This window comes from Sphingobium sp. B2D3A (genome assembly GCF_025961795.1).
Lineage (GTDB): Bacteria > Pseudomonadota > Alphaproteobacteria > Sphingomonadales > Sphingomonadaceae > Sphingobium.
Genome location: NZ_JAOQOI010000001.1, coordinates 1,933,749 through 2,046,965 on the forward strand (window position 1 = coordinate 1,933,749; position 113,217 = coordinate 2,046,965).

A 113,217-nucleotide genomic window follows, 5' to 3' on the forward strand; every position below is an offset into this window, starting at 1 on the left:
TTCTGCTGGGTTGCGGCAACATGGCCGGGGCCATGCTGCTGCGCTGGCTCGACGAGGGCCTGCCCGCGGAGCGCGTGACGGTCGTGCGCCCCAGCGGCAAGGCGGTTGCGCCGGGCGTGCGGGTTCTGACCGCGCTCGATGGGCCGGTGGAGGGTGACACGCTGGTGATGCTCGGCTGCAAGCCGCAGCAGCTGGCGGACGTCGCCGGGGCAACGGCACCGCTTCTTGGGCCTGAGACGGCACTGCTTTCGATCCTCGCCGGCGTGCCGATCGCGCGCATTCGGGGTGCTTTCCCGGCCGTCCAGTCGATTGTCCGGTGCATGCCCAATCTGCCCGTTCGGGTCGGCAAGGGTGTCAGCATTCTCAAGGTGGAAGACGCGGCTGACGGACGGGCGCGCGATCTGGTCGGTGCCATGTGCAGTCGCCTTGGTCTGGTCGAATGGCTGGACGATGAGCAACTGTTCGATGCCGCGACAGCGCTCGCAGGCTGCGGCCCGGCCTTCGTCTATCGCTTCATCGATGCGTTGGCTGACGCCGGCGCCGAACTCGGCCTCGCGCCGGATGCGGCCGCGCGCATGGCGCTCAAGACCGTGGAAGGCGCCGCGTTGAGCGCAGCGGCGGCGGATCGCCCGCCCGCCGATCTGGCGGATGCGGTGGCAAGCAAGGGCGGCATGACCCGCGAAGGGCTGGACGTGCTGGATCGGTCTGACGGCCTCGCTCCGCTCGTCATGGAGACGCTGAAGGCTGCGCGGGACCGGGGTGCAGTTCTCGCTGCCTTGTCCACCAAGGCCAGCTGAACCGTCAGCGCGCGATTTGCAGGGCGGCGACCAGTCGCTGCGTTTCAGGATCGAGCAGGCTTTCCAGCACCCGCCAGAAGCCGGTGACGGAGGATTGCCCCGCTGCCGAATAGGCCGCTGCAAACCGCTCGCGCACGGCATCGAACAACGCCTGCTCGATGGCCTGCCCGCCAGGCGTCAGTTTCAGCAGCTTCTGACGGCGGTCGCGGTCGCCTTTGTTGACGACGAGCAACTCGCGCTCGATCAGCTCATCGAGCACGCGCCCCAGCGACTGCTTGGTCACGCCCAGCAGCGCGATGAGCGCCGACACACTGAGATTGGGCCGCCGCGCGATGAAGTAGAGCGCCCGTTGATGCGCGCGGCCGAGCCGATGCTCATCCAGAATTGGGTCCATGGCCTGTGCGAACGCCATATGACCAAATTGCAGCAGCTCGATCCCGCGACGGATTTCCTCCTCGCGCAGGAACAGGGGGGAGGCTGCGGGACTGGATGGGGCGTTGCTCATGCGCCGTTTCATAAGGCCTGTGGGCAGGCGATGGAACTTCGTTCCGCAGCCCGATTACCCCTTTCGCAAGCAAGGCGCACAGGGGGAGCATATTCGCCTAAAGAGATCGCCAAACCACCGTTTCTCCGGCTTGGCATTTGCGCCCGGCCCTGTATATGGGCCGCTCGCAGCGCGCGATGCTGGGGCGTAGCCAAGCGGTAAGGCAGCGGTTTTTGGTACCGCCATGCGGAGGTTCGAATCCTCCCGCCCCAGCCATATTTTCCAGATCAGTTCATATGTGAAGCGCCAATGCGGCAGGCGAACGCAGCGCCAGCGTCATTGCGCGGCGCAAGCGCTCCGTCGGAAGCTCAGTCCTGCAGCGCGGCCATGGCGAGCGCGATCGCGCCCAGTGGGCCGGCTTCGTCGCCGAGACCTGCGAGGCACAGACGTTGCTCGACCGTCTCCTGCGTGAGGAAGGGCAGATAGCCGCCCAGATCCCGCAGCAATGTGGTGCGCACGGCTGGCAGGAGCGCAGCGCGGCTGGTGGCGACGGTTCCGCCCAGCAAGATTCGCTCGGCCGCCGTGGTGAGGAACAGCGTGGCAGCGAGTTGCGCGAGATCGGCCGCCACGAAACCCCAGCGCGGATCGTCATCGGCGACGTCCTGCGGGCTGGTGCCGAAGCGGGCGGCGAGGGCGGGGCCGCTCACCAGTCCTTCGATGCAGTCGCCATGGAAGGGGCAGGCACCGGCAAAGCTGTCGCCCGCCGCGCGCCGCACATGGATGTGGCCGATTTCCGGGTGCATGGCGCCGTGCACCGGCTTGCCGTCAACGAGCAGACCGCCGCCGATTCCGGTGCCGATGGTGATATACCAGAAGCAATCGAGATCGCGACCGGCACCCCAGCGATGCTCGGCAAGGGCCGCGCCGTTGACATCCGTATCGATGGCCATCGGGCAATCGAGGCTGCGCGTCAGCCCGCCGGCAATGTCGGCGCCCGCCCAGCCGGGCTTGGGGGTGGGCAGCATATGGCCGAAATTATCGGATTTGCGGGACAGAGCGATGGGGCCGAAAGATGCGATGCCAATCGTGGCAATCGGCGCATCCGCGTGCCAGGCGCGCAATTGTGCGTTGGCGGCGGCCAGCGTCTCGTCCGGCTGGGTGGTCGGAATGCGAACCCGCTCGACGATGCGATCACCTTGAGCGAGCAGGACGAAGGTCTTCGTCCCACCCAGCTCGACCCCGGCAAGGCGCGTGCTCGACATGGCTCAGTCGATAATCCGCGTCGTCTCGCCATCCAAGGCGAGACGAAGGAACGGCGCGAAAGTGCCGGCAAAGCGCTTAGCACCCTCGGCAGCCTCGCCACGGCCCCAATCGTCCGCGAAGGCCGTGACGGAGAGATCCGGCAGCACCAGCCAGCTATAAGCCTGACGCGGCGCTTCCGGCGGGTTGGCGATGACGAGGCCGGAACCGTTCAAGGGTTTCCACCCGTGCGTGATCTGCTCGGACACCATGCCGTAGAGGCCCGTCGGGGCACGGGGGGCTTCCGGGTTGAACACATGGGTCTGTGTGGACCAGAACAGATAGTAAAGTCCATTGGCCAGCACGATGTGCGGGCGCTCCAGCTCGTTGTTGAGGTCATCGGCGCTGATGATCGGCGCGGTCACCTCCCACTGGCCGATGGCGTCTGGCTTGGCCCGCGCTGCGCCGATCACGCCATTATAGGCAGATTGCGAGGTGGCCAACGAGCCGGTGAACAGCAGCCAATGCTCGCCGGTCGCCGGATCGAGCAGATAGCCGGGATCGCGAAAGGCCTTGATGGTGCCGAGGCCGCCACCGGCCGACAGCGGATCGGCATAAAAGCGCTGGTCGCGCGGGAAGGATTCGCGCAGATTGCGGCAATTCTCGACGGACCAGCCGCCATCCTGGCTAACCAGATCGGCCTCGACCTCGAACAGGCGTTGCTCGAAGCTGAGTTCGCTCTCGCCGCGAAAGCCGGCGGCAGTGAAATAGAGCGTCAACCGGCGCCCGTCATTCTCCAGATAGGCCGAGCCAGACCATTCCCGGCTGCCGGGCGAGAAGCCGTCCGGCATCACCGGGCCATAATGCCGCCAATCCTCACCCCTTCGCTCGAACAAATGGATGCGGGCGTGGCCGTGACGCTCATCAGGGTCGGCAAACCAGGGGGAGGCCAGCGCCATCCAAAGATCGGCCGGGGCCGGCGAACCGTCGCGCTTCAGGATGGGCCAGGCGTCCCACACGCAGACATCGTCACTGATCCGAGCCACATCGGCCTCGCCGATGAGCGGCGCCACGCAGGATGGGGTCAGTTTGAGGTGCTTAAGCTGTTCGACCGTCCAGCGGGTCGTGCTGATATCGTTCATGGAGAGCCAGTTAGGTCAGAGAAAGAAGAGGGCGCGAGTGCGCAGGAGGCCGGGGCAGGCGATGTCCGGAAAGGAGGCGTCCGCAACTGTGTTGCAAGGCCATTGACCCCTCGCGCCATGCTGCAAATATGCGCGCGATTGCGCCTGAATTTCGATCATTGTCCCCGTTCCTCAAGTCCTCGCAACCAATACGCCATTGGCAATCGATTACAACCATTTTGGAACAGGGCTGTCGCAGCGGAAAATCGGTCCGTCAGGTGGAGCCGCGCACCACTAGAGCGGGGTTGAGAATGATCGAACCGGTCTGTCGGCCCTCGATGCGCTTGAGCAGGCAATCGACCATCTGCGTGGCGCCGCTGGCGATATCCTGATGGATCGTGGTCAGCGGCGGCACGATGCTTTGCGCAATCGGGAGGTCATCGAAGCCGACGATTCGCACATCGTCGGGGATGGACATACCCCGGCTGATGACGGTCTGGACAGCGGCGAGGGCAATCATGTCCGAAGCGGCGAAAATGCCGTCAGGCAGTTGATCGACCTGATCGAGATAGGCGTTGATGTCCGGCGCACTGAGCTCCGGCGCGAGGTGGGTCGGCACTTCGGTCAGCATCACCTCTGCCGCATGATCCTGCTGCACCGCGCGTGCGCCCTGCAGGCGCTGGGCGATCTCGATGGCGCGGGGATTGCCGAGGAACGCCACGCGCTTGCACCCGCGTTCGATCAAATGGCGCATCGCCATCTGGCCGCCGAGGAAATTGTCGGTGCCGACCGAGCAATGGCTTTGGCCCTGGGTGAATGCGCCCCAGGCGACCATCGGCAGATAATGGCCGGCGGCGGCGTTGAGCACGGCGGACTGGTCGGACTGGCCAATGATGATGAGGCCATCCACTCGCGCGGTCTTGATGATGCCCTCCAGCCAGTCGTCCCGGTCCGGGATGACACGCGAGAGCATCAGGTCGAAACCGCGCTCGGTGAGTTCATCGGCCAGGAAGCCGATGATCGTCATGAAGAAGGGGTCGGAGATATGCTGGGCGCGCTCATGGCCGAGCGGGATGACCACGCCGATGGCCCCGGTCTTGCGCGTGCGCAGGTTGCGGGCCAGTGGGCTCGGCTGAAAACCATGCTGTTGCGCCAGCTTGCGGATGCGCTCGGCAGTCTCGGAATTGACCACGGCCTTGCCGGCCAGCGCGCGGGAGACGGTCGCGGCGGAGACACCGGCGAGCTCTGCCAGATCGTAGATTGTCCGAACCTGCTTGGGTTTCAACGCTCCTGTGTCCTCTCGCATCCAAAGGCCAAACAAATGGCATCTCTAGGGCGCAGGCGGGTTTTGCCAAAGCATTTTTCCGGCGCGGGCCGCAGCGTCCGCGCCGGGAGGGCCCGTCAGGCGGTCGGGCCGGTGTCGCCGATGATGACTTCCTTGCGGTAATCGGCGCTGTTGCGCTCGGCCAGACGGCTCGCAAACGGCTGCTTGCGCCAGTTCCAGATGCACTGGATGGCAAGGCCCGTCGCCATCAGCGCACCGAGCGCGATGCTGTAGCGCGCGTCGCCGAGCCCGTCGCCGATCAGCGCCATCGCAAGCGGGGCGATGACAGCGCTGAGGCAGGTGAAGAACAGCAGCAGCCCTGCAACCGAGCCGTGCCGCGCTTTCTCGAAGCAGCTGATGCCGGTCGAGTTGATCGTGGGGTAAAGCACGGACATGAACAGGCCGGTGGCGGGCAGGGCGTAGATGGCGACGCCCCGATCCCCCAGCACGGCGATCCAGAACAGGATCGTCATTGCGACGGTGCACACGGCGAGCACGGCGGTCCAATCGTAACGCGCCAGCAGCCACACGCCGAGGAAGCGACCGGCCGCGCGCAGCACGAAGAAGATCGAGACGGCATAGACCGCGAGCCACGCGTTCGAGCCCTCGTAACTGGCGAGGAATGTCGGCGTCCACACGTAGATCGCGGCTTCCGCGCCGACATACAGCATCAGAGCGGTGGCGAAGAACATGGCGGTGGGATCGGTCATCATCCGGGCAGCATCGCGCGGATCGGCAGGCTTTTCATCGGCCCGCACCGGGGTCGGGAAGCGCGCGCCGAATGCGCCCAGCACGAGCAGGGCGCAGATGCCGGCGGCGAGGAAGTAGACCCACTTCCAGCTGAGCCCTTCCTGCAGCGACCAAGCGACGACGGCCGGGCCGACAATCGCGCCAGCGCCGAAGAAGCCCTCGACCAAGTTCATGATCGTCGAATGCTCGCGCGTCGAGCGGGAGATGTCGCCGATCAGCGCGAGCGCGCCGGCCTTGAAGATGCCGATGCCGATGCCGGAGATGAACAGCAAGGCGACGAAGAACAGAAAGTCATGCCCGGCTGCGAAGGCGACAGAACTGAGGCCAAAGAGCGTCAGGCCGATCAGGATCGTCGCCTTACGGCCGATGCGGTCTGCCAGAAAGCCGAGCGAAATGGCCGAAATAGCGATGCCGGACATCGTCGCATATTGGAACGATCCGGCCGCCGTCATGCCCAGATTGAACTCGCGGATGATCTGCGGAATCACCGTGCCAACCGAATCGGTAGTCATCGCGAACATCGCGAACATCAGGAAGACCAGCCATTTCAGCAGGGCCGATGCGTTGCTCGGCTGGATGTGGGGGCGTTCCGTCACTTCGCGATCCTCTCGGCCTTATTGTTCCATCGCAGCGTCGGTCGAACCAGGCTGCATGCAGATTATCATTCCGCAGCAAACGCGCGGCGAATGAGGGCATGGCTGTAATCGATTGCTTTCGGAATGTCGATTGGCTCAGCGTCGGCAGATTTGCCGGGCGGCTCGCACTAGCCGGGCGGCTTGCAATGCAATCGATTACCGCTAGTGTCTGCGGCGATGTGAACATAAGCCGGCTCAGCCGGCGACGATGATGGGACAGGACTGATGGCGAAGGAAGACGGCGCACTGGATCGCAGGGGCTTTCTGGCGGCAGCGGGGATCGCGGCAGCGGTGGCCGGTGCAGCAAGCGTGCCGATCGCCGCTGCCCAGCCGCCAGCCGGGATGCCGCCTCGCGTCATTCCGCCTTCCTGGACTGCCGCGCCGACCATCGACCTGTGGACGGGCGCGCCGCCCGAGAGCGGCTTTTCTGCACGTCCTCTGCCGATGGACAAGGCGCCGCCGGTCTTCATGCACAATGTCGACAAGCCCTATCTGCGCGTCTTCCGTCCGGCCAAGTCCAATGGCCGTGCGGTGCTGGTCATTCCCGGCGGTGCTTACATTTTCATTTCCATCGACAATGAAGGGGCGGAGGTCGGGCAGGCGCTTGCGGCGCAGGGGTATACGGTATTCGTCCTCGTCCACCGGCTGCCGGGGGAGGGCTGGACCAACCGGTTCGACGTGCCGCTGCAGGATGCGCAGCGCGCCATGCGCCTCATCAAGTCGATGGTCGGAACCTACGGCATCGATCCCGATCAGGTGTCGGTGCTGGGCTTCTCGGCCGGCGGGCATCTGGCGGCGACGCTCATCACCGATTTCGCGCAGCCGGTTTACGCCCCGCGCGATGCCATCGACCGGCTCGATGCGAGGCCGCGCACTGCCGGGCTGATCTATCCGGTCATCAGCATGCGCATGCCGGATACCCACGCGGATTCGCGCAAATATCTGCTGGGCGAGAAGCCCGACCCCGCATCGGTCGCCCGGCGCTCGCCGGCCGCCCATGTCGGGCCGCAGACGCCGCCCACGTTCTTGATGCACGCGCTCGACGATCCGGCGGTGCCGCCCTCAAACAGTCTGGAGATGCTGCAGGCGCTGCGTGTCGCGGGGCGGCCGGTGGAGGCGCATTTCTTCGAGGAAGGCGGCCACGGCTTCGGGCTGGGCTGGCCGCAACTGCCGGTCCGCCAGTGGCTGGGGCTTTTCGTAGCCTTTCTGGATCGGCACGCCCGGCCGGAGGGCTGAGGAAGGCTCACAGCTTATTCCCTCTTCTTCAGAGGAGGGGCCGGGGGCGAGGGGGCCGGAGAGCCATGGCTGCCATGCAGCCGCGCAAGAAAACGCGCTCGGACACCGCCATTCTCCCGCCGGACCTTGGCGGTGCGTACCGCTTTTGATATCGCTGTTGGCATGGCGATAAGCGACATCATCGATGCCAGTTCGACCGCAGCGGTGATCAGCAATCCCCGGCTGCCCGATAATCCCATCATCGCCTGCAATGAGGCGTTTCTGCGTCTTACCGGCTATAGCCGCGCGGAAATTCTCGGGCGGAATTGCCGCTTCCTGCACGGGGCCGAAACGGAAGCCGCATCAAGCGAATTGCTGCGCTCGGCTATCCGGCAGAAGAAGCCGGCTATTGTGGAGATCACCAATTATCGCAAGGATGGCTCGCCGTTCCGCAATGCGGTGATGATCGCGCCGATGTTCGACACCGATGGCGGGCTGGAATATTTTCTGGGGTCTCAGGTCGAGGTTGCGGCCGTGGCATCCGCCGGGCCGGACAGCCGCAAGGGCATGGCCACCGCACGCGTCTCGGCACTCACCGAACGGCAAAGGCGAATCCTGGTGCTGATGTCTGCCGGAAAGCTCAACAAGCAGATCGCATTCGACCTTGGTCTCAGTGAGCGGACCGTGAAAATGCACCGCGCCGCGCTGTTTCAGGCGCTGGGCGTCCGAACCGGAGCGGATGCCATCCGACTGGCTGTCGAAGCCGGTTACTGATCTCGCGATCAGCCCCGGCTTCGAGAAAATCACCTAAACGCGCGGTCAGGCGCCCGCTTGGAAGACGCCGCACGCAATGCGCCCGCCGCTATCGCCAGACGGATCGGTGCGCTGGTCGTCCGTGCCTTCATGCACGACGATCGCCGAGCCATCGGTGTCCATCAAGCCGGCCATCGTGGCGCCCTTGAGCGTGTATTCGAGCGTACCCCGGCCATCCTCGCCAATGTCGATGTTCGGCATGTCGCCGGCATGCTGACCCTGCGGGTTCTCCAGACCATGTTTGGTGCTGGCAGGATTCCAGTGACCGCCCGCCGTGGTGAAGTCGGGCGCATCGCACTTGCCGGTCATATGCACATGGACACCCTTGCTCCCTGAAGGCAGGCCCTGCAGGGCGAGCATGATCTGCAAGCCGCCATCCATGGCGCGGATGGTCGCGGTGCCGGCCGGCGCGCCCTGCGCCGTCTGCAGGGTCGCGGTGGCGCTTTCGCCGCTCGCCATATTGCCCGTGGCATTGCCCATCATGGCATTGTCGGCAACATTATCGGCCGGCACGGCGTTGTTCTGCGTGTGATCGGGGCTGCTACAGGCTGCCAAACCCAGCGTGAAGATTGCGGCCACGGCGTAAATCCTTGCAGTCACGGCATTACTCCCATTGCTTACGGATATAGAGCGAACACGAGAGGGAAGCGGATCGTTCCCGAAAAGATTGGCAGCGTCCCCGGCGACCCCGCTCAATGCGCCTTGTTGGCGGCCCGATCGGCGTCGCGCCGCCGCTTCTTTTCGAGCAATATGCGGCTGGCATCATTGACCGCCAGATTGTCTGCCATCACCGCGCCGCGATGGCCGATCGGGCGATCCGGCCCGATGGTGGAATCGACCATCGTCTGCCGCTCCATCTCGCTGTTGACCTCAGCGCCGATCAGCACCGCAAAGGCGGAGAGGAACAGCCACATGAGGAAGATGACGACGGCGGCAAGCGAGCCATAGGTCGCGTTATAATTGGTCAGATTGGCGACGTAGAAGCCGAAGCCCAGCGTGATCCCCACCCACAGCAGGGTGGAGAGCACCGACCCCACAGAGAGCCAGCGCCATTTCGCGGCTCTGCGGTCCGGCGCATAGCGATAGAACACGGCGAAGGTCAGGCTGATCAAAAGGCCCGCGAAGATCCAGGTCGCGAACTGGATGATCAGCGCCGAACCGCTGCCGATATAATCGGAGAGCACGCGCCCGGCATAAGTGAACAGCGAGATCGCCAAGGTGCCGATCACACCCACCGCGACCATGCCGACGGTGATGCCGGCGGCCACGCCAGTGGTCCGGAAGAAATTGCGCGTCTCATGCTCTTCATAAATGATGTTGAGGGCCGCGATCATCGCCGTCGCCGAGCGCATGGCGCCATAGATCGAAAAGGCTAGGGCCAGCACCAGGCCGAAGCCCTGTGCTGCCTTGCTGGTCGTCACAATGGCGAGAAGCTGCTCTTCCAGGATGGTGAGCACCTCCGGCGGCACGAAGCCGCGCAGAAGGTTCACGTTGCTGGCGACGATCTGCGGATCGCCGATGAGGCCGTAAAGCAGAACAATCGAGGCGATGAGCGGCACGAAAGCAAGGAAGGAGAAGAAAGCGACCCCGGCGGCGAGCAGGCTGAGATTATGGAAGCCGATCATCACGTAGATGCGCTTGAGGATCGCCCACCACGCTTTGGGCGGCAGAGAGAGCGGCGAATCGCCCTTTGCGCCGGGGATTTCTTCGGCAAGCACCTCGAGTTCCTGGGCAGAGATCGGGCGGTCCTCCTTGTCCTGGTCGGTGTCGGTCTGGCTGGTCATGGTTGGGCCGTGGCGTTGTCGGCCACATCATTTTCATCGATGGGGACGGCGAGGCGGCCGGCCGCGGCAGAGGCATTGAGTTGCTCGTCGAGCTGCGCCTGCATATTGGCCGCCATGCCCTCGATCCGGTTGGATTCGGTAGCGTAGCGCTCATCGAAGCTCGGCTCCTTGCTGCACCCCGCCAGCCCGAGCGCTGCCAGCATCGCCAGGATCGTTACCGCGCGCATCAATAATCCTTCCGGTAGCGCAGGTTCACCCCGGATCCCCCGAAGTTGCTGACCGAACTCAGCACCGAGAGCGCTTTCGAGAGGCTGATTTCCAGCTGCGTGGCGGTATGGCCGCGCGCATCGGTGATGATCTCCACATAGACATCGTTGCTGATGTACTGCCCCACGGCGAGCGAAGTGCCCCGGCCTGTTTCCTCGTCGGCACCCAGCAGACGCAGCCGGTCGATGCCACCCGCCGATTGCAGCACGCCAAGCGGATTGAGGCCGCCCGAGCCGCCGCGCAGCGAGTTGAGCGAGGCGGCCAGCTGCACGGCCTGGATGGCGCTCAGCTCGCCCACCGAATTGCCGAACAGGATGCGCGCCATCAGCTCGTCCTGCGGCAAGCTGGGCGTCGAGGTGAACGCGATCTGCGGGTCCTGCGCATTGCCAGTGATCGTGATGGTGATCGTCACGTCCTCGACCTCGCCGCTCGCGACGATGCGCAGCTGCGGGTTGGTCATCTCCGGCCCGCTGAAGGTGATCCGGCCTTGCTGAAGCTCGAAGGAGCGCCCGGCGAAGCCCAGCGTTCCGCGCACGAGGTTGACGCCGCCGGTGATCTGCGGGGCCGCGCTGGTGCCAGCGACGCGCAAATCCGCCGCCCATTCGGACTCAAGGCCCATGCCGCTCACATAGATCTGGTTATCCGCCTGCACGCGCAGGTCCAGCCGCCAGTCAGAGGGGATGGTCTTCATTGGCTCGGGCGCGCCGGAGATGCGCTCCCGCTTGAGTGTCGGCTTGCGCCGCACGCCGGTTAGCGTCGGGATTTCCGCGCTGCCCTGGAAGACGATGCGATAGCGCGTCTCGGGCAGGGTGAGGCGGCCGGTGATCGTCGGCGGCTGATTGGGGCCGTTGACGACCTGGATCTGGCCGGTCGCCCGCGCCTGCAGGCCATCGCTACGCGCCAGCTGCGCGTTGTTCATGTCGATGCCGAGCTGGATGGGGAAGCCCTGATCGGAATTGAGCGAGACCGATCCGCCGGCGCTGACCGTGCCATTGCCGGCATTGGCAGTGAGGCTCTCGACCTCCAGCCGGTCGTTGGTGAAGCGCCCGCGCACGGCCATGTTGGTGAGGCGGGTGCCGTAGCTGGTGTTCTCATAGGTGAGGTTGCTGGCCCGCACGACACCCGTGAGTTGCGGCGACCGGACCCGTCCGCTGAAATCGGCTGCGACACCGACCGGACCCTTGAGGCTCTGGTCTGGCAGCGCGGCGAGTGAGAAGAGCACGTCGGCCGGCCCGTTGTAGCGCAAGCCGCCCGACAGAGGCGCGGCGAGCAGGCGGGTCGACCAGCTGCCGGCGCCCGGCCCGAGCGGCTGGAGGCTGACCTTCATCCGGCCGATCGCGGCACCGCGCCGGCGGATGAGCGCATTCGCCTCACCACCTTGCGGGATCAGCCGGCCGGCGAACTGGATATCGACCGGCTCGGAGACGGCCGCGAGGCTGGTGCGGGTGAAATCGTTGATCGTCAGGCGGGCGTCGGCGGCAGGGAAGGCCGTCTCGCTGGCTTGGGTGAAATCGAGACTGCCGGTGGCCTTTCCGCCCAGGCCAAGGCCGGGCATGAAGGGGTTGGCGATGGCGAGGTTGAGATCCTGCATCCGCGCCTGCACGGCCATGCCGTCACCATAATGGCCGGCAAGGTGCAAGGTGCCTCCGCCGACCGTGAGCCGCGTCGGGGCGAGCGTATAGCGTCCGTTCGATGGCACGATGCGCATCGGCGAGCTTGTCTTGACGTCGACGCCGTTGAAGCGACCGTCCAGCGCGAGCTGCCACAGGTCCCGCGCCATGCGGGCGTTGGCAGCCAGGCGGAACGGATAGCGCGTGCGCCCCTCGACCAGCAGCTTCGCCTGACCGCCCCCGTCGCGATAGTTCAGCGTGCCGCGCGCGACCGCGATGGTGAGATCGCCCATCCGCGTGCCGGCAAGCTGCGCATCGGCAACGACCTGCGGCTGCTCGGTCAACAGAATGTCCGCCTTGATGAGCGCCTGCTCCACAGTAAGGCCGGCCTTGCCGGGCAGGCTGGCGTTGCGCGCGGTGGCATCTACCAGCGCGCGCTGCACGGGGCCCTGCGCGGAAAGCGCAACCCGCCCATTGATGCCGGACCCATCGGCCAGCAATGTGCCCTCGAACGGGCCGGCGCGGCTTTGCGAGACGCGCCCGGAGAGGCCGACGCCGCCGAAGCTCGTGCCCTGGCGCACATCGACGGTCAAAGGTCCGCGCGCAGTCATTACAGCCAGATTGAGGTCCAGCGGACCGTAGTCGGAGGCGCCTTCGCCCTGCACCAGATAGGTGCCGTTGTCGCCCCGCACGGTCGCCGTTACATTGGCGAGGCCGATGCCAAGGCCCGGCCGCTCGGCTGCCAGCCGGACCAGCGGCCGATTGACCGTGCCTGTGACCTCGACGCCCACCGGGCCATATTGATCCGAGCTTCCGCGCCCGGAGAAGCGCACGCTGCCATCAGCGCCGTAGCGACCGCGCGCGCCGGTCATACGAAACTGCGGTGCCGAGACGTTCAGCCGCTCGACGCTGGCCACGCCATTGCTGTCATAGCCGACATCCGCAACGATCAATGCGTTGCCGCCAAGGAAGTTTTGCAGCCCGTCGTTCAGCAGGCGTGTCGAGCGCGCCGTGACGCGGCCGCCGAGGCGGAAAGAACCGTTCTGGCCGGTTTTGAGGTCCATGTCGGTTTGAAGGTTGAAGATGCCCACGCTCTCGACCTGATAGCCATTCACCCGGCCATTGAGGGCGCCTGTGTAGAGCGCGGTGTTGAGGTCGGCCACGATCACCGCAGTGGCATCGATGCGGTCAGACCGCAGCCGCATATTGTCCGAGAGAATGCGGCCATTGGCATAAGCCAGGTCGCCGTCCAGGCTGACATTGGTGAGCAGTGGCTCGATGCTGGCATTGACGCCGCTGATCCGCTGGGCGCGTCCCTCGACGGGGATCATCCAGCGGTCCTTGTCCAGCGTCGCGCTGCCCGAGACGGCGAGGCCTTCGATCAGCGTGGCGCCGAAGCCAATCTGGCGGGCGTTCACGCCATAGCGGATCGTGGGGGCAACGAAGGCGCCGTTGAGCGTGGCGTTCAGGGCGATGTCCGCGCCGCGCAGGTTTTCGGCGATCACGCTGGGCTTGGTGAGCCGGAAGGCGAGATCGAGATTCTCCATGCGGCTGGCGCCCAGATCGATGAGGCCCTGGGCGCCGAAGGTGAAGTTGTCGCTGGCCAGGCCGCCACGAATCTGGGCGCGGCGGTCTGCGAGGGCAGCGGTCATGTCGATCTGCGTTACCGGCTCGAGCATGTTGCGAGCCGGGCCGGTGAGGAACAGGCCGGGCCGCAAGGGGCCGCGCACCGTGAAGGTGCCGTCGCGGCCCGTGATCGCGACATTGGCAAGGCTTTCGCTGCCCATGCGGCCCGTCAGCTTGCCACTCCAGCTCTGCCAGTCACCCTTGCCCGCCAGCGCGATGGCTGTCGGCTCGGCGATGCCGGTGTAGCTCGCCAGCAAGCCCTGCGCCGGGGCGGTCACGCGCAGATCGACCGCCAGGCGGTTGGATTCCGGTACCGCGTCGAGCAGCAGCGCCAGCCTGTCACCACCCGCAACGCCCGGCGCCACAATGGCGCGCCCGTCCGCCTTGATTCGCGCGCGGCGGTCCGCAATGTGGACCGTACCGGCGAGGCCGAGCAGGTGCTTGCGGCCGGTCACCGGGGTGTCGATCTGCAGGCGGCCAATGTCGAGCCGGTTCACGTCAATGTCGAGATCGGGCAGCAGCGGCCCATCGCTGGATGGCGTCGGCTTGAATTCCGGCGAGTGATACAGCCGGGCGGCGGGGATCAACAGGGAGCGGATGTCGACATGGCTGCGCGCATAGGCGAGCGGCCGCCAGTCCATCTCGATGAGCGGCGCGCTCAGGAATACGCCCTTTGTATCCCGCACCTCTACGTTGCGCAGACGCATGGCGCCGAAGATCGAGCCATCGATCCGCCCAATGCCGATCGACATGCCGTTCTCGAACTTGAGTCCGGTGATCTGGCGGGTGACGAACCCCCGCCCACTGTCACTGTTCAGCCAGGCATAGCCGCCAATGATGACGGCCAGCAGCAAGGCGAGCAGCGCCCCAAGGCCGATCAGCACGCGGCGCGGCCAATTCCGGCGGCGGACGATCACGGTGTCGGCAGTCGTCTCTTCCGGCATATCCGAGGCGATCGGCGCGGGGGGTGGGGTCGGATCAGCCATCAGAAAGCCTGCCCGATGGAGACGTAGACGGAGATACGGGATTCTCCCGGCTGGCGGTTGATCGGCGTTGCGACATCGAGCCGCATCGGGCCGAAATTGGTGTAGAAGCGCCCGCCTATGCCGACGCCGAAGCGCCAGTCGTCAAAGCGTGGCACCTGGCTGGTGTAGACCTGCCCACCATCGATGAAGCCGACAATGCCATAATCGCCGAAGCGATAGCGCACTTCCGCCGCGGCCTCGACGAGGCTGCGACCGCCGATGGGGCGGGCATCGGGGTCTTTGGGGCCGAGTTCCTGATAGCCAAAGCCGCGCACCGATCCGCCGCCGCCGCCGTAGAAGCGCCGCGAGGGTGCGATCTGCTCACGCGCCGCGCCGCCGATCATACCGACGCGCGCGCGGCCGGCCAGCACGAAGCCGTCCGAGACGGGATAGTAGCCCGTGCCTTCCAGCAGGGCGCGGGCGTAGGTCTGCGCGCCGCTGCCGAGCGATGCCTCCGGCGAGAGCCAGGCGGAGATCCGGAAGCCACGGGTCGGGTCGAGCAGGGAGTTGGATGTGTCGAACGTCACCTGACCGGGCAGCGCCGCGACATAATAGGTCCGCCGGCGCAGCTCACCGGCGTCGAAATTATAATCCTGCTCGTTCGAGCCGAGCAGCTCGAAGCCGAAATTGTAGGTCAGCCGCTTCTGCCAGATGGGCGTGCTTTCGTAGGCGATGCGGCCATAAAGACGGCCCGTGAACGCCTCGAACGCGTCGAAATTGCTGTGGCGCGCATCGATGCCCAGTTCCACGCTGCGGTCCCGCTTGCCGGCATTCGAGCGACGGAAGGAGACGCCGAGGCCTTGCTCCAATGTGCCGGCCGTGCCCTGAACAATGAGCGCGCCCTCGGGTGGGAACATGTTCCGGTGCGTCCAGCTCCCCTCGACCTTGACGCCCTGGCCCGTGCCATATCCGGCTTGGGCGGCGAGGGTGCGGGCGGGGCCGGCCTCCTGATTGACGATGAGGGTCGCATAGTCGGTGCCGTCGCCGGCGGGCTCGCCGCTCGGGCGGGGCGTCACGGATCCCACGGAGAGCAGGCCGGTAGCGATCAGCGCCTGACGCAGATCATCGATCTTGCGGCTGTCATACAACTCCCCTTTGCGGAAGCGGGCGATCTTCTGGATATGGTCCGCCTCGAACACCGGCTTCTCGCCCTCGACCACGATGTCGCCGAAGCTGCTGCGCGGGCCGGGGGTGATCGGCAGCGTGTAGTCGCCGGCCTCCGTTTCCGGATCGAGCACGATATCGCGCTGGCCGACATTCACGAACGGATAGCCGTTCTCGGGCAAGGTCACGGCGATATTGGCTTCCGCGCCGAGAATGCGTTCGGCCACGATGGGGTCGCCGCTGCGGGGCCGGAAGGCGCGCGTAATGAGGTCCTCGGGCTGTACTGGCGGCGCATCGAACCGGATCTCGCCCAGATGATAGCGCGGGCCGGGCGTGGCCTGCAGGATGACCGTAATCGGCCCCTTGCTGTCCTGCTCGGGAAGCTCCAGCGAGCCCCGCACCGTGGCATCGAAAAAGCCCTGCGAGGAGAGGATATCGACCAGCAATTTCTGGTCTTCCTCCAGCCGGGCATTGATCATGGCGCCATTGTCCGCCTTGCCATCGCCATCCTCGAGCGCGGAGAGCGACTTGAACTGGCTGACAATGTCCTTGCCATCGACGGGCAGCACCGGGCCGGCACCGTCCAGCGCTGAGAGACCCTCGATCTTGTAGCTGTAGCGCAGCGAAGGGGCGGGCCCCTCGTCAGCCTCGGTATACTGGCTCTCGTCGAAGGTTTCGACATCGAAGGCGTTGAGCGGGGTGAGAGGCCGGTCGAGCTCTTCATCCAGTTCCGGCGGAGCAGGCAGGCCCTCATCCGCCGTCGATTGTTCGCTGGCGGTCGGCTCGGCGCTCACGCTGGCATCGCGCCCGGTGCTGGCCGCGCGCCGGTCTGCCTCGGCTTCCCATGCCTGAACGCTGCCAAGGGGCGCGCTTTCATCGATCGGCGGAATGCTGGCGTCGAACTCTTCGTCTGAAATGATCGGCTCAACAGGAGCCCCGTCTGAACTCCGCGTCGGCTGCGTCTGCTCGGTCGCTGGGGTCTGGGCCTGTGCGGGATGGGCGAGCAGGCACAGCATCCCGGCACTCGCCAGCAAGCTTCCACGCCAGGCTTTTCCAAAGTTCTGCGTGCTTGGCTCCAAACCTGCCTTCAGTAATCTTAGTCGCAACGACGGCTCCCCTGTCGCGATTGACGCGACGTCCGCGAGCCTTGAGGCTCCCCGTCATGATAATGCTGCGGCGGCGATATGGTTTCTGGCCTCGAACGCGGGACGCGAAATTCTGCCCCGCTTGTCGGCAGTTATCGGTCAGACCGCGCGCGCCTTGGCTCGTCGTCAGGCTCGGCGTGCACGACCTGGGGCGTGAGGCGGGAGAAGCGCTCGATCTCACAGGCAGAGCCATTGCGAGCATGCAGCATGTCCCGCCCGGCGCACAGCACCCCATCCTTGTCGGGCGAGATGTAGAAGCCGGAATAGAAGTCCGCCGCCCGGCAGGCCCGCCCCAGATGGGCGCGGTAGCGCTCGGTGTTGCTCACCACCATCGTCACGCCATCGGCATGCGTCACCACCGCCGCGCGGATCAGGTTGAGCGGCAGGCAACGCGGGCCGCGGCCTTCCTTCCACTGGATCACCGGCGGCGCCGGTGCGGCTGTCCGGGGTTGCGCCGGCATCGTCGGGATGCGGATGATCACTCGCTGTTCGATGGAGAGCTGGGCGAGCTGCACCTGTTCCATGCGCGCTATCCCGCTCATCTCCGGGGCCGCCACGCGCTGCTCGGCCTCTACGGCCTGCGATGCTCCCAAAAGCAGGAGCGGCAGCAAAATGGTTGGCGACGATGCTGGCAATGAACTGACCCCAGGGGAGGAAAATGCCCTAACCCTTACCGCTTGAACAGCCGATTAATTGTATGATCAACAACGAAGGCGCGCGCTTCGCAAGCATTTTTGCGCGCAGATGGTGGCCATGCGGCGGCGCAGCGGGCATATAGGCGGGCATGATCTCCGAGACAGTTCTGGACGCCTTTCGTGCGATTGCTGGTCCCCGTGGCCTGATAGAGGATCGCGATCTGATCGTGCCCTGGCTGGGAGACTGGCGTGGCAAATATCATGGCGAGACGGCGGCCATTTTGACGCCCCGCTCTACGCAGGAGGTGGCCGCGATGGTCCGTTGCGCGCACGATCATGGCGTCGCTTTGGTGCCGCAGGGCGGGAATACCTCCATGGTCGGCGGCGCGACGCCCCCGGCCGATGGCAGCGCCCTCATCCTTTCGCTCCGCGCGATGAACCGGATTCGCGCGATCGATCCTGCCGCCAATCTCGCCGTGTGCGAAGCGGGCGTCATTCTCTCGACGCTGCATGAGGCGGCAGCGGCGGTGGGTCGGCGGTTTCCGCTGAGCCTGGGGGCCAAGGGATCGGCGACCGTGGGCGGGCTGGTCTCCACCAATGCCGGCGGGACGCAGGTGCTGCGGCACGGGACGATGCGCGCGCTGGTGGAGGGCATCGAGGCGGTGCTGCCGGATGGCTCGATCCACGATGGGATTGCCGCGCTCAAGAAGGACAATCGGGGTTACGATCTCAAGCAACTGCTTATCGGGGCGGAAGGAACGCTGGGGATCGTGACGGCCGCGAGCCTCCGTCTGGTGCCCGCGATTGCCGATCGGGCCGTGGCTTGGGCCGGCGTGGAAGACCCCGCGCAGGCGCTGGCGCTGTTGCGATTTCTCGAACGGCGCCTCGGGTCCGTCGTCGAGGGGTTCGAGGTGATGGCGCGCGACACGCTCGGCCATGTGCTCGATGTGATCCCCGATACCCGCGCGCCCATCGAGACCCGGACGCCGTGGAACGCGCTGATCGAGGTGGATCTGGACGCGGCCGATGAGGAAGAGAGCGCGGCTGCCCGACTGGAGGCCGCTCTGGCCGAGGCCTTCGAACAAGGTCTGGTCGTCGATGCAGCCATCGCCGCCAGCGAGGCGCAGGCTGAGGCATTCTGGAAACTGCGGGAAAGCGGATCGGAGGCGGAGCGGGCGCAAGGCCCCGCGCTGCAGTTCGATGTGAGCGTGCCGATTGCGGACATGCCCCGCTTCATGATCGAGGCGGCAGCGGCGTGCGAGGCGCGGTTCCCGGGGGCGACGGCTTCGTCCTTCGGGCACCTCGGCGATGGCAATGTGCATTTCCATGTCCGCGCGCCGGCCGGCACTGGCCCGGGGCAGGGGGCAGACTGGCTCGGCACGCACGGGGAAGAGGCGACACGCTTCGTCAACGACATCGTCGTCGCGATGCACGGATCGATCTCGGCTGAGCATGGGATCGGCCAGATGAAGATCGCGGAGTTTGCGCGCCTTACGCCACCGGCCCAGCTGAATGCGGTGCGGGCCATCAAGCGGGCGTTCGATCCACAGGGCCTATTCAATCCCGGCAAGCTTGTGCCCCTTGCCTAGGCCCGAGCGGCCCTTTATGGCCGGGCGTCATTCAGCCGGCCCATCGGGAACGGGCTGATCCATGTCCGTTTCAGGAGACCGATGTCATGGCCAGCGCGCCACAAGCCCAGAATTTGCCTCTGCTTTATAACGACCTGGTGCCGCTCAACGTGGAGCAGCACGGCAAGTACACGCTGCGCAACTATGACACCGCGCCGCATATCGTGGGCGTCCACGCCGTCCCGCTGACGCTCGACGAGTTCGCGCAGGCCCAGCGTTTCCTGCCGATCGTCTTCTCCAGCGGCCCCAATCCCGTGCCGCTGGCGCTGATGGGCCTCAACGAGGGCGTCAACACGCTGGTCAATAGCGAGGGCAAGCTGCGCCGCGAGGACGGCTATGTTCCGGCCTATATCCGTCGCTACCCCTGGATGCTGGTGCGCCTGCGTCCGGATTCCGACGAGCTGTCGCTGTGCTTCGATCCGACCAGCGAAATCGTCGGGGAGTATGAGGACGGTCGTCCGCTCATCGAAAATGCCGAGGCCAGCGAGCTGACCAAGGAACTGCTCGCTTTCTGCCAGCAGTTTGAGGAAGCTGCGATGCGCACCGGCCAGTTCGTCAAGGAACTGCAGGAGCAGGAGCTTCTGATGGACGGCGAGCTGAGCATCCAGATTTCCGATCAGGAGCAGCCCTTCGTTTATCGCGGCTTCCAGATGGTCAACGAGGAAAAGCTGCGCGAGCTGCGCGGCGATCAGCTGCGCAAGTTCAACCAGAGCGGTGCGCTTCCGCTCATCCATGCGCATCTGTTCTCGCTGCAGGGCATGCGTGAGCTGTTCTTCGCTCAGCGCGCCCTCGGCCTCGGCCCGGTGCCGGCTTACCAGATCAGCTAAATCGCGCCGCTCGCCCAGCCGATCCATTTTTTCGGCGGGGCGAGGCGATAAGTTGAAAAAATCATCTACCTCTTGCGGCCCGGGCTTGAAAAGGCTCGGGCCGTGCCTTAACTTCAAAATACGTAATGGCTTGTTCCCCCTTTCGAGCCGTTGCGTGGGCGTCCCGCCCTTTCGGGACGTCTCCTCCCTGAACCTGGGCCACCCTGTGCATCGCACGGGGTGGTTTTTTATGGTTAAACGGAAATGGCTCGGGCTGCGCTATTCGGCCGCAAGCGGCCGGGCAAAGTCAATCAGCTCGCGCGAGAGATGCTCGGCCAATGTCACGAGAAGGGCCTGCACATCGGCAAGGCCAGGGCCGGGTTCGGCCATTGTCGCATCCAGATAGAGCGACCGATCGAATTCGATCTGAATGGCGTGAACGTCCCGCTCGGGCCGGCCATGTCGCTCGAGAATATGGTTACCGGCATAGGGCGCGTTGATCGCCACCGGCAGCCGGTGCCGGCGAATGACGTCCGCACACAGGTCGGTCAGCCGATCCGTTGCGCTCCGCCCGAATCGGTCGCCGATCACCACGCGCGGAGTCGGCATGTCGGTTGTGGTTGCCTTGAGCGGCGGCATGGAATGAATGTCGAGCAGCAACGCGATGCCATAGCGCCGGCGCGTCACGTCAAGCGCAGCCGCCAGCGCGGCGTGGTAGGGGCGGTGGACCTGCTCGATATGCTGGCACAGGGCGGCGTAGGGCAAGGGATCGCGCCAGAGACCGCCCGTCGCCGCCAGCCGCTCGGGGATCAGCCCCAGACCACCGCGCAATTTTGCGCTGCTTTGGCCACGAAAGCTCCATGGCGCCCCCTGGATGCCTTGCAGATCGACTTCCCGCTCGTCGCGATTGAGATCGATCAGGGCGCGGGGCTGGCGCGCGATCAGCACATGATGGCTTTGCTCGATGAGCCTTTCCACCAGCAGATCGGCATAGCGGTCCTCCAGCCCCTGCAACGCCTTTTGCGAGACGCGGGCCCGCGCGAGCAGGGCGGGGGAATAATCCCGCCCTGCATGAGGGACGGCGAACACCAGAGGGCCGCGATCACCGGCCACGCCGTAGTGATGAAATGCGTCGTGACTCCGGGCAGGCTTGGGTCGCAATGGTCCTCCACAGGGGGGCTTGCGGCTGCGAAATTTTCCGCAATTGGCCGCAACTGATGGAAATTCTTAATCGCTTTTCGCATAAAGCAAGGGGTGACGCCAAGGCCTATCAGGCTTTATGGCGGTGTGATCGACGAGTATCCCGGAGGCTTCGGCACGCGCATGTTTCGCATTTTGTTGGCGGAAGACGATGACTCGATGCGGCAGTATCTCGTTCGTGCGCTCGAACGCTCCGGCTATGAGGTCGTGGCGGTGGACCGGGGCACGGCGGCGGTGCCGATCATCGAGGCCGAGCATTTCGATCTGCTGCTGACCGATATCGTGATGCCGGAAATGGACGGCATCGAGCTGGCCCAGCATGTCGCCTCCGTCTCCCCACATACGCGCGTGATGTTCATCACCGGCTTTGCGGCGGTGACCCTACGCGCGGGGCGCGTCGCGCCGGAAGCCAAGGTTCTCTCCAAGCCGTTTCACTTGCGCGATCTGGTGATGGAGGTTGATCGCATGTTCAATCGCACCAGCGCGGAGAACCTTCTCTGATATTTGCGCTTGCGCCGCCCTCGTGCGTTGCGTAAGGGCCTCTCCTCTCAAGTGGGCGTGTAGCTCAGTGGTAGAGCACTGTGTTGACATCGCAGGGGTCGCAAGTTCAATCCTTGCCACGCCCACCATGGAAAACCCCGCCAGGTTCAACGACTTGGCGGGGTTTTTCTATGCTTGTCGCGCCGCTCCGAGAGGCGCTGCGACAGGAATGCTGCCTCGCTAGATGGTGACTCCGGCGACGGGCGCGGAATTGATCTCACCGACATCATTCGGCTCTGCGCCCTCGGTCGGCAGACGGTCTCCCAGGATCGCCTGCGGGGTGCCGATCCACAGCGCGTCCTCAAGATGATCGCGCCGCTGGTTCAGCGTATTGGGATGAATGAGGATGCTCAGTCCGCCGTGGTTGAGCATCAGCCAGGGCACCAGCGTGTCGAACAGGCTGCAGGCGAAGGCGATCTGGAACATGGATTGCGTGTGCGGCCCGACCAGCCGATCGTGCCAGCGCCCCAGCCGAACGGAAAATCGATCGGACAAGCCCGCGCGCAGGCGCTCCGCCACCGGGCGCGTCGCGGCATCATAATAAATATGCGCGTGATAGCTGCCGATCTCGGCGATCTGGCGGGGCGTGGGGTCCTGGATGTGCATGGCGTGTCCTGTTTGTGGTGCCTAGTTGGCGATCGGGAGCGATCTCTGCAAGCAGGTGGAGGATCATCGGTCTGCGGGCACGCGCTGGCGGTAGGCTTTGCGCCGGTGAGGCGCTAAGGAGCCTTTCTGTATGGCGGTCCATGCCGCTGTCGGTCACGCTTCGCGCAATACAAAGGAGAGCAATCCCGTGAGCCAGAAGATCGATACCCTCGCTGTCCACGCCGGAACCGAGCCCGACCCGACGACCAAGGCGCGGATCACGCCGATCTACCAGACCGCATCCTATGTGTTCGACGATGCTGATCACGCCGCGCGCCTGTTCGCGCTGCAGGAGTTCGGCAACATCTACACGCGAATCATGAACCCCACCAACGGCGCGCTGGAAGGCAAGATTGCCGCGCTTGAGGGCGGTGCCGCCGCGCTGGCCGTGGCCTCGGGTCATGCCGCGCAGTTCCTGGCGTTCCACACGCTGCTCGAAGCCGGCGATCACATCGTCGCGGCCAAGAAGCTGTATGGCGGCTCGCTCAACCAGATCGGCCACAGCTTCAAGAAGATGAGCTGGGGCTCGACCTTCGTGGATGCGGATGATCCGGCCAATATCGCTGCGGCGATCACGGACCGCACGCGCGCCGTGTTCATCGAGAGCCTCGCCAATCCCGGCGGCGTGGTGCAGGATATCGAGGCGATCGCGAAGATCGCGCATGACGCCGGCATTCCGCTGATCGTGGACAACACGCTGGCGACGCCGGTGCTTTGCCGCCCCATCGAGCATGGCGCGGATATCGTGGTGCATTCGGTCACCAAGTTCCTCAACGGCCATGGCAATTCCATCGGCGGCGTGATTGTGGACGCTGGCAAGTTCGATTGGGTGAAGTCCGGCAAGTTCCCGGCGCTGACCCAGCCCAACGACTCCTATCACGGCGCGGTGCTCAGCGACGCGGTGGGACCGATTGCCTTCATCATCGCCTGCCGGGTGCTGGGCCTGCGCGATCTGGGGCCGGCGCTGGCGCCGATGAATGCCTTCCTCGCGCTCACCGGCATGGAAACCCTGTCGCTGCGCATGGAGCGGCATTGCGATAACGCGCTGGCGCTGGCGCAGTGGCTCCAGAAGCATCCCAAGGTGGAGTGGGTGCGCTATGCCGGTCTGCCGGACGATCCCTATCATGCGCTCGCGCAGCGTTATCTGGGCGGCAAGGGCGGCGCCGTGTTCACCTTCGGCGTGAAGGGTGGGCGCGAGGCTGGCATCAAGCTCGTCTCCGGCGTCAAGCTGTTCAGCCACCTGGCGAATATCGGCGATACCCGTTCGCTGATCATCCACCCTGCTTCGACCACCCATAGCCAGCTGTCAGAGGCGGAACTGGTCGCAGCTGGCGCCGGGCCGGACGTGGTGCGCGTGTCGGTTGGCATCGAGCATATCGACGACATTATCGCGGACATGGCGCAGGCGCTGGACGCGCTCTGAGGATGACAGGAGGGCACGGAGGCGGGGCGGCATGACGCTCGGCTTCTCCGTGCCCGATCTGATGGGCGCCGCGCGGATGGGCCGGGCGATGACCATGGGCCTGCGCCGCGTGCCGGAGGAGGACTGGCTCTGGCCGGACTTCGACCGCGCCGCCCGCTCGGCGGTATTCGACGCGCACCCGGATGCGGTTCAGCTGCTGCCCGGTGCCGAGGGCGCCGTCCGCGAGGTCGGCGCGATGATCGGCATTTCAGGAGAGCTGGGCGATATCGCGCGCGGCTGCTGGGAAGATCTGTGCATCATGCAGCAGGCGGAGCCGGGTGACCCGTGGCACCTTACCGCCGCTGCGGTGGGCTTCCCGACCGACTGGCGCCTTGCGGACAAGATCGGCCGACCGATGGCGCAGATCCATGCGCCCATCCATGGCTATGCCGAGCAATTGGCGCCCGGTGTCGATCACTTCATGGCAAGCTTGAAAGCGGGGCCGATATTCGCGCGGGCCAACTGGTTCATCGTGCCTTCTATGGAGTGGCGCTATCTCCCGACCGTGGACGAGGCCGCCGCGTTTGCGCATGTCACGCCGGACAATGCCGGGCAGACGCTGATCGTCCGCTGCGAGCGGCAAACGCTGAGGCGCCTGCCGGAGAGCGGCGCCATCCTCTTCACCATCGGCATCGCCCGCGAGCGTCTCTGCGATCTGCCGGGAGAATGGCCTGCGCGGCTCAGCGCGGCGCTTGCTGCGATGCCCGCCGACGAACAGGCGCGGCGGCTGGTCGGGCGTTATGCGGATGCGCTCAGGCGCTATGCGGATGCCGCCAATGGCAAGAGTAGCTTTTCAAGCGGCTCGGCCTGAGGCAGAGGGGCAGGCTATGACACAGCTTTCATCCGCAGCCGCGCCGGTGACTACCGCCCCCCGCACCGACTGGACGCGCGAGGAAATCGCCGCGCTGTTCGATCTGCCGTTCATGGATCTGCTCTACGAGGCGCAGGGCGTGCATCGGGCCAATCATCCGCGCAATGAGGTGCAGCTCTCGACCTTGCTCTCGATCAAGACCGGCGGCTGCCCAGAGGATTGCGGCTATTGCAACCAGTCCGTCCATGCAGAGACCGGCCTCAAGGCCACCAAGCTGATGGACGTGCGCGCCGTGCTGCAATCCGCCGCCCAGGCCAAGGATGCCGGCTCGGGCCGCTTCTGCATGGGGGCAGCCTGGCGCAACCCGAAGGACCGCGACATGCCCGCGCTCATAGAGATGGTGAAGGGCGTGCGCGAGATGGGCATGGAAACCTGCATGACGCTGGGGATGCTGACGCCCGGTCAGGCCCAGATGCTCGCCGAGGCAGGGCTGGATTATTACAATCACAACATCGACACCGCGCCGGAGAAATATGGCGAGGTGATCACGACGCGCAGCTTTGCCGACCGGATCGAAACGCTGGAAGCCGTGCGCTCCGCGGGGATCAACGTCTGTTGCGGTGGCATTGTGGGCATGGGCGAGACGCGCGAGGATCGCATCGGATTTATCCACGCGCTGGCGACGATGCCGCATCCGGAGAGCGTGCCGATCAACGCGCTGGTGCCGGTGAAGGGCACCGTGCTTGGCGACATGCTCGCCGATACGCCGCTCGCCAAGATCGACGAGATCGAGTTCGTCCGCACGGTGGCGGTGGCGCGGCTCGCCATGCCGCAGGCGATGGTCCGCCTTTCAGCGGGGCGGGAGAGCATGAGCGAGGCCTGTCAGGCGCTCTGCTTCATGGCTGGGGCCAATAGTATCTTTACCGGCGACAAGCTGCTCACCACACCCAATGCCGGCGACGACAAGGATGGCGCGCTGCTCGCCAAGCTCGGCATCGCGGCGATGCAGGCTGCGCCGCATGGTCATCTGGAAGAGGCCGCCGAATAAAGCAGGCCCCGTTCGGCGCGGCGTCGTTTACCCGCGCCGGGCGTTGTCCGACCGGGACAGTTGACGGCCCGCAACGAGCGTCTGGCTGACGAACAGCACCACGAAAATCACACCCACGCCGCCGACAATCATGTCGAACGGCGAGATGGCCGGTGCCCGGGTGGGGTCGGTGAGCATCATCCCAATGGTCATACCGATCAGCACGAAGCGCAGCTCCGTCGGCCCGGCAATGCCGTAGGAGAGCTTGAACTCACCCATCACCCGCGCCGCGAGATAGGCGTGGATGGAGAGCAGCAAATAGCCGACGACCGCGAACATCGCGACATCCACCCGCACATAGGGGCTGAACCCCATGCCACCCAGAATGAGCAGCGTGACGATCCCGTCGCAGCTATGGTCGATGAAGTAACCGTAGGATGGCCGCTCAATGTGGCGATAGCGGGCGAGGCTGCCATCCAGCGAGTCGCCGAACCACTGCATCACATAGCCCGCCATGGCCAGCCACAGCCATTGGTCGCCAAAGCTGCTGCCGGCATAGCCGACGAAGGTCGCAAGCCCGCCCACCACGCCCAGCGTCGTGAGCATATCGGGCGTGACCCAGCGGGGCATGATGCTGCACAGCCAGTTCAGCAGACGTCTCTCCGGCGCCGCAAGCAGGTTGTTTTGAATCCTGTTCACGGCTGGCGCTGGTCTGTTGGGGCTATGCTGCATCATCTCTCCGCGGCGTTCTGGGGCGGCCGTCATAAAAGGGTCATACACGATATTCCAGCGATGATCCCGAAATCCTGCCCCGGCGCGGGACATATGTTGCTGGAACTGCGACGGATGCCACCGCGCCGCCCACGCACAATCTCGTTGACGGCCCCCGCGCAGGGGCATAGCGCGCGGCCATGGCAGCCAAACCAGCGCAGTCGAAGGAAGCAGCACGCCTGCGCCTCTATCTGCTGAGCATCATGCTCGACATGCTGGTGCTCGGGCTGGCCTTTGCTTTGGCGAATCTTCTGGTTCTGGGCTCACTCATCGGCGAGCCGGGCAAGCCGCATGGCCTGGTGATGGCGGCGATGATCGTGCCGGTCTACGTGCTCATTGCCGTGCATGGCGGCGTCTACGGGATAAGGATGATCGGCAATCGCCGCGCGAGCGCCGCCAAGGCGGTATGGTCGCTGGCGCAAGCGGTGATGCTGACCCTGTTCATCATCTACCTCGGCAAGATCGCCGAGCAATTGTCGCGTCTCACCTTCATGGTCGGCCTGGCTTTGTCTGCCGGCGGGCTGATCGCGGTGCGGCCGCTGATCGACAGGCTGGCAATCTGGCTGGTCGGCACGGTGCCGCACATCACGGTGCTGCTGGTCGATGGCGTCGAGATCGAAACACCGCGCGATGCCTGGCGGGTGGATGCGCAGGCGATCGGCTTCGATCCCACGGCGCGGGATGCCAAAATGGCCGAGCGCCTCGCCGATGGTGTCGGCGGCGCCGAGCGCGTGGTCGTCGCGTGCCCCGCCGAGCGGATCGCGGACTGGCGCATCGCGCTTACCTCCCTGTCCGCCAAGGGAGAAATCCTGGTGCCTGAGATGCGCCAGTTCGTGCCCGCGAAAGTGAGCGCCTTTGCCGATCATCCGACGCTGGTGGTGGCCGGCGGGCCATTGCTGTTCCGCGACCGGCTGTTGAAGCGGCTGTTCGATCTGGCGATCTGCGTGCCGGCGATCCTGGCGCTCTCGCCGATCCTCATTTTCGGCGCACTGGCGGTGAAGCTCTCGGGGCCGGGGCCGGTGTTCTTCCGCCAGCAGCGGCTGGGGCGCGATGCGCGGCCGTTCATGATCCTCAAGTTCCGCACCATGCATATGGCGCTGAGCGACCTCAAGGCGGACAAGCTTACCGAGAAGGACGATCCGCGCGTGACCCGCATCGGCGCCTTTCTGCGGCGCACGAGCATCGATGAGCTGCCGCAGCTTTTCAATGTGTTGAAAGGCGATATGAGCATCGTCGGTCCACGCCCGCATGCCCCGGCAGCCAAGGCGGCGCAGAGCCTCTATTGGGAAGTCGATGAGCGCTATTGGGCGCGGCATTGCATCAAGCCGGGCATGACCGGTCTGGCGCAGGTGCGTGGCCATCGCGGCCCGACCGACCGGCATGAGGATCTCATCAACCGGCTCCAGTCCGATCTTGAATATGTGACCAACTGGTCGATCTGGCGGGACCTGCGGATCATCGTCGCGACGCTGCGGGTGCTGGCGCATGATAATGCATTCTGAGGATGGGCGCTTAAGTCGCAGTGCTCCTGCGAAAGCAGGAGCCAAGGGCGCAGCGGACGGACTTGGCGGCCCTGGACTCCTGCTTTCGCAGGAGAACAAGGCAGCCCGGAGGGGACACGTACGATGACGCCCGTCGATGTGATCCTCGCCCTCGTCATCGTGCTATGTGCGGTGTTGCTGGTCTGGCCGTTCCTGATCTATCCGCTCATTCTGCGAATGCTGCCGACCAAGCCGGTCCAGCAAGCGGGTGCAGCGGCCCCGCCCACCGTCTCGCTGCTCTTCTGCGCTTATAACGAGGCCGCATCGCTGCCCACGAAGATCGAGAATCTGCGTGCGCTCAAAGCGCGGCATCCGGCATCACAGATCCTCGCCTTCGACGATGGGTCCAGCGATGGCACAGGCGATCTGCTGGCGCAGGCACAGGGCGTCCTCACCCTGCTGCGCGGTCCGGGCCGCAGCGGCAAGGCGCACGGGATGAAGCAGCTGGCGGCCATGGCCACTGGCGACATCCTGGTCTTCACCGACGCCAATGTGCTGCTCGATGCAGACGCCATCGATGCGCTGCTGCCATATTATGCCGATCCGCAAGTCGGCGGCGTGCTCGGCTCGCTGCATTATGACGGCGCGGATCGCAGTGCCTCGGCGTCTGTGGGCGCGCTCTACTGGCGGCTTGAGGAGCATCTCAAGGATCTCGAGTCGCGCACCGGCAATGTGATGGGGGCGGACGGATCGATCTTCTCTATCCGGCGCGCGCTCTATCCTGATTTCCCCGACAGCGTGCTGGACGATCTCACCGTCTCCATGGCCGTGGTCTTTGCCGGTAAGCGACTCATCAAGGCCAAGGACGTGATCGCCCGCGAGGCGATGGTGGCGCAGCGCGCCGACGAATATCGCCGCAAGGTGCGGATCGCCGCCCGCAGTTGGCACACGCACCGGCATTTGCGGCCGGGATTGCGGCGGATGAGCCGGCTCGACCGGTTCAAATATGGCTCGCGCAAGATTGTGCGCTGGTTCGGTGGCCTGTGGATCGCTCTGGCGGTGCTGGCGGCGCTGGCGCTGGCCTGGCGGATCACGCCTGTTGCCGCCGTCGCGCTGGTGGCGGCCGGGCTGGTGCTGGCGATGCTGGGCGCGATGGCACGGCGCGGGCCGCTCGCGGCGATCTTCGATCTTTTGCTGGCCTATATGGCGACTTTGAAGGGCGTGCTGCTCGCCATGCGCGGGCAGACCTTCACGCTGTGGACGCCCGCCAAGTCCCGCGACTGACGTCGCACACGCAAAGATGTGCGGTTCCTCTCGCTTTCGGGGTGCAGCATTGTATAGGCTCGCGCCATGATCACCATGCAGCGCGTGCGCAAGGCCGCAGGTAAGCATTTCTCGAGAGCCGAACTGGCCGTGCGGTCAGCCTTCGGTGCTGCGCGTGACCGGCACTGCCCGGCGTGCCGGCGCGATGTGGTGGGCTTCTTCCGCTATGGCGATGAAGCGGAATGGGGGTGCCTCGATTGCGGCGCATCGCCGCGCGAACGGCTGATGCACCATCTCCTCGATGAAGGCGTCATCACCCTGCCGGCCTGGAGCGCGGTGCTGCATTGCGCGCCGGGCGAGGCGAGCCTGATCGAGCGGTTCCGCGCCCATGCCGGCGATTATGTGCCCGCCGATATCGACCCCTCCCGCTACGCCGTCCCCGGCGTCCAGCACCTCGACCTGATGGCGATGACCGACGAGTCGCGATACGACCGCATCTATGCCAGCCATGTGATGGAGCATGTGCCAGACGACGCGGTGGTGCTGCGCAATCTGCTGCGGGCGCTCAAGCCCGGCGGCGAGGCCTGGCTGCTCGTGCCGCTGTGGGATCGCCCCAGCGAGGATGGCCCGCCGGATCTCTCCGGCCGCGAGCGGGAGCGGCGCTTCGGCCAGTGGGATCATGTCCGCCAATATGGCCGCGACTTTGCCGAGCGCATCCGCGCGGCAGGGTTCGAGGTGGAATTGATCGACGCCGCATCCCGTCCGGCCGAAGCGGTCAGGCGGGAGGCATTGGCCGATACGCTGTTCCGCGCCCGTCGTCCGGCATGATGAGCCTGCGGGGGTGATGGCCGGCCTGATTGCGCTGGCGGGGCGTCTTGAGCGTCATTCCGGGCTGCTCGGGCTGGTGAAGCTGGGCAATGTGGCCCTCGCCATGCTGTGGGGTTTCGTCGTCACCTTCGTGTTCGTGCGCATTCTCCCCCTTGAGGAGTTTCGCGGCTTTCTGCTGCTGGTCGCGTTCGCCAACTTCACGGTGTCCGCCGAGCTTGGCCTTAGCGCCATCGCCTATGCACGGCTGCGGCGCTTGCGGGTGAGCGGGGAGGGCGCGTTCGATCCCGCCGAGCTGGTCGCCCTGCTGTGGATTCTTGCTGGCCTCGTGGCCTTGGGTGCCGTGCTTATCGGTGGCGCCATCGCGACGGGCTGGCTCAAGACCGACTATCCGGCGCTGTTCATCACCTTCTATCTCGTCGCCGCCTTCAATCTGCTCACCCTGCTGGCGCGGCGGGCGCTGGCGGCGGTCGATCACAATCTCTGGTGGGAAGCGCTCGACAGCATCCGCCGTATCTCGGGCCTCGCGCTGCTACTGGCCGCGCTCGGGCCGCTGCCGATCCTTGCGTCGGTGCTCATTCAACTGGTCGTCGCGCTCGGGGTGCTGTGCGCCGGGCTTGCGACCTTCCACGCGACATTGGCGATGCGGCGGCGCGACTGGTTCGTGCTGGGGCCGGGGCTGGCGGCGGTGCGGGTGCATTATCTCTCCGATTTCGGCCGCACCGGCCTTCTCACGCTGTGTGATGTCGGCGCCTATAACGCACCCTATTTCACCATTGTGGCGGTGACGCCGGACCCACGGCCGCTGCTGCTCTTCGATCTGGTGTTCAAGCTGTCCCGCTCGCTGTCCGCCGTCATTCGCGCTCTTGCGGAGACGGTTCTGCCCGGCCTGACCCGCGCGGCCTATCAGGGCGATGGGGCCGGCGTGCGGCGCGCTGTCCTGCGCTGCCTTGGCTGGTCGCTGGGTGCCACGATGGCAGGTAGCATCGGACTGCTGATCGCGGGAAAACTGGTTGCTCACATCATATTCGATGGCAATCTCGACCTGCAATATTCTGAAATTGCAATGATGATTGCGCTACTCTTCGGCCTCAGTCTCATTTGCGTCTCGGTCTATTTGCAGTGGGGACTTGGGCGGTTCGGGGCCTTGCTGCGGCCTTCGATGCTGCTGTTGCTCGGCAGTGTGCTGGCGGTTCCGCTCGCCATGCCCATGCATGAGAGCCTCGGTTGGACTCTCTCCGCCGGGTTTCTGGCTCTCTACGCCGCTGTTCATGTTTCGCTGGGGCTGGTTCATGGGCGTATGCTGATGCATCTGACAGGAGCGCGGGGCACAAAGGCGCAGGCAAGGGGCAGCGTGTGAAGATTTCGATGATCGACCCCTCGCTGTTCACGCCGCGCTATGATGATGGGCTGTGTGAAGCGCTGGCCGCGCGCGGCAATGACGTGACATTGATTGGCCGGCCGATGCGCGAAACCGATGCCATTGTGCCCAAGCGCTACCGCTATGAGCCCCGCTTCTTCCGCATCGGCGAGCGGCTGCGGCCGGTGCTGGGGGATGGCCGCGTCGGGCAGATCGCCAAGGCCGCCGATTATGCGCTGGATGCCCGCCTCGGCCGCCTCGGCTCTCTGGCGGGCGATGTGGCGCATTTCCAGTGGCTGCCACTGGCGATGGTGGACAAGATCCTGCTTGATCGGCTGGCCGGCCGGACGGCACTGGTCCACACTGTCCACAATGCGCGCCCGTTCCATGGCGAGGATCGGTCGGGCGTGCAGGGGCGCGGCTATGAGGCGCTGCTGCGGCAGTTCGATCTGCTGATCGTCCATGGCGAGCAGACGCGCGATACGCTGCTCAAGCAGGGGATCGACCCTGCCGACATCGCGCTGGTGCCGCATCCGCCGATGACCTTGCGGGAGGCAACGGCGGAGGATCTGGCCGCCGTCCCGCGCGGAACTGTGCCACGCATTCTCTTCTTCGGCACGATTCGGCCCTACAAGGGGCTGGATTTGCTGGTGCAGGCCTGTCTCGATCTCTGGCGGGACGGGCTCGTCTTCGAGCTGGCGATTGCCGGCAAGCCGTTCATGCCGGTGGAGGCGTTTCTGCAGGCCATTCATGGCGGCGGCTTTAGCGAGCGGCTGGTGACCGATCTCGGCTTCCTCACCGAGCATCGCCTCGATGCGCATCTGCGCGCGGCGGACATTCTGGCGTTTCCCTATCGCGAGATCGATTCGAGCGGTGCCTTCCTCTCCGCGCTGCGCTATGGCGCCGCCATGGTGACCAGCGATGCCGGAATGTTCGGCGACCTTCCCGATGCCGTGGCGACGCGCTTTCCGGCGGGCAATGCCCCGGCGCTGGCGGTGGCCCTGCGCCAGCTCATCGTCGATGCGCGGCGGCGGCAGGAGGCGGGCGAGGCCGCGCGCGCCCATGGTCAGGTGATGACCGGATGGGATGTCGCCGCCGCGCAGACGCAAGAGGCCTACCAGACCGCCCGTGAGCGTTTCGCGGCCAGAACGGGGCGTATAGTCGGGGAGAGCGCGGCATGATCGACCTGCGCCGCTACCGCCGCGAACTGCGCGACCGCTGGCTGGCCGTGCGGCTGGGCCTTGTCGGCCGCCAGCATCAATATGGCGAGATCGTCTCGCTGCGCCGGCTGATCGCGCATTTCGGCATCGATTGCGTGATCGATGTCGGCGCCAATGCAGGGCAATATGCCACCATGCTGCGCAAGGATGTCGGCTTTCGCGGCACGATCCTCTCGTTCGAGCCGCATCCCGAGGTCTGCGCGAAGCTGGTGGAGATCGCCGGCAAGGATGCGCAGTGGCACGTCCACAATATCGCCCTGTCGGATCGGGATGGCGAAGCGACCTTCCACCTGATGGCGGCCGACCAGTTCAGCTCGCTCAATGCCCCGCAGGACGGCCTCGAGCAGATTTTTGCCGAGCGCAACAAGGTCACGCGCACCGTGCATGTGCCCTGCGCCCGGCTCGATACGCTGCTGCCCGATCTGCAGCCGGCGCGCGATGCCAAGGCGATTCTTCTCAAGATGGATACGCAGGGGCATGACGCGCAGGTCTGGTCTGGGGCCAGCGCGGTCGCCGGGCGGATCACCGCCGCGCAGACCGAACTGTCGGTGCGGCCGCTCTACGATGGCGCGACGGACTATCGCACGATGATCGCGCTTCTGGAGCGCGGCGGCTTCGTGCCCAATGCGGTGTTCGCCAACAACAAGGGCCATTTCCCGCTGCTGGTGGAAATGGACGGCCTGTTCATTCGCGCAGATCTGGCGCGTGAGGGCAATGTCCCGATCGTCTGATCCGGCGCACGGGCGCCCGCTGGCTCTCGCAACGGCGCTGGTGGCGGGCGGACTGCTGTCCCTCGCGCTCAGCTGGGGCACCTGGATGTGGCATTTGCGCGGCCAGTCCGGCCGGAGCATCTCCGAATATCTGTTCGCCCGGCAGGATATGTGGATGCTGGACGCGCAGGCGTTTGGCCTTTTGGTCGCGGGTTTTATCGTCGGCCTCCGGGCGCGAGGCGGTCGGCTGGCTGACCAGCGCGCAAGTGGCGGCACCTTCACCGGCACGGCGCTCGTTCCCGTCGGCATCCTCATCGTTGTTCTGCTCGCCTGGCTGGGGCGGACCTGGGTCTTCCATGGCTACAGCGTCTCGCGCGACGAGGTGATGGTCGAGCTGACGGCGGGCGCGCTCGCCCACGGTATGATCGGCTGGCCGATTCCCGAAGCCTGGAATGCTGTCCGCCATGCGATGCAGCCGGAATTCTACAGTCCCTACGGCTCGGATACGCATTGGACCTCGATCTATCTTCCGGTCCATGCCGCAATCCGCAGTCTGTTTCAGCGCGTCGGGCTGGCTGATCTCGCCGCCCCGCTGACCCTCGGCGCGGGCCTTGTCGCGCTCTGGTATATCGCACGGCGCCTCAACCCGGATCGGCGCGATGCTGCGCTGGTGACGATGGTTATGGCGCTCACCTCCGCGCAATTGCTCGTCACCGGCATGACGCCTTATGCGATGACGAGCCATTTCGCGTTCAACATGATCTGGCTGGCGCTGGTCTTGCGTGGCGGGGCGCTGGGGCATGGACTGGCGGCATTGGTCGCAGTTCTGGCCGCGGGGCTGCATCAGTGGCACTTCCCGCTGCTGTTTATCGCGCCGTTCATCCTGTGGATGGCCGCCAATCGCCGCTGGGGTCCGGCGCTGTTCCATATCTGTGTCGCGCTCGCGCTGATGGTGATCTGGGCCCGGCTCTGGCCGATGGCACTGGCCGAGCTGGTCGGCCCGGCACCGCCAAGCGATGTCCACCGCACCAACAGCATCGTCGACAAGTTGATCAGCCTGTTCGGCCGGCTCGATGATCTCCAGCCGCTGCTGAACATTTCGCGGCTGATCGCCTGGAACAATCTGCTGCTCCTGCCGCTCGCCGGCCTGGCAGTGTTGGGCGTGCGCTGGCGGAGTGTGTGGCGTGACGTGCCGGTGACTGTACCGCTGCTGCTGGGCGTGATCGCCGGTCTCTGCCTTGCGTTGTATCAGGGCTATGGCTGGGGTTTCCGCTATATGCATGGCCAGATCGGTGCGCTCTGCCTCCTCGCCGGGCTGGGCTGGCACGCCGTCGTGCCGCGCGATGCGCGCTATGGCCGGGTGCTGCTGGTGGCCGGTGCTCTGTTCGCGCTACTGGGTACGCTCTGGCAGGCGCGCGATACGGAGCGTTATGTGCGGGGCTATGCCAAGACGATGGCCGCCATTCGCGCGTCCGATGCCGATGTGGTGCTGGTCGATATTCGCGGCGGCTATTTCATGACCGACCTTGTGCGCTTCGGCGCCGATGGTGCGCCCGGCAAGCCGGCGGTGATGGCCCTGCAAATGCTCAAGGCCACCGATCTGGCGGCCCTGTGCGCACGCTATGATGTGGCGGTGATGGATTTTCGGCAGTTCCAGCCGCTCGGCGTCTATCCGCTCTCGCCAATCTTCAAGGGGGATGACGGGATCGTCGCGCGGCGCGCCCATCTTGCGCGCATGGGCTGTGACCGGCCGGTGATCGACTCACCGGCCGGATAGTCTCAGCGCTTACTTGGTGAAGCCGGCGACAATCTCGAGCTTAACCTCGTCACCCACCATCGGCAGGCCGTAAGCAACGCCAAAGTCGCTGCGCTTGATCGAGCCGGTGGCGGTGAAGCCGATATTTTCCTTGTTACCCATGCCCATGCCGGCGCCATAGAAGCGCGCGTCCAGCGTCACCGGCTTGGTCACGCCGTTCAGCGTGAAGTTGCCGGTGATCTTGGCGGCCTGGCCGTCCACGACGACGCTGGTCGAGACGAAGCGGGCGTCGGCGGGCGTCGGGCCGAAGAAGTCGGCGGCCTTGCCATCCTTGCCGGCGCGCAGCAGGTGAGCCGTCAGACCCGCGCTGGCGGTGGTGACCTTGGAGACGGGGATGGTTACATCGACCTTGGCCGCCGAAGGGTTTTTGGGGTCGAGCTGGAGCGTGCCGGTGATGTCACCGAAAATGCCGAAATAGGGCGTGAAGCCCAGATGATCGACTTCCCACTTCACCAGCGTGTGGCCGGGATCGGCGGTATAGGTGCCGCCGGAAAGAGCGGCCGGGTCCGGCTTGCCGGGCTGTGCGACCAGCCCGCCGGTGATGCCGGCAAGAAGAAGAGCGGGAAGGGCAGCGTGAATGAGGCGCATATCTGTGTCTCCTGATCGTCTGCGAGGGGGATTGAGAACGATACGCCTTAGCATAGCGTGCCGCTCGCCGCTGTCATCAGGGGATTGCAGGGGTGCAGCCCGGAGCGCGCCGGATTTACATCAGCGCATCGGCCAGCAGTTTCACGCCGAGCAGGATCATGAGGACATAGATCAGCACATAGAAGCGCTCAGGATCGACCTTGCGGACCAGCTTCACGCCCAGCATCGTGGAGATGAGGGCGAGGGGGATCAGCACGCCGGTCGCGAGCAGATTGGCGCGGGTGAACTGGCCGAGCCCGGCATAGGCTGGCACCTTGATCCAGTTCATCACCGCAAAGGCGATGGCGGTGGTGCCGACCAGCGTATCGCGCGGCAGCTTGCGCGGCAGCACCCACATCTGGAAGGGCGGCGAACCGGCATGGGCGACGTGGCTGGTGAAGCCCGACGCGACGCCGAACAGCACGCCCAGCCATGCCGGGGAATTGGAGGGCAGGGTGATTGCATGGCCCCGCTCGACCCACAGGCGCTGCAAGCCGAACAGGATCGAGATCGCGCCGAGCACGCCGAGCACGACATCCGCCGAAACCTGCGCGGAGAAGAAATAGCCCAGCGCCACGCCAATGGTCATGCCGGGGATCATCACGGCTAGCACATGCGCATCCCAGGTGCGGCGGAACGCCCAGACGCCGACAACGTCCTGCACGATCAGGATCGGCAGCAGGATAGCCGCGGCCCGCACCGGGTCGATCGCAAGGGCGAGGATAGGCATGGCCAGCGAGCCCGCGCCGGAAAAGCCACCCTTGGCGAGGCCGGAAATCACCACGGCGACCACCGCGCAAAGAATGTAGAAGGGATCGAGTGGCATGGGGATCGAGACCTCGGGCTTCGCGGCCCGGCAGGCGCGATGTCATCTGGCATAGCGCCTCGGTCGCCGCTCGACGCAAGTTTTTTCGCGTCGCCCTCTTGAAACCTGCCGCGCTATCTCCAAAATGCCGCCTGCGGACCGGGCCCCTCTGGCGCAGCGCTCAAACATGAGCGCCTCGCGATGTCGGACCGCATCGGGTGATACCGGTGCAGGTTCGGTTTTTCAGGCTCAGGCATCCAGTCATCCGATCACGTGCAACGCACTTTGGAGGATGACGTTCATGAATATCTTCACGTTCAATCTGATGGTCCTGCTGCAACGCGTCGATGATGCGCTGTCCAGCGAACGGGGCAAGGCGCGGCCCGATGGGCGCCTCGTCGCGCGCTTGCGTCTGCGCCGCGATGCGCTGATGAGCCGCTTGCGCCGCTCGCTGGCCGGTCCCCGGGCACTGGGGGCCTGACGCATGGAATTTCTGGATATTCTCTGGCTCGGCAAGCCGGCCTGGATGTGGCTCATGTTCATGGGCCTCGTGCTGGCGCTGCTGGTCTTCGATCTGGGCGTGCTTCACAAGGAGGAGAAGGAAATCGGCGTGCGCGAGAGCCTCGCCATGTCCGCCTTCTACATTACGCTCGGCCTAGCCTTTGGCGGCTGGATCTGGTGGCAGCTTGGGCCGACGGCGGGGCTGAATTACGTCACGGGCTTCGTGGTCGAGAAGAGCCTGGCGATGGACAATGTCTTCGTCATCGCGATGATCTTCACCTATTTCGGCATTCCGCGCCTGTACCAGCACCGCGTGCTGTTCTGGGGCATTCTCGGCGTCATCGTGCTCCGCGCGCTCATGATCGGCTTCGGTGCTGCGGCCGTTCAGCGGTGGGATTGGGTGCTGTATGTCTTCGCCGCCTTCCTCATCTTCACCGGCATCAAGATGTGGCGCAATGCAGAATCCGAATATGAGGTCGGCAAATCGCCCGTGCTGCGGTGGATCAAGCGCCGCTTCCGGGTGACGGAGGAGCTGCACGGCAATCACTTCTGGGTGAAGCTGCCCGATGGCGCGACCGGGCGGACGGTGCGCTACATGACGCCGCTGTTCCTAGCGCTACTGATGGTCGAGTTCGTCGACGTGGTGTTCGCGGTAGACTCGGTGCCGGCGATCTTCGCCATCACCACCGATCCGTTCATCGTCTACACCTCGAACATCTTCGCCATTCTGGGCCTGCGTGCGCTGTATTTCGCCCTGGCGGCGATGGTGCATCGCTTCCACTACCTCAAATATGCGCTCAGCCTGTTGCTGGTGTTCATCGGCTCCAAGATCGTCCTGGCCGATGCGCTCGGCATCGCCAAGATCCCGCCGGTGGTGTCGCTCAGCGTCACCTTCGTCATTCTGGCGGGCGGCGTATTCTACTCTTTGTGGAAGACGCGCGGCGAGCCGGTGGTGCTGCCGCCTGCCGAGGCCAACAACGTCTGACGCGATCCCGAACGCCTCTCTGCACGACGGGGAGGCGTTTTCATCTCATCCCCTTACCGGGCGGTCCTCTGCGGCCTACATGAGGGGCATGATGGTTTTGCCCAGATCAGGTCCGTTGCCGGATGACTTCACCGTGCCGGACCTGTTGGCGCCGGGCTTGCGGCTGGTCTTCTGCGGAACGGCGCTCGGGCGCCAGTCGGCGCAGGCGCGCGCTTATTATGCCAATCCGACCAATTTGTTCTGGCGCACGCTGCACGAGGTCGGGCTGACGCCGGAGCGGATCTCGCCGCGCGATTATCCGCGATTGCTGGATCTGGGCATCGGCCTCACCGATCTTTCCAAAGGTCATTTCGGCAATGATGCCGAGCTGCCGGCCGACGCGCTGGATGGGGCGGTGCTGCGCGAAAAAATGCTGTGCTATCAGCCCGCTATCCTCGCCTTCACCAGCAAGACTGGCGCCAGCCGTCTGCTCGATCGCCCGACGGGCCGGATCGGGCTGGGCGAACAGAGTGAGCGCATTGGGAGGACGCGGCTGTTCGTGCTGCCTTCGCCGTCCGGCTCGGCGCGGCGTTACTGGAATATCGCGCCATGGCAGGCGCTGGCCGATCTGGTGAATGGCAGCGCGTAAGAGAAAGGGCGGCGAACCAACGGTCCGCCGCCCCATATCTAGGCGATGCCGGTAAGGCTTAGTTCTTGGCCTGATCCACCAGCTTGTTGGCGCCGATCCAGGGCATCATGGCGCGCAACTGGGCACCGGTCTGCTCGATCGGGTGAGCGGCAGCCGCCTTGCGGCTGGCCTTCAGCTCCGGCTGGCCGGCGCGGTTGTCGAGCACGAAGTTCTTGACGAAGCGGCCGGACTGGATGTCCTCCAGTACCTTCTTCATCTCCCACTTGGTCTCTTCGGTGATGATGCGCGGACCGGTGGTGATGTCGCCATATTCGGCGGTGTTGGAGATCGAGTAGCGCATGTTGGCGATGCCGCCCTCATACATCAGGTCGACGATCAGCTTCACCTCGTGGAGGCACTCGAAATAGGCCATTTCCGGCGCGTAACCGGCTTCTACCAGCGTCTCAAAACCGGCCTGGATGAGGTGGGTGAGGCCACCGCAGAGAACAGCCTGCTCGCCGAACAGGTCGGTCTCGCACTCTTCCTTGAAATTGGTTTCGATGATGCCCGAGCGACCGCCGCCGACGCCCGAGGCGTAGGAGAGGGCGATGTCATGGGCATTGCCGGTCGCGTCCTGATGAACGGCGATGAGGCACGGCACGCCGCCGCCCTTCACATATTCGCCGCGCACGGTGTGACCCGGGCCCTTCGGCGCGATCATGATCACGTCGACATCTGCCGGCGGCTCGATGAGGCCGAAGTGGACGTTGAGGCCGTGCGCGAACGCCAGCGCGGCGCCGGGGCGCAGATTGCCCTTGATATCGTTCTCGTAGATCGCGGCCTGATGTTCGTCGGGTGCGAGGATCATCAGCACGTCGGCCCACTTGGCAGCATCCGCATTTGCGAGCACCTTGAAGCCGGCGCCTTCTGCCTTGGTGGCCGAGGGCGAGCCGGGACGCAGCGCGATCGCGACTTCAGCAACGCCCGAATCGCGCAGGTTCTGCGCATGGGCATGGCCCTGGCTGCCATAGCCGAGGATGGCGACCTTCTTGCCCTTGATGAGGCCGATATCGGCATCGCGATCGTAATAAACACGCATGTCCCAGAACCCTTCTCTTTCAGTTCATCGGGCCGACCTGTGTCGGCATCCATGTAAAAAAATTTCGTGTCGGCCCCCGCCGGCGGACCGCTCCTGCACCTTTCAGCCGGCAAAGCCAAGCCGGTGTCGCGGTTTTCTGCGGGGTGGACTGTCTAAATTCAGGCGGCGGCGCCCCGCAGCATCCCGACAACGCCGGTGCGGCCCACTTCAACGAGCCCCAGCTCGCGCATCAGGCCGACGAACGTATCGACCTTGCTGCTCGGCCCAGTGATCTCGAAGACGAAGCTCTCCAGCGTGGTATCGACCACCTTGGCGCGGAACACGTCCGCCAGCCGCAGCGCCTCGATGCGCGCCTCGCCAGTGCCGGCGACCTTCACCAGCGCCAGCTCGCGCTCCACGAAGGGGCCGATTTCGGTGAGGTCGGTCACCTTGTGCACCGGCACAAGTCGCTCCAGCTGGGCAATGATCTGGTCGATCACGCGCGGCGGGCCATTGGTCACGATGGTGATGCGGCTGACCTTGTGGTCCGCGCTCACGTCCGCGACGGTCAGGCTCTCGATATTATAGCCGCGTGCCGAAAACAGACCCGCGATCCGCGCGAGAATGCCTGCCTCGTTGGTGACCGTGACGGACAGCACATGGCGTTCGCTGTCCTCCTGGCGGATGTGCATCACTCTTCGTCCTCGTCAAGAAATCGCAATGAGTTCAAAATCAGGTCGGTCAGAGACCGGTTGGATCGTCTGGCGTCCCGGCCGGGCCATCACTGAGGGGCGGCGCGACCGAGAGCATGCCGGTCATGGCATAATGCCAACCCTCGGGCGTGCGGTGGGCGATGCGCACCGGTTCGCCCAGCATCGCATCGAACACCCGGCGCAGCGGCTCTCCAACATAGCGGGGCGACACCAGAACGCTGTCATAATCCCGCTCGTTGAATTGAAACCGGCTTTCCAGTTCGATCACCCACTCGCCCGCATCCTCGTCGCCATGGTCGCGCGTAGTGCCGAACAGATCGGCACTCTCATTGTGCCGCTCGAAATCGAACGGCTCGCTGACATGGAGGCGAAGGCGGACGGGCTGGGTCATCAGACCAGCGCCCTAGCCTCGTCGTCCATCGTCCCCGAGACCTGGCTGGGCTCGAGCAGCATATCGGTATGCGCCGCGCCAGACGGGATCATCGGGAAACAGTTGGAGAGCTTTGCCACCCGGCAGTCGACAATGACCGGACCCGGCGTGTCGATCATCCGGCGGATGCCGGGGATCAGCTCGTCCATCGTCTCGATGCGAATGCCGGTCGCGCCATAGGCTTCCGCCAGCTTCACGAAATCGGGCAGGCTGTCCGAGTAGCTGTGCGAATAGCGGCTCTCATAGGTGAGTTCCTGCCACTGACGAACCATGCCCATATATTCGTTGTTCAGGATGAAGATCTTGACCGGCAGGCGATACTGGATCGCCGTGCCAAGCTCCTGGATGTTCATCTGGATCGAGGCATCGCCGGCCACGTCGATCACCAGCGAATCGGGGTTGCCGAGCTGGGCGCCGATCGCGGCCGGGAAGCCATAACCCATGGTGCCGAGCCCGCCCGAGGTGAGCCACTTGTTCGGTTCCTCGAAATGATAGTGCTGGGCCGCCCACATCTGGTGCTGGCCCACTTCGGTCGTGATGATCGTGTCGCGGTCGCGGGTCGCATTATAGAGCTCGGCGATGGCCCGCTGCGGCATGATTTCCTCGCCGGTCTCGACATAATCGAGGCTCTTGCGTGCGCGCCACTCGTCGATCTGCGACCACCAACCGCTGTAATCGGGCTTCTTGAACCCGCGCGCCTTGAGGCCAGCGATGATCGCCTCGATCGCGCGGCCGACATCGGCGACAACGGGCACGTCCACCGGCACGATCTTGTTGATCGAGCCGCGGTCGATATCGACATGGATTTTCTTGCTGAGCGGGGCGAACGCATCCAGCCGGCCGGTCACGCGGTCATCGAACCGCGAACCCAGCGCCAGGATGAGATCGGCCTTGTTCATCGCGAAATTGGCTTCGTAGGTACCGTGCATCCCCAGCATGCCCAGCCATTGCGACGAGGAGGCGGGGTAGGCGCCCAGGCCCATGAGCGTCGAGGTGACCGGTGCGCCGAGCATGTCGGCCAGCGCGCGCAGCGCTTCGCTGGCCGCGGGGCCGGAATTGATGACGCCGCCGCCCGTGTAGAGGACTGGCTGCTTGGCATCGAGAATGAGCGCAATGGCCTTGTCGATCATCTCCGCATCCGGCTCGGTTTGCGGCCGGTAGCTGGGATGGGCGTTCAGGGAGGGCTTCTCATAGGCGGCGGTGGCAACCTGCACGTCCTTGGGAATATCGATCACGACCGGGCCGGGGCGGCCGGAGGTCGCGATGTGGAACGCCTCGTGCACCGTGCCGGCGAGATCGGCCGGGCTCTTCACCAGATAATTATGCTTGGTGCAGTGGCGGGTGAGACCGACGGTATCGGCTTCCTGGAACGCATCCGTACCGATCAGCGTCGTCGGCACCTGCCCGGTGATGACGACCATCGGAATGGAGTCCATCAGTGCATCGGTGATGCCGGTGATCGCGTTGGTCGCGCCGGGGCCGGATGTGACGAGCACGACGCCCGGCTTGCCGGTCGAGCGGGCATAGCCCTCGGCCGCGTGGGCCGCAGCCTGCTCGTGGCGCACGAGAATGTGCTGGATCTTCGGGTGATCGTAGATCGTATCATAGATCGGCAGCACCGCGCCGCCGGGATAGCCGAACACGGTGTCGACCCCCAGATCGAGCAGGCATTGAACCAGAATGTCGGCGCCGCTTCTCTCGGCCACGGGAAACTCCTTGAAAACCATTAGCAGCGCCCTTGGTCGAAAGGAGCTGCCCTGACAAGGTTGGTGCCTCTATGGATTATAAAATGCCGTGTCAAATCAATATTAAGTAATAAAATTACAATAATGGAAAAATCTGCAACATTTTATTGAGCGGGAATGCTCCGGCCAGCTGCCCAAATGGAAACGGCGCCGACCAGAGTCAGCGCCGTTCCAGCTTTTCAACGATGATGAAGATCGCGGCCGTCAGGCGAAGGCGACGGTCTTCGCGCGGCGGCGCATCGCCAGACCGGTCAGGCCCAGGCCCATGATCATCATCGCCCAGGTGGAAGGCTCGGGCACGGGCACCAGATTGAGGTTGCCGTTGAAGGTGCCGAGGTGGATCTCGCCGCCATTGCCATCAGTATAGCGCCCGACCACGACCGAACCTTCGATCGGGGTGTGGATCAGCAGGCTGGCGCTGGGCGCCAGGACCGAGCCATAAAAGATGTTGCCGGAGAAGTTGAGCGTCTCCGCGTTCACGAAGTTCCAGATGACCTGCTGGTTGTTCGCCTGGTTGGCGCCGTTGGAGTTGAAGCCCAGGTTCACATCGGTGCCGAACACATTGATGATGACCGGCGTCGTGCCCGAGAAGTTGTACTTCAGGCTGTTGATCGATGCGAAGTCGGCCGCATTGAAGGAGAACAGCGCATAGCCGGCGCCATTGTCCACGGCGTTCAACGTCATGGCCGTGCCGGTGATGTCGAAGCCGCTCGGGTTGCTCGCCATGTTGAGCGAGGCGAGTGCCGTCGAGAGCGCGCGCACATCGTCGGAGACCTTGGTCACGGTCGCCGTGATGGGTGCCGAGACTGAGGCCGCATAGCCGGAATTGCCAGAGGCGAGATTGAAGTTGCGCGTGCCGCCGTTGAAATTGCCCGACGCCGTGCCGCCGACATTCAGCGTGCCGCCACTCTGGTTGATCGTCCCGCCGGAGAAGCTGCCGCCGATCGTATACACGTCGCCATTGCCGATGTTGGGACTGCTGCCCGTGAAGTTGCCGCCGACCGTCACGGTGCGGGGCGTCGAGTTCATCGTCAGCCAGCTGTTGCTGACATTGCCGGCGACCGAGGCACTGCCGCCGCTGGCGATGGTGCCGACGCCGCCATTGGATCCGTTATGCACCTTGATATCGGAATTTGAGATATTGCCGCCTACTGTCAGAACGGGAATACCGGCATTCTTTGTCTGGCCCTGGCTCGAATTGCCGATGCCGACTTGGCTCGCGCCGGTCAGGTTGCCGCCGACCAGCATCTTGCCCTCGACATCATGCTTCAGGTTCACGTCACCCAGCACGATGAGATTATAGTTCTTGAGCGCTTCAAGGCCCGCAGCGGCATCGCCGGATGCGAGGGCGGGGGCGCTAGCAAACGCGGCGAGGCCGAGCGCGATGGCAAGGGACGAACGCTTGAGCATGAAACAGGTCTCCGTCGGTGCGGGATGGCGAAAGATGAACGGCCTTTATACCATTTGTCAGAGCGTTGAAGCGTTCATCTTGCACGTCGAAAGCCGTGTCCGGTTTTGGCACAGGCGAGCAGGTGGCCGTTAATGGGCCTCCGGCGCGATGATGTTGAAGTCTTCGATGGTCACCTCAGCCTGGGGATCGATGGTCGTCCAGGCGGCTTGCCGGCCCCCAGCCCATGTCCGCTGCCGCTTCTGATAGGCGATGGTCTGCCGGAGGATGGCCGCCCGTGCTGTCGCCCGGTCGATTTGGCCCCCCAGCATCGCGGCGAGTTCCCGGACTCCGAGTGCGCGAAGCACCGGTCGATCAGGCGGAATGTCCCGGCGAACGAGCGCTTCGACCTCCTCGATGGCGCCATGCGCCAGCATGAGATCCAGCCGTTGCTCAGCGCGTTCGGCGAGCACCTCGCGCGGGAGCATCACCACCGCACCGTGAATGCGCATGTGTCCCGCAAGGCCGCCTTCGCGCCGGGCCTGCCATTGGGGGAGCGGCGTCCCGGTCGAGCGGACCACCTCCAGCGCCCGCGCGACGCGCGAGGTATCCGCCGGATTGAGCCGCCCTGCACTGACTGGGTCTTCCAGTTCCAGCGCGGCATAGCTTTGTGCCACCGGCAGCGCGCGCACGGCCTCGCGGATCGCGGGGTCGATCGCCGGCACCGGTGCGATGCCATGCAGCAGCGTGTGCAGATAAAGCCCGGTGCCGCCCACGAGAATGGCCGGAACACCCTTTGCATGGGCGGCGTCGATTTCCGCCTTGGCCTCCTGCGCCCAGCGCGCGGCCGAGCAATCCTCGATGCCGTCGATATGGCCGAAGAGGCGGTGCGGGGCTTGCGCGAGATCCTCCTCGGGCGGGCGGGCGGTCAGCACATTGAGGTCCGCATAGACCTGGCTGGCATCGGCATTGATGATGATGCCGCCCGTCGCCCGCGCGAGCCGCATTGCGACTGCGCTCTTGCCGCTGGCGGTCGGCCCGGCAATAAGCGCCACCGGCGGCCGCTCCCGGTCGCGCATTTCGGGCAGGGAATCAGGATCAGGCATGGCTGGCGGCATTTCGAACGGACGGGACATGATTGCGACCTTAGTCGCGCATGACGGACTTGGGCAGGGGGACGTGACCGCCGCGCGCGATGCGTTGGCGCAGGCGGGTCTCGATGTCGCCGCGCCGGTCTGGATCGAGGCGGGCGAGGCTGTGGACCTGCCCTTTGCCGGTGACCGGGCCGTCGCACGCGCCGCGCTGGAAGCGCTGGCGCCGCCCGCCGACCTGTTCGTGCTCGCGGGGGCGAACCGCGATTGCCGGCTGTTCGTGGCCGATATGGATTCGACGATGATCACCGTCGAGTGCATCGACGAGCTGGCTGATTATGCAGGGCTCAAGGAAGAAATCGCGGCGGTGACCGAGCGGGCCATGCGCGGCGAACTGGATTTCGCGCAGGCGCTGACCGGCCGTGTCGCGCTGCTCAAGGGTCTGGACGCGACCATGATCGATCGCTGCCGCGCCGAGCGGGTGCGGCTGATGCCCGGCGCGCGGGCGCTGGTGCAGACCCTGCGGTCACGCGGCGCGCGCACGATCCTGGTGTCCGGCGGCTTCGTGCCGTTTGCCCAGCCGGTGGCGCAGGAGATCGGGTTCGATGTCGCCATTGCCAACACCCTGCACATCGCGGGCGGCAAGCTCGCCGGCACGGTCGGCGAACCGATTGTCGATGCCGCACGCAAGCGCGCCGAACTGCTCGGAGCGGCGGAGCAGGGCGGATTGGCACCTGCGCAGTCCATCGCCATTGGCGACGGCGCGAACGATATTCCGATGATCGAGGCGGCCGGGCTAGGCGTTGCCTATCATGCCAAGCCCAAGACGCGCGCCGCTGCCGATGCCGCCATCGAGCGGGGTGACCTCAGCGTCCTTCTGCATGCCCTGGGCATCGCTCGTGCGCAATGGGTGACGGGCTAGCCGGGTCGCGGCCTATGCAGGCCGGGCAGCGCACTTAACCGAATCTTAGAGGGAAGCGTGAGATTTCCTTGTCCGATCCATGATCGAGCGGGGGAATGTCGTGCGGATATTGGCGCTAGCATCTCAGAAGGGCGGTTCGGGAAAGACCACGCTGTCTGGCCATCTTGCGGTTCAGGCGCAGCGCGCTGGCGCGGGGCCGGTCGTCCTTATCGATATCGATCCTCAGGGTTCGCTCTCCGATTGGTGGAACGAGCGCAGCGACGATTATCCCGCCTTTGCCCAGACGAGCGTCGCGCGTCTTGCCGGCGATCTTGAGGCGCTGCGTCAGCAGGGGTTCAAGCTGGCGGTCATCGATACGCCGCCGGCGATCACCATGGCCATTCAGAGCGTCATCGGCGTCGCCGAGCTGATCGTGGTGCCGACCCGGCCCAGCCCCCACGATCTGCGTGCCGTGGGCGCGACGGTCGACCTGTGCGAACGCGCCGGCAAGCCGCTTATCTTCGTGGTCAATGCGGCAACGCCGCGGGCGCGCATCACCTCGGAAGCCGCGATTGCACTTTCGCAGCACGGCACGGTGGCACCGGTCACCATTCACCAGCGCACCGATTTTGCGTCCTCGATGATCGATGGGCGCACGGTGATGGACTTCGATCCCAAGGGGCGCTCGGCGCAGGAAGTCGAGCAGCTCTGGAGCTATGTGGCCGATCGGCTCGAGCGGAATTTCCGGCGGACGGTGTTCTCGCCCACGCATGTCGCAGCGGCGATGTCGCGCCAGACGGGCTTCGGTCGTCGGGTGGTGCAGGGATGAATCGCGATAATTCGATGACCGAGCCGCGCCCTGCGGCATCGCTGACGGCGAGCCTGCTCGCGCGGCGGGGCACTGCGCGCCCGGCCATGCGTCGCCCGGCGCTGCCGGGTCTCTCGACCGCCCCGACCCTCCATGATGACCTTGGCTGGAATGACATGGGGGAGGGCGCTGTCCCCCACATGCCAGCGCTGGCCACCGGGACGGACGCTGCGGTGCCCATCAACGCCAATGTGTCCGTGGCTGCTGAGAGCGACCCGGCGCCTGTCTCCCCGGCCAAGCAGCAGATGCTGGCTCTCGCCGAGCAAATCAGCCTGCGCGTCACGCCGCCGAAAGTCACTTCCAAGCGCCCGGCCAGTCTGGCGGGCGTCGGCCGCAAGGCCGCGTTCACGCTGCGGATCGATAGCGAGAGGCACCTGCGTCTGCGCTTGCTGAGCGCGGTCTCGAAGCGCTCCGCCCAGCAGCTTCTCATCGAGGCGCTGGATCAGATGATTGCCGCCGACGCGCAAGTGCAGGCGCTCGCCGAAGAGATTGAATCCAGTTCGGGCCTGGAGGCGTGAGGCATATGGCGCTCTCCGTAAAAATGCCTTTGCTGCTGGTGACGGTGGCGCTCTCCAGCGTGACGCTGGGCGGCTGCGCACAGCTGGGTCTCCAGTCCCATAGCGCGCGCGCGACGCCCTCGGTTGCGCAACTTTCGCCCAAGATCGAGTCAGCGCTCGCGGATCGCAAGTTCGCCCATGCGCTCAACCTTGCCGAGGCGCTGGTCGCCGCCGAGCCGGCTGCTGCAGACCATCGCGTCTTGCTGGGCCGTGCCTATCTTGCCAATGGCCGCTATCGCTCTGCGCAGGCGGCGTTCACGGACGCCATGGCGCTGGGCAACAGCGATGTCCGCACGATCATCAGCCTGGCCCTGTGCGAGACCGCGCTGGGCAATGACAGCACGGCCCAGGCTTTGCTCGCCGACAACGCTGCCACGCTGCCCGCCTCGGACTATGGTCTCGCCATGGCCATGGCTGGCGACGTGCAGGAAGGCGTGCGCGCGCTCGTTTACGCCGCGCGCCAACCTGACGCCTCGGCACAGACACGGCAGAACCTCGCCTTTGCCTTGGCGCTGGGTGGCGCCTGGGGGCAGGCACGGCTGATCGCCGGGCAGGATCTGTCCGCCAAAGAGGCCGAGCAGCGCATCGGGCGCTGGTCTCAGGCCGTGGCGCAGGCTGAACCCGGCGCGCGGGTGGCTGCCCTGACTGGGGTTGCGCCCCGTGCCGACGATGCCGGGATGCCGTCTCGCCTCGCGCTGCGCAGCTTCGAGCTTCCCGCCGTTGCGGAACTGGCACCTCCAAAGGCTGTCGTCCCGTCGCTAGCGAAGGTGGCTGAAGGGGCTGAAGGGGCTGAACCTGCGGTAGCGGCCGATACTGAGCGCGCAGCACCCGCCGTTCAATCGGTCGCGATCCCGCCCCCGAGCCGGTCCTCAGACCCGGCTGGCCCGGCAAAAGCCAATCCTCCCATCGCATCCTCGGCGAACCCAACCTTTGGCGCACCGTCCGCCGAAATCCTCTCAGCAGCGCCTTTGCTGGTCCTGCAGCCAGGGCCAAGGGCGCCCGACATCGCTCAGATTGCCTTTGCGCCGGCTGCATCCAGCCCGTCGATGGGGGTAAAGATCGCCGCCGCGTCTCGCGCGGTGCCGGCCAGGCCGGGTCACGCTTCGGGCGATTGGGTGATGCAGCTCGGCGCCTTTGACAGCGCAACGATGGCGCGGGTGAAATGGCAAGATATGCGCCGTAACCCGCGTGTGGCTGGCTATCGCGAGATCGTCACCGCCGCGAGCGTCAATGGGCGCACCTTCCATCGCGTGGCGGTGGGTGGCTTTGCCAGCCGGGGCGCGGCCGGTTCGCTGTGCCAGACCCTGCGCGGCGAAGGGCAGGCCTGTTACGTGCGCCGCGATGACAGCAATGCATCGCGCATGGCGCGCGCTGGCGCCTCGGCCGGCGGGTCGCAATTCGCATCGCGGTGATGGAGCAGGTGGGCGATCCGCTCAGCGGATCACGCCGCCTTTCATGATCATCCGCGCCCGGCCCTGAACCGGCAGCTTGTCGAACGGCGTGTTGCCGGCCGCAGCTGCCATTTTGGCCGAATCGACGATCCAGGGTGTGTCAGGTGCGACGAGGATGAGGTCCGCCGGCGCGCCCGGCGCCAGTCGTCCCGCGTCGAGGCCGAGGATCGCGGCGGGATTGGCCGCGAGCAGGGCCATCATCCGCGTCTCAGTGATCTTGCCTTCACGCACCAGATTGAGGGCCAGCGGCAGCAGCGTCTCGGCGCCGGCGATGCCGGGCAGGGCGTCCGCGAAGGGCAGGCGCTTGTCTTCCGGGCCGCGCGGATCGTGCCCCGAGCACAGCACGTCGACAGTGCCATCCGCGACCGCCTCGATCGTGGCAAGCCGATCTCGCTCGTCGCGCAGCGGCGGGGAGAGCCGCGCGAAGGTACGGAAATCGCTGACTGCCGCATCGTTGAGGAAGAGGTAGGAGGGGCTGGTGCCGCAGGTCACCTTCAACCCTTCGGCCTTGGCCGTGCGAATGAGGGCGAAGCCCGCCGCAGTGGTGACGAGGCGGACATGCAGGCGTGCGCCCGTCTCCCGCGCCAGCGCGATGTCCCGCGCGATAGCCATCGCTTCGGCACTGGCCGGGGCACTGGGCAGGCCGAGGCGCGAGGCCGTTTCGCCATCCGTCGCCACGGCATTGGCTGTCAGGCCGCCATCCTCGGCATGGGTAATGACCACCAGGTCGAGCGCGGCAGCATAATGCAGCACGCGCAGCATCACGCCCGAGTCCGCGATCCAGCGCCGGCCCGTCGCGATGGCCCGGGCGCCAGCGGACTTCATCAGCGCCATTTCCGCCAGTTCGCGTCCCTCGAGGCCGCGCGTCGCGGCGCCGAGCGGATGCACCCAGAAGTCCGGCTTGCCGGCCCGAGCGGCGTGCTGGATCAGCCCCGGTTCGTCGAGAACGGGCGACTGGTCCGGCATCAGCGCGGCGCGGGTGATGCCGGCGAAGTGGAAGGCCGGCTTGTCGGTGCGGAACACGCCCAGATCGATGATGCCCGGCGCGAGGATCATGCCCTTGGCATCGACGATTTCGGCGCCATCCGGCACCTTTGTGGCGTCAACGGCAGCGATTGTCGCGCCTTCAACGAGCAGCGTGCCTTCGGAGAGGGCGCTGGCGGTCGGATCGCACAGGCGTGCGTTGACGATAGCGGTCAGGCCCATCCTTCGACTCCCCGGGCTGTGCGGGTGAGGACATCGAGGCAGGCCATGCGCATAGCGACCCCCATCTCGACCTGCTCGGTGATCGCCGAGCGATCCGGATCGTCCGCTACGCTGCTGACGATTTCCACGCCCCGGTTCATCGGGCCGGGGTGCATGATGATCGCGTCGGGCTTGGCGCGCTTCAGCCGCTCGGGCGTGAGGCCATAGAGCGCGTGAAATTCGCGGGCCGAGGGGATGAAGGCCCCATCCATCCGCTCATTCTGAATGCGCAGCATCATCACCACATCCGCGCCATCCAGTGCGGCGTTGAAATCATGGAACGGCGTGACCCGATAGCGCTCCACCGCCGGGGGCATCAGCGTCGGCGGCGCGCAGACACGCACCTGCGCGCCCAAAGCCGTGAGGCAGAGCATGTTGGAGCGGGCGACGCGGCTGTGGAGAATATCGCCGCAGATGGTGACGATCAGCCCCTCGAAGCTGCCCTTGCGCCGCCTTATGGTCAGTGCGTCGAGCAGCGCCTGCGTCGGGTGCTCGTGGCGGCCATCGCCGGCATTGAGCACGGGGCAATCCACCATGTCGGCGATCAACTGCACGGCGCCCGAACTCATATGGCGGATCACCATCACGTCGGCGCGCATCGAGTTGAGCGTCACGGCGGTGTCGATCAGCGTCTCGCCTTTCTTCACGCTCGATTGGGCGGCGTGCATGTTCACCACGTCCGCGCCCAGCCGCTTGCCCGCCACCTCGAATGAGAGCAGCGTGCGCGTGCTGTTCTCGAAGAAGGCGTTCATCTGCGTGAGGCCGGCGAGGCGCCCGTCATGCTTGCGGCTGCCGGCACGGTTGAGCGAGGCCCATTGCTCGGCTTCATCCAGCAAGAAGCGGATTTCATGCGGCGCCAGATTGGCGATTCCCACCAGATGCCGGTGCGGAAAATTGTCCCGGCCGATGAGGCCGGTGGCGGGAGAGGGCGATATTGTCATTAAAGCGCCTCGTTAGTGGAGCGGCGGGGCGGACTCAAGCGCTGATGTATCAGGCGGACGGCGTCCAGACGTTGAGATCGAGCAGGATGATCAGCGCGCACTGCGCGGCGGCGATGAGGAACAGCGCGCGGGAGAAGTCCCGCTTGCGGGTCTTGTGCCGGAAGAGCCGCATGGCGAGCCAGGCGCCAATCGTCCCGCCGATCGCCGCCAGGGTCAGCAGATCGCGCTCGCGCATGCGCGGTCCCCCGGCAATGGCGCGCTGCTTGTCATGGCGGAAGGCGGCGAGGGTGATGAGGTTGATCAGCACCAGCCAGCCCCAGATGATGTGCGTTTCCGTCATGCGCAGGTCAGCCCATCGTCAGGCCGTCAATGGCCCCCTGCAGGATGAGGGCGGCGGCGTGGGCGTCGATCTTTTCAGCGCGCTTGGCCCGGCTCATGTCCTGCGCGATCATCGCCCGCTCGGCAGCGACGGTCGACCAGCGCTCGTCCCACAGCAGCACGGGCAGGCCGAGCACGGCGATGTTGCGGGCAAAGGCGCGTGCAGCCTGGCTGCGCGGGCTCTCGCTGCCATCCATATTGAGCGGCAGGCCGATGACGAGGCCCTTGACCGACTGCTGGGCGATGAACTGGGCGAGCACGTCCCGGTCCTTGCTGAACTTGCCGCGCTTGTGCGTATGGGCGGGGCTGGCGATGCTCCAGCCGGCATCGCACAGGGCAAGGCCGATGGTCTGGGTGCCAAGGTCCATGCCGAGCAGGCGTCCGCCAGCCGGCAGGGCCTGCGCGAAGGACGCCTTGTCGAGCGTGATCAGCGTTTCCCCGACCATCAGCGCTGCCATGCCGCCAGTCGGCCGAGCGCATCGGCGCGGATGTTCGCCCAGAACAGGGGATAATCGTACACGTGGTAATTGTTGCCCGGCAGCACGAAGGTGCCGAGCTTGGGGGCGCTGTCGAGCATCAGGAAGCCACGACCAGCGCAGCGCGCGCCGATCTCGCCGGGCGTGAGCAGCCCGGTCGACGCCGCCTCGCCATCGCCGCGCAACACGCCCAGATTGGCATCGCCCGGCGCATCGGGCGCCGCGCCGCCATTCAGGGGATTGGTGCAGAGCATGGCCGACCCGGCGCGCGATTGCCTGTCCAGTCCACGCTCGCGGTCGAACGACGATTCCACGGCCGACGTGTCTGCCGGCGCGGCGAAGCTTTGCCAGCTCAGCACGCAGCCGGTCGTCCCAGGGCCGGTGCAGGCGGGCAGGCCCAGCGCTGGCAGATCATGCTCCACGGAGACTGGCCAGCCGACGACATAGGCCGCGACCAGCCGCGCCTTGAGTGCAGTGTTGCCGGCCTCCTCATGGAGGAGCCGCAGCAGGTGGCGACTGCCCTGGCTATGGGCGGCGAGAATGATCGGCCCTTGCGGATTGGCGGCGAGGAACTGTTCGAAGGCGGCCTTCACGTCCGCATAGGCTCGCTCCAGCGCCAGCGCGGCGTCTGCCTTTTCGGTGAGGAAGGCACCGAACACGGCCTGCCGGTAGCGCGGCGCCCAGATATCGCCCGCCGCCGCGAAAGCGCTGGCCTGAATGCGCACGAACCGCGCGGCCTGCGCTTTTGCGATGCGGTCGTTGATCGGCGCGTTCCAGTGGAGCGTTTCGAACGAGCTGGTGGGGTGGACGAAGAAGATCGCCGCTTTCTGCGCTGGCGCCGCCTCGGCAAGCTTCGTGGCCGGTTGCCAGCGAGCGGGATCGTCGCGGCGCCCGTCCGGCCGGCTGATCCATCCATCGCTGCCCGCATAGAAATTGGCGGGGAGGGCGGGCGGCTCGCTGAACCCGACATGCGGCACCAGTGCGCTCTGCATCAGCCGGGGGCCGAAGAAGGAGAAGGCGATCATTCCCGCGATTGCCAGGGCTGTGAAAAACGCGACGACATACAGGAACTTCCGGGCCAAAGGGGCACGACTCCATCTCTGTGGCAAGCTGGGTAGTGGCATGGCTCATGCCCGCTTGGGTTCCGCGAGGCAAGCGAAGGCAGCTGGCGAAGGTCCAACAGGCGAAGGTCCAATTTGCCTTGCGGGCGGATCGTGATAGGTCGGACCGGTTCAGGAACGGACGCGGCGGGGAGCAGGATGATGGCCAGCAACGCATCGACGGCGCAGACGGTATGGCCGCTGCGCACCTGGGTGCTGTGTGTGCTCGGCGCGCTTGTCGGTCTGGCCATCGACCGGTTTTCCGATCCCGCGCCCATCGAGCCAGAGTTTCTGCGGCGGGTGATCGCGGCGCTGCCCATGTTCCTTTCGACCGCCGCACTCGCCTTTGGCCTCGGTTGGCGCCGGCGGCGACCGGTCGCGGCTCTTGTCGTGGCACTGATCTGCGGCCTCATTGGCGGCGGCGTCTTTCTGTGGAACGGGGTGCCCGGCCACGGATCGAGCGTCGATCTCTGGCATCTCGTCTGCGGCGCCATCGCGGCGGCTGCGCTGCTGGTGCTGTTTCAGGCAGCGCAGGACCGCAGTCTGGCCGGCGGCGCGCCCTCTGCGCCGGCCGGCGTGTCGCCCCGCGCGGTGCGGGCATGGTCGCGCCAGGCTATTCATTATGAGGATGTTCACGGCCATTTGTGGACGAATGCGCTGCTGATCGGCGCCAGCGCGCTGTTCATGCTGCTCAGCTTCGGCATCGCGCATTTGCTGGCGCAGATGTTCATGCTGGTGAAGCTCCCCTTCCTGCGCGATGCGCTGCGCGAGTCTGCTGTGGTCGCCATGCTGTGCGGGGCGGCTTTCGGCGCGGCGCTCGGGTTGTTGCAGGATCGCGGGGCGATCATCGCCGCCTTGCAGCGCGTGGCCATGCTGGTGCTGCGCGTGCTGGCGCCGGTGGTGGCGCTGGCGATCGGCATCTTTCTGGCGGCCTTGCCTGTCACCGGCCTGGCTCCGCTCTGGGCGACGGGCGGCACGACGCCGATCATGCTGGCCGGAGCGGTGCTGGCGCTGTTTCTCGCCAATGCGGTGGTGGGCGATACGGCGCTTGAGGAAACCCGCTCGGTGTTGCTGGGTGCCAGCGCGGCGGCGCTCGGCCTGTTCCTGCTGCCGATGGTGGGTATTGCGGTCTTCTCCTCGGGACTGCGCATCCATCAACATGGCCTGACGCCGGAACGGCTGTGGGCGCTGGCCTTTCTGGTCGTGGCGAGCATCACCGCCATTGCCTATGCCGTCGCCATCCTCGGTGCACGCGGCTGGTTTGCGCGGCTGCGGCGGACCAATCGCATGCTCGTATTCGTGATCGCCGGTATTGCGCTACTGCTCTCCACGCCGATCTTCGGCTTCGAGCGGATCGCGACTGCGCACCAGCTCCAGCGCCTCGCGGGCGGGCAGGTGGCGCCGGACAAGTTCGATTACCGTGCCTTGTGGTTCGATTTCGGGCCGGAGGGGCGTGCCGCGATTCGACGGCTGGCGAGTGGCTCGGCAGACGCGACGATCCGCCGTCATGCCGCCGAGACGATGAAGCTGACCGACCGCTGGGCCATGCCGCCTATGGTCGTCGCCGCGCGCAGTGGCGAATTGCTGGACGAGCGGCTGACGATCCTGCCCATCCCGGTCGAATTGCCGCCAGCGCTGCGCAAGCGGCTGGTGCAATATGATGCCTGCGAGGAGACCGGCCCGTGCCTGCTGCATTATGTGCCGGGCGAGGATCTGGCGATCGTAGTGAAGCTGCCCGCCCCGGAATGCGGCGATTGTGCCCCAACCGTGCGCCTCATCCGACAGGAGAATGGCGAATGGACCAATGAGAGCCGCTATCTCGCCCAGGGCGATGCCGCCCGCCGGATGGTGGCGCAGATCCGCGCCGGCGCCGTCGACCTCCGCCCCGTGATGGCGCGACAACTCTACATCGGTGGCGAACCGGTCGGCGAACCGCTGTCGACGGCCGCCAATGGTGCCGAAACGGCGGAAGCGCCTTGATGACCGCCGGAGCCAGTGCTAGCGCGCGCTCCCATGAGCGTAGACCTGACAACCGTAAAAAAGATCGCCAGCCTCGCGCGCCTCGCCGTAAGCGAGGATGAAGCGCAGGCGCTGGTGCCCGAACTCAACGGCATTCTCCACTGGGTGGAGCAGCTGGGCGAGGTGGACGTGACCGGCGTCGAGCCGATGACCGCCGTCATCCCCAACACGCTGCGCCTGCGCGAGGACGTCGTGACCGATGGCAATGTCCGCGACAAGGTGCTGGCCAATGCGCCTCAGGCGGAACATGGCTTTTTCGCCGTGCCGAAGGTGATCGAATAATGACCGATCTGACCAACCTCACTGTCGCGCAGATCCGCGATGGCTTCCGTGCTGGTGACTTCTCCGCGCGGGAAGTCGCCGAGGCGTTCAACGCCAACGTCGCCGCCGCCAAGGCGCTCAACGCCTTCATCGTCGAGACGCCCGAGCATGCGCTGGCTGCTGCCGATCAGGCGGACAAGGACCGCGCCGCCGGCACGCTCAAGCCGCTGTCCGGCGTGCCCATCGGCATGAAGGACCTGTTCTGCACAGAGGGCGTGCAGACGACCGCCGCCAGCCACATGCTGGAAGGCTTCATGCCGACCTACGAGTCCACCGTCTCGCAGAAGCTCTGGGATGCCGGCGCGGGCATGCTCGGCAAGCTCAATCTCGATCAGTTCGCCATGGGGTCGTCCAACGAGACGAGCTATTTCGGCAATGTGATTTCGCCCTGGCGGCGCAATGACGGCAGCAATGCTGCGCTGGCGCCGGGTGGTTCCTCGGGTGGCAGCTCGGCGGCGATTGCCGCACGGCTCTGCCCGGCGGCGACCGGTACGGACACCGGCGGGTCGATCCGCCAGCCTGCGGCCTTCACGGGCATTTCCGGCATCAAGCCGACCTATGGCCGCTGTTCGCGCTGGGGCATCATTGCCTTTGCCAGTTCGCTCGATCAGGCCGGGCCGATGGCGCAGGACGTGCGCGACTGCGCGATCCTGCTGGAGAATATGGCCGGCTTTGACGCGAGGGACTCGACCTCGCTCAACTTGGCGGTGCCGCAGTGGGAAGCTGGATTGTCCAGCGATCTCAAGGGTAAGCGCATCGGCATTCCCAAGGAATATCGCGTCGAGGGTCTCGATGCCGATGTCGCGCGGGTGTGGGACGATGGCATTGCCTGGCTGAAGGATGCCGGCGCCGATATCGTCGAGGTCTCGCTGCCGCACAGCAAATATGCCCTGCCGGCTTATTACATCATCGCCCCGGCGGAAGCCTCGTCCAATCTCGCGCGCTATGACGGCGTGCGCTACGGCCTGCGTGATCTGCCCGATGGCGCGAACCTGCAGGATATGTATGCTGCGACGCGCGCCGCCGGCTTCGGCCCGGAGGTCAAGCGCCGCATCATCATCGGCACCTATGTGCTCTCGGCGGGCTTCTACGATGCCTATTACACCCAGGCGCAGAAGGTGCGGGCGCTGATCGCGCAGGATTTCGCCAAGGCTTTCGAGGCCTGCGACGTCATCCTCGCACCCACCGCGCCCAGCGCGGCCTTCGGCCTCGGGGAGAATGTCGACGATCCGCTGAAAATGTATCTGAACGACGTGTTCGCGGTGCCGGCCTCGCTGGCGGGTCTCCCCGCCATGTCCGTGCCCGGCGGGCTCAGCAAGGACGGGCTGCCGCTCGGCCTGCAGATCATCGGTCCGGCCTTCGATGAGCAAGCGGTGCTGAACGCGGGTTTCGCCATTGAGCAACGGGCGGGCTTCACCGCCCGGCCTGAGGCGTGGTGGTAGATGTTTCGTGCTCCTGCGCAGGCAGGAGCCCAGGGCAGCCAAGGGCTGCACTTCCCTGGATTCCTGCCTTCGCGGGAATACTGTAAGGACTGAAGAATGACTGAGACGAGCTATCACATTCGTGGCGCTACCGGGGACTGGGAGGTCGTGATCGGCCTTGAGGTTCACGCACAGGTGGTGAGCCAGGCCAAGCTGTTCTCCGGCGCGGCGACGGCCTTCGGCGCGGAGCCGAACACGCAGGTGAGCCTTGTCGATGCCGCGATGCCCGGCATGCTGCCGGTGCCCAATCGCGAGTGCATCCGTCAGGCGGTGCGCACCGGGCTTGCGATCAATGCGCAGATCAATATGTGGAGCCGGTTCGACCGCAAGAATTACTTTTATGCGGACTTGCCGCAGGGCTACCAGATATCCCAGCTTTATCATCCGCTTGTGGGTGAAGGTTCGCTGACGATCGAAGCCGACGAGAAGGCAGGCATTGCCGCCGACAAGGCCATCGGCATCGAGCGCATCCATGTCGAGCAGGATGCCGGCAAGCTGATGCACGATCAGCACCCGACGCGCTCCTACGTCGATCTCAATCGCTCCGGCGTGGCGCTGATGGAAATCGTCAGCCGCCCGGACATGCGCTCGCCTGCCGAGGCCGGGGCCTATCTGCGCAAGCTGCGGGCGATCCTGCGCTATGTCGGCTCGTGCGATGGCAATATGGAGGAGGGCTCCATGCGCGCGGACGTGAACGTCTCCGTGCGCAAGCCCGGCGAGGAATTCGGCACGCGGACCGAGACGAAGAACGTCAATTCCGTGCGCTTCGTCATGCAGACCATCGAATATGAAGCCCAGCGCCAGGTCGATGTGATCGAGGGTGGCGGGCGGATCGTGCAGGAAACGCGGCTGTTCAACCCGGATACCGGTACGACGCGGTCGATGCGCTCCAAGGAAGATGCGCATGATTATCGCTACTTCCCGGACCCGGACCTGCTCCCGCTGGTGCTGGAGGACAGCTTCATCGAGGATTGCCTGCACTCGCTGCCCGAACTGCCGGATGCCAAGCGCACCCGCTATGTCGAGGTACTGGGGCTCTCCGATTACAATGCCCGCGTGTTGACCGCGGAGGCGGAAACGGCCCGCTGGTTCGAGGCTCTGCTCGCGGAAAGCGCGCGCATCCAGAAGAAGAGCGAGGGTGAGGTGGCCAAGGCCAGCGCCAACTGGCTGCTGTCCGAGCTTTACGGTGCGCTCAATCGCCTCGGCAAGACTCTCGAGGACAGCCCGGTCAACCCGGAGCGCGGCGCGGAATTGCTCGCCCTGGTGGCCGATGGCACGATCTCGGGCAGCATCGCCAAGCAGGTGTTCGAGATCATGCTGGAGACCGGCGAAGCGCCTGCCGAGATTGTCGAGAAGCGCGGCCTCAAGCAGACCACGGATACTGGTGCGATCGAGGCGGTCGTCGCGAAGATTCTCGCGGACAATGCCGATAAGGTCGAACAGTATAAGGCTGGAAAGGAAGCCCTCTTCGGCTTCTTCGTCGGTCAGACGATGAAGGCCATGCAGGGCAAGGCCAATCCGCAGATGGTCAATGAGTTGATCAAGAAGGCATTGGGCTGATCGGATCCCGGCCGCACCCAGAAGGCGAGGCCGGGAAGCAGGGATCAGTCGGGTGGCGGCGCGATGGACGGCAGTTCGTCGGGGCCGCGGCCGGGTTCATCGATATTGGGCGTTTCCGGCGCGATTTCGGGCGGTTCGCGAAACGGCGTCTCGTCCGGCGATTCCATGGGCGGAAGCTCGTCGGGTGACTGCGGGGTGATGGTATCGGGGGGCGGAATTTCCGGCTGGCTGGCCATGGCTTTGCGTCCTTTCGTTGCTCTTTTCAACGGGCGGCGTGAGGGATCGTTCCGGATCGACACGGCAAGGCGCGCACAGCCTTGCCCTTTCCCAGGCTTTGCACTATGGCCCGCCGACCGGCGACCGATGCGGGCGTGGCGAAACTGGTAGACGCGCCAGATTTAGGTTCTGGTATCGCAAGATGTGGGGGTTCGAGTCCCTTCGCCCGCACCAGTTGCGCAGCCTGGCCCCGGTCGTTCCAAGAGATTTCATCCTAGCCTGGAAAGCGTCGAGTTAGAGATATGCAGATTGTCGAGACATTGAATGAGGGCCTCAAGCGCGCCTATACGCTGACCGTCACGGCCAAGGACATCGACGCCCGCGTCGAAGAGGAAGTGAAGTCAATTGCGCCGCAGGTGCGGATGCCCGGTTTCCGGCCCGGCAAGGTGCCTGCCAACCTCGTCCGCAAGATGCACGGCCCGGCCCTGCAGCGCGAGGCGCTGGACAAGTCCATCCGTGAGGGCGTCGAGAAGGTCATCGCCGAGAACAAGCTGCGTCCCGCGATGCAGCCGAGCGTCGAGCTGACGGCGGACTATGAGGACGGCAAAGACGCCGAGGTCAAGGTCGCTCTGGAAATCCTGCCGGAGGTTCCCGCGCCCAAGATCGAGGGCATCAAGCTGGAGCGGCTCGTCGTCGACGTGACTGACGAGCAGATCGACGAGGCGGTTGGCCGTCTCGCCGCGCAGAGCCAGCGTTATGAGGACGCGCCCAAGTCCGCCAAGGCAAAGGAAGGCGACCAGGTCGTCATGGATTTCGTCGGCAAGGTCGACGGCGTGGCGTTCGAGGGCGGCACCGGTTCGGACATGGCGATCGCCATCGGCTCGGGCAATCTGATCCCCGGCTTCGAGGATCAGCTGGTCGGCGTGAAGGCCGGCGACGAGAAGACCATCAACGTGACCTTCCCCGCCGAATATGGCTCCAAGGAGCTGGCCGGTAAGGATGCGACGTTCGATCTCGTCATCAAGGCGGTCAAGAACCCCGTCGAGAAGCCCGCTGACGACGAGTTCGCCAAGCAACTCGGTCTCGAGAGCCTCGAGAAGCTGCGCGAGCTGTTCAAGGCGCAGATCGAGCAGGAGCACGGCAATCTGACGCGCACCTACATGAAGCGCCAGTTGCTCGATCAGCTGGCTGCCGGCCATGATTTCGAGGTGCCCCCGGGCATGGTCGAGGCCGAGTTCGGACAGATCTGGCAGCAGCTTGAGCATGAAGCCGGTCACGAGGAAGATCCCGCGGCGGCGCTCAAGGAAATGGAAGCCGACCGCGACGATTATCGCAAGATTGCCGAGCGTCGCGTCCGTCTGGGCCTGCTCCTCTCGGAAATCGGCCAGGCCAATGGCGTGGAGATCACGCAGGCGGAAATGAACCGCCTCGTTGCTCAGGCCGCGCAGCAGTACGCCCCGCAGGACCGCGAGCGGTTCGTCGAATATGTCCGCAACGAGCCGATGGCCGCCGCGCAGCTGCGTGCCCCGCTCTACGAAGACAAGGTCGTCGATTATCTCTTCGAGAAGGCCGATGTGAGCGAGCGCACCGTTGCGCGCGCCGATCTGGAAGCGGCGATCGAGAGCGAAGAGGGCGGTCACGTCCACGGACCGGATTGCGGCCACGATCACAGCCACGACGCCAAGCCGGCCAAGAAGGCTGCCGCCAAGAAGCCGGCTGCCAAGAAGGCTGATGCCGAGGCAGAAGCCGCTCCGGCTGAAGAGGCCAAGGCGCCTGCCAAGAAGGCTCCGGCCAAGAAAGCCGCTGCTGCCAAGGCGGACGAGGGCGACGCGGCTGAGAAGCCGGCCAAGAAGCCCGCTGCCAAGAAGGCCAAGGCTGCCGAGGCCTGAGACCTGACTGCAGATCGCATGAACTGATCAGAAGCGAGCCGGAGCGGGGTACCGTTCCGGCTCGCTTTTTCTTTGGATGCAACGCGCCGGACGAGTGCAGAAGGCGCCGCAGGGCGCTGGGGCCGCAAAAGACCATTGCAACCATGCGATCTGTTGCCATAAGCCCGCAGTCCCATGCATCCAGACCCGTCCAGCCCGATGACAGGCGTGCGCATCGCCGTCCTGCTGCCTTGTTATAACGAGGCGGTCGCCATCGGGCAGACCGTCACCGCGTTCGCGCAGGCCTTGCCGCAGGCGGCCATCTACGTGTTCGACAATAACAGCTCCGATGACAGCGTCGCCGTCGCGCGCGCCGCCGGGGCGATCGTCCACAGCGTGCGGCAGCAAGGGAAGGGCCATGTCGTGCGGCGGATGTTCGCGGACGTCGATGCGGACATCTACGTGCTCGCCGATGGCGATGCGACCTATGATGCGAGCGCGGCGCCGGCGCTGGTCAGCGCGATGCTGGACGGGCCGCTCGACATGGTCGTCGGGGCCCGCAAGTCTGAGGTAGAGGCGGCTTACCGTCCGGGGCACCGGCTCGGCAATCTGCTGCTCACCGGACTGCTACGGCAGCTTTTTGGGCGCAGTTTCACCGATATTCTCTCAGGCTATCGGGTGTTCTCCCGGCGGTTCGTCAAGAGCTTCCCGATCCTATCGGAGGGCTTCGAGATCGAGACGGAGATGTCCGTCCACGCCCTCGAGCTGCGCATGCCGGTGGGCGAGGTGATGACCGCCTATGCGGCGCGGGCGGAGGGCTCGCTCTCCAAGCTCAACACCTTCCGCGACGGCTGGCGCATCCTGCGCACGATGATCCAGCTCTATCGCGTGGAGCGGCCCTTGTGGTTCTTCGGTTTCATTGCGCTGGTGATCGCGCTGGTTGCCGGACTGATGGGCGTGCCGGTCATCCTGACCTATCTGGAGACGGGGCTTGTGCCCCGCTTCCCGACCCTCATCACCATCGTGGGGATGGGCGTTCTGTCCGCCCTGTGTCTGCTTACCGGCCTCATCCTCGATACGGTGACGCGCGGCCGGCAGGAAATGAAGCGCCTTGCCTATCTGGCGCATACCGCGCCGGGGATGGCGCGTTAAATTTCATTAACCCAGTTGATCATGAATAATTGAGTCCATAAACTTTCCCGACAGGCTCGGGGGGGCAGGTATGGAGGGGGTCGGTTCATCGCGGCACCATTATAAGGTGCTTGATAGCTTGCGCGGCATTTGCGCGTGCATGGTGGTCCTGCTGCATGTGAAGACGCAGGGAGGAATATCGAACGCAGCGCTGGTTGAGCATGCGTCCCTTTTCGTCGATTTCTTTTTCGTGCTGTCCGGCTTTGTCATCGGCGCGAGCTACGGGAAGAGACTCGTGGACGGCTATTCCGTCGGCCATTTCATGCGCAAGCGGATCGCCCGCGTCTATCCACTGCATTTTTCCATGCTGGTCTGCTTCGTCCTGTTCGAGCTGTGTCTCCTCGTTTTCGGTGGGGATAGGTTAGGCAGGCCGGCCTTTGAGGGCCTGCAATCGCCCAAGAATCTGATCGACGCCCTGCTGTTAATCCAGATTTTCCCGGGCGGCGATCCGACAGCGTGGAATTTCCCCAGCTGGTCGATCGCGGCGGAAGTCTGGATTTATCTGGCCTTTGCATTGGTGCTGCGAACCGCTGGGCGTCACTTGGTGCCAATTTGTCTCGGCGTTGCGGTCGCCGTTCCGTTGCTGCTCCTTGGCCAGCCGGATTTCAGTCCGATCATGTACCAGAACGCGCTGCTGCGCTGCGCGATGGGCTTCGCGCTCGGCCTGGTCGGTTGGCGCTGCATGGATCGGATCAGGGCGATGCAGCTTCCTGGTTGGGCTGATCAGGGGCTGGAACTGGTGACGGTGATTGCGCTGCTTGCCTTCATATCCTGCCTGGGAGGGGGGAGGCTGTCCGTTCTGTCACCCTTTCTCTTTTTGATCGCGGTACTCGTGTTTGCGCGTGAAAAAGGGGTGGTGAGCGAGTGCTTGAAAAGGCCTAAGGTCGTGGAAATCGGAGCGCTCTCCTATTCGATCTACCTTATCCACATCTTTCTATATTACCGCCTGCTCAACTTGTTATCGGTCATCGAGCGTCATGCCGGTGTCGATCTGGTGGTCGGTACGCAGGCGGGGAAAGCCATCGGCGGCGGGGTCTGGATCGGCGATGCGATCAGTATCCTCTTTCTGATCTTCGTCATGGGTTGTGCCTCTCTGAGCCGGCGACTGATCGAAGGGCCTGGGCGCGCGCTTTTCGAAACGCACCTGTCTGCACCCGTTGCCCACCCTGCGCATCTTGAAGTCAGTGCCCAAACGTCCGATGTAGTGGCCGCAGACGGCCAGTAAGAAAGAGAATCATGACCGATAATTTTGATCCGCTCGGGGCACTTGTTCCTATCGTTATCGAACAGTCCAATCGCGGCGAGCGCAGCTTCGATATCTACTCGCGCCTGTTGCGGGAGCGGATCATTTTCGTGACCGGCCAGGTCGAGGATCACATGGCCTCGCTGATCGTCGCCCAGCTGCTCTTTCTGGAATCGGAGAATCCGAAGAAGGACATCTGGATGTACATCAACTCGCCGGGCGGCGTGGTGACCAGCGGTATGGCGATCCATGACACCATGCAGTATATCCGCCCGAAGGTCGGCACGGTGTGCATCGGTCAGGCCGCATCGATGGGCAGCTTCCTGCTCGCGGCCGGCGAACCGGGCATGCGCTTTGCGCTCAGCAACGCGCGGATCATGATCCACCAGCCGTCTGGCGGCGCGCAGGGCATGGCGTCGGATATCGAGATCCAGGCCAAGGAAATCCTCCGGATCCGTCGTCGCCTGAACGATCTGTACGTCAAGTACACCGGCCAGCCGCTGGAGAAGATCGAGGCCGCCATGGATCGCGACACCTTCCTGGAAGCGGAAGAAGCGCTCGCGTTCGGCCTTGTGGACAAGGTGTACGACAAGCGTCCCGGCACCAGCGAAGAAACGCCGGCTTGATAGGGTCGGGCCGGCCGCTCACGCGGTCGGCCTTTGCATCCCGGCGGCGCCGTGCATCGTCGCCGGACTTTGGGCTGTGCCGTGGTCGAGTGAGCGGCCAGCTTGTTTCCGCCGCTAAAATCTCTCTGTTCGCAGCCTGGCCGGGGGCGGCCAGCATCTCCCATTGCAAAGCCGGGCCAGCCCTCCCATCTTCTTTCCATTATGGCTTTTGAGCCGGCAATGTCTGGTTTACGCTATTTGGCGACATTTTCGGCACTTGTGATGCTGCAAGAAGGCGGTCTAGGATGACCGACGGAAAGAGCATCTGGGCAATTGGCGCGAGACGGCGCCAGACCAAGGAAGAGATTGAATGACAAAGCTCACAGGATCGGATTCGAAGAGCACGCTCTACTGCTCGTTCTGCGGAAAGTCGCAGCACGAAGTGCGTAAGCTCATCGCCGGCCCAACCGTGTTCATCTGCGATGAATGCGTCGAATTGTGCAACGATATCATTCGTGAAGAGACCAAAGGTGGTCTGGTCGGCCGCAAGGAAGGCGGCGTGCCGACGCCCCAGCAGATTTGCGATGTGCTGAGCGATTATGTGATCGGCCAGCAGCGCGCCAAGCGCGTGCTCTCGGTGGCTGTGCACAATCACTACAAGCGGCTGGAGCATGGCGGCAAGGCGGGCGATGTCGAGCTGGCCAAGTCCAACATCCTGCTGATCGGCCCGACGGGTTGCGGTAAGACGCTGCTCGCGCAGACGCTGGCCAAGACGTTCGACGTGCCGTTCACCATGGCGGATGCGACGACGCTGACCGAAGCCGGCTATGTCGGTGAGGATGTCGAGAACATCATCCTCAAGCTGCTCCAGGCGTCGGACTATAATGTCGAGAAGGCGCAGCGCGGCATCGTGTATATCGACGAGATCGACAAGATCAGCCGCAAGGCGGAGAATCCCTCCATCACCCGCGACGTGTCGGGCGAGGGCGTGCAGCAGGCGCTGCTCAAGCTGATGGAAGGCACGACCGCGTCGGTGCCGCCGCAGGGCGGCCGCAAGCATCCGCAGCAGGAATTCCTGCAGGTGGACACGACGAACATCCTGTTCATCGCCGGCGGTGCCTTTGCGGGGCTGGAAAAGATCATCGGCGACCGGCTTGAGGGCAAGTCGATCGGCTTTGGCGCGCATGTCGCAGCGCCCGACGAACGGCGTACGGGTCAGCTGCTCAAGCAGACCGAGCCGGAAGATCTGCTCAAATTCGGCCTGATCCCCGAGTTCGTTGGTCGTCTGCCGGTCATCGCGACGCTGGAAGATCTGGACATCGCCGCGCTGGTGCAGATCCTCACCGAGCCCAAGAACGCGCTGGTGAAGCAGTATCGCAAGCTCTTTGAGCTGGAAGATGTCGAATTGACGTTCACCGACGAAGCGCTGACGGCGATTGCTCAGCGCGCCATCGAGCGCAAGACCGGCGCGCGTGGTCTGCGGTCGATCATCGAGGCGATCCTGCTCGACACCATGTTCGATCTGCCGACGATGGAAGGCGTGACCGAAGTCGTGGTGGACAAGGATGTGGTGGAGGGCCGTAAGGACCCCGTCCGCGTCTTCGGTGCGGAAAAGCGCCAGGCGGGTGACGCGGCCTGATCGGATAATCTGACCGGCATGAAAAACGCCGCCGCCGGGGCCTGAGGGCTCCAGCGGCGGCGTTTTCGTTTGTTCAGTCAAATGCTCAGTCGAGCGTCTGCTTCACCGCATAGTAAGTGAAGATCGAGTGGTCGGGATTGGACCGGCGGCTGCCGGTGCCGATGATCAGCGTCTTGCCCATCCAGTCATGCGGCCCCTCGGGCACCACGAATGTGGGCGAGAAGCAGAAATAGGCCGGTTGCGGCGTGCCGTCATCCAGTCGCGCCTCGCCCGGCTTGGCCGGGATGAGATAGCCATTGTTGTTGATGTAAATCTTGGTGCCGTCATCGGCCTGCAGCATATAGTGCGACTTGATGACGATGGTGCCGTCGCCCCGGACGGTGGCGTAATCGGCGCCGCTGTCCGGGATGATGATGCCGGACAGGCGCGGGCCGTAGATCGTGCCGCTGGCGCAGGGCGTGTAGCCCTGATAGCCGCCACCCGGCAGCGGGCCGACAGTGCAGCGTTCGGGGCGGAAATTCACCCGCATCTCGAACACATATTCGAGATGGGCGGGGACTTGCGGATCGTTCATCGCATGCTCTCCTCTTGGCTGGATAAGGCACTGCCGCCGCCCTGCGGAAAGTGCAAGGCGGCGGCAGCTGGATTTCTTTGGAAGGCGTCAGCCGTCAGAGCAGCATGAAATAGTGGATGCGGTTGGCCTTCGGGATCTTCTCGGCAACGCCGACGAAGATGTGCTTGCCCAGCCATTCGTGCGGGCCTTCCGGCACGTCGAACTTGGGGCTCACCCGCATATAATATTCTTCCGGTCCCACATCTTCGTTGCGGGCCATGCGCTCCATCGCGTCACCTTCGGCCCAGCGATAGCCGCGGCTCTGCAGATAGATCGGCGTGCCGTCATCGGCTTCCAGCATGTAGCGCGCGTCGAAATCGATCACGCCGTTGGGGCGGGACAGCGGATAGTCGCCGCCGCTCATCGGGATGACCCGGCCGCGAATGCGGGGGCCTTCGAAGGTGCCTTGGGCTGCCCACACGGCAGCGCGGGTCGCGCCCATGCTGGTGGGGGAAATCCACACCGCCGGTGTCAGGTCGATCGACACCGTGAAGGCGAATTCGAACTTCGGCGCGAAGGGATGGGGGGCAATCTCGGGCGTTACCATGAAGTGCAATCTCCTTTTTCGATGACTATCAAACAGCAGCTGTGGCGGGCAGCGTCTTGTACCGCGCGCCGAGAATCTGCGCGAACTTGCCGTCACGCAGATAATAGAAGCCAAGGCTCTCGATGTTGAGGGTTTGCCCCTTCATCAAGGGGCCGGCGATGAAATCGGGCCAGTCTTCCAGGCCATAGAATTCGGTGCGAACATGGCAGGCGAGGGTGTCCGGACCGGCCGCGACGGCGAGAATGTCGAGCGTTTCGCGGACCTTGGACTTCACGTCGCGGTAGAAATCCAGAATGGCGGAACGTCCTATGATCTGGCGCTTCTCGCCCAGGTTGAACACCACGTCATCGCAATAATAGCGGCCGAAACCTTCGAAATCGTTCGCATTGAAGCGGGCGATGTAGTCGGCATAGTCGTCCTCGGTCATCCTGCGCTCCAAGAAAATTCTTGTTGTTGATTCTTCAACAGCTAAGCGGGTGGCCGCTTGGGTTCAACTGAAAAACGTCGATCTGCTCGACCGATATGCTTGCCAAGCCCCGGAATCTGGCCGATTGTTGCGCATGATAACATTGCCCATCACGGGGTCCGCCTGTTTGTGACGATGCCTGCAAAACAAATTGCCATTGCTGCACCTGAGATTGATTGGGCCGTAGAAAGACCGCGTGTTCCGCTCGATCAGGTCATGCGGGTGTTCCTGCGCAAGCCGGGGTTTCTGCTCAACCGCATCGATCAGATCGCCAATGCCCTGTACGGATCGGTGGCCTGCGGGGGCGAGACCTTGTCGCAGGCGGAAATGATGCTGGCGATTGCCGAGCGTCCGGGGAGCGACCAGGTTCGCCTCGCGCGGGCCTGCGGCAGCGACACCTCGACCACGGCGATCGTGCTACAAAATCTCGAACTGACGGGCCTCATTGCCCGCCAACAGGATGAGCGGGATCGGCGGCGCAGTCTGCCCGTGCTGACGGCGGCCGGGGAAGCGCGCATGGACGAAATCCGGTCGTCCTTCGCCCAGCTTCAGGCGTTGCTGCTCGATCCGCTGAGCGATGATGAGCGCGCGGTGGCCATGGCGCAGCTCTCCAGCCTGGTGGAGGCCGGCAATGACGGCGCGCCGCGGTGGGACAGGCAGGACTCCTATCTGGCCAATGTGCCCAGCATGTTGTTCCGCCGCGCGCTGCAGATCCTCCATGCGCATTTCAGCGAGCAGGTCGCCCCGATGGCGGTGACCTTGCGCCAGTTCTCCGCGATGGTGATTCTCGATCTGCATGGCGGCCTGAGCCAGGTGGAATTCGCGCGGGTCTATGGCCTGGATCCCTCCACCTGCGCGATCGTCCTCAAGAAGCTGGCCCAGCGGGGGTGGTTGCAGGCAGTGCCGTCTCCGCAGGATCGTCGCAAGACGCTCTATTTCGTCACCGAGGAGGGCCGGCACCAGATCGACCGTCTCCAAGCCAGCGCGGATGCAACGGAAGATGCGGTGCGATCCAACATATCCGCGCGCGCCTTCGAAGCGCTGCTCCCGCCCTTGCAATCAGTGGTGCGCGCGCACTCGGCGATCCTGCGCTATCCGGGCTTTTTCCCTTGGGATCATGAACCGCCGCAATCCTGTTGATTGCGCGTCTAACATCGATATACAACGACGTCTGACTAATTGAGGCGAGTCTCTCGCCTTTGGGGAGGACGTTCATGGCGGATATCGAACGGCGCAGCGTGCCCGTGCGCAACCCACGCAGCGGCGCGATCGACTTTATGATGGAAATTGCGACGGCGGAGGACGTGGCGGCGAAGGCTGACCGTCTCCGGCGCAACCAGCAGGCCTGGGGCACCAAGCCGCTCGCCGAGCGCATCGGTGTCATGCAGCGCTGGCTGGGCGAGGTCGCCAAGCGCGCCAGTGCCATCGCCGAGGCTGATGCAATCGATACGGGCGGGTGCCACACCTCCTATCTCCAGGGCTTCATCACCATGGGCAATATCGGCGGCTGGATTGAGGACGCGCAGGCCGCGCTCGATGCGGCAAGCTATACCGGCCCCTCCAAGGCCATGCCGCAGGTGGAGGTGCGCACGCAGTTCGTGCCCTATCCGCTGGTCGGCGTGATCGGCCCTTGGAACGCGCCGATGATGCTGGTGCTGCTCGATGCCATTCCGGCCCTGTTCGCCGGTTGCGCCGTGCTCATCAAGCCCTCGGAAGTGACGCCGCGCTGGGTGCAGCCGTTGTTCGAGGCCGTGGCGCAGGTGCCGGAACTGGCCGGCGTGTTCGATTATGTTCAGGGCGATGGCGAGACGGGGCGGGCGATCATCGACACGGTCGACCTCGTCTGCTTCACGGGCAGCGTACCCACCGGCCGCAAGATCGCCGTGCAGTGCGCCGAGCGCCTGATCCCCTGCTATCTGGAACTGGGCGGCAAGGACCCGGTGATCGTCACGGAAACCGCAGATCTGGAGCGGGCGACCACCGCAGTCCTGCGCGGCGCGGTTCACGCCAATGGCATGGTCTGCTTCTCGGTCGAGCGCATTTACGTCGCCGAGGCCATCCACGATGCCTTCGTCGCGCTCCTGGTCGAGAAGGCGAAGAAGGTGCGCCTCAACAGCGACGATCCGCGCGCCGGCCATCTCCATCCCTTCACCTTCGCACCGCAGGCAGAGATTGTGACGCGCCACATCGCCGACGCGGTCGGGAAGGGAGCCAAAGTCCTCACCGGCGGGGCCGTCGAGCAGATCGATGGCGGGCTCTACATGCGCCCGACGGTGCTGACCGGTGTTACGCACGACATGCTGGTCATGCGGGACGAGACCTTCGGGCCGATCCTGCCGGTCATGCCCTTCAAGACGGTCGACGAGGCGATCGCGCTGGCGAACGACACCATCTTCGGCCTCACGGCGAATGTCGTCGCCGGAAGCCCGGAAGAAGCGATGGCGATCGGCCTGCAGATCAATGCCGGCTCCGTGTTCATGCAGGATACTTTCCTGACCTTCGCCAAGAACCGCACGGTCGGAAGCAATGCCTTTGGGGCCTCCGGCGTGGGCGGCGGCTCGCGCACCGGCCCCGAGGCGATCCTGCGCTATGTGCGCCGCAAGGCTCTGCTCACCAATCATGGCGAGCCGGCCGATATCCAGAACGATCACCATCTTGGAAAACCGGGAGGACACTGACATGGCATGGGAACTGAGCGCACTCGACCGGCTCGAAATTCAGGAGCTTTATTCGCGCTACGCCTGGGGCATCGACCTCGCCGATGAAGAGACGGCGATGTCGACCTTCGCGCAGGATGCATGGTTCGATCATCTCTGGCAGGGCCGCGTGCAGGGCCATGAGGCGATCCTCGAGAATCTGCGCTCGCTTTGGAACGACCGGCAGAGCTGGTGGTACGGGCGCCAGCACATCATGAACACGCTGATCATGGATCCACGCCCGGAGCAGGGCGAGGTGGACGTGCGCTGTTTCTTCCAGATCCTCCAGTTCCAGACCGATTACCACACCAACTTCGTGTTCGGCATCGGCACACGGCAGGACCATGTGACCAAGAAGGAAGGCGTGTGGCGCTTCCAGTCACTGCACGTCAACGCCTGGACGGCGGCCGATCAGGTGCCGTGGAAAGGCGAGATCCTGCTCAAGAAAAAGCCGAGCCATCAGGCTCCGCCGGTCGCGGGGAAGAAGTGATGCAGATCACCGCTGCCGTCAGTCGCGGCAATCAGCCGGCGCCCGTGCTTGAAACGCTGGAGCTGGAAGCGCCGCGCCCGGGCGAGATGCTCGTGCGCATGGTCGCGGTCGGCATCTGCCACACAGATCTGCATGAGCATCCCGGCCGTCACGCGCCGCATCCCATCGTGCTCGGCCATGAGGGCGCGGGCGTGGTCGAGGCGCTGGGCGAGGGCGTGCGCGGGTTCGCGGTGGGCGACCATGTGCTCCTCTCGGGCAGCAGCTGCGGCGTGTGCCCCAGTTGCGTGGCCGGACGTCCGACCTATTGCGATCTCGCGATGCCGATGAACTTCGGCGGCAAGCGCCTGGATGGCTCGACGGCGCTCACTTGCGGGGATGAGCGCATCCACTCGCATTTCTTCGGCCAGTCTTCGTTCGCGACCCACAGCATCGTGCCGGAGCGCACGGCGGTGAAGGTGGACAAGGATATTCCGCTGGAGCTGCTGGCCCCGCTCGGCTGCGGCGTCATCACCGGCGCCGGATCGGTGATCGAGGCGCTGAAGGTGGGGGCAGGGGACACCATCGCCATCTTCGGGGTCGGTGGTGTCGGCCTCTCGGCGGTGATGGCCGCCAAGCTGGTGGGCGCGAAGCGGATCGTCGCGGTGGACATCAACCCGGGCCGGCTGGAGCTTGCGCGCGAACTGGGCGCGACCGATGCGATCCGCTCGGACGGCGAGGACGTCGCCAAGCAGATCCGCGCGGTTACCGGTCGCGGCGTGGATTTCACCTTCAACACCACCACCGTGCCGGCCGTCCACACCATGGCGCTGGAATGCCTCGCCATGAACGGCACTGCTGGCTTCGTCGCGGCGCCTCGAGGGGAGTGGGCGCCGGCCATGTTCCCCATGCTGGCCGGTGGCAAGCAGTTGCGCGGTATCCTCGGCGGCGACGCCAATCCGCGCACCTTCCTGCCCATGCTGATCGATTACTGGCGGCAAGGGCGCTTCCCGTTCGATCGGCTGATCGAGACCTACGCCTTCGATGAGATCGGCAAGGCGTTTCATGATTGTGAGGCGGGCACGGTGATCAAGCCGGTGCTCAAGGTTGGAGATGCTGCATGACTCCCGAAATCCGCAAACAACTTAAAGCATTCGGCACGGAACTGACCCCGGACATGATGGGCGGCACGCAGGGAATTTACCGTGCCCTGCAGCCCGGTATTCCGGCTGGCGCCAGGGTGACGCGCGACCATCAATATGGTCCCGATGCGCGCAACCGGCTGGATATCTTCACACGCGACGGGCTTTCCGGCGCGCCGGTGCTGGTGTTCGTCCATGGCGGCGGCTTCGTGATGGGCGACAAGACCACCGAAGGCTCGCCCTTTTACGACAATATCGGCAGCTTCGCCGTGGATGAGGGCTATGTCGGCGTCACCATGACGTACCGCCTCGCGCCCGCCGCCACTTGGCCGGCCGGCGGTGAGGACGTGGCCAATGCCGTCATCTGGCTGCGCGAGAATGTGGCGCAATTTGGCGGCGATCCGGATCGCATCTTCGTGATGGGCCAGTCGGCCGGCGCGGTGCACGTGGCCGATTGCGTCGCGCGCTTCTCGCCACAGATTGCCGGCGCGCTGATGTGCTCAGGGATTTACGACGTGGCCGCGGCAGAGCCGAACCAGTTCCAGAAATCCTATTATGGCGAGGACCCGGCCGGCTGGGCGCAGGCGTCCACCGTGGCCGGGCTGCTCACCAGCAAGATCCCGCTGTTTTTCTCGGTCTGCGAGTTCGATCCGGTCCCGTTCCAGCAGCAGGCCGCGAGCCTGGCTGCCCGCTACGCCATAACCAACAAGGCCTTTCCAAGGCTGCATTGGCTGGGAGGCCACAACCACCTGTCACCTGTGCTCGAGATCGGGACGCCAGACAGCGACCTTGAGCATCACATCATGAACTTCATCGCCACCGTCTGAGGCAGATTCTTCAGGAGGACCCCATGGTCGAACCCATTCAATTTCCGGACGTCGAGCTCTATCGCGGCTGGGGCGAGCCGATGCGCGCCAATATCGAGCTGCGTGGGCTGGAGCTGATTTCCGGCGCCATCCCCGATGGGCTGGAAGGCGGCCTGTATCGCGTCGGTGCCGACCGGCAATATCCCTCCGGCCGCACCGATGACATCTTCATCGATGGCGAAGGCCAGATGCACATGATCCGCTTCAAGGACAATCAGGCGGATTATGTCGTCAAATGGGTCGAGACGGATCGCTACAAGGCGCAGAAAGCCGCCCGTCGCGGGCTCTTCGGCAGCTATCGCAACCGCTATACGGCCGATGAAAGCGCGAAGGACATCCATCTCGGCACGGCCAACACCACAGCGATGTTCCATGCCGGCCATCTCTATGCGTTGAAGGAGGACGACCTCCCTTACGAGATCGACCCCGACACGCTGGAAACCAAGGGCCGCGTGGATTTCGACGGACAGATATTGTCCGAGACGTTTACGGCGCACCCCAAGGTAGACCCAATCACCAACGAGTTGCTGGCGTTCGGCTATCAGGCCAAGGGCGACGCGACCAAGGACTTCGTGTTCTACGTCTTCGGGCCGGATCGCAAGATTAAGACAGAGATCTGGTTCGAGATGCCCTATGCGGCCTGCGTCCATGATTTCGCGATCACGGATGAATGGGTGGTCGTGCCGTTCTTCCCGCTCATCACCGATCTCGACGTGGTGAAGCAGGGCGGGCCTTATTATCAGTGGCATCCCGACCAGCCGGTGCATGTCGCGCTGGTGCCGCGTTATGGCAAGGCGGAGGATATTCGCTGGTTCAAGGGGCCGACCGGCAGCGCCGGTCACATGATGAATGCCTATCGCGAGGGCACGAAGGTCCACCTCGACCTGTGCTATTATGATGGCAACTGCTTCCCCTTCTTCACCACGCCGCAGGGTGAGGAGACGGCGCCGGTTCCGCCATTCCTGACGCGCATGACGTTCGATCTTGCCAGCAATGAGGACAGCTTCACCACGCAGCGTCTGCTGAACATTCCGGGCGAGATGCCGCGCACGGACGATCGCTATCAGGGGCGGCCCTATCGCTATGGCTTCCTGCTCGCACGCGCGCAGGATGGATCGAGCGGCACGGCGCGGTTCGACAACCAGACAGGCGAGTTCCAAATCTGGAAGCCCGGCCCGGGCGATAGCGTGCAGGAGGCGCAGTTCGTGCCGCGCACGCCGGATGCGCCGGAAGGCGATGGATGGCTGCTCGTGCTGGTCGCACGCGGTGCGAAGAACCGCAGCGATCTGGCCATTCTCGACGCGCAAAACCTGGCGGCGGGGCCGGTTGCGCTGCTCAAGCTGCCCGTCCGCGTCCGCTCGACCTTCCACGGCACCTGGGTGCCGGAGGAGACGCTCAAGAGCGGCCAGTATAATATGAAGCTCAGCTCGGCGGCCTGATCGCTTACACCTATCGGCTGACCGGTTTCCTGTAGACCGGGCGGACCTCAAACAGAAAGGGCGGCCCTCGCATCATCGCGAGGCCGCCCTTTTCCTTTCGCTCGGCAACCGTCGAGCGCGCATATCAATGCGCGAGGGTGACGGGCTCTCTATCCTTCGCCTCTTCCTGGCGGCGGATATAGGCGAGGGCGAACATCAAGATCGCGGTGCCAAGCGGTAGCGCTGCCGTCAGCGCGAGGGTGAGTTGCAGCGAGTAGTGCTGGGCGAGCGCGAAGCCGCCCGCAATCGGCGCCACGATGCCGCCAATGCGCCCGGCGCCACCGGCCCAGCCCAATGCCGTGCTGCGCATCCGGGGCGGATAGACTTGGGCGATCATCGTGTTGAGGCCGGACTGTCCGCCGGTCTGGAAGAACTGCCAGGTGAGCAGCGCGACCACGAAGAAGGCGGAGTAGAAGGGCACCCAGCCCAGCAGGTTGATGGTCACGGCCAGCATCACATAGAAGCAGGCGATGAGCAGGGCAGGGCGCATCCGGTCCATCAGCCAGCCGATGGAGAGCGTGCCCGCGACCCCGCCGAGATAGCCGATCATGGCGACCTTCGCGAAATCCTGGATGGGGACGCCCGCCATTTCGAGGAAGAAGGTCGGCATCCAGGCGCTAAGCAGGGCCGTGTTGGTCATGCTGAGGGTGCAGGCAGCCCAGACCAGTGCCGTCATGGTCAGGCGACCCTCGGAGAACACGTCGGACAGCTTGGCCTTGCGCCCCTTGGCGCCACCGCTCTCGATCACGAACAGTTCGTCGCCCCGCAGGTCGACATTGCGGTCGATCTTGCGGATCGTGGTCGCGATCCGCTGGTCGGACGGGTTGCGCTCGGCCCGGAACTTGAGCGATTCCGGCACGATCAGGAAGAGCAGCACCGCGCAGGTAATCGGCACAAGGCCGCCGATCCAGAAGCCGCTTTCCCAGCCATAGCTGTCCAGCAGCCACGCCGCGACGACGCCGCTGGCGGCACTGCCGGTCGAGAAGCCGACAAGCGCCAGAGAGATCAGCGTCGAGCGTTTGCGTTTGGGGGTCAGCTCGGAGATCAGCGCCATGGCCATGGGCAGGCCCGCCGCCATGAACACGCCGGCAATGCCGCGCAGAACAGCCAGCTGCGTGAGCGTCTGGGCATGGATGCTGCCGATGGTGATCGTGCCGAAGATGAGGCAGGAGACCATGAGCATGAACCGCCGTCCGAACCGGTCCGCCAGCGGGGCGATGCTGAAGGCACCAATGGCGAGGCCGATCTGCTGATAAACGAACACCTTGGTCATGGCCTCGGAGGTCTCTCCGAAATCTGCAGCGATGGCCGGCGCGATCTTGCCGATCATGAAGATATCGAACCCGTCGATGAAGCAGACCAGAACGCAGACGAGCAGCGCCATGATCTGGGTGGCGCTGATCCGCGACCGATCGATGAAGTCTTCGACGTCAAACCTGTTCATATTCAGCCATCCCGCATCCATCCGGCCGACCAGCCGGGCTTTTTATCGGATTGCACCAAAACACGGTGTTGATGGGGAATCAACATCCTTATAAGGCAAAGCTGCAGATTAGCGGTTGTGATGGGCAGCAATGTCGCCCATGGGCGCCGCGTAAGAGCGGGCGCGACGCGGCTTCGACGTGATCGGAACAAGAGGCGCCACCGGCCCGCAGGCCAGGGTCCATCGTGGCCTGGATGCGACACTTTCTGACAAAGTCATCAATATTTCCTGCTCGATGAGAAATTTTCTTGTTTTCTCATCGGTGCTCTTCCAATGGCGCAGGCTGGAGTATCGGGCAAAGTCAATATCTCGGAGTATTGGCGATGCTCGGCTGGTCTTATGCCAGCGGGAGAAGGATGCAGTACAGGCGAAGCCCGTGGCTTCGATCAGGCCCTCATCGTGCCTGGTCGGCTCACAGGCAAAGGCGATCTCGTTCGTCTTGGCGCATAAGTCCACTCCCTGCTGATCACTCCAATAACGCGGTGAAGCTGCGTGGTGTCCTGGCCTGTTCGCGGGCGGCGCTGTCTCCGGGCGGCGCGGGGATGCGGCGAGGCATTCACCCATCGATCAATGGGCCTGCGCCCGCGTTTTGGGAGATTTGGAATGTCGTTTTCGTTGAGGAACAAGCTTCTGGGCATGGCGGGTGCGTCCGTCTTTGCCATGAGCATCGCAGCGCCCGCACAGGCGCAGGACGATGCCGCTGCCCAGGCGCAGCCCCAGCGCGCCGGTGTCGAAGAGATCGTCGTGACCGCGACGCGCTCGGCCACCAACCTGCAGGAAACGCCGCTGGCCATCACCGCCGTAACCGCTAATGCGCTGACCGATCGGGCGATCAACAACATTCAGGACGTTGCGGCCATCGTGCCGAACGCCAGCTTTGCGGCAGCGAACGCCTCTTTTGGCCGCGCCGTGCAGGCCTATATCCGCGGCATCGGCCAGTATGACTTCAATCTGGCGTTCGAGCCGGGCGTGGCCTTTTATGTCGATGACCAATATTATGCGCTGCTCGCCGGCTCGACCTTCGATCTGCTCGACCTTGAGCGCGTCGAAGTGCTGCGCGGCCCGCAGGGCACGGTGTTCGGCCGCAACGCCATTGGTGGCGCCGTCAACCTGATCTCCAAGGCACCTGACGCGACGCCTTCGGCCTATGTCGAAGCGACCGTGGGCAGCTACAACCGCACCGACCTGCGCGCCGGCTTCAACGTGCCGCTTTCTGAGAACCTCTTCTTCCGCGTTTCGGGCGTGTCGAAGAAGCGCAAGGGCTACCAGAAGCTGCTCGACTTCCGTTGCGATATGGTGCGTCAGGGCACGCCTGGCCTCGCCGGCAGGTTCCCCTCGCTCGATCCCTCGGACGGCTTCCTCTCCGGCGCCTCGCAGACCGATTGCGAACTGGGCCGCTATGGCGGTGAAAGCGTCGTCGCCCTGCGCGGTGCGCTGCGTTACGCCGGCACCGGCATCGACCTGACGCTCTCGGCTGACTACACCAACGACGATTCCCCGGCGGTGGCAAACAAGCAGCTGCGTATCGTGCCGAGCGCAGCCACGCAGGCTCTTGATACGGCCGTTTATCAGCCGCTGTGGGGGGTCAGCTATGACAGCCGCTTCCTCACCAACAGCCCTTACACCACCTATGCCACCTATTGCGATCCGATCCCGGCTGGGACCAACATCGCCGGCACTTATTACAACGGTGGGTCGGACCGTGGCGGCCAGTGCTTCGACCGCAAGGCTGTGATCGAGAATTACGGCTTCAGCGGCAAGGCCGTGGTCGATCTGACCCAGGACCTGACGCTCACCGTGCTGGGCAGCTACCGCAACGTCTTCACGACCGCCGTGAACGATACCGACGGCTCGCCGCTGAGCCTGCAGACCACCAAGTCCATCATCACCCATGAGCAGTGGACGGTGGAACCGCGCCTCAACTACACGAGCCCGCTGTTCGATGTGACCGCCGGTCTGTTCTACTACAAGGGCAAGGGCCTCACGACGTCCAACGTCTCGATCCCGTTCCTCAACTTCCAGCAGAACGCCCGCATCAGCGTGGATAGCGAAGCGAAGGCCGCTTATGCTCAGGCGCAGGTCCGTCCGCTCGATCGCCTGCAGCTCACCGCTGGCCTGCGTTATTCGGAGGATACCAAGGACACGCTGTTCAACAATGGCCAGGGCGGCATCATCCGTCCTGTGCTCGTCAAGGACGACCGCATCGATTACCGCTTCGGCGCGGACTACAAGCTGACCGATTCCGTCATGGTCTACGGCTCGGTCGCGTCGGGCTATCGTCCCGGTGCGTTCAACCCGCGTCCGTTCCAGGCCTCGCAGCTCGTGCCCGTCGCGGCCGAGGAAATGGTCGCCTATGAACTCGGCTTCAAGGGTGACTTCTTCGACCGTCGCCTGCGCCTCAACATCGCTGGCTTCTATTCGGACTACTCCTCGCGCATCGTCTCGCAGAGCGGTTCGGAGTGCATCAACAACGGCACGACCGGTGTCTGCACGCTCGCCGGGACGCAGGTCGATCCGGCTGTGACCGGCGGCAACGAGCTGTGCCGCGCCTATAATCCGGCGACGGACGGTGCGGTCAACCTCGCGCAGGGCATTGGCGTGGCTTGCATCTCCAAGACCAACTACGTCAATTCGCCGGGCAAGGTGAAGGGCTTCGAGGTCGAGCTGGAGGCCCGTCCGGTCGATGGCCTGACGTTCAACCTCGCGGGCGGTTACACGCATTTCGATGCGCCGGAACTGCGCAACGATCCGCTCGTGGTGAACCAGACGCCGGTTTATGTGCCGCAGTGGACGGGTTCGGCTGGCATTCAGTACGAGATTCCCGTCGAGCAACTGGGTGGCTCCATCACGCCGCGGATCGACGGCTTCTATCAGTCGAAGATCTCGTTCAACTCGCGCAGCCCGATCGCCCAGATCCCCGGCCGCGCCGTGTTCAACGGGCGGATCAGCTACCAGAACGATGCGGGCGACCTGACCGTTGCGGTCGGTGCGACCAACCTGTTCAACAAGCAGTACTACTACAACATCTTCGATCTGGTGCCCTTCGGCCAGCCCACCACGGAAGCCCAGCCGGGCCGTCCCCGCGAGTGGTATCTCTCGGTTCGCAAGAGCTTCTGACGAGCGCCTGACAGCATCAGGCTGACATAAGGAAAGGCCGCCCCGGAGACATCCGGAGCGGCCTTTCTCTTTTGGTGCGTGTGAGAGAGCAGCGGACAGGGCGGCCGCGCCGCCCCGTCCTTGTGCCTCAGCGGCTGGCGACGGGCGTGACGCCCATTTCCTTGAGCAGCCGCTGCGCGCCGTCGACCTTGTCCATCGTCCAGAGCATGAAGCGGCTGTCGACATGGATCGTGCGGTTGCGCTCGGCCACATAGGCCCAGTCGGAGATCACGCCTTCCAGCGTGCCGTCGAAGGCCAGGCCGACGAATTCGCCGCGCGCGTTCAGCGTCGAGGAACCCGAGTTGCCATTGGTAATGTCGACATTGGACATGAAGTCCACCGGCAGCGTGCCCAGCTCTGGCGCGGCATAGGGGCCGTAGTCCTTGGCCTTGATCGCATCGATTGCGCCCTGCGGGGCATTGAACTCGCCCTTGCCGGTCTGCTTGGCGAGAAGGCCCTCGGCGGTGGTGAAGGCGGTCCAGATCTGGCCGTCCTTCTCCTTGCCCATGACCTTGCCCCAGGTCAGGCGCAGCGAGCTGTTGGCATCGGGATAGAGGGGCAGGCCGGCCGCCTGTTTATAGGCCATCAGACCCTTCATATAGCCCGCCCGCGCAGCCTGCGTGCGACCCGAGCGAGCCTTGGCGGCCTGCTCGCTTTCCATGTCGCCGGCATAGAGCGCGATGGCGAGCTTGATGAACGGATCGTCCGAAGTCTCGAAGGCGGAGGCGGGCTTGTCCAGCCAGCCCAGCCGGGTCGGCGTGTCGCCTAGCTTGGTCTCGCTATAGAGCCGGTCGAAGCCGATCTGCGTCAGCGCGGCCTCGAACTTGGCATCGCGATCCGCCGCGTCGAGCTGGCGATATTCGACGAGCGCAGCCTCGAACAATTGACGATCGATCTTGGGCAGGAAGCGGCGCTCGACCTGACGGAGCCGGTCGACAATGCTCTCGCGGTCACGCTGCTGGAATCCGCTCTCGCGCTGGGCGTCGGGCTTTTCCTGCTCCTTGGCCCAGCGATACAGGGTGCGGGCTGCGCCGAGCAGTTGCGCGCGGTTGAGCAGGGACGTGCGCAGGCCGGTGAGGGAAGCCTTGTTATTCTCGATGACCACCGCATCCAGCGCCGCAATGTCCGCCCCGTAGCGCGTCTGACGGGCCGCGTCGGCAGCGACCCAGTCGCGGAAGGCCTTTTCCTCGGCCGGCTTGCGCTCATCAAGGCGGATGGCGTCGGCACCGACGAGGTCGCCGGCGAGCTTCTTCTCGTAATTCTCGGCCCCCGCGAGGATGGAGGCGTAGCGGATCTGCGCCTCGCGATCGCCTGCCGTGACCTTGTCGATCTGCGTTGCATAGTCGCTCAGCAGACGCTGCCAGAGCGGCTCATATTCCGCGAAGTTGAACAGCACTTCATCGCTGGTGCGCAGGCGGTTGGTGGTGCCGGGGAAACCGGCGACCATCACGAAATCGCCTTCCTTCACACCCTGCGAGGCAATGCGCAGCCAGGATTTCGGGCGGTAGGGGACGTTCTCCTTCGCGAAAGGCTTTGAGCTGCCGTCCGGCCCGACATAGGCGCGATAAAAGCCGAAGTCGCCGGTGTGGCGCGGCCACATCCAATTGTCCGTCTCGCCGCCAAAATTGCCGAGCCCTTCGGCCGGCGCGTAGACGAGGCGCACGTCCTGAATCTCAAGCTGCTGCTGGAGATAATAAGCCGCGCCGCCATAATAAGGCCGCACGTCGCAGCGGCGGTTGGCCTGCTTCTCGCACGCCGAGATCAACGCCTTGCGATTGGCGTCCAGCTTCTCGTAGCGGGCGAGGCCATCCAGGCGGGGCGTTACGCCGCGCATCATCGCGCTGGTCACGTCGCGCAGATCCTCGATCACATAGATGCGCGATCCGGGCGCGGCGGGCAGTTCCTCGCCCAGCTCCTTGGCGAGAAAGCCATTGGTCAGATAATCCCGGCCTTCGCCGCTATTATACTGGATCGACCCCTGCACGCAGTGATGGTTGGTCGCGACCAGCCCTTCGGGGCTGAGGAATGCAGCCGAGCAGCCGCCGAGCGAAACGATGGCGTTCAGCGGCGCGGCATCCAGCCGTCCCAGCTGATCGGGTGAGAGCGCCAGGCCGTCGGCCTTGAGCGCGGCGCCAATGTCCTTGATCTGGCCCGGCATCCACATGCCTTCATTGGCAGCGGCCGGTGCGGCGAGGGCGAGGAGGGCGGTGCAGCCCGCGAGAGAAACGATATGATGGACACGCCGAGGCATGAGGCAAGGCTCCTGCAAATTTTGAGGTTGCCCTGCCTATCGCGCCATGAATGGGCGAACGCAAGCCGGGGCAGCCCGTTCGACCGGGCCGCCCTGAGCTGACGTTACGTCACCGGCAAGGTCGCCTCAGGCCTGCAGGCCGTTGTCCGCCTTGATCATGTCCGCAGCCTTCTCGCCGATCATGATGCTTGCGGCATTGGTGTTGCCACCCACGATTCGCGGCATGATGGCGGCATCGGCCACGCGCAGGCCCTGGAGGCCGTGGACGCGCAGGCGCGGATCGACCACCGCCATGTCATCCTGCCCCATGGCGCAGGTGCCGACCGGGTGCAGGGCGGTGTTGATTGCGCTGCGCACCCAGGCATCGATCTCCGCATCGCTCTTCACATTCGGGCCGGGCATCACCTCCCCGCGCAAAACGTCGCTCAACGGTGCGGTGGAGAATATCTCGCGCAGTTGCGGCACGAGGCGGCGGAAGAAGGCCCGGTCTATCTCGGTGGAGAGCACGTTGGAGAGGATGCGCGGCTTTTCCGTCGGGTTTGCCGAGCGCAGCTTCACCCAGCCGCGACCCTCGGGCCTTAGCAGCACGCAGGCCATTGCCACTACGTCCGCCTTGGGCTTGCGCCAGCCGGGGAACCAGGTCTGCGCGCCGATCATCGTCGGCTGGAACAGGCACTGCGCATCCGGCCGCTCAAGCTCGGGCCGGGTCTTGATGAAGCCGTTGGCGGTCACCGGCATATCCGCGATCATGCCGCCGCGCGTCAGCAGCCATTGCAGCGCGGCAAGGGCGGAACGGTCGATGCGCAGGCTGTCGGTCAGCGTCACGCTGCGCGCCGCTGCATTGACCATCGCGACGGAAGGGTGGTCCTGCAGGTTCATGCCGACGCCGGGAAGGTGATGCACCACATCGATGCCTTGCTCGGCGAGATGCTCGGCCGGGCCGATGCCGGAGAGCAGCAGCACCTGGGGCGAATTATAGGCACCGCCCGAAAGGATGATTTCCTGTCCGGCGACGACCCGTTTGTCCCGGCCTTCGCTGTCGCGATAATGGACCGCGACCGCGCGGCCGTTGGCGACCTCGATGCGGGTGACCAGCGCGCCGGTCTCAACCGTCAGATTGGGCCGCGACATCGCCGGAATGAGGAAGCGCGCGGCGGTGCTGGCGCGCGTGCCCTCATGGATGTTGAGCGGCGGCGGTCCCCAGCCTTCCTGCTCGGCGCGGTGGAAACTGTCGCGCTCGTCATAGCCGAGCGATTTCACCGTGCTGATGAACCGCTGGTAGAGATCGTTGGTCTTGGGCTGCTGCTTGACGCTGAGCGGTCCGCCCTTGCCATGCCAATGGTCCTCAGGGCCCCAATGATTTTCCGATTTCTTGAAGTAGGGCAGCACATCGTCATAGCTCCAGCCCTCGTTGCCGAGCTGGCGCCACTCGTCATAATCCCGCGCATGGCCGCGCGCGTAGAGCATGCCGTTGATCATCGAGGAGCCGCCCAGCGCCTTGCCGCGCGGCTGGCGGATCTGGCGGTTATCTGCGAACGGTTCCGGCTCGCCCATATAGCTCCAGTTGAACTTGGGATCGGCCATGACGAACGGGAAGAGGATCGGCATGGTCAGGCGGATGTCGCGCTCGCGGCGTCCGGCCTCCAGCACGAGGACCTTGGCATTGGGATCTTCCGACAGGCGGGCGGCGATGACTGCGCCGGCCGAGCCGGATCCGATGACGATGAAGTCGGGCGTGGAGCTGTTGGCCAAGACTCAGAGTTCCTTGAAGCGGGCGGATTTGATGTGGGTGAACTTGCCGTTCGCGATACGGTACAGGATGATGCTCTCGATCTCGCGCACATCGCCCTTCTTGGTCGGCCACATTTCGAACTCGGGCCAGTCCTTGATCGTCTCGAAGCGGGTGTGGACCCGCAGCGCTGCGCCGTCATCGGCGAGAATGAGATCGAGGATGGTCAGCGTCTCCTCGAAATGCGCCTTCACGCCGCGATAGAACTCGCCGATCTTCTCCCGGCCGACGATGTGCATCCGGTCCCCAAGCTGAAAATCCACGTCATCTGCGTAGAAGCTGGTGAAGCCATCGAAATCATTGGCGTTGAAGGCGCCGATATAGCGCTCGAAATCCTCGCGGGTCATGCGGCATACTCTCCTGTGTGAACCAGTTCGTCAGCGGGCAGAACCTTGCCCTTGAGGATGTCCGCCGCCCGCTCGGCGAGCATGATGGTGGGCGCATTGATGTTGCCGCCGGTCTCGTCCGGCATCACCGAGGCATCGATGACCCGCAGGCCCTCCATGCCGATCACCCGCAGCTGCGGATCGACCACCGCCATCGGGCCTGTGCCCATCCGGCAGGTGCCGAGCGGATGCTGCGTGGTCGTCGTGGTGGCGCGGATATGCTCATCCAGCGCTTCATCGCTCACCACCTCGGCGCCGGGCGAGATTTCCTTGCCGGTGATCTCGGCTTGCGGCGAAGTGGCATAGATCTTCCGCGCAATGCGGATGCCCGCCCGCGCCGTCGCGAAATCGGCCGGCGCGCTGAACAGGTTGAGGAAAATGCCGACATGATCGTCGGCCTTGGGCGATTTGAGGAATACCCGGCCCCGGCTTTCCGGGTGGAGCAGGATGACGTCGGCGGTCAGCTTGTGCGGCGGACGCTTCTTGATGCCGGGGAACCACAAATGCGCATCCAGCGTCACCGGGTTGCACCAGAGTTGAATGTCCGGCTGGGCGAGGCGCGGGTCGGTGCGCAGCACCGGGTTGGCGCTGTTCACCTGCCGCGCAAAGGGGCCGGTGCCCATGAAGTACCAGCGCAGCACGGAGAGCGTCGCCTTGTCGAAGCGCAACTCGTTGACGAAGGTGACCGGCGAGGCCTCGAACAGCACCGGTGTGCGGGGGTGCTCCGAGAGATTCTCGCCGACGCCGGGCAGGTCATGCACGACCGGGATATCCATCTCGCGCAGATGCTGCGCCGGGCCAATGCCGGAGAGCATGAGCAACTGCGGCGAATTGTAGCTGCCGCCCGAAAGGATGACCTCGCGTCGGGCAAGGGCGGTCTTGAGAATGCCGTCGTGGCGATACTCCACGCCCGTCGCCCGCTTGCCTTCGGTCAGCACGCGCTGGGTCATCGCGTTGGTCAGAACCGTCAGATTGGGCCGATCCATAGCGGGCTTGAGATAGGCGGCATAGGTCGAGGCCCGGCGGCCATTCTTGTCGATGGTCAGCTCGACGCGGCCTACGCCTTCCTCATCGCCATCGTGAATGTCGTCGGTGATCGGGAAGCCGGCGTTCTTCGCGGCGGCCATCAGTTCGTCATGCAGCAGCCATTTCGTCGCGTTCGGCGTGACGCTCAGCGGGCCGTCTGCGCCGTGCAGATCGGACGCGCCGCGCCAGCTGCGCTCCATCTTGCGGAAATAGGGGAGCACATCGGCATAGCCCCAGCCCTTGCAGCCCATCTGCGCCCAGCGATCGAAATCGGCGCTGTGACCGCGCATGAACACCATGCCGTTGATCGAGCTGGAGCCGCCGAGCAGCCGGCCGCGCGGCAGGATCAGCTTGCGGTTGTTCATGTGCGGCTCCGGCTCGGTCCAATAGGGCCAGGTGTAGCCGGGCTTGAACAGCGCCTTGAGGAAACCGAGCGGCATTCGAATCAGCCAGTCGTCGCCACCACCGCCTGCCTCCAGCAGCAGGACGCGCACATTCGGGTCCTCGGTGAGTCGCGCCGCGAGCACCGACCCCGCGGACCCCGCGCCGACAATCACATAATCAAAGGAATTTTCGGACAAAGTCACTCTCCATGGACTTCCGGCGCGCTAGAGTTGGCGTGGACGCATGTCTGCTGTTATTGAGGAGATCATGATGATTCAACATGATCTCTGCCGTCAGGGTACCGACGGCTGCTGGAAAGGATGTCTGTTTCGATGAATGCGCCTTATAATCCCGGTCTGCTTGAGCAATTGCGTATGCGCTACGCTAACGGCCCGGTCAAAATGTTGATCGGCGGGCAGTGGGTCGAGGCCGCATCCGGCGAAACCTTCGAAACGCTCAACCCCTCGACCGGTGAACTCATCGCTAATGTCGCGAGCGCCGGCGAGGTCGATGTGGACCGGGCCGTCGCCGCCGCGCGCAAGGCGTTCGAGGGTGCCTGGTCGGGCGTGAAGCCGACCGAGCGGACGAATTTGCTGCTCAAGCTCGCCGATCTGCTCGAAGCCAATGCCGAGGAACTGGCGCTGCTGGAGACGCTGGACGTAGGCCGCCCCATCCAGTTCTCGCGGATGATCGACGTTGCGGGCGCCGTTGGCCAGCTGCGCTACAATGCCGGCTGGGCGACCAAGATTTTCGGTGAGACCGCAGAGATCAGCGCACCGGGCGAATGGCTCTCCTACGTGCTGCGCGAGCCGGTTGGTGTGTGCGCGCAGATCGTGCCGTGGAACTTCCCGCTGGTGATGGCGATGGGCAAGCTCGCCCCTGCGATCGCAGCGGGCTGCACCGTCGTGCTCAAGCCGGCCGAGCAGACCCCGCTCAGCACGCTGCGGCTGGGCGAGCTGGTGCTTGAGGCGGGCTTCCCCGAGGGCGTGATCAACATCGTTTCGGGTTTCGGCCGGACCGCTGGCGCGGCGCTGGCTGCGCACCGCGATGTCGACAAGGTCTCGTTCACCGGTTCGACGGTGACCGGCAAGGCGATCATCGAAGCCTCCAAGACGAACTTCAAGCGCGTGCAGCTCGAACTGGGCGGCAAGTCGCCCACCTATATCTTTGCGGATGCGGACCTCTCCAAGGCCATTCCGGCAGCGGCGATGGGTATCTTCTTCAATGCCGGTCAGGTCTGCGCGGCGGGATCGCGCCTGTTCGTGCATGAGAAGGTGGCCGATGCCGTGCTGGAAGGCGTGGTGAACATGGCGCGGGGCATGAAGGTCGGCCAGACCCTCGATGCCTCGACCATGATCGGCCCGCTGGTCAGCGCGGCGCAGCTTGACCGCGTGACCGGTTATATCGAGTCCGGCCGCCAGGAAGGCGCCAGCGTGCTTGCCGGCGGCGATCGCCTCTCCGGTGAGGGCTATGAGGGCGGCTATTTCGTCCAGCCCACCGTGCTGGTGGATACCAAGCCCGACATGCGCGTGCGTGCCGAGGAAATCTTCGGCCCGGTGCTCTGCGCGATGCGCTTTAATGATGAGGACGATGTCGCGGCGCTGGCGGCGCGGGGCAATGAGACGGAGTTCGGCTTGTCTGCATCCATCTACACCCAGAATATCTCCACCGCGCACAAGCTGGCCCGGCGCCTCAAATCCGGGACCATCCGCATCAACGGTTCGGGCGGCGTCGATCCCGCGTTGCCGCTGGGCGGCTACAAGGCATCCGGCTGGGGCCGTGAGAATGGCAAGGCCGGCGTCGAGGCCTATACCGAGCTCAAGGCGGTCAGCGTCGCCCTCTAAGGGCGCGCTGCGAATTATAGTGCCGCCTCGGGGCAACTGAGGCGGCCCGAGGAGAGGGGGAGCGCAATTGAGCGCAAAGGATAACAACAATGGGGCGGCGGGCCCTCTCGAAGAAGCCTGGCGCATCTTCGATTCCCGCCACCTTCCTTATCGTCTGCTGATGCTCGGCAAGATGCTGGACCGGCTTTCGGTCCAGCACATCCGGGACAATGCGGGTGTCTCGCTGGCGGAGTGGCGCGTATTGGCCCATCTCGCGGTGATGGGCACCAAAAGTGCCAGCGAAGTGTCGGCCGCGGCGCTGGTGGACCGGGCGGAAGTCAGCCGCGCGGTGCGGGTTCTGGAAGAAGAAGGCTTCCTGCGGCGCGAGGAAAACCCCCGAAACCGCAAGAGCAGCCTATTGGTGCTGACCGAAAAGGGGCAGGACAGCTACAAGCGGGTCCATATGGACCGGCGCAAGTTCTTCAGCATGTTGACGGCCGATTTCAGCGAGTCCGAACTGTCGGACCTGGACGGCATGTTGCTGCGCATGGCCAAACGGGCCGATCAAATGGGGCGTGAAGGCGTTCCTTCAGCGAGGAAAAAGCCTTGAATTACGACGATTATGTCGCCGACTTCAACGAAGGTCAGGATGATCGCCTTGTCGAGCGGTGGTTCGCGCCGGATTGTGTGATGTACAGCAGCACCCGCGTCTGCCGTGGGCGCGATGGCCTGCTCGATTTCCTCGACTGGGCCCATGACGGCGTACGCGAGATCATCCGGCCCAGGCTGGTGCTGCAGGAGGGCAACCGGCTGTTCGTGGATGTGGACATGGATTTCATCTGCCACGCGCCGCGCCCCGATTTTCCCTTCGCGCCCTTGCTGCCGGGCGATATTCTGACGGTGCGGTTCTTCGTGACCTATCTGTTGAACGAGGCCGGGCAAATCCAGGAACTGTGCTCCATGACCTGGCCGGCGGAACAGGGCGTCACCAAGGCGCCGATGCTCTCATCCCATGCGGGCGGGCGGGCAGCCTATCATGCCTATGCGGCGGCGTTCAGTGCTGGCGATATGGAGCGGGCAGGGCGTTATTACACAGAGGACTGTGTGCTGCGGCTACCCTCAGTGCCTGTCATCAACGGACGCGATGGCATCTGCGATTTCTATCGCACCATGTTCCAGACGGTACGGGAAGATCTCACCATCCATGGGCTGGTGATCGACGACAATGGAATTGCGGTGGACTGTACCAGCACCTTCATAGCGCAGCAGGACGCGCCCGATTTCGTGGTCAAGCCGCTCAAGCAAGGCGAGAGCATTCAGGTGCGCGTGTTCGTGGTCTACGGATTGCGCAATGGGCAAATCGCGACGATCGACGTGGCGCGGGCAGGCGCCGTGGCACCGCCCGCGTCCGCCTGATCGTCAAGTTATCGACGGCTGGAATGCCGGCGGGTCGCTGGCGGGAAAGGATTCGTCCGAGGCTTCGTCAATCTCGTCCCATTTGCCCGGGGCGGGCTTGTGCTTCATCGCATCCGGCCCAGCATCGCGGACCTCGGGGTTTTCGTCCGTCTCGGTTTTCGTCTTGGGGTCTTCGGGCATCGACATCTCAAATCCTTTCGTGATTTCATTGTCGTCTGATCGATCAACGCCTGCGTGCGCCAGCAGTTGCATGGCCCTGTCGGAAGCGGAACGCGTCCTGCCGCGTTAGGCAGCTATGAAGGCATCCGGTTTTTATCGCGCGATCCGCTGGCTCGTCTGGGCGGGCGCTCTGATTCTGGCAGCGTTGCTGGCGTTCGCACTGTTCCGCCCGGCCCCGCAGGATCTACCCTGGACGCCGCTTTCGCTCGATCAGCCCATCGGCTTGTTCACGCGGCACAAGCTCTCGGGATTGCGGGACGATGCGCCACAATGTCGCGCCTTGCTGCATCGCGCCGGGTTGGAGACGACGGCGGTGCCGGCTTTCGGCAGCGACCAATGCCGAGTCACGACCGCCACCCGCCTTGCGGCTGGGCAGGACATGCTCGCCCTTTCGCCGACGGACGTGGCCCCGGCCTGTACCGTTATGGCCGCCACCGCGCTCTGGACCTGGCAGGTCGTCCAGCCTGCCGCGCAGCAAATTCTTGGCGCGTCGGTTATCCGCATCGAGCATCTGGGCAGCTATAGTTGCCGGCGTATGTACGGGCGCGGCGAAGGCGCATGGAGCGAACATGCTACCGCCAATGCGCTGGACATTGCCGGCTTCGTGCTAAGCGACGGCCGCCGGATCTCGGTGCTGCGGGATTGGGACGGGGAGGGCGAAGAGGCCGCCTTCCTGCGAACCGTGCGCGATGGGGCATGCCGCGTGTTTTCGACCGTGCTCTCGCCGGATTATAACCGCCAGCATGCCGATCACTTTCATTTCGATCAGGCGGATCGGGGCGGGGTCAGCTGGGGCGTCTGCCGCTGATCAGCCGGCCTCGACCTGCTGCTCTTCCAGCCAGGCGATCAGGCCGCGTTCGGGGCGGCTGAGCCATTTGGTCTGGCGCGGCAGGTGCGTCTGCTTGCGGAATTCGCCCGGCCCCTCCCGCGCCAGGGCGATGAGGTTGGGGTGGATGTAGGATTTGCGAGCGATGGCCGGCGTATTGCCAAGATGTTCGGAGACATGGGTCAGCATCGCCGTGAGGGTGGAGACCTCCTGCTCGTGCAGCAGCCACTCGAACGCGAGCACGCTCGCCCGCCATGTCCGGAAGTGCTTGGCGGTGAAGTCCGCGCCCATCGTCTCGCGCAAATAGCCGTTCACATCCGACGAGGAGACCGGTGAGGCGGTGCCATCGTCGCGCAAATACTGGAAGAGGTGCTGGCCCGGCAGATCCTGCATCTGGCGAACGAAGCGAATGAGGCGGCGGTCCGTCATGCTGACTTCGCTCAGCTTGCCCGACTTGGCCTTGAACCGCAGGGTGAGGCGGCTGCCGGTGACCTTGGCATGGCGCCGGCGCAGGGTAGTGGCGCCAAAGCTGCGATTGTTCTTGGCATAGGCCTCGTTCCCCACGCGGATGCGGCCGCTGTCGAGCAACTGGACGACCGAAGCGATGGCCCGCTCGGCAGTCAGGCCGCGCCCCGCCAGATCATCCTCCACCCGGCGGCGCAGCAGCGGCAACAGGGCGCCGAAAGCGGCGCAACCCTCATATTTGCGGGCGTCCCGCTCGGCCGTAAAATCGGGATGGTAGCGATATTGCTTGCGCCCGCGCGCATCGATGCCCGTTGCCAGAATATGGGCATGGGCATTGGGCGCGAACCAGGCATCGGTATATGCCGGCGGCAGGCCGATGCGGTTGAGCCGGTCGATCTCCGCGCGATCCTTGATACGTTGGCCTTCCGCATCGAAATAGGCCCAGCCGCGTTTTCCACTCGGTCGTCGGCGGATGCCCGGCATGCTGTCGTCGACGAAAATCAGCGCGTGTGTCATGCTCGGGGCCGCTCCTTGCCTATCCACGGGGCCTATCCACGGGACTTGTCCATGGACATGGACGAGCGCACAACGCGCAAGCTGTGGGTTTGGAGCCAGCCGGCGGCGCACGTAGACAGGCCCGGCAGATGATAGTGGAGAAACCGGTGACGAAGATGCGGGAAGAACGCGACAGCCTGGGCCCCATCGACGTGCCTGACGCGGCCTATTGGGGCGCCCAGACGCAGCGCAGCATCGAGAATTTCCCGTTCGGCCCGGCCGAGCGAATGCCGATCGGCATCGTCCATGCGCTGGCCATTGTGAAAAGCGCCGCCGCGCATGTGAACCGCGCGCACGGACTGGCCCCGGACATCGCCGATGCCATCGAGACGGCAGCGGCGGAGATCGTGGCCGGCAAGCTGGACGATCAGTTTCCCCTGGTCATCTGGCAGACCGGGAGCGGCACCCAGACCAACATGAACGTGAACGAGGTGATCGCCGGCCGGGCCAACGAGGCGCTGACCGGCCAGCGCGGCGGCAAGACGCCGGTCCATCCCAACGATCATGTCAATATGAGCCAGTCGTCCAACGACAGCTTCCCGACGGCGCTGCACATTGCGGCGGCCCGCGCGCTGGTCGAACGGCTGCTGCCTGCGCTCGATCATCTTGCCGATCTGCTCGGCGCGATGGCGAAGGCCTGGTCCGGCATCGTCAAGATCGGCCGGACGCATTTGCAGGACGCGACGCCGCTCACGCTGGGGCAGGAGTTCTCCGGCTATGCTCAGCAACTGCTCAACTGCCGCAACCGTCTCTCCCGCGCGCTGGAAGACGAGCTGATGCCGCTGGCGCAGGGCGGCACGGCGGTCGGCACGGGCCTGAACGCGCCGCAAGGGTTCGGCGAGGCGGTGGCCAAGCAGATCGCGGCGTTGACCGATCTTCCGTTCAAGACCGCGCCCAACAAGTTCGAGGCCTTGGCCTCCAACGATCCGCTGGTCCAGCTCTCCGGGTCGCTGGCGACACTCGCCGTCGCGCTGACCAAGATCGCCAATGATATCCGCCTGCTCGGCTCGGGGCCGCGTTCGGGGCTGGGCGAACTGGAATTGCCGGCCAATGAGCCAGGCAGCTCGATCATGCCCGGCAAGGTCAACCCCACCCAGTGCGAGATGCTGACGATGGTTGCCGCGCAGGTGATCGGCAATCATCAGGCCGTGACGGTCGGTGGCTTGCAGGGGCATCTCGAACTCAACGTCTTCAAGCCGATGATCGGTGCGGCGATCCTGCGTTCCATCGATCTGCTGAGCATGGGAATGGAGAGCTTTGCCGAGCGCTGCGTGGAAGGAATCGTGCCCAATGAGGCGCGCATCGCAGATCTGGTCGAGCGCTCGCTGATGCTGGTCACCGCCTTGGCACCCGAGGTCGGCTATGACAACGCCGCCAAGATTGCCAAATATGCCCATGAGCAGGGCCTGAGCCTGCGCGAGGCGGCTTCTGCGCTCGGGCTTGTCGATGCGGCGACCTTCGATCGTCTGGTGCAGCCGCAGTCCATGATCTGACCGAACCGGCCTTCTGGCCGCCGATGCGCCACGGCGTGACTCGCTGTCGATCGGTTTGCCGCTTTACCCGGAACCCCTGCGCTATCTGGCCGTTGGTTTGGCAGATGGCGTCGCGCTGACGCGCCGCCTCAAGACCCAGGGCCGGCATAGTCCGGCATTGGCACCTTGGTCCCGGTTGGATCGGCAAACCCCTTCCGTGGATCGAGGCCCACCTTCAACAGGAAGAGGACCAGGCTCATGGCTACCGAAATCGCAATTGACGAAACTCAGCGCCTCATCTCCTCCGACAAGGTCGAGGGAACGACGGTGTACAACCGGCAGGGCGAGAAGCTCGGGACGGTGCGCAACTTCATGGTCGATAAGCGCAGCGGCAAGGCTGAATATGCCGTGATGTCGTTCGGCGGGCTGTTCGGCCTCGGAAGCGATTATTATCCGCTGCCGTGGGACATGCTCGATTATGATACCGAATATGGCGGCTATGTCGTCGACATCGAGAAATCCCGTCTCGAAGGCGCGCCGCGATATGCGCAGGAAGACCCCGTCTACGACCATGGCTACGGCCGGCAGGTCTACGGATATTGGGGGATCCCTTATCCCTTCGTCTGATCGACAGGCACAGGCCGCCCGGCACGAACGGGCGGCCTTTTAATTTGGAGGCTTACATGCCAGCCAAATCCAAAGCGCAGCAGAAAGCCGCCGGGGCAGCTTTGTCTGCCAAACGCGGTGACAGCACCAAATCCGACCTCAAGGGCGCCTCACGCGAGATGTATGACTCGATGAGCAAGAGCCAGCTTGAGGATTTTGCCTCCGGCAGCCGCAAGGGCAAGCCGGACCACGTTAAGTGACGTGCTGAACGGAAGAATGATCCATGACTGAAACAATCGACATGATCCACGAAGACAATCTGCCTGGTGACGAGCATAAGCTCGATCCCCAGCCGGAGTTCGTGCCGCGTTACGCGGGATCGGGCCGACTGAAAGGCAAGGTCGCGGTTGTGACCGGGGCGGATAGCGGGATCGGCCGGGCGGTCGCGGTGCTGTTCGCGCGTGAAGGCGCCGATGTCGCCATCGCCTATTTGTGCGAGCATGAAGACGCCGCCAAGACGCAAAAGCTGGTCGAGCAGGAAGGCGCTCGCGCGCTCGTGTTCGCGGGCGATCTGGGTGACAAGGCTGTCTGTCAGGACCTGATCGATCGCACCGTGGGCGCGTTCGGGCGTCTCGACATCATCGTCAACAATGCCGGCGAGCAGCACCCGGACAAATCGATCGAAGACATCACCGAGGAACAGCTCAAGCGCACGTTCCAGACAAACATCTACTCGATGTTCTTCGTGGTGCAGGCGGCGATGCCGCATCTTCGCGAGGGCGCAGCGATCGTCAACTGCACGTCCGTCACGATGTATCAGGGCTCCAAGGAACTGCTCGATTATTCGAGCACCAAGGGCGCCATCACGGCGTTCACCCGCTCGCTCAGCGAAAACCTCATCGAGAAGGGCATTCGCGTCAACGCCGTGGCGCCGGGGCCGATCTGGACGCCACTCAACCCGTTCGGCGGTGCCAGCAAGGAGAAACTCGAGCATTTCGGCGAGAGCACGCCGATGGGTCGCCCGGGCCAGCCGAACGAAGTCGCGCCGTGCTTCCTGTTTCTCGCCTGCGAGGATTCCAGCTATATGAGCGGGCAGGTGCTCCACCCCAATGGCGGGATGGTCGTCGGCTCCTGAGTTCAGCGCATCTGCCTGTCCGTTCGCGCCGCTGTGATCAAGGCCTTGTCCACAGCGTCGTGACGGCCGGCAGCGTCCTGCTCGAGCGCAGCGCAGATGGCGCTGCTCGCCATCGGCGCTGCTTCCATCAACTTGCCCATCTGGGCCGGCAATCTGGCCACGGTGATGCCGGCATACCAGCACGTCTGGGCAAGGCTGACATGACCCATCAAATCCGGCTTGGCATCATAGAGCGCCATCTCGTGAAAGCGCGGCGCGATGTCCAGCGTTTCGGCATAGACCGCCATGGTCGCGGCGCTGGCGAGCGCGACCTGATCCCCGATCATGAGTGTGCCATATTGATGGCCCATCGCCGCATCGGCAAGCAGCGTGGGCGCCGCTCGGCAGGCGGCTAAGGCGTCGACCCAGCGGAAGGCTTTCGCGCCGATGACCTTGTCCGGGCGGATACGCAGAATGAGATCGAATTCGTCGCCTCGGGCCGTAGCCATGTCTGACGCGGCCTTGAGCTTGTAGTGCATCTTGCGGGGGTTGGACCAACCCGCAAAATCCGGGTCGCTATCGTCCTCCAGCACCACATGCTCGGTGCTATAACAGGCTTCGAGTTCAGCCTTGCTGACGACCCCGCCATCCGCCAGCGCGGCGAACAGCGCGGGGTAGCGCTCGGCCATGCCGGGCATGCCGATGCGCCCGGCGTGCAGGCGCCACGCTTCGCAAAAGGCTTCGCCGGCGAAGGGCAGATAAGCGCGGAACGGCTCTGCGCCCGAGCGCCCGATCTTGCTCCAGCTATGGACGAAGAATAGGCAGTCCGCGTCACGTAGCAAGCCCGCCTGCCAGGTCGGCAAGGCGGCGCGGTAGCCACGCAGCTGGCCCGAAACGCACACGGCAATGCGCGGACGGCGCCGCCCGATCTTGAGGAAAGGCGCCTTTTCCGTGACCTTGTCCTCCACGAAAGCGGCGGCCTGCCACGGCCTGGAATCCAGCCGGGCAAGCGCTGCGTTTGACCGCGCGCGATCAGCAGTCGAGCGCAGCTTGAGGCCCGGCTTCGCCAGCGCGGCCAGGTCCGGACCGAGGGCCGTCGTGACTGCCGCTGCGCTCGCGGGACCATCCGGCGAAACCGCCCATCGCAGCGCCAGAGAGCGCACCGCCGCGCCCTCATCCCCATCGGTTGCGCCACCCGGATAAGCGCTGCGATAGGCCGCCAGCCATGCGGCAAGTTGTGCGTCTGCACGGCGTGATCCCGTGATCCACAGAAAGAGCAGCAACTGCCAGGCGGGGAAACGGCGCACCAGCACATCGGGGGGCGTGTTCTCCGCGAGACCGGCCAGATCGGCGATGTTGCGCTGAAAATGCACCGCATCGAACATGCCATTATAGGGCAGGCTGAGTTCGTGTCGGTCCAGTTGCGGCAGCAGGTCGAGATGCCAGCGCGAGATCGCGGCTTCATCCTGCCAGCCCTGCAGCGGGTGGCGCAGCAGCAGCACGGCGATCAAAAAGCCGCGGTCGCGCGCGCCCTCATCCCACAAAGCTGTCAGAACGGGCCGCAGAAGCTCGGCCGCCTTCTTGAGCACGCCCTGATTGCTGCCCGCGTGGGCTGCTGCGATCCGCGCGCACAGGGCAGGGGGCGTGCCGTCGCGATCGCGCTCAACGATGAGGATGCGGAGGAGATCGTCCAGCCGCTCCCGACCCCAGTCCGTCGGCAAAGCCTCGTCGATCAGCGCGCCGGTCACCGCGCGTCCGGCGCCCTCAAAGGCGCGGTGGGCCGTTATGCCCTCCTTAAATATTGCCTCGTAAATCTCCAAGGCAGGGGTATAGTTTGAGGCCTCGGTCAATTCTTTGGCTGCGGCAAGCCGATCGTCGAGGAACTCGCTTGCAGGTTTTCCATTCACAGACTTCACGGGTTTTCCTCGATGGCCAATGGCGCGCGCGTTTAACCTAGCAAGATTTCGGATTAAGAATTCAACCCATTTCCACATTCGCATGACGGCCAGCTGAGAGAATGCTCGCCAGCGCGATAGATGTGCGTCGATTGTAGGGGGTTATTTGAGGGTCGATGGTCGTTTTAGTTAAGTCGCGGGGCAGGAAATGATGCCGGACGTGTCCGTGGAGCCATGGCCGCTCGGCGTGGACCTCTCCGCCTATGACGCCCTGCTGTTCGATCTGGATGGCACGCTGGTCGATACCATGCCGCTCCACGGGCTCGCCTACGCATCGGTCTTCGATGCGCGCGGCCATCGCTTCACCATGGATGATTATCTTGCAAATGTCGGTCCGCCCGCCCGGATCGCGATCCCGGCTTTTGCCGCAGCGGCGGGCATGGGCGAGATCGACGATGCGATGATTGCGACCCTGCATGCCGAGAAGAAGGCGCATTTTAAGACCGTGCTGCGGCAGGAAAAGGCGCCGGCCCTCATCGCCTCGCATTTGCTGGCGCGTTATGCCGGCACGATCCCCATGGCACTGGTGTCATCGGGCAATCGGGATGGCGTCGAAGCGATCTTGGAAACGATGGCGTGGCGCCCCCATTTCGGCGCCGTGGTCAGCGGCGACGATGTGGCGCAAGGCAAGCCGCATGCCGAACCTTATCTCACCGGCGCGGCGTTGCTGGGGGTAGCGCCCGCACGCTGCCTCGTGTTCGAGGATACGCCGGTCGGGATCGCGTCCGGCCTTGCCGCTGGCATGACTGTCATCGACGTGACCCAGGCTGGCGTCATCCATCGGCCGGGCAAATCATGACAGGACCAGAGTTGACCCTCGACAGCCACCCGGCCTTGCGGATGTTCCGCGAGGTCATTCCGCTCTCCGGCTTTTCCGGCGCGACCGTCGCGTTGGTCCGTGATGGGGGGCAGCCCTTCGTGCGCAAGGCGGCCAATCTTGTCGATGCCAACGGGTCGCTGCGCGATCAGGCGGTGCGGCAGCAGGCGCTGGCTGGGCTGGTGGAAGGCTGTGCCGGGATGCCCGAGGTGCTCGACATGGGCGAGCAGGACGGACTGTTCTATTTCGACATGGCGTTCATCCCGTCGCGCGATGCGGTCAATTTCCTCTCCAATGGCACCTTTGATAATGTCGCCGATTTCGCCGACCGCGTGGAGCGGCTGATGAGCCGCCTGGCGGTTTCGGCGCCGGTGAGCCAGCCGCCACTCGCCCCGCGCAAGAGCCTGCTGGTGGACAAGCTGCAGCAGATCGCCGACAAGACTGGCGCCATGCACGAACAAGCGCTCGCCCCTCTGGTGGAGGCGGCACAGCGCATGGATGTGCTGGTGGCGGACGAAAAGCCCACGGCCGCGCATGGCGATCTGACCTTCGAGAACATCCTCGTCGACCGGCGCGGCGCCTTGTGGCTGATCGATACGATCACATCGCCCTTCGATCATGTCTGGATCGACTGGTCCAAGCTGTTCCAGGAATGCGAAGGGCTTTGGCACGCCCATCGTGGCCGGCCTCTGGCCCGGGGCGTGACATGGTGGTTGCGGCAGCGCTTCCATGCTGCCGCGACCGCGCTGGACCCGGCTTATCCGGCGCGCCATTACATCCTGCTCGGCCTCACCTTCGCGCGCATCCTGCCTTATGCGAAGACCAACGAGGACCGGGCCTTCGTTGCCCGGCGGGTGGCCGAATGCGGCCGCGCTGCCCTGGACAATCTTTGACGCGAGAGAGAAGACCCATGAAGATCATCGTACCCTGCGCCGGCCGCTCCTCCCGCTTCCCCAACATGGCGCCCAAGTGGATGCTGCCCGACAATGATGGCCTGCCGATGGTCTTCAAGGCGGTGCAGGGGCTCGGCGCCAATGTGGATGATTTCATCTTCACGATCCTGCGCGAGCATGAAGAGCGCTTTCAGGCGCAGGAAGGTCTGCGCGCCGCCTTCGGACAGAAGGTCAATTGCGTCATTCTGGACGAGCCGACGCGAAGCCAGTCCGAGACGGTGGCCCAGACGCTGCTCAAGAGCGGCATCGACGAGCCCTTCATGGTGAAGGACAGCGACAATTATTTCGAGGTGCCGCACCTTTATCAGACGTACAACTATGTGTGCGTCGCGTCGCTCAGCAGCTTCAGCCAGGTCAATCCGCAGAACAAGAGCTATGTTCAGGTCGATCAGGAAGATGTGATCGTCAATTTCCGCGAAAAGCAGGTCATCTCCGATCTGTTCAGCGTCGGCGGCTATTATTTCTCTAGCCCGCGCGAGTTTTTGACGGCCTATGACGAGCTGATGGGCCAGCCGCGCCTGTCCGCCGGCGAGCTCTATCTCTCCGAGATCATCGGCTATCTGGCGATGCAGGGCTCGGTGTTCCGCATCCAGCGGATCAAGCAGTATCAGGACTGGGGGACGGTCCACGAGTGGCGCGAATATCTGCAGGGCCACCGGGTGTTCTTCATCAGCGTCGACGGCTTCCTGTTCGAGCAGGGGTCGCTGTTTTTCAAGCCCGGCTTCGAGGAAGTGAAGCCCAATCCGGTGGCGATCGAGACGGTGCAGAAACTGGCGGCGGAGGGGCAGAAGATCTTCTATCTCTCCATCCGTCCGCAGGAGCTGGAAGCGCTGACCAAGAGCCAGCTTGCCGCCGCTGGCTTGCCGGAGTGGCCGCTGATACTCGACTGCGATCTTGCGCAATGGACGCTGCTGACGGCGCCGCATTCCAACCAGCCGTTCCGCACCTCCCACGCTGTCGAGATTGCTGCGGATGACCCGAACATGGCGGAAAAGCTGGCCGTTGATCGCTGACGTCGGGAAACCCGGCGCTGGTCTCTTGCCTTTGTCCGGCTTGACCCTAAGAACAGGCCCTTAGAATAGGCAAAGTCAATTTGGGTGTCGCGGGCTAGGCGCGCGATGTGCGCGATAAGAGAGGAATGCAGGCATGAAGATCGCAATCATGGGTGCCACTGGCAATGCAGGCCAGCGTCTGGTCGATGAGGCCGTGAGTCGCGGGCACAGTGTCACCGGCATTTCGCGCAGCGCAGACACCCAAGCGCCGCGCGAGGGCGTGACGTGGGTGAAGGCCGACATCAATGATGTCGACGACATGGCGAGCAAGATTGCCGGCCATGATGCGGTCATTCTCTCCATGCCGTTCAAGTCGCTGGATGCGGACAATGTGTTCGCTGTGGCGCGCAAGGCCGGGTGCTGGCTGCTGGTGGTCGGCGGCGCGGCGAGCCTGCAGACCGAGGATGGCGTGGTGCTGCTCGATACGCCGGGTTTCCCGGACTTCATCAAGGTCGAGGCCGCGCCGGCGCGCGATTTTCTTAACCAGCTGAAGGCAGGACCGGGCTTTGACTGGACGTTCCTGTCGCCGGCCATGATGTTCGGACCGGGCGAGCGCACCGGCACCTTCCGCCTCGGCACCGAAACGCTGCTAACGGCGCCGGATGGCAAAAGCTCGATCAGCTATGAGGATTTCGCCGTCGCGATGATCGACGAGATCGAAGCGCCCAAGCACAAGAACATGCGGTTCACCGTCGGCTACTGACGGCGGTGTCATCCGTGAACGGCGAGGGGCGGGGCTTCCAATATGTCTTTGGCATGCATGGACTGCTTAGGCCGTTGGAAAGTCTCGACGACTGCTGTAAAGAGTCGCGGTGACTAGCTGCCAACAATGTGTCGTGCGGAACCGCGCGATCTGTTCATCTTTGGATACCTCCGAGCTGGAGGTACTCAACAAGATCGGTCGTCGCGTGCCCGTGCATCGCGGGCAGACATTGATGTGGGAAGGCGATGACAGCTTGCTGGTCGCCAATGTGATCGACGGTGTGCTCAAGCTGTCCACCTCGACAGCGGATGGCCGCGAGCAGATCGTCGGCGTTGTTTATCCGTCCGATTTCATCGGGCGTCCGTTTGGCAGCACGACTCAGCACAGCGTCACCGCGCTGTGCGATGCGCAGGTGTGCCTGTTCACGCGCTCCTCGTTCGACGATTTTGCCCGCACGCATCCGGAGCTAGAGCACAAGCTGCTCCAGCGGACCCTCACCGAACTGGATCGCGCGCGCCACTGGATGCTGCTGCTCGGGCGCAAGAGCGCCGGAGAGCGTGTCGCGACCTTCCTGCTCGAAATGGCGCAAAGGCTGGCCGATGCAAGCTGTAGCGGCAGCGATCTTGTCGAGCGCTTCGAACTGCCGCTCACCCGCCAGCAGATGGCCGATCTGCTGGGCCTCACCATTGAGACTGTGAGTCGCCAGCTCACCCGGCTCCGCCAGGCCGGGATCATCGATCTGCCGGATCGGCGGACCGTCGTCATCCTCGATCATGACGCCATGGAGGCCGAAGCCGGCAACGGCTGAGCACCGCGCTCCTCATCGGCGCGCATCGTGGCGCGCCGGCCACCCCGTAGACCGCCTTCCTCCCGTTGACCCATGTCAATGATGCCGAGCCCTCGCTGATCCACAGCGACAGCACAGTCCCAGGACTGTGCTGCTCAAGGGGTTTCTATGACCGGTCTAACAATGAAGGCGGGAGGCTGGCTCCTGCTCGCCATTCTCGCGATGCTCGCCTCCGCGCTCGCCGTGGATTCCGGATTTGCCATCCACATGGTCATTGCGTCGCTTGCGGCGCTGCTCGCCATGATGGGGACGCTTCGCTCCGCCGATTGGGGCGGCATGGCGCGGGGTATCCTGCGTATGCCCGACCAAGGGCATTATGATGACGATCCGGTGCGCTGGGGTGTCATTGCCACGGTGTTCTGGGGCATGGCCGGTTTTCTTGCCGGGCTTTACATCGCCTTGCAGCTGGCCTTTCCGGCGCTCAACCTGGGGATTGAATATACCAGCTTCGGGCGCTTGCGGCCGCTGCACACCTCGGCGGTGATCTTTGCCTTTGGTGGCAATGCGCTGATCGCGACGAGCTTCTATGTCGTGCAGCGCACCTGCCGCGCCCGGCTTGCCTTCCCCTCGCTCGCGCGCTTCGTCTTCTGGGGCTACCAGCTCTTCATCGTGCTCGCCGCGACCGGCTACCTCCTCGGCATCACCGAGGCGCGCGAATATGCCGAGCCCGAATGGTATGTCGACCTGTGGCTCACCATCGTCTGGGTCGCCTATCTCGCGGTGTTCGTCGGCACGATCGTCAAGCGCAGCGAGCCGCATATCTATGTGGCGAACTGGTTTTACCTGAGCTTCATCCTCACCATCGCGATGCTCCACATCGTCAACAACCTGTCGATGCCGGTCAGCCTGCTGGGCTCCAAGAGCTACAGCGCCTTTGCTGGCGTGCAGGATGCGCTGACCCAGTGGTGGTACGGCCATAACGCGGTAGGCTTCTTCCTCACCGCCGGCTTCCTGGCGATGATGTACTATTTCGTACCCAAGCAGGCCGAGCGGCCGATCTACAGCTATCGCCTGTCGATCATCCACTTCTGGTCGCTGATCTTCCTCTACATCTGGGCCGGCCCGCACCACCTCCACTACACCGCGCTGCCCGACTGGGCGCAGACGCTGGGCATGGTCTTCTCGGTCATGCTGTGGATGCCGAGCTGGGGCGGCATGATCAACGGCCTGATGACGCTGAACGGCGCATGGGACAAGGTGCGCACCGATCCGATCATCCGCATGATGGTGATGGCGCTCGCCTTCTACGGCATGAGCACCTTCGAAGGGCCGATGCTGTCGATCAAGAGCGTGAACAGCCTCTCGCACTATACGGACTGGACCATCGGCCACGTTCACTCGGGCGCGCTCGGCTGGAACGGCATGATCACCTTCGCGGCGATCTATTATCTCACGCCGCGCCTGTGGGGCCGCAACCGGCTCTACTCGCTGCGCATGGTCAACTGGCACTTCTGGCTCGCGACCGTCGGCATCGTCTTCTACGCCTCGGCCATGTGGGTCGCCGGCATCATGCAGGGCCTGATGTGGCGGGAATATGGGGCAGACGGCTACCTCGTCTACGCCTTCTCGGACACCGTCCGTGCGATGTTCCCGATGTACGTGCTGCGCGCCTTCGGCGGACTGCTCTACCTCTCGGGCGCCGTGTGCATGACCATCAATGTGTGGCGCACCATCCTCGGCCACCAGCGCGTCGAAGCGCCGATGAGCGACGCTGCCTATGACGCCGCCAAGGACCGGCCGATCACCCACAAACCTGCTGCGGTTCCCGCGGAATAAGGACGGAAAACCATGTCGAGCTTTGCACAGAAGCACAAGAAGCTGGAGCGGAACGTCACGCTCCTTGCCGTCGCTGCCTTCGCCGCGGTTACCGTGGGCGGCATCGTGGAGATCGCACCGCTCTTCTGGATCGACAACACGATCGAGAAGGTGGAGGGAATGCGTCCCTACACGCCGCTGGAGCTGGCGGGCCGGAACATCTACATGCGGGAGGGTTGCTACAACTGCCATTCGCAGATGATCCGCCCATTCCGCGACGAGGTGGAGCGCTACGGCCATTACAGCCTCGCCGCCGAGAGTATGTATGACCACCCGTTCCAGTGGGGCTCCAAGCGGACCGGGCCGGACCTGGCCCGCGTCGGCAAGCGCTATTCAGATGAGTGGCACGTCCAGCACCTCATCGATCCGCGCAGCGTGGTGCCGGAATCGATTATGCCGACCTATGCCTTCCTCACCAAGCGTGAGCTGAAAGCGGGCGACATGACGGCCCATCTCACGGCGCAGCGCCGGGTGGGCGTGCCCTATAGCGATGAGGACATCGAGAAGGCGAATGCCGATCTGCTGGCGCAGGCCGATCCCGAGGCCGACACCGCCGATCTCCTCAAGCGCTACCCCAAGGCGCAGGCCCGCGATTTCGACGGAAACCCGTCCAAGCTGACCGAGATGGACGCACTCGTCGCCTATCTCCAGATGCTCGGCACGCTGGTCGATCTGGACAGCGCCGCCCCGCAGGAGGTGGAGCGATGAGCTATAATGATCTGCGCCATTTCGCCGACAGCTACGGGCTTTCGGCAATGGTGGTGCTCTATTTCGGCCTGTGCGCATGGGCGTTCCGTCCCGGCTCGCGCCGGAGCAACCAGGACGCCGCGCACCTGATCTTCGCCGAAGATGGCGAGGCCGCAGCCCATGACAGGAAGAACAACCATGGCTGAGAAGAAACGGATCGACGCGCCGACCGGTACCCAGACCGTCGGCCATGAATGGGACGGGATCGAGGAGCTCGATACCCCCATGCCGCGCTGGTGGGTCTGGACTTTCTACGCAACGATCGTGTTCGCGATCGGCTATGTGGTGGTTTATCCCGCTATTCCCTTCGCGCATGAAGCCAGCAAGGGGCTGTTCGGATGGTCCAGCCGCGGGCAGCTCCAACAGGTGATGGATGCCGAGACCGCGCGCCGGACGCCGATCTTCTCGGCCATCGCTGCCACGCCGATCGAGAAGCTGGTCGCCCAGCCAAAGCTCATGGAAGCGGCGATGCAGGGTGGTGCAGCCGCGTTCAAGGTGCATTGCGTGCAGTGCCATGGCTCGGGCGCTGCCGGCGCCAAGGGCTATCCGAATCTGGTGGATGACGACTGGCTGTGGGGCGGCGACCTGCAATCGATCGAATATACGATCACTCATGGCGTGCGGAACCCGGATGAGCCGCAGACCCGCATGAGCCTGATGCCCGCCTTCGGCAAGGACGGCATTCTCACCGGCACGCAGGTTCAGGATGTGGTGAGCCATGTCCGCGTGATCAGCGGGCAGGAGAAGACCAGCGCTTCCTCACGGCGCGGCGACGTGCTGTTCCAGCAGAACTGCGCGGTGTGCCACGGCCCCGCGGGCAAGGGACTGCGTGAATTCGGTGCGCCGAACCTGACCGACCCGATCTGGCTCTATGGCGGCGATCGCGAGACGCTGACCCAGACGGTGACGAACAGCCGCCGGGGTGTGATGCCCGCCTGGGGCCAGGCGCTCGACAAGGCGACGATACGCATGCTGGCCGTCTACGTCCACGGCCTTGGCGGTGGCGAGGCGACGCCGGTCGCAGCGCAGATTGCCGCTGAGGCTGCCGGGGCACCGGAGACGCAGGCCAACGCCGCGACACCATAAGGCGGAGCCGGCCCTTCCTCCGCGCGTCGGGGGAGGGCCGGCTGCCGCTCATTTCGTTGATCCTGCTCAATGTCGTTTGAGCCGACTGCGCCTAAGCGAAGATCGATCGGAGGCAATCTGATGCCGAAGACGCCAACAACGGACGCTGCCATGTCCCCCGTGAATGATGTTACCGCGCCAGCGGAAAGCCTCTACGCCAAGCGCAAGTCGGTCTTCCCCAAGCAGGTCGATGGGCCGTTCCGCCGCTTCAAGTGGCTGGTGATGGCCGTAACCCTGACGATCTATTGGGCCACGCCCTGGATCCGCTGGGACCGCGGGCCGCACGCGCCCAATCAGGCGGTGCTGGTCGACCTCGCCAATCGCCGCTTCTTCATGTTCGGCATCGAGATCTGGCCGCACGAATTCTATTATGTCGCCGGCCTGCTCATCATGGCGGGCGTCGGCCTGTTTCTGGTGACCTCCGCCGTCGGCCGCGCCTGGTGCGGCTATGCCTGCCCGCAGACGGTCTGGACCGATCTGTTCCAGCATGTCGAGCGCTTCCTCGATGGGGATCGCAACGCGCAAATCAGGCTGGAGAAAGCACCCTGGACCCCGATGAAGGTCTGGAAGCGGCTGCGCAAATGGGCGGTCTGGCTGGTCATCTCGTTCCTCACCGGCGGCGCGTGGATCTTCTACTTTGCCGATGCGCCGACGCTGCAACACCAGTTCTGGACCGGGCAGGCGCCGTTCGTCGCCTATGGCACCACCTTCGTGCTGACCATGACGACCTTCATCTTCGGCGGCTTCATGCGCGAGCAGGTGTGCATCTACATGTGCCCCTGGCCGCGCATCCAGACCGCGATGACAGATGAGAAATCGCTCATCGTCACCTACAAGCACTGGCGCGGCGAGCCCCGCACCAAGGGCCTGAAGAAGGCGCAGGATGAAGGGCTGCCGACCGGGGACTGCATCGACTGTCTGCAATGCGTGCAGGTCTGCCCGACCGGGATCGACATTCGCGAGGGACCGCAGATCGGGTGCATCACCTGCGCCTTGTGCGTCGATGCCTGTGACAAGGTGATGGCGCAGATCGGCCGCCCGCGCGGCTTGATCGACTATGCCACGGAGATCGACTGCGAGGCCGAGATGAAGGGTGAGGCGCCGGCGCCCGTGCGCAAGCGCCTCTTCCGTCCGCGCACAATTGCCTATTTCGCGATCTGGGCGAGCATTGGCCTCGCCATGCTGTTCGCGCTGGGCGTGCGTTCGCGCATCGACATCGCGGCCAATGCGGAGCGCAATCCGGTCTATGTCCGCCTGTCCGACGGGTCGATCCGCAACAGCTATCTGATCAAGGTGCGCAACATGCAGAGCCGCGCGCGCCCTATGGCCATCGGCCTCGATGGGCTGGACGGCGCGCTGATGTGGCGTGAGGGGCAGACCCGCGATCAGGCGAGCCGGACCCTGCAAATCGACGTGCCGCCCGATCAGGTGCTCAAGGAACGCGTGCATGTGGTTGCGCCGGCGCAGGGCATTGCCCGCCAGGATTTCGCCTTCACGCTGCGCACGCTCGACGAGCAGAAAGAGGCGGCGCAGGATGATGAGAGCTTTGTTCGACCGGAGGTAGGCCAATGACCCGCAAGTTCACCGGACGGCACATCACCGTCATTCTCGTCAGCTTTTTCGGCGTGGTCATGGCGGTCAATTTCACCATGGCCTTCCTCGCAAGCTCTACATTCGGCGGGCTGGTCGTGCAGAACAGTTACGTCGCCAGCCAGGAGTTCAACAAATGGCTGGCGCAGGCCCGCGCCGAAAATGCGCTGGGCTGGGCGCTCACGCTGAATCGGACTGCGGAGACACGGCTGAGCGCGACGCTGCGCAGTGCGAATGCGCCCATGAACGATGTCGCGCTGACCGCGACCGCCCGTCACCCGCTTGGCCGCAAGCCGGATATCGCGCTGCAGTTCCGGGCGCTCGGCGATGGCGTGTATGAGAGCCTCCAGCCCTTGCCGCAGGGCCGCTGGATCGTCCATGTGCGGGCCCGCGCCCATGGGCGGGAGATCAACCGGGTGGTCGATCTGTCATGACCTATGTGGCGCCAAGGCCCGATTGGTCGGCGGATGCGGTGGAAACCCGCCTCGCCGTGCCGGACATGCATTGCGCCGGCTGCATCTCCAAGATCGAGCGGCTGTTGCCATTGCAGCCGGGAGTCCACGCCGCCCGCGTGAACTTCTCGGCCAAGACGGTGATCGTCTCGCATGCCGCCGATCTGGCCGAGCCTGACCTGCTGCGCGCCTTCGACGCGATCGGGTTCGAGGCGCAACCGCTGCACAGCGCGGCGGCGCATGAGCGCAGCCAGGCGCTGCGTAAGTTGATCCGCGCTCTTGCCGTCGCAGCCTTTGCGGCGATGAACGTCATGTTGCTCTCGGTCTCGGTCTGGTCCGGGGCGGATGGCAGCGCGCGCGAATTGTTCCACTGGATCTCGGCGCTGATCGCCATCCCGGCGGTCAGCTATGCGGGACAGCCCTTCTTCCGCTCGGCCTTCAAGGCGCTGCGGGCGGGCACGACCAATATGGATGTGCCGATCTCCATCGGCGTCATTCTGGCGACCTCGATGAGCCTCTACGAGACGATCATCGGCGGTCGCCATGCCTGGTTCGATGGCGCGTTGATGCTGCTCACCTTCCTGCTCGCCGGCCGGGTGCTGGATGAAATGATGCGCGCGCGCGCCGCCAGCGGAGCCGAAGCGCTGGTACGCCGCACCGCGCCCGGTGCCATGCGGCTGGCCGAGGATGGCGCGAGCCAGTGGGTTGCCGCTGAGGCGCTGGCCGTAGGCGACCGCGTTCTGGTTGCCGCCGGCGAGCGGCTCGCGGCAGATGGCATAATCGAGCAGGGCAGCAGCCGGTTCGATCTCTCCTTGCTGACTGGCGAAAGTGCGCCTGTCACGCTGCGTGCGGGGGACGTGGCGACCGCCGGTACGCTCAATCTCGACGGCCCGGTGACGCTGCGCGTGACCGCCGTAGGCGAGGGGCGGGCGATTGCCGAGATTGCCCGGCTGATGGAAAGCGCCGGCCAGGCCAAATCCCGCTACGTCCGCCTCGCCGACAAATGCTCGCGGCTTTATGCGCCGGTCGTGCATCTGCTCGCCGCGGTGACCTTCATCGGCTGGATGATTGCGGGAGCGGGCTGGCACCAGTCGTTGCTGGTCGCCATTGCCGTGCTCATCATCACTTGCCCCTGCGCGCTGGGCCTCGCTGTGCCGGTGGCGCAGGTGGTGGTCTGCGGCGCGATGATGCGGGCCGGGCTCCTCGTCAAGGATGGCAGCGCGCTGGAACGCCTCGCGCAGGCCGATCAGGCGCTGTTCGACAAGACCGGCACTCTCACGCTCGGCCGCCCGCGCGCCTTCGGTGTCGAGGCGCTGGACGAGGAGGAGCGGAGCATTGCCCGCGCGCTGGCCATGACCAGCCGCCATCCCCTCGCAGTGGCGCTCCGGCAGGCGCTGGGCGGCGAGCATGTCGGCCCGGCGGTTCTCACTGACGTCGAGGATATTCCGGGCGAGGGCGTGCGCGCGCTCTGGCAGGGGCAGGCTGTCGCGATGGGCAAGCCGGCACCGCAGGACCTGACTGACCAGGGCGGCGCGAGCAACGATCCGACCATGGCTGTGGCGTTGGAGCTGGGGAATGGGCGCCGCCACATTATCCACTTCGCTGACGCGCTGCGTCCGGATGCGGCGCGGGCGCTGGCGGATTTGGGCGCCCTTGGCCTCCCGCCGGCAATCATGTCGGGCGATCGGGAGGAGGCGGTCCAATCGCTGGCCGATCAACTCGGTGTGCCGGCGGAAGGCGGGATGCGCCCGGCCGACAAGCTGGAGCGGCTGCAGGCGCTGGCCGAGGCGGGCCACAAGCCGTTGATGGTGGGCGACGGACTGAACGACGGTCCGGCACTTGCTGCAGCGCATGTCTCGATGGCGCCCGGTTCGGCGAGCGATGTCGGCCAGCAGGCGGCGGACATCGTGTTTCTGGGCGACAGCCTCTCGGGTATCCCCAAGTCGGTGCGGGCCTCGCGCGCCACCATGTGCATCGTGCGGCAGAATATCGGTCTGGCGATCGGCTATAATGCGCTGGCTGTGCCGCTGGCGATTGCCGGCTATGTCACGCCGCTGATTGCCGCCGTCGCGATGTCGAGCAGCTCGCTCATCGTGGTGGCCAATTCCCTCCGTCTGCGCTGGGCTGTCAAATGAACGGATTGATCTTCCTCATCCCCGTCGCCCTGCTGCTCGGCCTGACCGGCCTCGTCGCGTTCATGTGGTCGCTGCGTAATGGCCAGTTCGACGACCCGGACGGCGCCGCCATGCGCATTCTGATCGAGGATCAGGATAAGCCGTCGGACTGACGCGACTTGAGAATACCGCGAAGATGCTCCCCTCCTCTTCAGAGGAGGGGCCGGGGGTGGTGGCGATGCGCGAGAATCGCTGAACTGGTGGATTTTGACGGTAACATTGCTGCACCACCCCAACCCCTCCTCTGAAGAGGAGGGGCGAACCCCAATGAGCTGCCGATCCTGCACTAGGGGTACGAGCACAAAACGGGCCTGCTCCGGGAGAGGGAGGAGCAGACCCGCCTTGCCGGCGCTCGCCGGGAACTGGGCTTAGAAGCGGTAGCTGACGCCGCCGCTGACCACCCAGGGATCGAGTTCGTGCCGCGTCGCCAGGACGGTGGCGCCGGAGGCATTGTAGAATTCGGCAGTCGGCCGGACGAAGTAGCGCTTGGCGTCGAAGGAGATGCCAAGGCCGGTATCATTCACCGGAATGTCGACGCCGGCCTGCAGCGCGAAGCCGACCTTGCTCTTGAGCTTGGCGCTCGCGGCGCCCAGCGCGGCGGTGCCGCCCGCGCCCACCTTGGAGTCCACCACCCAGAAGTAGCTCGGCCCGGCGCCGATATAGGGTTTGATGGGGCCGGCGTTGAGGTGATATTTGAGCGTCACCGTCGCCGGCACGATCTTGATGTCATCGAGCAGCCGGTTGACGCCCTTGATCGCGCCCGCGCCATCCACATGGTGCGCGGTCATGCAGCAGATCGTCTCCACCGAGACGGCGTCGCTCAGGAAATATTCGATTGCGGCGGTCGGCACCCAATTGTCGCTGGCGGCGGTGTCCGTGCCGGCGGGCAGCGTCACCGTGGCGGATTTCACCGTGTCGATCTTGCCATTCGGCAGTACGCCGGTTGCCATCAGCTTGACCTGCACCTTGCCTTGCTGCGCCTGCGCGACCCCGGGGGCAGCGAGCATCGCAAGACCGGCGACACAGCTGAGTAAACGAGCATTCATGGGTTCTTTCCTTTCTTTCCCTGAACCTGCATCGCTCATTAGGATTGGGGTGGGCGCCGCTCATTGACCCAGCGCAAGACTTGGCTTGATCGAGGTCAAGGGCAGCCAAGGCCCGACAAAGTAGAGCCATTTCCATGTGGTCCTATTATCCCGATCTGCTCGCCCGGCCGGTGCCGCGCTACACCAGCTATCCGACGGCGGCCGAATTCACGGACCGGGTGGGGGAGGCCTATCTCGGCCATGCGCTGGATGCGGTGCAGCCGGGGCAACCCGTCTCGCTTTATGCGCACATCCCCTTTTGCGAGGAGATCTGCTGGTATTGCGGGTGCAACACCGGGCGCTCCAACAAGGCGCAGCGGCTGACCAGCTATCTTGATGCGCTTCATGCCGAAATTCGCACTGTCGCACAGCGCCTCGGCGGACGCGCCCGCGTCGAGCGCATCGCCTTTGGGGGCGGCAGCCCCAATGCCATCCCGCCGCTGGAGTTTGCCCGGCTGGTCGATGAGATGATGCTGGCCTTCAACTGCGGCGCGCCGGTGCTCTCGGTCGAGATCGATCCGCGCGGGTTCGACCAGCGCTGGGCCATGACGCTAGGCGTCTCCGGCACCAAACGCGCCAGCCTTGGCGTGCAGACCTTCGATCCGGCCATCCAGGCCGCAATCGGGCGGGTCCAGCCGCGCGATCTCATCGTCAGCGCGGTTGATCGCCTGCGCAGCAACGGCGTGCGGTCCATCAATTTCGATCTGATGTACGGCCTGCCGGGGCAGGATCGCGCGTTGCTCGAGCAGACGCTGGACGAGGCCATCGCCATGCGGCCGGACAGGATCGCCCTGTTCGGCTATGCGCATGTGCCACATATGCTGCCCCGCCAGAAGCGGATCGATGCCACCCATCTGCCTGATCAGGCCGAGCGTTTCGCCATGGCGGCGCTGGGGCATGATCGGCTGGTGAGCGCGGGCTATGTGCCGGTCGGCTTTGATCATTTCGCGCTGCCCCATGACGATCTCGCCAAGGCGCAGCTGCAGGGCACGCTGCGCCGCAATTTTCAGGGCTTCACCGAGGATCGGGCCGATGTGCTGATCGGCATCGGCGCGACGGCCATCGGCCAGTTTCCGCATCTCATCGTGCAGAATGACAAGAATAGCGGCCGCTACCGGATGCGCGCCGGCGCCGGCCGCCTGACCGGCGAGCGCGGCATCCTGCGCGACGCGGATGATCAGCGGCGCGGCGCGATCATCGAGGATCTGCTCTGCGGCCGGGCTGCTGATGTCGGCACCGATCTGCACCGGACGGACCTGCGTGCCGGACTCGTGCCCTTCCTGGATCGGGGCCTCGCTACGCTGGAGGGCAACAGCCTGCGCATTGCCGAACAGGGCCGGCCTTATGGGCGCGCCGTCGCGGTGCTGTTCGACCGGCATCGCGCCCTATCCCAGCAGCGGTTCAGTAGCGCGATCTGAGCGATGGCCGACCCGTGGACCTTCGGCGGCGGATTTCTGCTGGGCTTTGCCTCCAGCCTGCATTGCGTAGGCATGTGCGGCGGCATCGCGCTGCTGCTTGGTCAGGCGCGGGCGGAGGGCGATCATCCTGCGGTCTTCGCAGCGCGGCTCCATGCCGGTCGCATCGGTGCCTATATGGTGATGGGCGGCGCGGCGGGCGCGCTTGGTGCACTGGCGCTGGGCGGGCTGGATGCGACACTCGGCCATCTGCTCCTGCGCTGGGCGGCGGCGATGAGTCTCGCCTGGGTCGGCTTCTCGATGCTGGGTCTCATGCCGAGCCCCGCTGTGGTCGGGCACGCGATCCGGGGGCAGGTGCATGTGCCGGCTTCCGTCGCAGGCGCGGCGCGATCGATGCTGCCGCCGCGCCTGCGCATGGTTGCTACCGGCTTTGGCTGGGGCATGATGCCGTGCGGAATGGTCTACGGTGCGTTGCTATATGCGGCCTTTGCCGGGTCGCTCACCGGCGGACTGCTGGTCATGGCGGGCTTTGGCATCGGCACACTGCCGGCGCTGCTCGCGGTGCAGGGCGGCGCCACGATGCTGGCCGGGCTGGCCCGCAAGCCCGGCGTGCGGACGCTCGCTGCCCTCGCGATCCTGCTCTGCGCGCTGCTCAGCCTCGGTGCCGGGGAGGCCGGCCTGCTGGCCCTGTGCCGCGCGAAATAAGCGTTCGACCGGCTTGGGCGGGGTTGCAAGAATCAGTCTCAGGTTCCAACAAGCGGCAACTGGCGCGCGAGCGCCGTTCCTTGCTGGAGAGATGGGGCATGAAAACGCGGGCTGCGGTAGCATTTGAGGCAAAGAAGCCGCTGGAGATCGTCGAGCTGGATCTGGAAGGGCCCAAGGCGGGCGAAGTTCTGGTCGAGATCATGGCGACGGGCATCTGCCATACCGACGCGTACACGCTCGACGGCCTCGACAGCGAAGGCATCTTCCCCAGCGTGCTCGGCCATGAAGGCGCGGGCATCGTGCGCGAGGTCGGCGCGGGCGTCACTTCCGTGGTGCCGGGCGACCATGTCATCCCGCTCTACACGCCGGAATGCCGCCAGTGTAAGTCCTGCCTCTCGGGCAAGACCAACCTGTGCACCGCGATCCGCGCGACGCAGGGCAAGGGCCTGATGCCGGACGGCACGACGCGCTTTTCCTACAAGGGCCAGCCGATCTACCATTATATGGGTTGCTCGACCTTCTCGAACTTCACCGTTCTGCCCGAGATCGCGGTCGCCAAGATCCGCGAAGACGCGCCGTTCAAGACGAGCTGCTACATCGGCTGCGGCGTGACGACCGGCGTGGGCGCGGTCATCAATACCGCCAAGGTTCAGGTCGGCGACAATGTCGTGATCTTTGGCCTCGGCGGCATCGGCCTCAACGTCATCCAGGGCGCGCGCCTGGCTGGCGCCAACAAGATCATCGGCGTCGACATCAACCCCGATCGTGAGGAATGGGGCCGCAAGTTCGGCATGACCGACTTCCTCAATTCCAAGGGCATGAGCCGCGAGGATGTGGTAGCGAAGATCGTGGCGATGACCGACGGCGGCGCGGACTATACCTTCGACGCGACCGGTAACACCGAAGTGATGCGCACGGCGCTGGAAGCCTGCCATCGTGGCTGGGGCACCAGCATCATCATCGGCGTAGCGGAAGCGGGCAAGGAGATCGCCACGCGGCCATTCCAGCTCGTTACCGGGCGCAACTGGCGCGGCACGGCGTTCGGCGGCGCCAAGGGCCGCACGGACGTGCCCAAGATCGTCGACATGTACATGACCGGCAAGATCGAGATTGATCCCATGATCACCCATGTCATGGGCCTGGAAGAGATCAACACCGCCTTCGACCTGATGCATGCCGGCAAGAGCATCCGCTCCGTGGTGGTGTTCTAAGGTCCGCAGGGCGGCGGTTGCGCTCGGGAGCGGCATCCATGTTCAGGCATCTGGTCCTGGGCACCAACGACATCGAGCGGGCGCGCATCTTCTATGATGCGACGTTCGCGGCGATGGACATCGCGCCGGCGCAGGCCGATGCGAAGGGGCGGCTGCTTTATCGGGATGGCGGGGGTCTGTTTATCGTTGGCCATCCCATCGATGGCCAACCGGCCTCCCATGCCAATGGCGGGACCGTCGGCTTTCTGGCGCCCTCACCGGAGGCGGTGAAGGCCTGGCATGCAGCCGGCCTGGCGCATGGCGGCCAGGCGTGCGAGGGAGAGCCGGAGAACCGGATTTCTCCCGCCACCGGGCGGGGCATCTGGATCGCATATCTGCGCGATCCGGATGGCAACAAGCTTTGCGCGGCCTGGGACGAACCCCAGTGATGCTCCGGCGCGCGCAGGATTTTGAGTAACCAAGAGGAGAGTTACAATGTTTACGCATATCATGGTTGGCGCGAAGGACCTCGCGCAGAGCGCGAAATTCTATGACGCCGTGCTCGGCGCACTGGGCGCTGGCGCTGGCCACAACATCGGCGATCGCGCTTTCTATTCGCACAATGGTGGCACCTTCGGCATCATCTCGCCGATCAATGGCGAGCCGGCCACCCATGCCAATGGCGGCACCATCGGCTTTGCCGCTGCCGACAAGGATCAGGTCGACGCGTTCCATGCTGCCGGTGTGGCCAATGGCGGCACCAGTGAAGGCGAGCCGGGCAAGCGCCCGCAGGCGCCGGGCAATGCCTATGGCGCCTATCTGCGCGATCCGACCGGCAACAAGATCTGCGTCTTCTGCCAGCTGCCTGAAGGCGCCTGATCGATGACGCTGGAGACGCTCTCGACGAATAAGGCCTATGGCGGCGTCCAGGGCGTCTACCGGCACACATCTTCGGAGACGGGGACGGCGATGACATTCGCCGTCTTCGTCCCCGAGCATGAGCCGGGCGAAACCTTGCCGGTGCTCTTCTACCTCTCCGGCCTCACCTGCACCCATGCGAACGTCATGGAGAAGGGCGAGTATCGCGCGGCCTGCGCGGCGGAGAAGATCATCTTCGTGGCGCCGGATACCAGCCCGCGCGGCGAAGATGTGCCCGACGATGCGGAGGGCAAATATGATTTCGGCCTGGGCGCCGGCTTCTATGTCGATGCGACCCAGGCGCCCTTCGCGACCCATTATCGCATGAAAAGCTATATCGAGCAGGAACTGCCAGCGCTGATCGCCGCAAATTTCCCTGTCGATATGGCGCGGCAGGGCATCACCGGGCACAGCATGGGCGGCCATGGCGCGCTGACAATCGCTTTGCGCAATCCCGAGCGCTTCCGGTCCGTCTCCGCCTTCGCGCCCATCGTTGCGCCGAGCCAGGTGCCCTGGGGCCAGAAGGCGCTCGGCGGCTATTTGGGTGACGATGCATCGGCCTGGGCGCAGCATGATGCTGTCGCGCTGATCGAAGGCGGTGCGCGACTGCCCGACCTGCTGGTCGACCAGGGCGGTGCGGACAATTTCCTCGAGCAGGAGTTGCGCACGCATCTGCTGGAAGCCGCCTGTGCCAAGGCCAGTCAGCCCGCGACAATCCGCATGCAGCCCGGCTATGACCACAGCTATTATTTCATCTCGACCTTCATGGCCGAGCATATCCGCTGGCACGCCGAACGCCTCAAGGCCTGATCTTCGCGGCCTCTTTGGCGCGCAGGCTTAGACGGAGCGTGCGCGTCCTTGGGTGAGGGTGGCCTCTTGCCACTTGAGATAGGGATCGTTGAGAAAGGTGCCGAACGGGAAGAATGCCGCCAGCGTCGTCCGCAGCCAGCCCAGGACTCCAAAGCCCTTGCCCGGCAGCACGAACAGCATCGCGCCGATGTAGAGCAGGAACGCGATGCCGTGGGTCATCCCGACCGGACGGATCAGCGCGGGATTGTCGAAGCCATATTTGAGGGGCATCGCGATCAGGAACAGCGCGAGGGTCGTGATGCCTTCCACCAGGGCGATATAACGGAAAATCCTGAGCATGGTGTCTCCTGAGCGGTCGATGACCTGTCGCGTCGCGATCACAGCTCTGTCGCAAGACTCACACGATATCGTCGCGCCGGTTGCCTGATCGGGTTCGATGGGCTTTATCATG

107 protein-coding genes and 3 tRNA genes (1 of these 110 cut by a window edge) are annotated in these 113,217 nt (G+C 64.8%); 69 read left to right on the plus strand and 41 right to left on the minus strand.

What is annotated here, in order from left to right:
• On the plus strand, positions 1 to 797 hold the 3' portion of the coding sequence (locus tag M2337_RS08965; RefSeq protein ID WP_264588594.1) for a pyrroline-5-carboxylate reductase family protein. The gene continues 43 nt to the left of window position 1, outside the view; the window shows 797 of its 840 coding nt (coding positions 44-840); its start codon lies off the left edge, out of view; the stop codon is at positions 795 to 797.
• Positions 798 to 801: 4 nt separating this feature from the next.
• On the opposite strand, the gene M2337_RS08970 is transcribed toward M2337_RS08965, so the two are convergent.
• Positions 802 to 1,302, minus strand: a complete 501-nt coding sequence (locus tag M2337_RS08970; RefSeq protein WP_264569947.1) for a MarR family winged helix-turn-helix transcriptional regulator — start codon at positions 1,300 to 1,302, stop codon at positions 802 to 804.
• A gap of 180 nt (positions 1,303 to 1,482) precedes the next feature.
• Here M2337_RS08970 and M2337_RS08975 point away from each other — a divergent pair.
• A tRNA-Gln gene (locus tag M2337_RS08975) sits at positions 1,483 to 1,557 on the plus strand.
• Positions 1,558 to 1,649: 92 nt separating this feature from the next.
• Here M2337_RS08975 and M2337_RS08980 read toward each other — a convergent pair.
• The 4 genes from M2337_RS08980 to M2337_RS08995 form a co-directional block, all read right to left on the minus strand.
• Positions 1,650 to 2,543, minus strand: coding sequence for an ROK family protein (locus M2337_RS08980; protein WP_264569948.1), 894 nt, complete (start codon positions 2,541 to 2,543; stop codon positions 1,650 to 1,652).
• Between the two features lie 3 nt (positions 2,544 to 2,546).
• Complete coding sequence (locus M2337_RS08985; RefSeq protein WP_264569949.1) at positions 2,547 to 3,662, minus strand: glycoside hydrolase family 68 protein; 1,116 nt, start codon at positions 3,660 to 3,662, stop codon at positions 2,547 to 2,549.
• Positions 3,663 to 3,915: 253 nt separating this feature from the next.
• Entirely contained in the window at positions 3,916 to 4,926 is a 1,011-nt protein-coding gene (locus M2337_RS08990) for a LacI family DNA-binding transcriptional regulator (protein ID WP_264569950.1), read from the minus strand.
• Between the two features lie 116 nt (positions 4,927 to 5,042).
• On the minus strand, positions 5,043 to 6,311 hold the full coding sequence (locus tag M2337_RS08995; RefSeq protein ID WP_264569951.1) for an MFS transporter: 1,269 nt from the start codon (positions 6,309 to 6,311) through the stop codon (positions 5,043 to 5,045).
• 264 nt (positions 6,312 to 6,575) lie between these two features.
• Here M2337_RS08995 and M2337_RS09000 point away from each other — a divergent pair, with 264 nt between their 5' ends.
• Together M2337_RS09000 and M2337_RS09005 are read left to right on the plus strand one after the other, a co-directional pair.
• The gene (locus M2337_RS09000; RefSeq protein WP_264569952.1) at positions 6,576 to 7,586 is read left to right on the plus strand and encodes an alpha/beta hydrolase; all 1,011 of its coding nucleotides are present in this window, start codon (positions 6,576 to 6,578) and stop codon (positions 7,584 to 7,586) included.
• A 162-nt stretch (positions 7,587 to 7,748) separates the two neighbouring features.
• Positions 7,749 to 8,339, plus strand: a complete 591-nt coding sequence (locus M2337_RS09005; RefSeq protein WP_264572221.1) for a PAS domain-containing protein — start codon at positions 7,749 to 7,751, stop codon at positions 8,337 to 8,339.
• Positions 8,340 to 8,384: 45 nt separating this feature from the next.
• Here M2337_RS09005 and M2337_RS09010 read toward each other — a convergent pair whose 3' ends face one another.
• The 6 genes from M2337_RS09010 to M2337_RS09035 all read right to left on the minus strand — a co-directional run bounded on the left by M2337_RS09010 (position 8,385) and on the right by M2337_RS09035 (position 17,463).
• Complete coding sequence (locus tag M2337_RS09010; protein WP_264569953.1) at positions 8,385 to 8,978, minus strand: superoxide dismutase family protein; 594 nt, start codon at positions 8,976 to 8,978, stop codon at positions 8,385 to 8,387.
• 92 nt (positions 8,979 to 9,070) lie between these two features.
• Complete coding sequence (locus tag M2337_RS09015) at positions 9,071 to 10,162, minus strand: YihY/virulence factor BrkB family protein (RefSeq protein WP_264569954.1); 1,092 nt, start codon at positions 10,160 to 10,162, stop codon at positions 9,071 to 9,073.
• Positions 10,159 to 10,389 (minus strand): hypothetical protein, encoded by a 231-nt coding sequence (locus tag M2337_RS09020; RefSeq protein WP_264569955.1) that lies wholly within the window; start codon positions 10,387 to 10,389, stop codon positions 10,159 to 10,161. The genes M2337_RS09015 and M2337_RS09020 overlap by 4 nt, the downstream gene beginning before the upstream one ends.
• On the minus strand, positions 10,389 to 14,651 hold the full coding sequence (locus tag M2337_RS09025; RefSeq protein ID WP_264569956.1) for a translocation/assembly module TamB domain-containing protein: 4,263 nt from the start codon (positions 14,649 to 14,651) through the stop codon (positions 10,389 to 10,391). Before M2337_RS09025 ends, M2337_RS09020 begins: the two co-directional genes overlap by 1 nt.
• Positions 14,651 to 16,828 (minus strand): autotransporter assembly complex protein TamA, encoded by a 2,178-nt coding sequence (locus M2337_RS09030; RefSeq protein ID WP_264569957.1) that lies wholly within the window; start codon positions 16,826 to 16,828, stop codon positions 14,651 to 14,653. Before M2337_RS09030 ends, M2337_RS09025 begins: the two co-directional genes overlap by 1 nt.
• A gap of 203 nt (positions 16,829 to 17,031) precedes the next feature.
• Positions 17,032 to 17,463: a hypothetical protein gene (locus tag M2337_RS09035; RefSeq protein WP_264569958.1), complete on the minus strand. Its 432-nt coding sequence runs from the start codon at positions 17,461 to 17,463 to the stop codon at positions 17,032 to 17,034.
• Positions 17,464 to 17,723: 260 nt separating this feature from the next.
• Here M2337_RS09035 and M2337_RS09040 point away from each other — a divergent pair, with 260 nt between their 5' ends.
• Positions 17,724 to 19,163 carry an FAD-binding oxidoreductase gene (locus M2337_RS09040; RefSeq protein ID WP_264569959.1) on the plus strand — a complete coding sequence of 480 codons (1,440 nt, stop codon included), beginning with the start codon at positions 17,724 to 17,726 and terminating at the stop codon, positions 19,161 to 19,163.
• An 86-nt stretch (positions 19,164 to 19,249) separates the two neighbouring features.
• Positions 19,250 to 20,029 carry a SapC family protein gene (locus M2337_RS09045; RefSeq protein ID WP_264569960.1) on the plus strand — a complete coding sequence of 260 codons (780 nt, stop codon included), beginning with the start codon at positions 19,250 to 19,252 and terminating at the stop codon, positions 20,027 to 20,029.
• A 258-nt stretch (positions 20,030 to 20,287) separates the two neighbouring features.
• On the opposite strand, the gene M2337_RS09050 is transcribed toward M2337_RS09045, so the two are convergent.
• Entirely contained in the window at positions 20,288 to 21,121 is an 834-nt protein-coding gene (locus M2337_RS09050) for an N-formylglutamate amidohydrolase (protein ID WP_264569961.1), read from the minus strand.
• 210 nt (positions 21,122 to 21,331) lie between these two features.
• Between M2337_RS09050 and cpdR the strand changes: the two genes are divergently transcribed.
• Together cpdR and M2337_RS09060 are read left to right on the plus strand one after the other, a co-directional pair.
• The gene (cpdR, locus tag M2337_RS09055; RefSeq protein ID WP_181561372.1) at positions 21,332 to 21,709 is read left to right on the plus strand and encodes a cell cycle two-component system response regulator CpdR; all 378 of its coding nucleotides are present in this window, start codon (positions 21,332 to 21,334) and stop codon (positions 21,707 to 21,709) included.
• A 53-nt stretch (positions 21,710 to 21,762) separates the two neighbouring features.
• Positions 21,763 to 21,837 (plus strand) — tRNA-Val (locus M2337_RS09060).
• 91 nt (positions 21,838 to 21,928) lie between these two features.
• Here the strand turns inward: M2337_RS09060 and M2337_RS09065 are convergent.
• Positions 21,929 to 22,354, minus strand: a complete 426-nt coding sequence (locus M2337_RS09065) for a DOPA 4,5-dioxygenase family protein (protein ID WP_264569962.1) — start codon at positions 22,352 to 22,354, stop codon at positions 21,929 to 21,931.
• 187 nt (positions 22,355 to 22,541) lie between these two features.
• Between M2337_RS09065 and M2337_RS09070 the strand changes: the two genes are divergently transcribed.
• From M2337_RS09070 to bioB, 3 genes are read left to right on the plus strand one after another with little or no spacing between them, the layout of a single operon-like run.
• A complete protein-coding gene (locus M2337_RS09070; protein WP_264569963.1) occupies positions 22,542 to 23,816 on the plus strand; it encodes an O-acetylhomoserine aminocarboxypropyltransferase in 1,275 nt (424 codons plus the stop codon).
• A gap of 31 nt (positions 23,817 to 23,847) precedes the next feature.
• Complete coding sequence (locus tag M2337_RS09075; protein ID WP_264569964.1) at positions 23,848 to 24,666, plus strand: heme-dependent oxidative N-demethylase family protein; 819 nt, start codon at positions 23,848 to 23,850, stop codon at positions 24,664 to 24,666.
• 16 nt (positions 24,667 to 24,682) lie between these two features.
• Positions 24,683 to 25,714 carry a biotin synthase BioB gene (gene bioB / locus M2337_RS09080; RefSeq protein ID WP_264569965.1) on the plus strand — a complete coding sequence of 344 codons (1,032 nt, stop codon included), beginning with the start codon at positions 24,683 to 24,685 and terminating at the stop codon, positions 25,712 to 25,714.
• A 27-nt stretch (positions 25,715 to 25,741) separates the two neighbouring features.
• Here the strand turns inward: bioB and M2337_RS09085 are convergent, their stop codons facing one another.
• The gene (locus M2337_RS09085; RefSeq protein ID WP_264569966.1) at positions 25,742 to 26,425 is read right to left on the minus strand and encodes a CDP-alcohol phosphatidyltransferase family protein; all 684 of its coding nucleotides are present in this window, start codon (positions 26,423 to 26,425) and stop codon (positions 25,742 to 25,744) included.
• Positions 26,426 to 26,604: 179 nt separating this feature from the next.
• Between M2337_RS09085 and M2337_RS09090 the strand changes: the two genes are divergently transcribed.
• The 7 genes from M2337_RS09090 (at position 26,605) to M2337_RS09120 (ending at position 35,100) form a co-directional block, all read left to right on the plus strand.
• Positions 26,605 to 27,966 carry an exopolysaccharide biosynthesis polyprenyl glycosylphosphotransferase gene (locus tag M2337_RS09090; RefSeq protein ID WP_181559278.1) on the plus strand — a complete coding sequence of 454 codons (1,362 nt, stop codon included), beginning with the start codon at positions 26,605 to 26,607 and terminating at the stop codon, positions 27,964 to 27,966.
• A 123-nt stretch (positions 27,967 to 28,089) separates the two neighbouring features.
• A complete protein-coding gene (locus tag M2337_RS09095; protein ID WP_264569967.1) occupies positions 28,090 to 29,229 on the plus strand; it encodes a glycosyltransferase family 2 protein in 1,140 nt (379 codons plus the stop codon).
• A 66-nt stretch (positions 29,230 to 29,295) separates the two neighbouring features.
• Positions 29,296 to 30,036, plus strand: coding sequence for a class I SAM-dependent methyltransferase (locus M2337_RS09100; protein WP_264569968.1), 741 nt, complete (start codon positions 29,296 to 29,298; stop codon positions 30,034 to 30,036).
• A 16-nt stretch (positions 30,037 to 30,052) separates the two neighbouring features.
• The gene (locus M2337_RS09105) at positions 30,053 to 31,393 is read left to right on the plus strand and encodes a hypothetical protein (RefSeq protein WP_264569969.1); all 1,341 of its coding nucleotides are present in this window, start codon (positions 30,053 to 30,055) and stop codon (positions 31,391 to 31,393) included.
• On the plus strand, positions 31,390 to 32,574 hold the full coding sequence (locus M2337_RS09110; RefSeq protein WP_264569970.1) for a glycosyltransferase family 4 protein: 1,185 nt from the start codon (positions 31,390 to 31,392) through the stop codon (positions 32,572 to 32,574). The genes M2337_RS09105 and M2337_RS09110 overlap by 4 nt, the downstream gene beginning before the upstream one ends.
• Positions 32,575 to 32,579: 5 nt before the next feature.
• A complete protein-coding gene (locus M2337_RS09115) occupies positions 32,580 to 33,344 on the plus strand; it encodes an FkbM family methyltransferase (protein ID WP_264572222.1) in 765 nt (254 codons plus the stop codon).
• Positions 33,328 to 35,100, plus strand: coding sequence for an MFS transporter (locus tag M2337_RS09120; protein ID WP_264569971.1), 1,773 nt, complete (start codon positions 33,328 to 33,330; stop codon positions 35,098 to 35,100). Before M2337_RS09115 ends, M2337_RS09120 begins: the two co-directional genes overlap by 17 nt.
• Positions 35,101 to 35,109: 9 nt before the next feature.
• Here M2337_RS09120 and M2337_RS09125 read toward each other — a convergent pair whose 3' ends face one another.
• Entirely contained in the window at positions 35,110 to 35,727 is a 618-nt protein-coding gene (locus M2337_RS09125; protein ID WP_264569972.1) for a YceI family protein, read from the minus strand.
• Between the two features lie 115 nt (positions 35,728 to 35,842).
• Complete coding sequence (locus tag M2337_RS09130) at positions 35,843 to 36,592, minus strand: sulfite exporter TauE/SafE family protein (protein ID WP_264569973.1); 750 nt, start codon at positions 36,590 to 36,592, stop codon at positions 35,843 to 35,845.
• A 280-nt stretch (positions 36,593 to 36,872) separates the two neighbouring features.
• Between M2337_RS09130 and M2337_RS09135 the strand changes: the two genes are divergently transcribed.
• From M2337_RS09135 to M2337_RS09145, 3 genes are all read left to right on the plus strand, one after another.
• On the plus strand, positions 36,873 to 37,052 hold the full coding sequence (locus tag M2337_RS09135; RefSeq protein ID WP_264569974.1) for a hypothetical protein: 180 nt from the start codon (positions 36,873 to 36,875) through the stop codon (positions 37,050 to 37,052).
• 3 nt (positions 37,053 to 37,055) lie between these two features.
• A complete protein-coding gene (locus M2337_RS09140; RefSeq protein WP_264569975.1) occupies positions 37,056 to 38,057 on the plus strand; it encodes a TerC family protein in 1,002 nt (333 codons plus the stop codon).
• An 88-nt stretch (positions 38,058 to 38,145) separates the two neighbouring features.
• Positions 38,146 to 38,685 (plus strand): mismatch-specific DNA-glycosylase, encoded by a 540-nt coding sequence (locus tag M2337_RS09145; protein WP_264569976.1) that lies wholly within the window; start codon positions 38,146 to 38,148, stop codon positions 38,683 to 38,685.
• A gap of 58 nt (positions 38,686 to 38,743) precedes the next feature.
• On the opposite strand, the gene ilvC is transcribed toward M2337_RS09145, so the two are convergent.
• From ilvC to miaA, 6 genes are all read right to left on the minus strand, one after another.
• Positions 38,744 to 39,763, minus strand: a complete 1,020-nt coding sequence (ilvC, locus tag M2337_RS09150) for a ketol-acid reductoisomerase (RefSeq protein ID WP_181559289.1) — start codon at positions 39,761 to 39,763, stop codon at positions 38,744 to 38,746.
• Between the two features lie 158 nt (positions 39,764 to 39,921).
• Entirely contained in the window at positions 39,922 to 40,434 is a 513-nt protein-coding gene (gene ilvN / locus M2337_RS09155; RefSeq protein WP_181559290.1) for an acetolactate synthase small subunit, read from the minus strand.
• A gap of 49 nt (positions 40,435 to 40,483) precedes the next feature.
• On the minus strand, positions 40,484 to 40,846 hold the full coding sequence (locus M2337_RS09160; protein WP_264569977.1) for a hypothetical protein: 363 nt from the start codon (positions 40,844 to 40,846) through the stop codon (positions 40,484 to 40,486).
• The gene (locus tag M2337_RS09165) at positions 40,846 to 42,591 is read right to left on the minus strand and encodes an acetolactate synthase 3 large subunit (protein WP_264569978.1); all 1,746 of its coding nucleotides are present in this window, start codon (positions 42,589 to 42,591) and stop codon (positions 40,846 to 40,848) included. Before M2337_RS09165 ends, M2337_RS09160 begins: the two co-directional genes overlap by 1 nt.
• A 243-nt stretch (positions 42,592 to 42,834) precedes the next feature.
• The gene (locus M2337_RS09170) at positions 42,835 to 44,040 is read right to left on the minus strand and encodes a collagen-binding domain-containing protein (protein ID WP_264569979.1); all 1,206 of its coding nucleotides are present in this window, start codon (positions 44,038 to 44,040) and stop codon (positions 42,835 to 42,837) included.
• Between the two features lie 129 nt (positions 44,041 to 44,169).
• Positions 44,170 to 45,123, minus strand: coding sequence for a tRNA (adenosine(37)-N6)-dimethylallyltransferase MiaA (gene miaA, locus M2337_RS09175; RefSeq protein ID WP_264569980.1), 954 nt, complete (start codon positions 45,121 to 45,123; stop codon positions 44,170 to 44,172).
• A 28-nt stretch (positions 45,124 to 45,151) separates the two neighbouring features.
• On the opposite strand from miaA, the gene serB reads away from it, so the two are divergent.
• The 4 genes from serB to M2337_RS09195 all read left to right on the plus strand — a co-directional run bounded on the left by serB (position 45,152) and on the right by M2337_RS09195 (position 48,846).
• Positions 45,152 to 46,030, plus strand: a complete 879-nt coding sequence (serB, locus tag M2337_RS09180; protein WP_264569981.1) for a phosphoserine phosphatase SerB — start codon at positions 45,152 to 45,154, stop codon at positions 46,028 to 46,030.
• Positions 46,031 to 46,130: 100 nt separating this feature from the next.
• Positions 46,131 to 46,838, plus strand: a complete 708-nt coding sequence (locus M2337_RS09185) for a ParA family protein (protein ID WP_181561377.1) — start codon at positions 46,131 to 46,133, stop codon at positions 46,836 to 46,838.
• The gene (locus M2337_RS09190; protein WP_264569982.1) at positions 46,835 to 47,395 is read left to right on the plus strand and encodes a hypothetical protein; all 561 of its coding nucleotides are present in this window, start codon (positions 46,835 to 46,837) and stop codon (positions 47,393 to 47,395) included. The genes M2337_RS09185 and M2337_RS09190 overlap by 4 nt, the downstream gene beginning before the upstream one ends.
• Before the next feature lie 5 nt (positions 47,396 to 47,400).
• Positions 47,401 to 48,846, plus strand: coding sequence for an SPOR domain-containing protein (locus tag M2337_RS09195; protein ID WP_264569983.1), 1,446 nt, complete (start codon positions 47,401 to 47,403; stop codon positions 48,844 to 48,846).
• A 21-nt stretch (positions 48,847 to 48,867) separates the two neighbouring features.
• Here the strand turns inward: M2337_RS09195 and M2337_RS09200 are convergent, their stop codons facing one another.
• Genes M2337_RS09200 through M2337_RS09220 form a run of 5 tightly spaced genes read right to left on the minus strand, consistent with a single transcriptional unit; the run spans position 48,868 to position 53,007 of the window.
• A complete protein-coding gene (locus tag M2337_RS09200; protein ID WP_264569984.1) occupies positions 48,868 to 50,091 on the minus strand; it encodes a dihydroorotase in 1,224 nt (407 codons plus the stop codon).
• A complete protein-coding gene (locus M2337_RS09205; protein WP_264569985.1) occupies positions 50,082 to 51,071 on the minus strand; it encodes an aspartate carbamoyltransferase catalytic subunit in 990 nt (329 codons plus the stop codon). Before M2337_RS09205 ends, M2337_RS09200 begins: the two co-directional genes overlap by 10 nt.
• A 49-nt stretch (positions 51,072 to 51,120) precedes the next feature.
• Complete coding sequence (locus M2337_RS09210; RefSeq protein ID WP_181559297.1) at positions 51,121 to 51,411, minus strand: DUF1294 domain-containing protein; 291 nt, start codon at positions 51,409 to 51,411, stop codon at positions 51,121 to 51,123.
• A gap of 7 nt (positions 51,412 to 51,418) precedes the next feature.
• Entirely contained in the window at positions 51,419 to 51,895 is a 477-nt protein-coding gene (ruvX, locus tag M2337_RS09215) for a Holliday junction resolvase RuvX (protein ID WP_181561379.1), read from the minus strand.
• Positions 51,895 to 53,007: a DUF3089 domain-containing protein gene (locus tag M2337_RS09220; protein WP_264569986.1), complete on the minus strand. Its 1,113-nt coding sequence runs from the start codon at positions 53,005 to 53,007 to the stop codon at positions 51,895 to 51,897. The genes ruvX and M2337_RS09220 overlap by 1 nt, the downstream gene beginning before the upstream one ends.
• A gap of 180 nt (positions 53,008 to 53,187) precedes the next feature.
• On the opposite strand from M2337_RS09220, the gene M2337_RS09225 reads away from it, so the two are divergent.
• From M2337_RS09225 to gatB, 4 genes are all read left to right on the plus strand, one after another.
• On the plus strand, positions 53,188 to 55,005 hold the full coding sequence (locus M2337_RS09225) for a DUF4153 domain-containing protein (protein ID WP_264569987.1): 1,818 nt from the start codon (positions 53,188 to 53,190) through the stop codon (positions 55,003 to 55,005).
• A 33-nt stretch (positions 55,006 to 55,038) separates the two neighbouring features.
• On the plus strand, positions 55,039 to 55,326 hold the full coding sequence (gene gatC, locus M2337_RS09230) for an Asp-tRNA(Asn)/Glu-tRNA(Gln) amidotransferase subunit GatC (RefSeq protein ID WP_264569988.1): 288 nt from the start codon (positions 55,039 to 55,041) through the stop codon (positions 55,324 to 55,326).
• Positions 55,326 to 56,807, plus strand: coding sequence for an Asp-tRNA(Asn)/Glu-tRNA(Gln) amidotransferase subunit GatA (gene gatA, locus M2337_RS09235; protein ID WP_264569989.1), 1,482 nt, complete (start codon positions 55,326 to 55,328; stop codon positions 56,805 to 56,807). Before gatC ends, gatA begins: the two co-directional genes overlap by 1 nt.
• A 96-nt stretch (positions 56,808 to 56,903) precedes the next feature.
• Positions 56,904 to 58,406, plus strand: a complete 1,503-nt coding sequence (gene gatB / locus M2337_RS09240; protein WP_264569990.1) for an Asp-tRNA(Asn)/Glu-tRNA(Gln) amidotransferase subunit GatB — start codon at positions 56,904 to 56,906, stop codon at positions 58,404 to 58,406.
• 44 nt (positions 58,407 to 58,450) lie between these two features.
• On the opposite strand, the gene M2337_RS09245 is transcribed toward gatB, so the two are convergent.
• Positions 58,451 to 58,642 carry a hypothetical protein gene (locus M2337_RS09245; RefSeq protein WP_181559302.1) on the minus strand — a complete coding sequence of 64 codons (192 nt, stop codon included), beginning with the start codon at positions 58,640 to 58,642 and terminating at the stop codon, positions 58,451 to 58,453.
• A gap of 129 nt (positions 58,643 to 58,771) precedes the next feature.
• Between M2337_RS09245 and M2337_RS09250 the strand changes: the two genes are divergently transcribed.
• From M2337_RS09250 to clpX, 6 genes are all read left to right on the plus strand, one after another.
• A tRNA-Leu gene (locus M2337_RS09250) sits at positions 58,772 to 58,856 on the plus strand.
• 68 nt (positions 58,857 to 58,924) lie between these two features.
• The gene (gene tig, locus M2337_RS09255) at positions 58,925 to 60,511 is read left to right on the plus strand and encodes a trigger factor (protein ID WP_264569991.1); all 1,587 of its coding nucleotides are present in this window, start codon (positions 58,925 to 58,927) and stop codon (positions 60,509 to 60,511) included.
• A gap of 174 nt (positions 60,512 to 60,685) precedes the next feature.
• Entirely contained in the window at positions 60,686 to 61,642 is a 957-nt protein-coding gene (locus M2337_RS09260) for a glycosyltransferase family 2 protein (RefSeq protein ID WP_264569992.1), read from the plus strand.
• A 70-nt stretch (positions 61,643 to 61,712) separates the two neighbouring features.
• Positions 61,713 to 62,906: an acyltransferase family protein gene (locus tag M2337_RS09265; protein ID WP_264569993.1), complete on the plus strand. Its 1,194-nt coding sequence runs from the start codon at positions 61,713 to 61,715 to the stop codon at positions 62,904 to 62,906.
• 11 nt (positions 62,907 to 62,917) lie between these two features.
• Positions 62,918 to 63,550, plus strand: coding sequence for an ATP-dependent Clp endopeptidase proteolytic subunit ClpP (gene clpP, locus M2337_RS09270; protein ID WP_181559305.1), 633 nt, complete (start codon positions 62,918 to 62,920; stop codon positions 63,548 to 63,550).
• Between the two features lie 349 nt (positions 63,551 to 63,899).
• Positions 63,900 to 65,168 carry an ATP-dependent Clp protease ATP-binding subunit ClpX gene (gene clpX / locus M2337_RS09275; RefSeq protein ID WP_181559306.1) on the plus strand — a complete coding sequence of 423 codons (1,269 nt, stop codon included), beginning with the start codon at positions 63,900 to 63,902 and terminating at the stop codon, positions 65,166 to 65,168.
• Positions 65,169 to 65,253: 85 nt separating this feature from the next.
• Here the strand turns inward: clpX and M2337_RS09280 are convergent, their stop codons facing one another.
• The 3 genes from M2337_RS09280 to M2337_RS09290 all read right to left on the minus strand — a co-directional run bounded on the left by M2337_RS09280 (position 65,254) and on the right by M2337_RS09290 (position 66,755).
• Positions 65,254 to 65,742, minus strand: coding sequence for a DUF3237 domain-containing protein (locus tag M2337_RS09280; protein ID WP_181559307.1), 489 nt, complete (start codon positions 65,740 to 65,742; stop codon positions 65,254 to 65,256).
• A 94-nt stretch (positions 65,743 to 65,836) separates the two neighbouring features.
• Positions 65,837 to 66,328, minus strand: coding sequence for a DUF3237 domain-containing protein (locus M2337_RS09285; RefSeq protein ID WP_181559308.1), 492 nt, complete (start codon positions 66,326 to 66,328; stop codon positions 65,837 to 65,839).
• A gap of 28 nt (positions 66,329 to 66,356) precedes the next feature.
• On the minus strand, positions 66,357 to 66,755 hold the full coding sequence (locus M2337_RS09290; RefSeq protein ID WP_264569994.1) for a nuclear transport factor 2 family protein: 399 nt from the start codon (positions 66,753 to 66,755) through the stop codon (positions 66,357 to 66,359).
• A 174-nt stretch (positions 66,756 to 66,929) separates the two neighbouring features.
• On the opposite strand from M2337_RS09290, the gene M2337_RS09295 reads away from it, so the two are divergent.
• The 6 genes from M2337_RS09295 (at position 66,930) to M2337_RS09320 (ending at position 73,403) form a co-directional block, all read left to right on the plus strand.
• Complete coding sequence (locus M2337_RS09295; protein WP_264569995.1) at positions 66,930 to 67,934, plus strand: MarR family winged helix-turn-helix transcriptional regulator; 1,005 nt, start codon at positions 66,930 to 66,932, stop codon at positions 67,932 to 67,934.
• A 74-nt stretch (positions 67,935 to 68,008) separates the two neighbouring features.
• Positions 68,009 to 69,472: an aldehyde dehydrogenase family protein gene (locus tag M2337_RS09300; RefSeq protein WP_264569996.1), complete on the plus strand. Its 1,464-nt coding sequence runs from the start codon at positions 68,009 to 68,011 to the stop codon at positions 69,470 to 69,472.
• 1 nt (position 69,473) lies between these two features.
• Entirely contained in the window at positions 69,474 to 69,980 is a 507-nt protein-coding gene (locus M2337_RS09305) for a nuclear transport factor 2 family protein (RefSeq protein ID WP_181559312.1), read from the plus strand.
• Entirely contained in the window at positions 69,980 to 71,080 is a 1,101-nt protein-coding gene (locus tag M2337_RS09310) for an NAD(P)-dependent alcohol dehydrogenase (protein ID WP_264569997.1), read from the plus strand. Before M2337_RS09305 ends, M2337_RS09310 begins: the two co-directional genes overlap by 1 nt.
• Positions 71,077 to 71,925, plus strand: coding sequence for an alpha/beta hydrolase (locus M2337_RS09315; protein WP_264569998.1), 849 nt, complete (start codon positions 71,077 to 71,079; stop codon positions 71,923 to 71,925). Before M2337_RS09310 ends, M2337_RS09315 begins: the two co-directional genes overlap by 4 nt.
• Before the next feature lie 23 nt (positions 71,926 to 71,948).
• Complete coding sequence (locus M2337_RS09320; RefSeq protein ID WP_264569999.1) at positions 71,949 to 73,403, plus strand: carotenoid oxygenase family protein; 1,455 nt, start codon at positions 71,949 to 71,951, stop codon at positions 73,401 to 73,403.
• A gap of 124 nt (positions 73,404 to 73,527) precedes the next feature.
• Here the strand turns inward: M2337_RS09320 and M2337_RS09325 are convergent, their stop codons facing one another.
• Positions 73,528 to 74,886: an MFS transporter gene (locus tag M2337_RS09325; RefSeq protein WP_264570000.1), complete on the minus strand. Its 1,359-nt coding sequence runs from the start codon at positions 74,884 to 74,886 to the stop codon at positions 73,528 to 73,530.
• 642 nt (positions 74,887 to 75,528) lie between these two features.
• On the opposite strand from M2337_RS09325, the gene M2337_RS09330 reads away from it, so the two are divergent.
• The gene (locus tag M2337_RS09330) at positions 75,529 to 78,042 is read left to right on the plus strand and encodes a TonB-dependent receptor (protein WP_264570001.1); all 2,514 of its coding nucleotides are present in this window, start codon (positions 75,529 to 75,531) and stop codon (positions 78,040 to 78,042) included.
• A 127-nt stretch (positions 78,043 to 78,169) separates the two neighbouring features.
• Here M2337_RS09330 and M2337_RS09335 read toward each other — a convergent pair whose 3' ends face one another.
• The 4 genes from M2337_RS09335 to M2337_RS09350 form a co-directional block, all read right to left on the minus strand.
• Positions 78,170 to 80,332 carry a S46 family peptidase gene (locus M2337_RS09335; protein ID WP_264570002.1) on the minus strand — a complete coding sequence of 721 codons (2,163 nt, stop codon included), beginning with the start codon at positions 80,330 to 80,332 and terminating at the stop codon, positions 78,170 to 78,172.
• Between the two features lie 126 nt (positions 80,333 to 80,458).
• Positions 80,459 to 82,084, minus strand: a complete 1,626-nt coding sequence (locus M2337_RS09340) for a GMC family oxidoreductase (RefSeq protein ID WP_264570003.1) — start codon at positions 82,082 to 82,084, stop codon at positions 80,459 to 80,461.
• 3 nt (positions 82,085 to 82,087) lie between these two features.
• Entirely contained in the window at positions 82,088 to 82,468 is a 381-nt protein-coding gene (locus M2337_RS09345) for a nuclear transport factor 2 family protein (protein ID WP_264570004.1), read from the minus strand.
• Entirely contained in the window at positions 82,465 to 84,114 is a 1,650-nt protein-coding gene (locus M2337_RS09350; protein WP_264570005.1) for a GMC family oxidoreductase, read from the minus strand. Before M2337_RS09350 ends, M2337_RS09345 begins: the two co-directional genes overlap by 4 nt.
• 135 nt (positions 84,115 to 84,249) lie before the next feature.
• Between M2337_RS09350 and M2337_RS09355 the strand changes: the two genes are divergently transcribed.
• From M2337_RS09355 to M2337_RS09365, 3 genes are all read left to right on the plus strand, one after another.
• Positions 84,250 to 85,761, plus strand: a complete 1,512-nt coding sequence (locus M2337_RS09355) for an aldehyde dehydrogenase family protein (RefSeq protein ID WP_319799394.1) — start codon at positions 84,250 to 84,252, stop codon at positions 85,759 to 85,761.
• Positions 85,762 to 85,828: 67 nt separating this feature from the next.
• On the plus strand, positions 85,829 to 86,350 hold the full coding sequence (locus M2337_RS09360) for a MarR family winged helix-turn-helix transcriptional regulator (protein ID WP_181559323.1): 522 nt from the start codon (positions 85,829 to 85,831) through the stop codon (positions 86,348 to 86,350).
• Positions 86,347 to 87,156 (plus strand): nuclear transport factor 2 family protein, encoded by an 810-nt coding sequence (locus M2337_RS09365; protein WP_264570006.1) that lies wholly within the window; start codon positions 86,347 to 86,349, stop codon positions 87,154 to 87,156. The genes M2337_RS09360 and M2337_RS09365 overlap by 4 nt, the downstream gene beginning before the upstream one ends.
• A gap of 3 nt (positions 87,157 to 87,159) precedes the next feature.
• Here the strand turns inward: M2337_RS09365 and M2337_RS09370 are convergent, their stop codons facing one another.
• Positions 87,160 to 87,342 (minus strand): hypothetical protein, encoded by a 183-nt coding sequence (locus M2337_RS09370; protein ID WP_264572224.1) that lies wholly within the window; start codon positions 87,340 to 87,342, stop codon positions 87,160 to 87,162.
• 109 nt (positions 87,343 to 87,451) lie between these two features.
• Here M2337_RS09370 and M2337_RS09375 point away from each other — a divergent pair, with 109 nt between their 5' ends.
• A complete protein-coding gene (locus M2337_RS09375; RefSeq protein WP_264570007.1) occupies positions 87,452 to 88,183 on the plus strand; it encodes an extensin family protein in 732 nt (243 codons plus the stop codon).
• Here the strand turns inward: M2337_RS09375 and M2337_RS09380 are convergent, their stop codons facing one another.
• Positions 88,184 to 89,182 (minus strand): DNA topoisomerase IB, encoded by a 999-nt coding sequence (locus tag M2337_RS09380; protein ID WP_264570008.1) that lies wholly within the window; start codon positions 89,180 to 89,182, stop codon positions 88,184 to 88,186. It abuts the gene before it with no gap.
• A 155-nt stretch (positions 89,183 to 89,337) separates the two neighbouring features.
• On the opposite strand from M2337_RS09380, the gene fumC reads away from it, so the two are divergent.
• From fumC to M2337_RS09400, 4 genes are all read left to right on the plus strand, one after another.
• Positions 89,338 to 90,714 (plus strand): class II fumarate hydratase, encoded by a 1,377-nt coding sequence (fumC, locus tag M2337_RS09385; protein ID WP_413716231.1) that lies wholly within the window; start codon positions 89,338 to 89,340, stop codon positions 90,712 to 90,714.
• Between the two features lie 237 nt (positions 90,715 to 90,951).
• On the plus strand, positions 90,952 to 91,320 hold the full coding sequence (locus M2337_RS09390; RefSeq protein WP_181559327.1) for a PRC-barrel domain-containing protein: 369 nt from the start codon (positions 90,952 to 90,954) through the stop codon (positions 91,318 to 91,320).
• Positions 91,321 to 91,376: 56 nt separating this feature from the next.
• Positions 91,377 to 91,559 (plus strand): DUF3008 family protein, encoded by a 183-nt coding sequence (locus M2337_RS09395; RefSeq protein ID WP_264570010.1) that lies wholly within the window; start codon positions 91,377 to 91,379, stop codon positions 91,557 to 91,559.
• Positions 91,560 to 91,582: 23 nt separating this feature from the next.
• Positions 91,583 to 92,434, plus strand: coding sequence for an SDR family oxidoreductase (locus tag M2337_RS09400; RefSeq protein WP_264570011.1), 852 nt, complete (start codon positions 91,583 to 91,585; stop codon positions 92,432 to 92,434).
• Positions 92,435 to 92,436: 2 nt separating this feature from the next.
• On the opposite strand, the gene M2337_RS09405 is transcribed toward M2337_RS09400, so the two are convergent.
• Entirely contained in the window at positions 92,437 to 94,329 is a 1,893-nt protein-coding gene (locus M2337_RS09405; protein WP_264570012.1) for a hypothetical protein, read from the minus strand.
• A gap of 199 nt (positions 94,330 to 94,528) precedes the next feature.
• On the opposite strand from M2337_RS09405, the gene M2337_RS09410 reads away from it, so the two are divergent.
• From M2337_RS09410 to ccoS, 13 genes are all read left to right on the plus strand, one after another.
• Entirely contained in the window at positions 94,529 to 95,167 is a 639-nt protein-coding gene (locus M2337_RS09410) for an HAD family hydrolase (protein WP_264570013.1), read from the plus strand.
• A gap of 11 nt (positions 95,168 to 95,178) precedes the next feature.
• Entirely contained in the window at positions 95,179 to 96,078 is a 900-nt protein-coding gene (locus M2337_RS09415) for a phosphotransferase (RefSeq protein WP_264570014.1), read from the plus strand.
• Positions 96,079 to 96,095: 17 nt separating this feature from the next.
• Positions 96,096 to 97,151: a hypothetical protein gene (locus M2337_RS09420; protein ID WP_264570015.1), complete on the plus strand. Its 1,056-nt coding sequence runs from the start codon at positions 96,096 to 96,098 to the stop codon at positions 97,149 to 97,151.
• A gap of 133 nt (positions 97,152 to 97,284) precedes the next feature.
• Positions 97,285 to 97,893 carry an NAD(P)-dependent oxidoreductase gene (locus M2337_RS09425; protein ID WP_264570016.1) on the plus strand — a complete coding sequence of 203 codons (609 nt, stop codon included), beginning with the start codon at positions 97,285 to 97,287 and terminating at the stop codon, positions 97,891 to 97,893.
• A 109-nt stretch (positions 97,894 to 98,002) separates the two neighbouring features.
• Positions 98,003 to 98,701, plus strand: coding sequence for a Crp/Fnr family transcriptional regulator (locus M2337_RS09430; protein ID WP_181559335.1), 699 nt, complete (start codon positions 98,003 to 98,005; stop codon positions 98,699 to 98,701).
• A 147-nt stretch (positions 98,702 to 98,848) separates the two neighbouring features.
• Entirely contained in the window at positions 98,849 to 100,516 is a 1,668-nt protein-coding gene (ccoN, locus tag M2337_RS09435; RefSeq protein WP_264570017.1) for a cytochrome-c oxidase, cbb3-type subunit I, read from the plus strand.
• Between the two features lie 12 nt (positions 100,517 to 100,528).
• Positions 100,529 to 101,263, plus strand: coding sequence for a cytochrome-c oxidase, cbb3-type subunit II (gene ccoO / locus M2337_RS09440; RefSeq protein ID WP_264570018.1), 735 nt, complete (start codon positions 100,529 to 100,531; stop codon positions 101,261 to 101,263).
• Entirely contained in the window at positions 101,260 to 101,448 is a 189-nt protein-coding gene (locus M2337_RS09445) for a cbb3-type cytochrome oxidase subunit 3 (RefSeq protein WP_181559338.1), read from the plus strand. Before ccoO ends, M2337_RS09445 begins: the two co-directional genes overlap by 4 nt.
• A complete protein-coding gene (gene ccoP, locus M2337_RS09450; RefSeq protein ID WP_264570019.1) occupies positions 101,441 to 102,388 on the plus strand; it encodes a cytochrome-c oxidase, cbb3-type subunit III in 948 nt (315 codons plus the stop codon). Before M2337_RS09445 ends, ccoP begins: the two co-directional genes overlap by 8 nt.
• Before the next feature lie 150 nt (positions 102,389 to 102,538).
• Complete coding sequence (gene ccoG / locus M2337_RS09455; protein ID WP_264570020.1) at positions 102,539 to 103,999, plus strand: cytochrome c oxidase accessory protein CcoG; 1,461 nt, start codon at positions 102,539 to 102,541, stop codon at positions 103,997 to 103,999.
• The gene (locus M2337_RS09460) at positions 103,996 to 104,451 is read left to right on the plus strand and encodes a FixH family protein (RefSeq protein WP_264570021.1); all 456 of its coding nucleotides are present in this window, start codon (positions 103,996 to 103,998) and stop codon (positions 104,449 to 104,451) included. The genes ccoG and M2337_RS09460 overlap by 4 nt, the downstream gene beginning before the upstream one ends.
• The gene (locus M2337_RS09465) at positions 104,448 to 106,604 is read left to right on the plus strand and encodes a heavy metal translocating P-type ATPase (protein WP_264570022.1); all 2,157 of its coding nucleotides are present in this window, start codon (positions 104,448 to 104,450) and stop codon (positions 106,602 to 106,604) included. The genes M2337_RS09460 and M2337_RS09465 overlap by 4 nt, the downstream gene beginning before the upstream one ends.
• The gene (gene ccoS / locus M2337_RS09470; RefSeq protein ID WP_264570023.1) at positions 106,601 to 106,756 is read left to right on the plus strand and encodes a cbb3-type cytochrome oxidase assembly protein CcoS; all 156 of its coding nucleotides are present in this window, start codon (positions 106,601 to 106,603) and stop codon (positions 106,754 to 106,756) included. The genes M2337_RS09465 and ccoS overlap by 4 nt, the downstream gene beginning before the upstream one ends.
• Positions 106,757 to 107,011: 255 nt before the next feature.
• Here ccoS and M2337_RS09475 read toward each other — a convergent pair whose 3' ends face one another.
• Positions 107,012 to 107,689: an OmpW/AlkL family protein gene (locus tag M2337_RS09475; protein WP_264570024.1), complete on the minus strand. Its 678-nt coding sequence runs from the start codon at positions 107,687 to 107,689 to the stop codon at positions 107,012 to 107,014.
• 134 nt (positions 107,690 to 107,823) lie between these two features.
• Between M2337_RS09475 and hemN the strand changes: the two genes are divergently transcribed.
• From hemN to fghA, 6 genes are all read left to right on the plus strand, one after another.
• Complete coding sequence (gene hemN, locus M2337_RS09480) at positions 107,824 to 109,146, plus strand: oxygen-independent coproporphyrinogen III oxidase (protein ID WP_264570025.1); 1,323 nt, start codon at positions 107,824 to 107,826, stop codon at positions 109,144 to 109,146.
• A gap of 3 nt (positions 109,147 to 109,149) precedes the next feature.
• Positions 109,150 to 109,848, plus strand: coding sequence for a sulfite exporter TauE/SafE family protein (locus M2337_RS09485; RefSeq protein ID WP_264570026.1), 699 nt, complete (start codon positions 109,150 to 109,152; stop codon positions 109,846 to 109,848).
• Positions 109,849 to 109,946: 98 nt separating this feature from the next.
• Positions 109,947 to 111,059: an S-(hydroxymethyl)glutathione dehydrogenase/class III alcohol dehydrogenase gene (locus M2337_RS09490; protein ID WP_264570027.1), complete on the plus strand. Its 1,113-nt coding sequence runs from the start codon at positions 109,947 to 109,949 to the stop codon at positions 111,057 to 111,059.
• A gap of 38 nt (positions 111,060 to 111,097) precedes the next feature.
• A complete protein-coding gene (locus M2337_RS09495; RefSeq protein WP_264570028.1) occupies positions 111,098 to 111,487 on the plus strand; it encodes a VOC family protein in 390 nt (129 codons plus the stop codon).
• Positions 111,488 to 111,533: 46 nt separating this feature from the next.
• Positions 111,534 to 111,917: a VOC family protein gene (locus tag M2337_RS09500; protein ID WP_181559349.1), complete on the plus strand. Its 384-nt coding sequence runs from the start codon at positions 111,534 to 111,536 to the stop codon at positions 111,915 to 111,917.
• 3 nt (positions 111,918 to 111,920) lie between these two features.
• Positions 111,921 to 112,766 (plus strand): S-formylglutathione hydrolase, encoded by an 846-nt coding sequence (gene fghA / locus M2337_RS09505; RefSeq protein WP_264570029.1) that lies wholly within the window; start codon positions 111,921 to 111,923, stop codon positions 112,764 to 112,766.
• A gap of 27 nt (positions 112,767 to 112,793) precedes the next feature.
• On the opposite strand, the gene M2337_RS09510 is transcribed toward fghA, so the two are convergent.
• Positions 112,794 to 113,105: a DUF3817 domain-containing protein gene (locus M2337_RS09510; RefSeq protein WP_264570030.1), complete on the minus strand. Its 312-nt coding sequence runs from the start codon at positions 113,103 to 113,105 to the stop codon at positions 112,794 to 112,796.
• Between the last annotated feature and the right edge of the window lie 112 nt (positions 113,106 to 113,217).

Bases quoted from the DNA above. Each gene is read 5' to 3' on its own strand.
- M2337_RS08970 (WP_264569947.1), bottom strand. From the start codon at position 1,302: ATGAGCAACGCCCCATCCAGTCCCGCAGCCTCCCCCCTGTTCCTGCGC.
- M2337_RS08980 (WP_264569948.1), bottom strand. From the start codon at position 2,543: ATGTCGAGCACGCGCCTTGCCGGGGTCGAGCTGGGTGGGACGAAGACC.
- M2337_RS08985 (WP_264569949.1), bottom strand. From the start codon at position 3,662: ATGAACGATATCAGCACGACCCGCTGGACGGTCGAACAGCTTAAGCAC.
- M2337_RS09000 (WP_264569952.1), top strand. From the start codon at position 6,576: ATGGCGAAGGAAGACGGCGCACTGGATCGCAGGGGCTTTCTGGCGGCA.
- M2337_RS09005 (WP_264572221.1), top strand. From the start codon at position 7,749: ATGGCGATAAGCGACATCATCGATGCCAGTTCGACCGCAGCGGTGATC.
- M2337_RS09015 (WP_264569954.1), bottom strand. From the start codon at position 10,162: ATGACCAGCCAGACCGACACCGACCAGGACAAGGAGGACCGCCCGATC.
- M2337_RS09020 (WP_264569955.1), bottom strand. From the start codon at position 10,389: ATGCGCGCGGTAACGATCCTGGCGATGCTGGCAGCGCTCGGGCTGGCG.
- M2337_RS09025 (WP_264569956.1), bottom strand. From the start codon at position 14,651: ATGGCTGATCCGACCCCACCCCCCGCGCCGATCGCCTCGGATATGCCG.
- M2337_RS09035 (WP_264569958.1), bottom strand. From the start codon at position 17,463: ATGGAACAGGTGCAGCTCGCCCAGCTCTCCATCGAACAGCGAGTGATC.
- M2337_RS09040 (WP_264569959.1), top strand. From the start codon at position 17,724: ATGATCTCCGAGACAGTTCTGGACGCCTTTCGTGCGATTGCTGGTCCC.
- M2337_RS09045 (WP_264569960.1), top strand. From the start codon at position 19,250: ATGGCCAGCGCGCCACAAGCCCAGAATTTGCCTCTGCTTTATAACGAC.
- cpdR (WP_181561372.1), top strand. From the start codon at position 21,332: ATGTTTCGCATTTTGTTGGCGGAAGACGATGACTCGATGCGGCAGTAT.
- M2337_RS09065 (WP_264569962.1), bottom strand. From the start codon at position 22,354: ATGCACATCCAGGACCCCACGCCCCGCCAGATCGCCGAGATCGGCAGC.
- M2337_RS09075 (WP_264569964.1), top strand. From the start codon at position 23,848: ATGACGCTCGGCTTCTCCGTGCCCGATCTGATGGGCGCCGCGCGGATG.
- bioB (WP_264569965.1), top strand. From the start codon at position 24,683: ATGACACAGCTTTCATCCGCAGCCGCGCCGGTGACTACCGCCCCCCGC.
- M2337_RS09085 (WP_264569966.1), bottom strand. From the start codon at position 26,425: ATGCAGCATAGCCCCAACAGACCAGCGCCAGCCGTGAACAGGATTCAA.
- M2337_RS09090 (WP_181559278.1), top strand. From the start codon at position 26,605: ATGGCAGCCAAACCAGCGCAGTCGAAGGAAGCAGCACGCCTGCGCCTC.
- M2337_RS09095 (WP_264569967.1), top strand. From the start codon at position 28,090: ATGACGCCCGTCGATGTGATCCTCGCCCTCGTCATCGTGCTATGTGCG.
- M2337_RS09100 (WP_264569968.1), top strand. From the start codon at position 29,296: ATGATCACCATGCAGCGCGTGCGCAAGGCCGCAGGTAAGCATTTCTCG.
- M2337_RS09105 (WP_264569969.1), top strand. From the start codon at position 30,053: ATGGCCGGCCTGATTGCGCTGGCGGGGCGTCTTGAGCGTCATTCCGGG.
- M2337_RS09120 (WP_264569971.1), top strand. From the start codon at position 33,328: ATGTCCCGATCGTCTGATCCGGCGCACGGGCGCCCGCTGGCTCTCGCA.
- M2337_RS09125 (WP_264569972.1), bottom strand. From the start codon at position 35,727: ATGCGCCTCATTCACGCTGCCCTTCCCGCTCTTCTTCTTGCCGGCATC.
- M2337_RS09130 (WP_264569973.1), bottom strand. From the start codon at position 36,592: ATGCCACTCGATCCCTTCTACATTCTTTGCGCGGTGGTCGCCGTGGTG.
- M2337_RS09135 (WP_264569974.1), top strand. From the start codon at position 36,873: ATGAATATCTTCACGTTCAATCTGATGGTCCTGCTGCAACGCGTCGAT.
- M2337_RS09140 (WP_264569975.1), top strand. From the start codon at position 37,056: ATGGAATTTCTGGATATTCTCTGGCTCGGCAAGCCGGCCTGGATGTGG.
- M2337_RS09145 (WP_264569976.1), top strand. From the start codon at position 38,146: ATGATGGTTTTGCCCAGATCAGGTCCGTTGCCGGATGACTTCACCGTG.
- ilvC (WP_181559289.1), bottom strand. From the start codon at position 39,763: ATGCGTGTTTATTACGATCGCGATGCCGATATCGGCCTCATCAAGGGC.
- ilvN (WP_181559290.1), bottom strand. From the start codon at position 40,434: ATGCACATCCGCCAGGAGGACAGCGAACGCCATGTGCTGTCCGTCACG.
- M2337_RS09160 (WP_264569977.1), bottom strand. From the start codon at position 40,846: ATGACCCAGCCCGTCCGCCTTCGCCTCCATGTCAGCGAGCCGTTCGAT.
- M2337_RS09170 (WP_264569979.1), bottom strand. From the start codon at position 44,040: ATGCTCAAGCGTTCGTCCCTTGCCATCGCGCTCGGCCTCGCCGCGTTT.
- miaA (WP_264569980.1), bottom strand. From the start codon at position 45,123: ATGCCTGATCCTGATTCCCTGCCCGAAATGCGCGACCGGGAGCGGCCG.
- serB (WP_264569981.1), top strand. From the start codon at position 45,152: ATGATTGCGACCTTAGTCGCGCATGACGGACTTGGGCAGGGGGACGTG.
- M2337_RS09190 (WP_264569982.1), top strand. From the start codon at position 46,835: ATGAATCGCGATAATTCGATGACCGAGCCGCGCCCTGCGGCATCGCTG.
- M2337_RS09195 (WP_264569983.1), top strand. From the start codon at position 47,401: ATGGCGCTCTCCGTAAAAATGCCTTTGCTGCTGGTGACGGTGGCGCTC.
- M2337_RS09200 (WP_264569984.1), bottom strand. From the start codon at position 50,091: ATGGGCCTGACCGCTATCGTCAACGCACGCCTGTGCGATCCGACCGCC.
- M2337_RS09205 (WP_264569985.1), bottom strand. From the start codon at position 51,071: ATGACAATATCGCCCTCTCCCGCCACCGGCCTCATCGGCCGGGACAAT.
- M2337_RS09210 (WP_181559297.1), bottom strand. From the start codon at position 51,411: ATGACGGAAACGCACATCATCTGGGGCTGGCTGGTGCTGATCAACCTC.
- ruvX (WP_181561379.1), bottom strand. From the start codon at position 51,895: ATGGTCGGGGAAACGCTGATCACGCTCGACAAGGCGTCCTTCGCGCAG.
- M2337_RS09225 (WP_264569987.1), top strand. From the start codon at position 53,188: ATGGCCAGCAACGCATCGACGGCGCAGACGGTATGGCCGCTGCGCACC.
- gatC (WP_264569988.1), top strand. From the start codon at position 55,039: ATGAGCGTAGACCTGACAACCGTAAAAAAGATCGCCAGCCTCGCGCGC.
- gatA (WP_264569989.1), top strand. From the start codon at position 55,326: ATGACCGATCTGACCAACCTCACTGTCGCGCAGATCCGCGATGGCTTC.
- gatB (WP_264569990.1), top strand. From the start codon at position 56,904: ATGACTGAGACGAGCTATCACATTCGTGGCGCTACCGGGGACTGGGAG.
- M2337_RS09245 (WP_181559302.1), bottom strand. From the start codon at position 58,642: ATGGCCAGCCAGCCGGAAATTCCGCCCCCCGATACCATCACCCCGCAG.
- tig (WP_264569991.1), top strand. From the start codon at position 58,925: ATGCAGATTGTCGAGACATTGAATGAGGGCCTCAAGCGCGCCTATACG.
- M2337_RS09260 (WP_264569992.1), top strand. From the start codon at position 60,686: ATGCATCCAGACCCGTCCAGCCCGATGACAGGCGTGCGCATCGCCGTC.
- M2337_RS09265 (WP_264569993.1), top strand. From the start codon at position 61,713: ATGGAGGGGGTCGGTTCATCGCGGCACCATTATAAGGTGCTTGATAGC.
- clpP (WP_181559305.1), top strand. From the start codon at position 62,918: ATGACCGATAATTTTGATCCGCTCGGGGCACTTGTTCCTATCGTTATC.
- clpX (WP_181559306.1), top strand. From the start codon at position 63,900: ATGACAAAGCTCACAGGATCGGATTCGAAGAGCACGCTCTACTGCTCG.
- M2337_RS09280 (WP_181559307.1), bottom strand. From the start codon at position 65,742: ATGAACGATCCGCAAGTCCCCGCCCATCTCGAATATGTGTTCGAGATG.
- M2337_RS09285 (WP_181559308.1), bottom strand. From the start codon at position 66,328: ATGGTAACGCCCGAGATTGCCCCCCATCCCTTCGCGCCGAAGTTCGAA.
- M2337_RS09290 (WP_264569994.1), bottom strand. From the start codon at position 66,755: ATGACCGAGGACGACTATGCCGACTACATCGCCCGCTTCAATGCGAAC.
- M2337_RS09295 (WP_264569995.1), top strand. From the start codon at position 66,930: ATGCCTGCAAAACAAATTGCCATTGCTGCACCTGAGATTGATTGGGCC.
- M2337_RS09300 (WP_264569996.1), top strand. From the start codon at position 68,009: ATGGCGGATATCGAACGGCGCAGCGTGCCCGTGCGCAACCCACGCAGC.
- M2337_RS09305 (WP_181559312.1), top strand. From the start codon at position 69,474: ATGGCATGGGAACTGAGCGCACTCGACCGGCTCGAAATTCAGGAGCTT.
- M2337_RS09310 (WP_264569997.1), top strand. From the start codon at position 69,980: ATGCAGATCACCGCTGCCGTCAGTCGCGGCAATCAGCCGGCGCCCGTG.
- M2337_RS09315 (WP_264569998.1), top strand. From the start codon at position 71,077: ATGACTCCCGAAATCCGCAAACAACTTAAAGCATTCGGCACGGAACTG.
- M2337_RS09320 (WP_264569999.1), top strand. From the start codon at position 71,949: ATGGTCGAACCCATTCAATTTCCGGACGTCGAGCTCTATCGCGGCTGG.
- M2337_RS09325 (WP_264570000.1), bottom strand. From the start codon at position 74,886: ATGAACAGGTTTGACGTCGAAGACTTCATCGATCGGTCGCGGATCAGC.
- M2337_RS09330 (WP_264570001.1), top strand. From the start codon at position 75,529: ATGTCGTTTTCGTTGAGGAACAAGCTTCTGGGCATGGCGGGTGCGTCC.
- M2337_RS09335 (WP_264570002.1), bottom strand. From the start codon at position 80,332: ATGCCTCGGCGTGTCCATCATATCGTTTCTCTCGCGGGCTGCACCGCC.
- M2337_RS09345 (WP_264570004.1), bottom strand. From the start codon at position 82,468: ATGACCCGCGAGGATTTCGAGCGCTATATCGGCGCCTTCAACGCCAAT.
- M2337_RS09355 (WP_319799394.1), top strand. From the start codon at position 84,250: ATGAATGCGCCTTATAATCCCGGTCTGCTTGAGCAATTGCGTATGCGC.
- M2337_RS09370 (WP_264572224.1), bottom strand. From the start codon at position 87,342: ATGTCGATGCCCGAAGACCCCAAGACGAAAACCGAGACGGACGAAAAC.
- M2337_RS09375 (WP_264570007.1), top strand. From the start codon at position 87,452: ATGAAGGCATCCGGTTTTTATCGCGCGATCCGCTGGCTCGTCTGGGCG.
- M2337_RS09380 (WP_264570008.1), bottom strand. From the start codon at position 89,182: ATGACACACGCGCTGATTTTCGTCGACGACAGCATGCCGGGCATCCGC.
- fumC (WP_413716231.1), top strand. From the start codon at position 89,338: ATGCGGGAAGAACGCGACAGCCTGGGCCCCATCGACGTGCCTGACGCG.
- M2337_RS09390 (WP_181559327.1), top strand. From the start codon at position 90,952: ATGGCTACCGAAATCGCAATTGACGAAACTCAGCGCCTCATCTCCTCC.
- M2337_RS09395 (WP_264570010.1), top strand. From the start codon at position 91,377: ATGCCAGCCAAATCCAAAGCGCAGCAGAAAGCCGCCGGGGCAGCTTTG.
- M2337_RS09400 (WP_264570011.1), top strand. From the start codon at position 91,583: ATGACTGAAACAATCGACATGATCCACGAAGACAATCTGCCTGGTGAC.
- M2337_RS09420 (WP_264570015.1), top strand. From the start codon at position 96,096: ATGAAGATCATCGTACCCTGCGCCGGCCGCTCCTCCCGCTTCCCCAAC.
- M2337_RS09425 (WP_264570016.1), top strand. From the start codon at position 97,285: ATGAAGATCGCAATCATGGGTGCCACTGGCAATGCAGGCCAGCGTCTG.
- ccoN (WP_264570017.1), top strand. From the start codon at position 98,849: ATGACCGGTCTAACAATGAAGGCGGGAGGCTGGCTCCTGCTCGCCATT.
- ccoO (WP_264570018.1), top strand. From the start codon at position 100,529: ATGTCGAGCTTTGCACAGAAGCACAAGAAGCTGGAGCGGAACGTCACG.
- M2337_RS09445 (WP_181559338.1), top strand. From the start codon at position 101,260: ATGAGCTATAATGATCTGCGCCATTTCGCCGACAGCTACGGGCTTTCG.
- ccoP (WP_264570019.1), top strand. From the start codon at position 101,441: ATGGCTGAGAAGAAACGGATCGACGCGCCGACCGGTACCCAGACCGTC.
- ccoG (WP_264570020.1), top strand. From the start codon at position 102,539: ATGTCCCCCGTGAATGATGTTACCGCGCCAGCGGAAAGCCTCTACGCC.
- M2337_RS09460 (WP_264570021.1), top strand. From the start codon at position 103,996: ATGACCCGCAAGTTCACCGGACGGCACATCACCGTCATTCTCGTCAGC.
- M2337_RS09465 (WP_264570022.1), top strand. From the start codon at position 104,448: ATGACCTATGTGGCGCCAAGGCCCGATTGGTCGGCGGATGCGGTGGAA.
- ccoS (WP_264570023.1), top strand. From the start codon at position 106,601: ATGAACGGATTGATCTTCCTCATCCCCGTCGCCCTGCTGCTCGGCCTG.
- M2337_RS09475 (WP_264570024.1), bottom strand. From the start codon at position 107,689: ATGAATGCTCGTTTACTCAGCTGTGTCGCCGGTCTTGCGATGCTCGCT.
- hemN (WP_264570025.1), top strand. From the start codon at position 107,824: ATGTGGTCCTATTATCCCGATCTGCTCGCCCGGCCGGTGCCGCGCTAC.
- M2337_RS09485 (WP_264570026.1), top strand. From the start codon at position 109,150: ATGGCCGACCCGTGGACCTTCGGCGGCGGATTTCTGCTGGGCTTTGCC.
- M2337_RS09490 (WP_264570027.1), top strand. From the start codon at position 109,947: ATGAAAACGCGGGCTGCGGTAGCATTTGAGGCAAAGAAGCCGCTGGAG.
- M2337_RS09495 (WP_264570028.1), top strand. From the start codon at position 111,098: ATGTTCAGGCATCTGGTCCTGGGCACCAACGACATCGAGCGGGCGCGC.
- M2337_RS09500 (WP_181559349.1), top strand. From the start codon at position 111,534: ATGTTTACGCATATCATGGTTGGCGCGAAGGACCTCGCGCAGAGCGCG.
- fghA (WP_264570029.1), top strand. From the start codon at position 111,921: ATGACGCTGGAGACGCTCTCGACGAATAAGGCCTATGGCGGCGTCCAG.
- M2337_RS09510 (WP_264570030.1), bottom strand. From the start codon at position 113,105: ATGCTCAGGATTTTCCGTTATATCGCCCTGGTGGAAGGCATCACGACC.